Annotated in this window: 103 protein-coding genes and 2 pseudogenes; 48 read left to right on the plus strand and 57 right to left on the minus strand. The window is 56.6% G+C overall.

Features of this window, described 5'->3' with window-relative positions; translation table 11 throughout:
• The 3 genes and pseudogenes from AVO44_RS21545 to AVO44_RS06005 all read right to left on the minus strand — a co-directional run.
• Positions 1-218 (minus strand): annotated as a pseudogene (locus AVO44_RS21545) (glycine cleavage system protein T); the annotation flags it as partial.
• A gap of 160 nt (positions 219-378) precedes the next feature.
• Positions 379-870, minus strand: coding sequence for an Lrp/AsnC family transcriptional regulator (locus AVO44_RS06000; RefSeq protein ID WP_068335238.1), 492 nt, complete (start codon positions 868-870; stop codon positions 379-381).
• Positions 871-1,670: 800 nt separating this feature from the next.
• Positions 1,671-3,065 (minus strand): FAD-binding oxidoreductase, encoded by a 1,395-nt coding sequence (locus AVO44_RS06005; protein ID WP_068334086.1) that lies wholly within the window; start codon positions 3,063-3,065, stop codon positions 1,671-1,673.
• Between the two features lie 143 nt (positions 3,066-3,208).
• On the opposite strand from AVO44_RS06005, the gene AVO44_RS06010 reads away from it, so the two are divergent.
• Together AVO44_RS06010 and AVO44_RS06015 are read left to right on the plus strand one after the other, a co-directional pair.
• Entirely contained in the window at positions 3,209-4,237 is a 1,029-nt protein-coding gene (locus tag AVO44_RS06010; RefSeq protein WP_068334092.1) for a GlxA family transcriptional regulator, read from the plus strand.
• Between the two features lie 89 nt (positions 4,238-4,326).
• Positions 4,327-5,100: an FkbM family methyltransferase gene (locus AVO44_RS06015; RefSeq protein WP_068334096.1), complete on the plus strand. Its 774-nt coding sequence runs from the start codon at positions 4,327-4,329 to the stop codon at positions 5,098-5,100.
• An 89-nt stretch (positions 5,101-5,189) separates the two neighbouring features.
• Here the strand turns inward: AVO44_RS06015 and AVO44_RS21550 are convergent, their stop codons facing one another.
• The 6 genes and pseudogenes from AVO44_RS21550 to AVO44_RS06040 form a co-directional block, all read right to left on the minus strand.
• Entirely contained in the window at positions 5,190-5,705 is a 516-nt protein-coding gene (locus tag AVO44_RS21550) for a universal stress protein (protein WP_233421938.1), read from the minus strand.
• Between the two features lie 70 nt (positions 5,706-5,775).
• Positions 5,776-6,153, minus strand: a pseudogene (locus AVO44_RS21795) (universal stress protein); the annotation flags it as partial.
• On the minus strand, positions 6,150-7,877 hold the full coding sequence (locus AVO44_RS06025; RefSeq protein WP_068335240.1) for a cation:proton antiporter: 1,728 nt from the start codon (positions 7,875-7,877) through the stop codon (positions 6,150-6,152). The gene AVO44_RS06025 and the pseudogene AVO44_RS21795, both read right to left, overlap by 4 nt.
• Before the next feature lie 29 nt (positions 7,878-7,906).
• Positions 7,907-8,926: an alcohol dehydrogenase AdhP gene (gene adhP / locus AVO44_RS06030; RefSeq protein ID WP_068334098.1), complete on the minus strand. Its 1,020-nt coding sequence runs from the start codon at positions 8,924-8,926 to the stop codon at positions 7,907-7,909.
• Between the two features lie 13 nt (positions 8,927-8,939).
• Complete coding sequence (locus AVO44_RS06035) at positions 8,940-9,833, minus strand: cation transporting ATPase C-terminal domain-containing protein (protein ID WP_068334100.1); 894 nt, start codon at positions 9,831-9,833, stop codon at positions 8,940-8,942.
• Positions 9,830-10,045, minus strand: a complete 216-nt coding sequence (locus AVO44_RS06040; protein WP_068334101.1) for a helix-turn-helix domain-containing protein — start codon at positions 10,043-10,045, stop codon at positions 9,830-9,832. The genes AVO44_RS06035 and AVO44_RS06040 overlap by 4 nt, the downstream gene beginning before the upstream one ends.
• A 388-nt stretch (positions 10,046-10,433) precedes the next feature.
• Here AVO44_RS06040 and AVO44_RS06045 point away from each other — a divergent pair, with 388 nt between their 5' ends.
• A complete protein-coding gene (locus AVO44_RS06045; protein WP_068334102.1) occupies positions 10,434-11,417 on the plus strand; it encodes a calcium/sodium antiporter in 984 nt (327 codons plus the stop codon).
• 768 nt (positions 11,418-12,185) lie between these two features.
• Here AVO44_RS06045 and AVO44_RS06050 read toward each other — a convergent pair.
• A complete protein-coding gene (locus tag AVO44_RS06050) occupies positions 12,186-12,926 on the minus strand; it encodes an acyl-homoserine-lactone synthase (RefSeq protein WP_082677413.1) in 741 nt (246 codons plus the stop codon).
• 552 nt (positions 12,927-13,478) lie between these two features.
• Between AVO44_RS06050 and AVO44_RS06055 the strand changes: the two genes are divergently transcribed.
• Entirely contained in the window at positions 13,479-14,408 is a 930-nt protein-coding gene (locus AVO44_RS06055) for a response regulator (protein WP_068334103.1), read from the plus strand.
• 98 nt (positions 14,409-14,506) lie between these two features.
• On the opposite strand, the gene AVO44_RS06060 is transcribed toward AVO44_RS06055, so the two are convergent.
• From AVO44_RS06060 to AVO44_RS06110, 10 genes are all read right to left on the minus strand, one after another.
• Complete coding sequence (locus tag AVO44_RS06060; protein ID WP_068334106.1) at positions 14,507-15,409, minus strand: metal ABC transporter substrate-binding protein; 903 nt, start codon at positions 15,407-15,409, stop codon at positions 14,507-14,509.
• Between the two features lie 2 nt (positions 15,410-15,411).
• On the minus strand, positions 15,412-15,759 hold the full coding sequence (locus AVO44_RS06065; RefSeq protein WP_169794836.1) for a hypothetical protein: 348 nt from the start codon (positions 15,757-15,759) through the stop codon (positions 15,412-15,414).
• Positions 15,744-16,514, minus strand: coding sequence for a DUF4198 domain-containing protein (locus AVO44_RS06070; RefSeq protein ID WP_068334111.1), 771 nt, complete (start codon positions 16,512-16,514; stop codon positions 15,744-15,746). Before AVO44_RS06070 ends, AVO44_RS06065 begins: the two co-directional genes overlap by 16 nt.
• 13 nt (positions 16,515-16,527) lie before the next feature.
• Positions 16,528-17,697, minus strand: coding sequence for an ABC transporter permease (locus AVO44_RS06075; protein ID WP_068334113.1), 1,170 nt, complete (start codon positions 17,695-17,697; stop codon positions 16,528-16,530).
• A complete protein-coding gene (locus AVO44_RS06080; protein ID WP_068334115.1) occupies positions 17,694-18,362 on the minus strand; it encodes an ABC transporter ATP-binding protein in 669 nt (222 codons plus the stop codon). The genes AVO44_RS06075 and AVO44_RS06080 overlap by 4 nt, the downstream gene beginning before the upstream one ends.
• Positions 18,355-18,813: a hypothetical protein gene (locus AVO44_RS06085; protein ID WP_068334118.1), complete on the minus strand. Its 459-nt coding sequence runs from the start codon at positions 18,811-18,813 to the stop codon at positions 18,355-18,357. The genes AVO44_RS06080 and AVO44_RS06085 overlap by 8 nt, the downstream gene beginning before the upstream one ends.
• A gap of 277 nt (positions 18,814-19,090) precedes the next feature.
• Positions 19,091-22,924, minus strand: coding sequence for a non-ribosomal peptide synthetase (locus AVO44_RS06090; RefSeq protein WP_082677415.1), 3,834 nt, complete (start codon positions 22,922-22,924; stop codon positions 19,091-19,093).
• Position 22,925: 1 nt separating this feature from the next.
• Entirely contained in the window at positions 22,926-27,044 is a 4,119-nt protein-coding gene (locus AVO44_RS06095) for a non-ribosomal peptide synthetase (protein ID WP_068334122.1), read from the minus strand.
• A 111-nt stretch (positions 27,045-27,155) separates the two neighbouring features.
• Positions 27,156-28,310 (minus strand): HupE/UreJ family protein, encoded by a 1,155-nt coding sequence (locus AVO44_RS06100; RefSeq protein WP_157769938.1) that lies wholly within the window; start codon positions 28,308-28,310, stop codon positions 27,156-27,158.
• A gap of 591 nt (positions 28,311-28,901) precedes the next feature.
• On the minus strand, positions 28,902-30,224 hold the full coding sequence (locus AVO44_RS06110; RefSeq protein WP_068334130.1) for a glycosyltransferase: 1,323 nt from the start codon (positions 30,222-30,224) through the stop codon (positions 28,902-28,904).
• A 245-nt stretch (positions 30,225-30,469) separates the two neighbouring features.
• On the opposite strand from AVO44_RS06110, the gene AVO44_RS06120 reads away from it, so the two are divergent.
• The 4 genes from AVO44_RS06120 to AVO44_RS06135 are packed head-to-tail and all read left to right on the plus strand — an operon-like array spanning position 30,470 to position 34,394.
• Positions 30,470-31,888 carry a circularly permuted type 2 ATP-grasp protein gene (locus AVO44_RS06120; RefSeq protein WP_068334134.1) on the plus strand — a complete coding sequence of 473 codons (1,419 nt, stop codon included), beginning with the start codon at positions 30,470-30,472 and terminating at the stop codon, positions 31,886-31,888.
• A gap of 2 nt (positions 31,889-31,890) precedes the next feature.
• Positions 31,891-32,832, plus strand: coding sequence for an alpha-E domain-containing protein (locus AVO44_RS06125; RefSeq protein WP_068334136.1), 942 nt, complete (start codon positions 31,891-31,893; stop codon positions 32,830-32,832).
• 3 nt (positions 32,833-32,835) lie between these two features.
• Entirely contained in the window at positions 32,836-33,633 is a 798-nt protein-coding gene (locus tag AVO44_RS06130) for a transglutaminase family protein (RefSeq protein WP_068334138.1), read from the plus strand.
• A gap of 11 nt (positions 33,634-33,644) precedes the next feature.
• Positions 33,645-34,394 (plus strand): proteasome-type protease, encoded by a 750-nt coding sequence (locus tag AVO44_RS06135; protein ID WP_068334140.1) that lies wholly within the window; start codon positions 33,645-33,647, stop codon positions 34,392-34,394.
• Positions 34,395-34,502: 108 nt separating this feature from the next.
• Here AVO44_RS06135 and AVO44_RS06140 read toward each other — a convergent pair whose 3' ends face one another.
• Positions 34,503-35,282, minus strand: coding sequence for an MOSC domain-containing protein (locus AVO44_RS06140; RefSeq protein ID WP_233421939.1), 780 nt, complete (start codon positions 35,280-35,282; stop codon positions 34,503-34,505).
• A 383-nt stretch (positions 35,283-35,665) separates the two neighbouring features.
• On the opposite strand from AVO44_RS06140, the gene AVO44_RS06145 reads away from it, so the two are divergent.
• From AVO44_RS06145 to xylB, 11 genes are all read left to right on the plus strand, one after another.
• Positions 35,666-36,985, plus strand: a complete 1,320-nt coding sequence (locus AVO44_RS06145) for an ABC transporter substrate-binding protein (RefSeq protein ID WP_068334142.1) — start codon at positions 35,666-35,668, stop codon at positions 36,983-36,985.
• Positions 36,986-37,065: 80 nt separating this feature from the next.
• Positions 37,066-38,013, plus strand: coding sequence for a carbohydrate ABC transporter permease (locus AVO44_RS06150; protein WP_068334144.1), 948 nt, complete (start codon positions 37,066-37,068; stop codon positions 38,011-38,013).
• Positions 38,010-38,948: a carbohydrate ABC transporter permease gene (locus AVO44_RS06155; protein WP_068334145.1), complete on the plus strand. Its 939-nt coding sequence runs from the start codon at positions 38,010-38,012 to the stop codon at positions 38,946-38,948. The genes AVO44_RS06150 and AVO44_RS06155 overlap by 4 nt, the downstream gene beginning before the upstream one ends.
• Complete coding sequence (locus AVO44_RS06160) at positions 38,945-39,133, plus strand: hypothetical protein (protein WP_068334147.1); 189 nt, start codon at positions 38,945-38,947, stop codon at positions 39,131-39,133. Before AVO44_RS06155 ends, AVO44_RS06160 begins: the two co-directional genes overlap by 4 nt.
• 2 nt (positions 39,134-39,135) lie before the next feature.
• Positions 39,136-40,233 carry an ABC transporter ATP-binding protein gene (locus tag AVO44_RS06165; protein ID WP_068334149.1) on the plus strand — a complete coding sequence of 366 codons (1,098 nt, stop codon included), beginning with the start codon at positions 39,136-39,138 and terminating at the stop codon, positions 40,231-40,233.
• Positions 40,226-41,218: an ABC transporter ATP-binding protein gene (locus AVO44_RS06170; protein ID WP_068334152.1), complete on the plus strand. Its 993-nt coding sequence runs from the start codon at positions 40,226-40,228 to the stop codon at positions 41,216-41,218. The genes AVO44_RS06165 and AVO44_RS06170 overlap by 8 nt, the downstream gene beginning before the upstream one ends.
• Positions 41,219-41,229: 11 nt before the next feature.
• A complete protein-coding gene (locus AVO44_RS06175; protein ID WP_068334154.1) occupies positions 41,230-42,852 on the plus strand; it encodes a dihydroxyacetone kinase subunit DhaK in 1,623 nt (540 codons plus the stop codon).
• A 7-nt stretch (positions 42,853-42,859) separates the two neighbouring features.
• Positions 42,860-43,918 (plus strand): LacI family DNA-binding transcriptional regulator, encoded by a 1,059-nt coding sequence (locus AVO44_RS06180; protein WP_082677417.1) that lies wholly within the window; start codon positions 42,860-42,862, stop codon positions 43,916-43,918.
• 27 nt (positions 43,919-43,945) lie between these two features.
• Positions 43,946-45,001: a sugar phosphate isomerase/epimerase family protein gene (locus AVO44_RS06185; RefSeq protein ID WP_068334156.1), complete on the plus strand. Its 1,056-nt coding sequence runs from the start codon at positions 43,946-43,948 to the stop codon at positions 44,999-45,001.
• Entirely contained in the window at positions 45,001-46,155 is a 1,155-nt protein-coding gene (locus tag AVO44_RS06190; RefSeq protein ID WP_099045650.1) for a Gfo/Idh/MocA family protein, read from the plus strand. Before AVO44_RS06185 ends, AVO44_RS06190 begins: the two co-directional genes overlap by 1 nt.
• 81 nt (positions 46,156-46,236) lie before the next feature.
• Positions 46,237-47,694, plus strand: coding sequence for a xylulokinase (gene xylB, locus AVO44_RS06195; RefSeq protein ID WP_068334166.1), 1,458 nt, complete (start codon positions 46,237-46,239; stop codon positions 47,692-47,694).
• A 119-nt stretch (positions 47,695-47,813) separates the two neighbouring features.
• Here the strand turns inward: xylB and AVO44_RS06200 are convergent, their stop codons facing one another.
• The gene (locus AVO44_RS06200; protein WP_233421940.1) at positions 47,814-49,001 is read right to left on the minus strand and encodes an ROK family transcriptional regulator; all 1,188 of its coding nucleotides are present in this window, start codon (positions 48,999-49,001) and stop codon (positions 47,814-47,816) included.
• 415 nt (positions 49,002-49,416) lie between these two features.
• On the opposite strand from AVO44_RS06200, the gene xylA reads away from it, so the two are divergent.
• Entirely contained in the window at positions 49,417-50,724 is a 1,308-nt protein-coding gene (gene xylA / locus AVO44_RS06205) for a xylose isomerase (RefSeq protein WP_068334170.1), read from the plus strand.
• 114 nt (positions 50,725-50,838) lie between these two features.
• On the opposite strand, the gene AVO44_RS06210 is transcribed toward xylA, so the two are convergent.
• On the minus strand, positions 50,839-52,080 hold the full coding sequence (locus AVO44_RS06210; protein ID WP_233421941.1) for a cytochrome-c peroxidase: 1,242 nt from the start codon (positions 52,078-52,080) through the stop codon (positions 50,839-50,841).
• 45 nt (positions 52,081-52,125) lie between these two features.
• On the opposite strand from AVO44_RS06210, the gene AVO44_RS06215 reads away from it, so the two are divergent.
• The gene (locus AVO44_RS06215) at positions 52,126-52,596 is read left to right on the plus strand and encodes a tetratricopeptide repeat protein (RefSeq protein WP_068335249.1); all 471 of its coding nucleotides are present in this window, start codon (positions 52,126-52,128) and stop codon (positions 52,594-52,596) included.
• Between the two features lie 33 nt (positions 52,597-52,629).
• Here the strand turns inward: AVO44_RS06215 and AVO44_RS06220 are convergent, their stop codons facing one another.
• Genes AVO44_RS06220 through AVO44_RS06245 form a run of 6 tightly spaced genes read right to left on the minus strand, consistent with a single transcriptional unit; the run spans position 52,630 to position 58,206 of the window.
• Positions 52,630-53,691, minus strand: coding sequence for a TRAP transporter substrate-binding protein (locus AVO44_RS06220; protein WP_068334172.1), 1,062 nt, complete (start codon positions 53,689-53,691; stop codon positions 52,630-52,632).
• A 24-nt stretch (positions 53,692-53,715) separates the two neighbouring features.
• Complete coding sequence (locus AVO44_RS06225) at positions 53,716-55,005, minus strand: TRAP transporter large permease (RefSeq protein WP_068334174.1); 1,290 nt, start codon at positions 55,003-55,005, stop codon at positions 53,716-53,718.
• Positions 55,006-55,593 (minus strand): TRAP transporter small permease, encoded by a 588-nt coding sequence (locus AVO44_RS06230; protein WP_068334176.1) that lies wholly within the window; start codon positions 55,591-55,593, stop codon positions 55,006-55,008.
• 53 nt (positions 55,594-55,646) lie between these two features.
• A complete protein-coding gene (locus AVO44_RS06235; RefSeq protein ID WP_233421942.1) occupies positions 55,647-56,141 on the minus strand; it encodes a flavin reductase family protein in 495 nt (164 codons plus the stop codon).
• A 20-nt stretch (positions 56,142-56,161) separates the two neighbouring features.
• Positions 56,162-57,052 (minus strand): aldo/keto reductase, encoded by an 891-nt coding sequence (locus AVO44_RS06240; protein ID WP_068334180.1) that lies wholly within the window; start codon positions 57,050-57,052, stop codon positions 56,162-56,164.
• Positions 57,052-58,206: an LLM class flavin-dependent oxidoreductase gene (locus AVO44_RS06245; RefSeq protein ID WP_068334182.1), complete on the minus strand. Its 1,155-nt coding sequence runs from the start codon at positions 58,204-58,206 to the stop codon at positions 57,052-57,054. Before AVO44_RS06245 ends, AVO44_RS06240 begins: the two co-directional genes overlap by 1 nt.
• A 106-nt stretch (positions 58,207-58,312) precedes the next feature.
• On the opposite strand from AVO44_RS06245, the gene AVO44_RS06250 reads away from it, so the two are divergent.
• Both AVO44_RS06250 and AVO44_RS06255 read left to right on the plus strand, forming a co-directional pair.
• Positions 58,313-59,023: a GntR family transcriptional regulator gene (locus AVO44_RS06250; protein ID WP_068334184.1), complete on the plus strand. Its 711-nt coding sequence runs from the start codon at positions 58,313-58,315 to the stop codon at positions 59,021-59,023.
• Positions 59,024-59,035: 12 nt separating this feature from the next.
• On the plus strand, positions 59,036-60,133 hold the full coding sequence (locus tag AVO44_RS06255; protein ID WP_068334186.1) for a Gfo/Idh/MocA family protein: 1,098 nt from the start codon (positions 59,036-59,038) through the stop codon (positions 60,131-60,133).
• A gap of 86 nt (positions 60,134-60,219) precedes the next feature.
• Here AVO44_RS06255 and AVO44_RS21735 read toward each other — a convergent pair whose 3' ends face one another.
• A complete protein-coding gene (locus AVO44_RS21735) occupies positions 60,220-60,762 on the minus strand; it encodes a hypothetical protein (protein WP_338057296.1) in 543 nt (180 codons plus the stop codon).
• A gap of 643 nt (positions 60,763-61,405) precedes the next feature.
• Here AVO44_RS21735 and AVO44_RS06265 point away from each other — a divergent pair.
• Positions 61,406-62,383, plus strand: coding sequence for a serine hydrolase domain-containing protein (locus AVO44_RS06265; protein WP_068334193.1), 978 nt, complete (start codon positions 61,406-61,408; stop codon positions 62,381-62,383).
• Positions 62,384-62,413: 30 nt separating this feature from the next.
• Here the strand turns inward: AVO44_RS06265 and AVO44_RS06270 are convergent, their stop codons facing one another.
• Both AVO44_RS06270 and AVO44_RS06275 read right to left on the minus strand, forming a co-directional pair.
• A complete protein-coding gene (locus AVO44_RS06270) occupies positions 62,414-62,908 on the minus strand; it encodes a P-loop nucleotide/nucleoside kinase family protein (RefSeq protein WP_068334195.1) in 495 nt (164 codons plus the stop codon).
• 118 nt (positions 62,909-63,026) lie between these two features.
• Entirely contained in the window at positions 63,027-63,446 is a 420-nt protein-coding gene (locus AVO44_RS06275; protein WP_068334199.1) for a hypothetical protein, read from the minus strand.
• A 282-nt stretch (positions 63,447-63,728) separates the two neighbouring features.
• Here AVO44_RS06275 and htpX point away from each other — a divergent pair, with 282 nt between their 5' ends.
• Positions 63,729-64,634, plus strand: coding sequence for a zinc metalloprotease HtpX (gene htpX / locus AVO44_RS06280; RefSeq protein WP_068334201.1), 906 nt, complete (start codon positions 63,729-63,731; stop codon positions 64,632-64,634).
• 166 nt (positions 64,635-64,800) lie between these two features.
• On the opposite strand, the gene AVO44_RS06285 is transcribed toward htpX, so the two are convergent.
• The 3 genes from AVO44_RS06285 to AVO44_RS06295 form a co-directional block, all read right to left on the minus strand.
• Positions 64,801-66,192: an alpha/beta fold hydrolase gene (locus AVO44_RS06285; protein WP_068334203.1), complete on the minus strand. Its 1,392-nt coding sequence runs from the start codon at positions 66,190-66,192 to the stop codon at positions 64,801-64,803.
• Positions 66,193-66,367: 175 nt separating this feature from the next.
• Positions 66,368-66,733 carry a cupin domain-containing protein gene (locus tag AVO44_RS06290; RefSeq protein ID WP_068334204.1) on the minus strand — a complete coding sequence of 122 codons (366 nt, stop codon included), beginning with the start codon at positions 66,731-66,733 and terminating at the stop codon, positions 66,368-66,370.
• Between the two features lie 65 nt (positions 66,734-66,798).
• The gene (locus AVO44_RS06295; RefSeq protein ID WP_068334205.1) at positions 66,799-68,331 is read right to left on the minus strand and encodes a phospholipase D family protein; all 1,533 of its coding nucleotides are present in this window, start codon (positions 68,329-68,331) and stop codon (positions 66,799-66,801) included.
• Between the two features lie 290 nt (positions 68,332-68,621).
• Here AVO44_RS06295 and AVO44_RS06300 point away from each other — a divergent pair, with 290 nt between their 5' ends.
• On the plus strand, positions 68,622-69,389 hold the full coding sequence (locus AVO44_RS06300; protein ID WP_068334208.1) for an SdiA-regulated/phytase-like domain-containing protein: 768 nt from the start codon (positions 68,622-68,624) through the stop codon (positions 69,387-69,389).
• Positions 69,390-69,628: 239 nt separating this feature from the next.
• Here the strand turns inward: AVO44_RS06300 and bchO are convergent, their stop codons facing one another.
• The 4 genes from bchO to crtA are packed head-to-tail and all read right to left on the minus strand — an operon-like array spanning position 69,629 to position 73,844.
• Complete coding sequence (gene bchO, locus AVO44_RS06305; RefSeq protein WP_068334210.1) at positions 69,629-70,486, minus strand: alpha/beta fold hydrolase BchO; 858 nt, start codon at positions 70,484-70,486, stop codon at positions 69,629-69,631.
• 3 nt (positions 70,487-70,489) lie between these two features.
• Complete coding sequence (locus AVO44_RS06310) at positions 70,490-72,124, minus strand: VWA domain-containing protein (protein WP_068334212.1); 1,635 nt, start codon at positions 72,122-72,124, stop codon at positions 70,490-70,492.
• A complete protein-coding gene (bchI, locus tag AVO44_RS06315; RefSeq protein WP_068334213.1) occupies positions 72,121-73,128 on the minus strand; it encodes a magnesium chelatase ATPase subunit I in 1,008 nt (335 codons plus the stop codon). The genes AVO44_RS06310 and bchI overlap by 4 nt, the downstream gene beginning before the upstream one ends.
• Positions 73,125-73,844: a spheroidene monooxygenase gene (crtA, locus tag AVO44_RS06320; RefSeq protein ID WP_068334214.1), complete on the minus strand. Its 720-nt coding sequence runs from the start codon at positions 73,842-73,844 to the stop codon at positions 73,125-73,127. Before crtA ends, bchI begins: the two co-directional genes overlap by 4 nt.
• Positions 73,845-73,946: 102 nt before the next feature.
• On the opposite strand from crtA, the gene AVO44_RS06325 reads away from it, so the two are divergent.
• The 3 genes from AVO44_RS06325 to tspO are packed head-to-tail and all read left to right on the plus strand — an operon-like array spanning position 73,947 to position 77,019.
• Entirely contained in the window at positions 73,947-75,497 is a 1,551-nt protein-coding gene (locus tag AVO44_RS06325; RefSeq protein ID WP_068334219.1) for a phytoene desaturase, read from the plus strand.
• Positions 75,494-76,537: a 15-cis-phytoene synthase gene (gene crtB / locus AVO44_RS06330; protein WP_068334222.1), complete on the plus strand. Its 1,044-nt coding sequence runs from the start codon at positions 75,494-75,496 to the stop codon at positions 76,535-76,537. The genes AVO44_RS06325 and crtB overlap by 4 nt, the downstream gene beginning before the upstream one ends.
• On the plus strand, positions 76,537-77,019 hold the full coding sequence (tspO, locus tag AVO44_RS06335; protein ID WP_068334224.1) for a tryptophan-rich sensory protein TspO: 483 nt from the start codon (positions 76,537-76,539) through the stop codon (positions 77,017-77,019). The genes crtB and tspO overlap by 1 nt, the downstream gene beginning before the upstream one ends.
• Here the strand turns inward: tspO and crtC are convergent.
• Together crtC and crtD are read right to left on the minus strand one after the other, a co-directional pair.
• On the minus strand, positions 77,016-77,885 hold the full coding sequence (gene crtC / locus AVO44_RS06340; RefSeq protein ID WP_082677431.1) for a carotenoid 1,2-hydratase: 870 nt from the start codon (positions 77,883-77,885) through the stop codon (positions 77,016-77,018). The two genes, tspO and crtC, sit on opposite strands and share 4 nt — an antisense overlap.
• Entirely contained in the window at positions 77,849-79,447 is a 1,599-nt protein-coding gene (gene crtD / locus AVO44_RS06345; protein ID WP_233421944.1) for a 1-hydroxycarotenoid 3,4-desaturase CrtD, read from the minus strand. The genes crtC and crtD overlap by 37 nt, the downstream gene beginning before the upstream one ends.
• A 77-nt stretch (positions 79,448-79,524) precedes the next feature.
• Between crtD and AVO44_RS06350 the strand changes: the two genes are divergently transcribed.
• The 13 genes from AVO44_RS06350 (at position 79,525) to dxs (ending at position 92,434) form a co-directional block, all read left to right on the plus strand.
• Positions 79,525-80,394 carry a polyprenyl synthetase family protein gene (locus tag AVO44_RS06350; protein WP_068334231.1) on the plus strand — a complete coding sequence of 290 codons (870 nt, stop codon included), beginning with the start codon at positions 79,525-79,527 and terminating at the stop codon, positions 80,392-80,394.
• 2 nt (positions 80,395-80,396) lie between these two features.
• Positions 80,397-81,521, plus strand: coding sequence for an acetylserotonin O-methyltransferase (locus AVO44_RS06355; RefSeq protein ID WP_233421945.1), 1,125 nt, complete (start codon positions 80,397-80,399; stop codon positions 81,519-81,521).
• 125 nt (positions 81,522-81,646) lie between these two features.
• The gene (gene bchC, locus AVO44_RS06360; RefSeq protein WP_068334233.1) at positions 81,647-82,585 is read left to right on the plus strand and encodes a chlorophyll synthesis pathway protein BchC; all 939 of its coding nucleotides are present in this window, start codon (positions 81,647-81,649) and stop codon (positions 82,583-82,585) included.
• Positions 82,582-83,583 (plus strand): chlorophyllide a reductase iron protein subunit X, encoded by a 1,002-nt coding sequence (locus tag AVO44_RS06365; RefSeq protein ID WP_068334234.1) that lies wholly within the window; start codon positions 82,582-82,584, stop codon positions 83,581-83,583. Before bchC ends, AVO44_RS06365 begins: the two co-directional genes overlap by 4 nt.
• A complete protein-coding gene (gene bchY / locus AVO44_RS06370) occupies positions 83,580-85,136 on the plus strand; it encodes a chlorophyllide a reductase subunit Y (RefSeq protein WP_068334236.1) in 1,557 nt (518 codons plus the stop codon). Before AVO44_RS06365 ends, bchY begins: the two co-directional genes overlap by 4 nt.
• A complete protein-coding gene (bchZ, locus tag AVO44_RS06375) occupies positions 85,136-86,629 on the plus strand; it encodes a chlorophyllide a reductase subunit Z (protein ID WP_068334238.1) in 1,494 nt (497 codons plus the stop codon). Before bchY ends, bchZ begins: the two co-directional genes overlap by 1 nt.
• Complete coding sequence (gene pufQ / locus AVO44_RS06380; protein WP_068334241.1) at positions 86,617-86,844, plus strand: cytochrome PufQ; 228 nt, start codon at positions 86,617-86,619, stop codon at positions 86,842-86,844. Before bchZ ends, pufQ begins: the two co-directional genes overlap by 13 nt.
• 87 nt (positions 86,845-86,931) lie before the next feature.
• Positions 86,932-87,081 (plus strand): light-harvesting antenna LH1, beta subunit, encoded by a 150-nt coding sequence (gene pufB / locus AVO44_RS06385; protein WP_068334243.1) that lies wholly within the window; start codon positions 86,932-86,934, stop codon positions 87,079-87,081.
• A gap of 13 nt (positions 87,082-87,094) precedes the next feature.
• On the plus strand, positions 87,095-87,253 hold the full coding sequence (gene pufA, locus AVO44_RS06390) for a light-harvesting antenna LH1, alpha subunit (RefSeq protein ID WP_068334249.1): 159 nt from the start codon (positions 87,095-87,097) through the stop codon (positions 87,251-87,253).
• Between the two features lie 126 nt (positions 87,254-87,379).
• Positions 87,380-88,219 carry a photosynthetic reaction center subunit L gene (pufL, locus tag AVO44_RS06395; RefSeq protein ID WP_068334253.1) on the plus strand — a complete coding sequence of 280 codons (840 nt, stop codon included), beginning with the start codon at positions 87,380-87,382 and terminating at the stop codon, positions 88,217-88,219.
• Between the two features lie 3 nt (positions 88,220-88,222).
• Positions 88,223-89,209, plus strand: coding sequence for a photosynthetic reaction center subunit M (gene pufM / locus AVO44_RS06400; RefSeq protein ID WP_068334256.1), 987 nt, complete (start codon positions 88,223-88,225; stop codon positions 89,207-89,209).
• Position 89,210: 1 nt separating this feature from the next.
• Positions 89,211-90,326: a photosynthetic reaction center cytochrome PufC gene (gene pufC, locus AVO44_RS06405; protein WP_068334259.1), complete on the plus strand. Its 1,116-nt coding sequence runs from the start codon at positions 89,211-89,213 to the stop codon at positions 90,324-90,326.
• Between the two features lie 185 nt (positions 90,327-90,511).
• On the plus strand, positions 90,512-92,434 hold the full coding sequence (gene dxs, locus AVO44_RS06410; RefSeq protein WP_068334262.1) for a 1-deoxy-D-xylulose-5-phosphate synthase: 1,923 nt from the start codon (positions 90,512-90,514) through the stop codon (positions 92,432-92,434).
• On the opposite strand, the gene AVO44_RS06415 is transcribed toward dxs, so the two are convergent.
• The 15 genes from AVO44_RS06415 to bchF form a co-directional block, all read right to left on the minus strand.
• On the minus strand, positions 92,431-92,856 hold the full coding sequence (locus AVO44_RS06415) for a c-type cytochrome (protein WP_068335257.1): 426 nt from the start codon (positions 92,854-92,856) through the stop codon (positions 92,431-92,433). The genes dxs and AVO44_RS06415 overlap by 4 nt on opposite strands.
• Positions 92,857-92,923: 67 nt before the next feature.
• Positions 92,924-94,138: a 5-aminolevulinate synthase gene (hemA, locus tag AVO44_RS06420; protein ID WP_068334265.1), complete on the minus strand. Its 1,215-nt coding sequence runs from the start codon at positions 94,136-94,138 to the stop codon at positions 92,924-92,926.
• The gene (puhE, locus tag AVO44_RS06425) at positions 94,128-94,931 is read right to left on the minus strand and encodes a putative photosynthetic complex assembly protein PuhE (protein WP_068334266.1); all 804 of its coding nucleotides are present in this window, start codon (positions 94,929-94,931) and stop codon (positions 94,128-94,130) included. The genes hemA and puhE overlap by 11 nt, the downstream gene beginning before the upstream one ends.
• Positions 94,931-96,058 (minus strand): magnesium-protoporphyrin IX monomethyl ester (oxidative) cyclase, encoded by a 1,128-nt coding sequence (gene acsF, locus AVO44_RS06430; RefSeq protein ID WP_068334270.1) that lies wholly within the window; start codon positions 96,056-96,058, stop codon positions 94,931-94,933. The genes puhE and acsF overlap by 1 nt, the downstream gene beginning before the upstream one ends.
• Positions 96,055-96,351 (minus strand): hypothetical protein, encoded by a 297-nt coding sequence (locus AVO44_RS06435; protein ID WP_068334272.1) that lies wholly within the window; start codon positions 96,349-96,351, stop codon positions 96,055-96,057. The genes acsF and AVO44_RS06435 overlap by 4 nt, the downstream gene beginning before the upstream one ends.
• Before the next feature lie 13 nt (positions 96,352-96,364).
• Positions 96,365-96,832 carry a photosynthetic complex assembly protein PuhC gene (gene puhC / locus AVO44_RS06440; RefSeq protein WP_068334274.1) on the minus strand — a complete coding sequence of 156 codons (468 nt, stop codon included), beginning with the start codon at positions 96,830-96,832 and terminating at the stop codon, positions 96,365-96,367.
• Between the two features lie 10 nt (positions 96,833-96,842).
• Complete coding sequence (gene puhB / locus AVO44_RS06445; RefSeq protein ID WP_068334277.1) at positions 96,843-97,466, minus strand: photosynthetic complex putative assembly protein PuhB; 624 nt, start codon at positions 97,464-97,466, stop codon at positions 96,843-96,845.
• A gap of 16 nt (positions 97,467-97,482) precedes the next feature.
• Positions 97,483-98,253, minus strand: coding sequence for a photosynthetic reaction center subunit H (gene puhA, locus AVO44_RS06450; RefSeq protein WP_068334279.1), 771 nt, complete (start codon positions 98,251-98,253; stop codon positions 97,483-97,485).
• A 31-nt stretch (positions 98,254-98,284) separates the two neighbouring features.
• Positions 98,285-99,706, minus strand: a complete 1,422-nt coding sequence (locus AVO44_RS06455; RefSeq protein ID WP_068334281.1) for a PucC family protein — start codon at positions 99,704-99,706, stop codon at positions 98,285-98,287.
• The gene (gene bchM / locus AVO44_RS06460) at positions 99,703-100,371 is read right to left on the minus strand and encodes a magnesium protoporphyrin IX methyltransferase (RefSeq protein WP_068334284.1); all 669 of its coding nucleotides are present in this window, start codon (positions 100,369-100,371) and stop codon (positions 99,703-99,705) included. The genes AVO44_RS06455 and bchM overlap by 4 nt, the downstream gene beginning before the upstream one ends.
• Entirely contained in the window at positions 100,371-101,270 is a 900-nt protein-coding gene (gene bchL / locus AVO44_RS06465; RefSeq protein WP_068334285.1) for a ferredoxin:protochlorophyllide reductase (ATP-dependent) iron-sulfur ATP-binding protein, read from the minus strand. The genes bchM and bchL overlap by 1 nt, the downstream gene beginning before the upstream one ends.
• Positions 101,271-101,280: 10 nt before the next feature.
• On the minus strand, positions 101,281-104,817 hold the full coding sequence (locus tag AVO44_RS06470) for a magnesium chelatase subunit H (protein ID WP_068334286.1): 3,537 nt from the start codon (positions 104,815-104,817) through the stop codon (positions 101,281-101,283).
• Positions 104,807-106,315 (minus strand): ferredoxin:protochlorophyllide reductase (ATP-dependent) subunit B, encoded by a 1,509-nt coding sequence (gene bchB / locus AVO44_RS06475; protein ID WP_068334291.1) that lies wholly within the window; start codon positions 106,313-106,315, stop codon positions 104,807-104,809. The genes AVO44_RS06470 and bchB overlap by 11 nt, the downstream gene beginning before the upstream one ends.
• Positions 106,312-107,589, minus strand: a complete 1,278-nt coding sequence (locus AVO44_RS06480) for a ferredoxin:protochlorophyllide reductase (ATP-dependent) subunit N (RefSeq protein WP_068334294.1) — start codon at positions 107,587-107,589, stop codon at positions 106,312-106,314. Before AVO44_RS06480 ends, bchB begins: the two co-directional genes overlap by 4 nt.
• The gene (gene bchF, locus AVO44_RS06485) at positions 107,586-108,059 is read right to left on the minus strand and encodes a 2-vinyl bacteriochlorophyllide hydratase (protein WP_068334297.1); all 474 of its coding nucleotides are present in this window, start codon (positions 108,057-108,059) and stop codon (positions 107,586-107,588) included. Before bchF ends, AVO44_RS06480 begins: the two co-directional genes overlap by 4 nt.
• Positions 108,060-108,379: 320 nt before the next feature.
• Between bchF and AVO44_RS06490 the strand changes: the two genes are divergently transcribed.
• Genes AVO44_RS06490 through idi form a run of 6 tightly spaced genes read left to right on the plus strand, consistent with a single transcriptional unit; the run spans position 108,380 to position 114,546 of the window.
• Positions 108,380-109,162: a cobalamin B12-binding domain-containing protein gene (locus AVO44_RS06490; RefSeq protein WP_068334299.1), complete on the plus strand. Its 783-nt coding sequence runs from the start codon at positions 108,380-108,382 to the stop codon at positions 109,160-109,162.
• Position 109,163: 1 nt separating this feature from the next.
• Positions 109,164-110,582: a transcriptional regulator PpsR gene (ppsR, locus tag AVO44_RS06495; RefSeq protein WP_068334301.1), complete on the plus strand. Its 1,419-nt coding sequence runs from the start codon at positions 109,164-109,166 to the stop codon at positions 110,580-110,582.
• A gap of 46 nt (positions 110,583-110,628) precedes the next feature.
• Entirely contained in the window at positions 110,629-111,537 is a 909-nt protein-coding gene (gene chlG, locus AVO44_RS06500; protein WP_068334303.1) for a chlorophyll synthase ChlG, read from the plus strand.
• Positions 111,534-112,826 carry a BCD family MFS transporter gene (locus AVO44_RS06505; protein ID WP_068334305.1) on the plus strand — a complete coding sequence of 431 codons (1,293 nt, stop codon included), beginning with the start codon at positions 111,534-111,536 and terminating at the stop codon, positions 112,824-112,826. Before chlG ends, AVO44_RS06505 begins: the two co-directional genes overlap by 4 nt.
• A gap of 2 nt (positions 112,827-112,828) precedes the next feature.
• Positions 112,829-114,007, plus strand: a complete 1,179-nt coding sequence (locus AVO44_RS06510) for a geranylgeranyl diphosphate reductase (RefSeq protein ID WP_068334307.1) — start codon at positions 112,829-112,831, stop codon at positions 114,005-114,007.
• Positions 114,004-114,546: an isopentenyl-diphosphate Delta-isomerase gene (gene idi / locus AVO44_RS06515; protein ID WP_099045651.1), complete on the plus strand. Its 543-nt coding sequence runs from the start codon at positions 114,004-114,006 to the stop codon at positions 114,544-114,546. The genes AVO44_RS06510 and idi overlap by 4 nt, the downstream gene beginning before the upstream one ends.
• Before the next feature lie 347 nt (positions 114,547-114,893).
• On the opposite strand, the gene AVO44_RS21260 is transcribed toward idi, so the two are convergent.
• The gene (locus tag AVO44_RS21260) at positions 114,894-115,067 is read right to left on the minus strand and encodes a hypothetical protein (RefSeq protein ID WP_169794837.1); all 174 of its coding nucleotides are present in this window, start codon (positions 115,065-115,067) and stop codon (positions 114,894-114,896) included.
• Positions 115,068-115,343: the final 276 nt, after the last annotated feature.

Consider the following 115,343-nt stretch of genomic DNA (forward strand, 5'->3'; position numbering starts at 1 on the left):
TCCGCAAGGCGCAGCAGGATCGGATCGTTCAGGATGCCGCCTTCGGCATTGGTGATCAGGATGTATTTGCACTGGCCAATCGCCATCTTCGACAGGTAGCGCGGGATTTACATGTGGTTGTTAACCGAGAACCCCTTGGCGCCCCAGCGGACGGGCGCGTCAAAATAAGGGGATTTGCGGATCTGTGTACCGAAACCGAAATCGCCTGATTGCATCATGTCATTCACCCATTGCACCGGTAGCCCCTTCAGCAGCAGACCACTTTAACTGGGTGCGGGATTACCCGTACACGCAGACTGAAAGCGGACTGATAAAAAGCCTCGGACAGACCGGACGGACCGAATTCGACCCCGCCACGGCCAGTTTGGGCGCGCTACGTCATTTCGTGCCTTGTTTGACCAGTTTAGCGACATCGGGCGGTTGCGATTTTATTCTACGGGTCGCGATGTAGGTCATGTAACGATCGATACCGATATCGGCGGTCAGCAGGGTGTCCATCAGGTTTTGAAAGGCGGAAAGACTAGGGGTGAATACGTGCATCACATAGTCCATGCCACCGCCTGTGGCGATGCAATGCGTGATCTCGTCCCTGCCTTTGATCATGTTTTCGAAACGGTCGAAATCAGCCTTGCGGTGATGTGTGAGCGAGATCGTGACAATTACCAACGTAAAGTCGACAACCCGGTCCAGCGCGATGTCGGCGTGATATCCCAGGATAAGCCCAGCTTCTTTCAGTTTGGTCAGACGTGCCCAGCAAGGCGTCGGCGACAAATTTACGATCTCGGCCAGACGGCTTTTGCTGAGCTGACCATGTCTCTGGACCGCGCTGAGTATGCGGATATCGGTTGCATCAAGGCCAGGTTTCTTCATCCAGTCAGATATTCCATCATGTCGTTGGGCTGTATTCGCTGACATTTGCATGGCTGTATTGGATAGTTCCAGTCTAGTTTTTGCGCATTGCGCAACAAGTCGTCCCTCAGGCACCTTCAGTACAATCGAAAGGCACTCACGATCTGTAACGATTGCCGTGCAACAAGCTGAAAACTTATTTGAACCCGAGAGATCCGCATCGAAAGTAAGAACTCGAAGGGGTCTTGTTCGAAAAACCAGCCACTGAGTACACCGCTTGGCGAGCATACTGAGTGTGTAAAGCGGGTGAAGCTGTTTGTTCTGATCCCGACGCGGGGGCGGGGGGCAAGATTTGCGGAGGGTCGGCTTGGTTGATCAGATGGCAATGCTTATGTTTACCTTTGGCGCACTTCATGCCGGGCCTGAATACGCTGCAAAGACCTTGAAAGCAGCCAGTCGTTTCACGGAATAACGGGGGACGGGGATATTTACCCGCCCAGCGACCGAATTGAAATGCGCGGGTGCGCCTTTGAAACACAGGTTCCTGATCGAAGATATCGCGCGCAGGACCGGGAACGCCATGCTGCGCGGCCTCTTCTGTGCCATCGTTGCGGCGCATGTGCTGCTATTGATGTGGCAAAATCCACCTATAATAGGAAGAATAGTGTGATGTTCGGATCATCATCTCGTGACACAAGCCCAAGATATAAGCCCGTTTTTCAAGCTGAAAGTGGTCGTGCAACGCATTGAAAGTTGAAAGAAATGCGAGGGTGTCAACTTAACCTTGCCGCCGCCAAATTGTCGAAAGCGGCAAGGTTGTATTAAGACTGAGGGCGAATATTCTGGTTGAAACAGAACCGGTTTTGCGGATCATACTTGGTCTTTATCTCAACCAATCGCGCGAAGTTTTCGCCAAACGAGGCGCGGGTTAGGGCATCGCCGTCTTCACCGTGCCCCGGAAAATTTAGGTAGGCCCGTCCCTTGTGCCCAAAAGGCGCAGCCGCATCCCATCCGTCGCGTGACCACGCAATATTGCTGGCATCGTCCTTCGGGTCTGACCAAACGCTGTCGAGCGAATACATCCATCCCATAGACCGGTCACCGAATGCTGTGGCGTCGGCTGCGACATTTGTCGTTGCGCCACCAAAGTTCCATAGGGACGAGATTGAAGCGTCGGATGGGGCCGTCAGCGCATTATTCATTGCCAGATCAATCATCTCGTCGGACAGATCGGATAGATAACGGGCCTTCCAATAGCACCGGAATTCGCCCGCAGGCATCAGCGTGTCAAAGATTTGTTGCAAGTCGCAATAAGTCATACGCCCCGAGAAATCGACCACCATGTTGTCCAACTCGCGCAATGGCTGCAGCAGGGTTTCTCCGTCAGCGGCATCACCGTTGTAGACACAAGCTAAGGTATAGACTTTTTTTCCCCACATCTCTTGCGGGAAATCCTCGCCTCCGGCGGTGGAGAATTCGCAGAGTGATCCGACCAGATCACCGTGTTTTTTCATTAAATCACGCCAGGCGCGAATTGGGGCAGGGCCGTCGTCAACGGCATAAACCGGTGCGGCAAACATCACCTCGGGGCCAATAGGATGCAAAGCGAACTCAAACTGTGTGACGACGCCAAAGTTGCCTCCGCCACCTTTGAGCGCCCACAACAAATCGGAGTTTTCCTCCGCACTTGCCCGGACCAAACTGCCATCGGCAGTCACTACGTTTGCAGCGACCAGATTATCGATCGACAGACCGTGTTTTGCCCGCAACCACCCAATGCCGCCGGAAAGTGTAAGCCCCGCGACCCCTGTATCCGATATCAGGCCACCGGGCGTGGCCAACCCATGCGCCTGGCTGGCGACATCCACATCCCGCCAAAGTGCACCGCCTTCCACACTGGCTATGCGTGTTTCGGGATCAACGGTAACGCCACGCATCCCGCTCAGGTCAATCATGACGCCATCGTCACAGACAGCATGGCCCGCAACATTGTGCCCACCACCCCGGATCGAAATCGGCAAATCCTTAGCCCGCGCGTGATTGACCGCAGAGATCACATCTTCGGTGTTCTGACACTGCACGATCACACCGGGGCGCCTGTCTATCATCGCGTTCCAGACTGCGCGGGCACTGTCGTATCCCTGGTGTCCGGGTCGAATGACCTTTCCCGCGATGCCGTGGATGTCGTCTTCATGGTTCAAATGTAAACTGTCCATGTCTCAACTCCTATCTGCAGGTTTCCTAAGACTATGCCGCCGAAGCGCTCTGGGTCAGTGGCGATTTTGCCAGGTAGGTGGCATACTGGACAGGTAGTTATGGGATAATCGCCAAAAGCGTGCCGAATAGGACAGGAGAGTTCATGTCTTCCCATCGAAAACCTAGCATCGCACTCCTTGCCGCGCCTGAAACCTCTGCGTCAGTTCTGTACGGTCTTTACGATGTGCTGCTCTCTGTGGGCGCAGTGTATCCTGATATGGTAAACGGCGTGCCGGGCGATGAGCTGCTGGATGTTCGGATCGTTTCTGCAGATGGCAAACCTTTTCACTGCATCGGCAACATCCCGGTCGAACCTCATGCGGCTATTCACGACGTAAGCACGCTGGATGCGATTGTAGTATGCGATATGTACACGTCGATCTACGACGTGCCAAAAGGGCGCTATCCGCGCGAGGTTGAATGGCTTGAGCGCATGCACGCGTCAGGCGCTTTGATAACGTCCGTCTGTTCGGGTGCATTGCTATTGGCGGAATCCGGGATACTAGACGGCCACGCTGCCACTGCGCATTGGGCCTATCGCGATATGTTCCAACGGCACTTTCCAAAAATCACGTTTCGCAATGCGTCGGTTTTGTGCCTTGCAGCGGAATCCGATCGGATTGTAACGGCTGGCGGTGTCAGCGCGTGGCATGACCTGACCGTTTATCTTATTGCGCGGTTTTGCGGGTATAGAACGGCTATTGAGACGGCCAAGGTTTTTCTGATCAGCGGCCATTCCGAAGGTCAGTCGCCATATTCAGTGATGACGCGCCCCATGGAGTGCACTGACAGGTCGATTTCGGAGTGCCAGCTTTGGATTGCCGATAATTACTCAACGGTTAAACCGGTCGAGAAAATGATTGAGCGGTCGGGACTGAAATCACGTACTTTCTCTCGCAGGTTTCGGGCGGCGACCGGATTTACTCCGATTGAATATGTTCAGGCGCTGCGGATTGAAGAGGCCAAACAAATGCTTGAGACGGATCAGCTTTCCAGTGGCGATGTGGGCTCTGCCGTTGGCTATGACGATCCGGCGTCGTTTCGGCGCATTTTTAAACGGGGCACCGGCTTGTCTCCTGCGGCATACAGGAAGAAATTTCAGCGTATCTCGCAGATTGCGAAGGGAAATTAGCAACATGTTCTTCTAGCGTATGACAGGTTTCAGCAGAATGCGAATGAGTACCTGATTCAACGAAACAATATTCAAGGGACGGCGAGGCGATGGTGGTTGGTATCAACACTCAAGAGCAGCTTGCGATGCAAGGTTTGCGACGGTCCTTTGATATCTACTATCGGGATCGCAAACGTACCGCGCGTATGGACAAGTTGAATGCCGCCTTTGTGGGGCGTGGTGCCACTGTCTTTGACATCGGAGCCCATGTCGGCGACCGCACAGGCAGTTTTCTGCGTCTGGGGGCCGAGGTTGTGGCTCTGGAGCCTCAACCGCTTATTTTCCGCGCCTTGCGACGGATCTATGGTCGATGCCCCAGGGCGACGTTGCTTCCCTGTGCGGTTGGTGATCAGACCGACCATCTGGACCTGTTGGTAAATCCTTCAAACCCGACGGTCGCGACAGCCACGTCAGATTTTGTAAAGGCGGCCTCTGGCGCGCCCGGTTGGGAGGATCAGGTGTGGGATGTCAGTATCAAGGTCCCCGTCACGACGCTTGACGCCCTCATCGATGAATACGGCCAGCCGGACTTTGTGAAAATCGACGTTGAAGGCCATGAGCCAGCTGTTCTTCGAGGGCTTTCCAAGGCAATTCCACTTCTGTCTTTCGAGGTCACGACGATCTACCGCGCAGGGGCGCATGACTGCATCGACAGGCTGTCATCGCTTGGGCGCTACGAATACAATTTTAGCGTGGGCGAGGAACACGCGCTGCAATACCCGGATTGGGTAAGCCCCGACACAATGCGCACAAGGGTCGATAACTTGCCGCTCTCCGTGAATTCGGGCGACGTTTATGCGCGGCGGTGCGATGGGCGTTTCTAACCTTTGTTGTTACAGCTCACCGCGCACCGTATTCGTTTAGTCAAGAAATCCCTGCGCGGAATGTGCGCATTGCATGGATGAGCAGGGTATCAGCCGCGCAACAGGGGGCTTACAAAGCCATCGGGTTTCACCGCAAGGACCGGGCATTCAAGGCTGTTGATGATGTCCTCAGCCGTATTGCCGATAAAAACACCGCTCAACCCGGTACGTGCCACTGTGCCCAGCACAACGACATCGGCACCAACTTTGTGGCTCTGTTCGTGCAAGACAATTTCCGGGCTTCCTTTTGAAAGGCGCGGAACCAGACGGGGCCGCGGGCCGATCTCGGCGCGAGTTTGATCAAGGAATCGATCCATCGCCTGTTGCCGTGCATTCAGAATTTCGTTGACACAGCGATCCGCTGACATCCGAGAGTCGCTGCCGCTGGAGAATGCCCAGATCATGCTTTCGCCAATCGCATTGCAGGCGTGAAGAACGGTGACCTCGGCGTCGGGTGTGTTTGCAATCATGCACGCGGCATCGACAACCCGCCGGTTCAGCGCTGCAAGCGTCTCGGGTATCAAGATCGACTGCGGCCACAATACGTTTAGGGTTTTGTCTTGCATCCGATGTCTGAAGCCAAACAGGGCAGGGGCATTTACGCAGCAAGTGCTGGTCGGTGCTTGCAAACATAAAACGTTCCATGCCGACCAGGGGTTCCGCCTTTTTGACAACGAAATCGCAATGTGACTTGGCAACGTCTCTGATGACCTCAAGATAGGTTTTGCCGACTGACACACGCAGATTGATCTGTCGGTCATGTGCAATCGCCGCCAACCTGGTGCTGACCTTTTGGCGCGTTGTTTCCACGGCTTTTTCCATCAGCTTGTCGGGGTCTGCGCCCGAAAGGCGCGAGAGGATCGACAAATCATGCGGAGCCTCAATACAGGCGATAACCTCAACCGACGCGCCATGCGTATCGGCAAGGGTTATCGCGCTCTGCAAGGCAGCCTGCGTCTCGCTCGTGTCCGCTACTGCCAGAATTTTTTTGGGTTTTAAGGTGCTCGTAATCATGCTGGCAGTTCCTTCTGACCGTCCGGGTCCGCGACAACGTGCTCGGGCGCTTTTGCATCACCCGCAATCATCCGGGCCGCGGCGAATGATGCGTCGCGATAGGGCATCAGAACCAGATCAGCGTGTTTACCTTTCAACTTATCCGCGGTTGCGTCCAGTTGCGCCGCGACCGCAATTTTTCCATCAAAGCCAAGATCGCGCACGACCCTGAGGAGAGCATAGCGCGGATCGTCGTGCGTTAGTCCGGTGTCGTGTTCCGGCACGGCCATAACCAGCCACTCTGCCCGCGCAAGGGGCAGGTGGGCCAGAAACTCAGGGTCGGTCGCATCGCCAAAGACAACATCATACCCCTGTGACCGGGCATGGCGTACCGCTTCAGGGCTGAAGTCGACGCCAAGGACGCGCTTGCCGCCATCGCGCAGTTCCGATGCGATGCCCAAGCCATAGCGGCCAAGGCCAAATAGAATGATCTCATAAGCGCGGGCTGCATCGGAATTGCCGTCATCCTCGGCCCTTGGGCGGCGGCGCTCGGCGAAGCCCAATACCGGTTCAAACCAGCTGTAAAGCTGATGGGAATATGTGATCATATAGGTCGATGCGGCGATGGTCACGAGACCCACAAGGGTGACAAGCCCAAGGGCGTTTTCAGCCACGTGCCCGATCGAAACACCCATCGCCATGAAGATCAGGGAAAACTCGCTGATCTGCGCCACGGTCAGCCCGGCGAGAAAGCCGGTGCGTTTGCGATAGCCCATAGCCCCCATGATCACGAGAACGATCAGGGGATTGCCGATCAGCACAAACAGCGACAGCACGATGGCCGGGCCGATGCTGGCCCCCAGAACCGAGAGGTCGAGCGAAGCACCCAACGCAATGAAAAAGAAAAGCAACAGGAAATCGCGCAAAGAGGCCAGTCTCGCGGCGATCGCCTCGCGGAAGGGCGTCGACGCAAGCGAAACACCGGCGAGCAACCCGCCGAGTTCCTTGCCGAACCCCAGGTAATGCCCGACCGCTGCCAGAAGCGCAGCCCAACCGATGGCGAATGAGACCAAAAGCTCTGGCGCGCGCGACAGGCGTTCTACCAGTGGGTCGGCCACAAAGCGGATGAAGATCACCACGAAAACCAGCATCGCCGCGCCATAGCCCAGCACCCGCAAGACCTCGGTCACCGCATTATCGCCTTCTGCCGCGGCACCGCCCACGCCAATGGCTGACAGGGCGATCATGGCGACCACTACCACAATGTCCTGCACAATCAGAAATCCGAGTGCGATCCGCCCGTGCAACGCATCGATCTCACGCTTGTCGGACAACAATTTCACGATGATGATCGTTGAAGAGAACGTTAGTGCAATCGCGACGTAGATCGCTGTACGGGCGTCCAATCCAAGGGCAAGTGCGATCAGGAAACCGAAAACGGTTGTGAAGATCACCTGCCCAAGGCCGGTAACAAGCGCAACCGGACCCAACGTCCGAACCAGGTTGAAATCCAGCTTGAGCCCCACAAGAAAAAGCAGCAGCGCGATGCCAAGTTCGGCAAGAAGGTCAATCTGCTCGTCGGAATGCGCTATGTTCAGGACTGAGGGACCTGCAAGAATTCCCACGGCGATAAAGCTGACAATCAGCGGTTGACGCAACATCAGCCCGACAAAACCGACACCCGCCGCCAGCACAAGAAGCGCCGCGATTTCGTAGAATATGTAACCCTCGATTGCTGTGATCATATCTCGTGCGTCAGGCCGGTTTTTTCGGGTCACATCGTCATCACGATGCGACCGTCGATCCGTCCTTTCTCCATCTGTTCGAAGATGCCGTTGATGTTGTCGAGCGCGTCAGTGGCATAGTGCGAGGCTACTTTCCCTTCGGCCGCGAAGGACAAGCTTTCTGCAAGATCGGCGCGCGTACCAACGATTGAGCCGCGGATCGTCTTTCGGTTCAACACCACGTCGAAGATGTTCAGCGGGAAGTCGCCCGGGGGCAGGCCGACCAAGCTCATCGTGCCGCCGGGTGCTAACATACCTACACCCTGACTGAACGCGGTGTTTGAAACGGCAGTGACCAAAACCCCTTCGGCTCCGCCGAGCCGAGCCACTTCATCCACCGGATCCTGTGTTGTCGCGTTTATTGCGGCACCGGCACCCAGATCGCGCGCCAACGCAAGTTTGTCTTCGGCAACGTCAACGGCGATGACATGCAGACCCAATGCCCGCGCATACTGGACCGCCAGGTGACCCAAACCTCCGATACCAGAGATCACTACCGTCTGGCCCGGCCGCAGGTCGCATTCTTTCAGCCCTTTATAGACCGTCACACCGGCGCAGAGGATCGGGGCAGCGGGCGCAAAATCCAGATTGTCAGGCAGGTGTCCGACATAAGTCGGGTCGGCCTCGACATATTCGGCAAACCCGCCATTGACCGTGTAGCCGGTGTACTGCGGTTCAGTGCGGCACAGCGTCTCCCAACCCGTCACGCAGGCGGTGCAGTGCCCGCAGGCATGGTGCAGCCACGGAACACCAACACGGTCGCCTTCCTTTACCGAAGTCACGCTGCGTCCGACCTCGGCCACGATGCCAACGCCCTCGTGGCCCGGAATGAAGGGCGGTTCAGGCTTGACGGGCCAGTCGCCCCGGGCCGCGTGCAGATCGGTATGGCATACACCGCAAGCCTCGATCTTCACAAGAATCTTGCCGTCTTTGACCGTTGGTTTTCGGACTTCCTTAAGCGTTAGCGGCTGCGAAAAATCCGTCACAACGGCGGCTTTCATCGTGGACATGAATGAACTCCTTTCAGGTAAAGGCAGAGTGATTGGTGGATGAGCGTGTCGGTACACGCCGCAGCACCCTTTTCTCCAACTCGAGAATAACAAGCAGCACGGGCCGCGTGCTTAGAACGGCGCGCAGCGACCGGGACGTCGTGTTGAGAAACCGCACCGAGAACAGATAGAAGATTTCCATGACTACCAACGTGTTGACAGCGATGGTGCGCGCTTCTTCCAGATTTGCCCCCTGAGCCTGTGCGAAAGTGAACATTCCGAAGATCCCGGCGCAGAACAGCAGTGCGACAAACCCGACCCGCCACAAGACAAGGCGAGACAGTATGGGCTCATCCGCGCGGAGCGGGGGGCGGCGCATGATGTCAGGCTCCGGCCCCTCAAACGCCAGTGCCATGGCAAGCACGACCGAGCTGACCATGTTAACCCAAAGAATTTGCACTGGCGTGATTGGAAGCGTCAGGCCCAGCAACAGCGCAAGGATCAGGGCCAGCGCCTCTCCTCCGTTCACTGGCAGAAGAAAAACGATGGCTTTTTTGAGGTTGTCATAAACGGTCCGACCTGCACGAACAGCTTCGGCGATGGTGGCAAAGTTATCGCCTGCCAGCACGATCTCGGCGGCATCTACCAGCTCATGCGGTTCAGGCCCGTCGATCTGCGTACCTGTCAGGACCTCTTGCGCATTCTCCAGCCCCAATTCCCGGGCAATGGCTGAGGCTGTTCCCGCGTGATTGCCGGTGATCATCTTGACGCGGATACCGGCGGCACGACACTCGGCCACTGCCGCAACCGCTTCATCGCGGGGCGGGTCGATCAGACCCAAAAGGTCAAGCAAAACAAGATCGCTGTCGACGTCGTCAAACGTCAGTGTTTGCTTTGTCGCCGAAATCTTCGCATGTTGCACTGTCATGACCGATTTGACTCTGGGTCGCTCTGCCAGCTTGGCTCACGCGTCGCGTGTTCGTTGACGAACGCCTCAAGGTCCTTGACGGCCACCCGGAATTCCCGGCCGAGTTTTACTGCGCGCAGCTCTTGCTGGTGAATCCAGCCGCGAACCGTTTGTTCGCGAACCTTCAAAAGCTCGGCGATCTCATGAGTTGTTAGAAACGGCTTGCTGAGCATGCGCACTCTCCCGTTGCGTGGGTGAGTTTACTATACATATTCAAATAATATGTTACAGCTTCAAGACATCTCAGAACAGTTCAAAAGCGTTGAATAATCATCAGATATGTTCGGTTTTTTTGAGAAAAGCTAATCTAGTCCTCTCTTCGGTCCACCACGTTTCACCGTCGCCAATCGGGAAAGAGGCAGATCCGTCTGTTCCCGAGGCAGAGGTTCAAAAACAGCAGGGCCGCATCCCGCTGTTGACTGGCTACTGTACCTCGGCTTTTGTTTTCGGCAGGGCGATCTTCGGTGGCCGGCTTTCCCCCAAGGTAATGGAGGATAGACATCGGCCTGAATTCAACCCTCGCTTTTGTTCGTCCTAAACGTAAGATGTGAGGACCTTATTGTGTTTGACACTTGGTTGCCGCTGCTCGGCGGTCTCATCCTGTTGATCGTTGGCGGTGAGTTCCTTGTTCGTGGTTCCGTGCAAGTAGCAACCGGGATGGGTGTCTCACCCTTGGTTATTGGGTTGACGTTGGTGGGGTTTGGCACCTCTACGCCCGAGCTTGTAACCTCGGTACAGGCGGCGCTGTCGGATGCGCCAGGTATCGCCTATGGCAATATCGTTGGATCAAACATTGCCAATACCCTTTTGATCGCTGGCGTTGCCGCGCTTCTGTGTCCAATTGCCGTGGCATCGTCTGCGCTCAGGCGGGACGGGTTCGTGATGTTGGCTGCCGTTCTTGCTTTTGCCGCTATCGCTGCTGTGATGCCGATGGGTCGCGCCGTTGGTGCGATCTTTGTCCTAACGTTGGCCGGGTACATCTTTGTTGCCTTCCGACAGGAACGTGCCAGCCCCTCGCCAGATCACGGGGCGGTCTACGAAAAAAGCATCGCCTTGCAAGAGGCTGACCCCGCGCTCGCACCACCCGCACCACCGCAGTCGTCGCTTCTTGTCTCGGCCCTGATTGCGACTGCTGGATTGGTTCTGGTCGTATTCGGCGGTAAATTCCTAGTTGAGGGTGCTGTCTCATTGGCACGTGGCCTGGGTATTTCCGAAACGGTGATTGGCCTAACCATAGTTGCGGTCGGCACCTCGATGCCGGAACTTGTCACATCTGTCGTGGCTGGATTGCGCAAACAGGGCGACGTCGCCTTTGGCAATATCGTCGGTTCAAATATCTACAATATCCTTGGAATAGGCGGCTTTACTGCGCTGATCGCGCCGGGAGCGGTCCCGGTTGAAATCGTCAGTTTTGACAACCTTGTCATGATTGGCGTGTCGTTGGTACTGGTCGGCTTTGCCTGGACCGGTTTGCGCATTGCACGGTGGGAAGGCGCGCTGTTGCTTACTGGGTACGTCGCGTATGTCTACGTGCTCTGGCCGTGATCAAGCGTAGGCAGCTTGGCTCCGTGTCATCTTTGCGCGTTAGTTCCGATCCCCAGCGCTGGAAGACAAGCTTATTTCAGCGCGTCTTTTTCGGCAGCCAAACCAGGGCTACCGGGTGTTTCAACCTGATTCATTTTAATGGAAGTCGAGAGGGACTGGATGAGGGGGCAACCAGCCCCTCTCGGGAGGGGGTAGCGAAAAAACGCTTCTTTCTTCAATGAACCCGCTTGAATAAAGGGACTCCTGTGGTCTGACTGCAACTGAAACAGATAATTTCTAATTTGGAAACAATGAATCACATTAAGAATTGGACACAATTTTGCCGCAATGTCATCCTGACACTCGGGTGGTGTGGCTTAATTTTAGAGTTTTCTTGTCTTTATGACTTGACTGAGGGGGTTAAACGGTACGTCACACCGCCTACATTACCCCACGTAATCAAGTGTTTATATGGTCTAACACTGATCAAAACTAGATCATGTTCTAACACGTGTCTCGGCACCTAAGGACGCGACGTTCGCGTGTGGTAATGGCTGATAACGCGTTGAAAGGCATCAGCCAAAGTGCCGTATCCACTCTTATCCTGTTCCGAATCCTGTCTCCTGTAAGGCTTTTCAGGCAAATGCAGGGTTTCTGCGACCTACTTCTGAAGTTTAGCTTTTGCGATCATCGGACAGAATCACCGACCCCTTCTGCAGATGGATGGGTGTCATATTGTAACAAAATGCACAGGCAGTTGATGTCAGGGTCCAGCGCAGAATCCTGCCGCTAGTTTTCAATGTTGAACAAAACCGACTGGCTTGCGGTGCCGTCTATCGAGAATTTGGCACCAACAGGCGTGGCGTAAACGCCCAGTCGTCTGGACCACCGCGCCCAGACAGCAGGGACAATTCCCAAGATGCTTTTGGCTCCACCGCGTTTTGCGGCAACTGTCATTTGGTGAAAAAGTTCACGCTGAACCAAGAGCCTGCGAGAGGCCGATACGCTGTCTGTTACAAAAAACCGGGACGCCTCCCACACGGTTGGTTTTACGGGGGCTTCAAAAAACAGGATATCGGTGGGCATTCCTTCTAGGATGCCCCTTTGCGCATCCCTCAGCATATAGGAGTATACTCCACATTGCGCCGTGCTGGGAAGCAACCGCACACCGCCAAAGACTTCGCCGAATTCATGAAGAATGATCCATTGGCAGGCTGGGGTATCGTACTGGTCGAACTCCATTCCATCAGCTTCGCAAATCTGCCAATTCAATCTGTCGATAAAAATGGATTTTCGTGTCTCAAGGTATTTAGTAAGCAATGTGCCATGTTCGTGGATATTGCGAAAGCTCATCGCTGTCGCGCGTATGTTGCCAAGTTTGCTGCGAGGCGTTGAAAGGGCACGTTGGGGCGCACGATGTTTGCGCTGCGCCAAAGCCTTCGGCGCAGTCACAGAGTCGTTGGCAGGACTCAGGTCCGGAAAGGTTTCCGGCGATTGGTATGCCTGCTGGTACCTGAGTGGTCGGTCCATACTTTTCTCATAATTTCGGCACACTTATGACAAGATTTGAACTGGCTGGTCTACAACCTAATCAAGTACTTTGTGGATTTATCGAACAAGTGTGTCTAATTGACATCCCTTTGATAGAGACGTCGCTTGTTCCTGTAGATCGTTTCAAATGTTCCCCTCTTTTAAGAACGCCCAAAAGGGGTCTCCGCCTTGCGGTTCGCCTGGCAAGATGTTGTTTGGATTAAGTTATATTTTCGGGCTACCATCCCTTTACCTGCAAGGGCGTGGCCTTGGGAAACAATTCAAAACGTTTTGTGCCACGGCCTGAGACTGAGCGCGATTCTAGTCCTTCGGCCTATGAACCTCCAATCCGATCCACACGATTTCTGTCAAAACATTGTGCAAACAAAAAAATGATGCACAGACATAACGAGGCCCATCTTGGGTCAACCTTTTGCCGCCTTTCCTCGCCATTCTGACATAGTCCTGAGATTTTCATGCACCCGGGCCAGTCGCTGCTCACAGTCTGCGACGCCCAGCGGTTGGTTCGGTGCAAAAGGTTGGTGAAAAGATATGCGTATACTTGCCGTAGACGACGACCCTAGCATCCTGGAGTTGTTGACCAGCGTACTTGCTGCATTCGGTTACAAAGACGTCGTTACCGCCCGCAGTGGTCGGGACGCGCTTGATATCCTGTCTGACCCGTCAGAGGTGTTCGACTGTTTGCTTTTGGACGTACAGATGCCCAAAATGAACGGGATCACGCTGTGTGAGGAAGCGCGCAAGCTTCCTGGCTATACTTACACGCCCATCATCATGGTCACCGCCATGGTTCAGAAGCAGTATATTGACGAAGCTTTCGAAGCAGGTGCTACGGATTACGTCACAAAGCCATTCGAATTCTCCGATCTTAAACAGCGCCTTTCAGATGCCTACCGGATGGCAGCAGAGCGGAGAGCTGCAATCGAGGTTTTGCAGGCCGATGAAGACGCGTGGCAGGACTCAGAGGTATACCCGGACGTCCGCATCAGCGACCCGCAATATTTTGGTGGCTTGCCGGGATGCATAGGGCTGGCCGAGTTCGAAAACTACGTGGTTCAGGTTGCCACCATGCATTCCGCAGCCGCAAAGATTCTGGCTGTCAGGGTCACCAACGTCGAGGAAATCTACAAGCCCAGTTCCACAAGCGAGTTCCGGGAGTCCATGGCGTCAGCTGGTGCCGCGCTTCTTCGAGCCACCAAGGAAGGGCGCAAGGTGGCGACATATTGGGGAAATGGTGTCTTTCTGTTTGTCTTCGACCAGCAAGACAGTGCGCACGCGGAACGTCTGCTGAAGCAGGGGCCAGAGATTGCGGATGGTGTCATGCTGGGCAGCCCATTGGTGTTCCAGGTGGGCGAAGAAATTCCCCTGGAAGCCAAGACAAAAATGGAAGCGTTGTTTTTAATCGACAAAGCTGTGGAGCTTGCCGAACTGCGGGGCAACCAAGCCGCTCAGTTCGGCTGACTGGCCGTATATCCGCAATCATTATGAGGTTAGGTCTCTCCCAATAGACATGGGAGAATACCAGCCTTCAGAATCCTGTTGATGCGCGAACAATTCGGTCAGTTATTCGCCCCAAGACTGGCTTGTGAAAGATCAGACACAGCTTTTTGGTAGGTATCCAAATATGTCCCGGCAGACGGCTTGTGGGCGAGCGTCGGGAAAATGACGCTTTCCATACCAAGGCCGCGCAAGGCTTCGATGGCGGTTGCCGGAGGCTCTGCTTCCCAAATCAGAACCTGCGCACCTGTCCGCTCTGCAATTGAACTCAGTTCGGCCAATTGTTCGGGGGTCGGGGCTGCACCGGCATCCCATTCCAGCGAAGTAATCGAAAGGCCATAGCGACGCGCAAGGTACTGATACCGGGGGTGCGTTGCGATCAGTGCAACGTCCCGAGTGTCTGAGAATGCGCTTTGGGCCGTTTGGTCCATTGCTTCCAGATCGGCGCGCAATTCCTCAAGGCGAATTGCGACGTCATCTGCCGATGCAAGCTCGCGCGCTGTGATCGCGTCTGCGATAGCCTCAGCTTGGGCAATTGCCAGTGTCGGATCGAGCCAGAGGTAAGATGCAACTCCCTCATGCGAATGCTCGCCCCCGTCGCCGTGGCTGTGGGTTATGCTTTCGGTGACGATGAACTGATCCTCAATTGCGGCAGACGTGTTGACCAACCGGGAACGCGGAAGGGTCACGCGGTCGACCCAAGTCGCAAAGCTGGCACCATTCAAAAGGATCAGGTCCGCCGATTGGATCATGCTGATATCGGCAATGGAAGGGCGCCAGAAAGACGGATCGACATCGTCCGGGACCGGAAACTCAACATCTCCAGCGTCGCCCAAAAGACGTTCCGCAAAATACTGAAGCGGATAGTTTACCGTGACCACTTTGGGCCGATCCTGTGCTACGGCAACGGTCGCCAGAAAAAGCCCCAAGGTGGTAAAAACAGTACGCTTGAACAATCGCTGCATCGTCAGCTCCCGCATTTGCGCGCGATGTCTTCGGGTGTCACGATCCAATAATTGTCGTGACCACCTGTATCGACCTCGATCACCAAGCCTTGGGAATGGTCCACGCTGGACAGGGGAATATGGACCGTGCCATCGCTTTCAAGTTGCAGCGTTGTAAGCAGGGAGTTTTCCCCGTCCAGCACGCGCACCTCACCTTTCTGCGCGACTTTTCCGTTCGAGAACTTGGCCTCGACGGTCACTGCGTCACAATCGACCGAGGCGAACACAACAAGGCTATGAGCCGCTGCTGCCAAAGGAGCAGCGGCCAATAGCGTCGCCAGACCAACGGCCCGGATCACTGTCCCGTCCACTCTTCAAAGTGAACCCAGATGACAGCACCCAGTTCAACAGCCTTTTCCTCACCATCCTGAGGCAAGGTATAGTCCGCCGTATTCAGCGCCGCGAAACCCCACCATCCGTCAGACGGTGCAGCATAGGTGAACACACCATCCGCGTCTGCCTTGACCGTTTGGGTGATCATCAACTCATCGGGAGCGGTCGCGCTGGCACCGTCGTTGAAGAACTCTACTTCAACCTCGGCATAGGGTACGGGTTCCCCATCCATTTTGACGATCCCCTGAAACACGTTGTGTTCCCACAAGCCAAACGGTTTCGAAAGGGGGACGATCTCGGTCTTAAGGCCAAGCTCGGTATCCCAACCTTCGTCATCGCCATAGGCCGTCACATAGGTCTTGGTGTAATGGATGATGAACGCGTCCTCTGCCGGTTCCCAATAGGGCTTGGGCTCCATCGCAAAGATATAGGTGCCGGGGCGTTCCAGCGGGAAATCGAGCGTATAGCCCTGATCATCCATGACAGTAGCGTCCTGCAGATCACCCAGCAGGTCCGTGGTTGCGCCTTCATGGGTCACGGTAAACGCCTCGGGCTTTTCAAGCATCATCCCATCCATTTCGAACGGGTGTGAAAAGGACATGGTCAGGGACAGGCTGCGTCCGTCTTCCTGGCTGATCATCGGGTCATTTGGAATAATCATACCATAATGCGCCAGCGCCGGAGTGACCGCGACAGTGCCCGCCAATGCTGCGAAAACAATATGTCGTTTCATAGTTCTCCCTTTCTCATGCACCGAGCGAGAGCAGCCAGCCCACCCAAGTCTCGGCATTTCGTGAAATCAATGCGGCGCCAACTGCCGCGATACACCCTGAAAGAAACAGCAGGGTGACTGTCTCTGCCGCCAGCAGGCGCAAGACCATGCCGCGCCTGGCGCCCAGTTTCACTGCAGTCGCGATTTCGCGCGCACGCAGCCGGTAACTTAGAAAGACCGCAAGCCCAACGGCGGCAATCGCTGCAATCGCAATAATGGCTGTCACGCCATCCAAAAGTGATTTGATCCGAAAGATACGGTCAACCAGCCCCTGGATGACACCCGCCGGTTCGATCAACTGGCTTGGGTTTTCGCTGTCCAGATAGCGACCCCTTAGAATTGTGCCTGACCTTTGGTCGTTTGGCACAACGATCACCGCTGTGGCAGGAAAGCTGTTCTGTGACCCGTGAAAGTGGAAACTTTCGATATTCTCGGGGGTGATGCGCTGGAATTGCACAACGGCAGCATTGGCAAGCGCGTCAGTTCCCGTTGCAATGTCCGCTGCGGTCACGACATCCTCATGCCCGTGCCCGATCCCTTGGATCACCCAAGCCGTTTTTATATCAACGAAAATCGCCTGATCGTCCGGCGTGTTCGTGGGGGCAAGGACGCCGACAATGGGCATCTCCAATGGGTAGACTCCGTCAAGGTCGAACAGGTTTTCCGGCGACGAAACAAGGCTATCACCAACGCGCTTACCAAGCTGCTGAGCGACATCCGCGCCAATCACCGCATCGCCTAGCAGCGACAGACCGCGCCCCTCTGAGAAATCAAGGTCTCGGAAATCAAAATAATCCAGCGTCGTGCCGACGATCCTGAAGCCCCCCGATGAAAATGCGGTATGCACGGGAATCGGTATCGCCAAACCGCTGTCCCAAAGCGTCTCCACCTCTTGCATTGCAATTGGGGCAGGGCGTTCGTCGGAAAAGTAGAGCGCCGCCATCGTCAAATCCAACTGCGACCCACGGCTACCCAGAAGCAGAGGCGTTGTTTCTCCGCGCGCGACCAGAGCGGTCTGGCTCGTCGACAACAAAATCTGTGTTGCGACGGGCACGAACAGGATAAGCGCTGCGACGACGACAAGCACGAGGCTGCGCGCCCAGTGAAAGCGTAGATAGGCATAAGCAAGGTATAGCGCATTCATGCTGCCGCCACCTCGCGATACTGCGCGAAGTCTATTACACGCTCGAAACGCGGTAAAAGCTCGTGGTCATGCGTCACGGCCAGCACGGTCGCGCCGACATCTGCGGCTTGCTGGAACAGCAAGTCCAGGATACGCCCTTTGCTTTCGGGGTCGAGGTTTCCGGTCGCCTCATCGGACAAGATAAGCTTGGGCTGCGTAACCAGCGCACGGCAGATAGCGACCCGCTGCTGTTCACCCTGGCTCAATGCAGCGGGGTGCCTGTCAAGCTTGTCGCCTATTCCGCAGGCATCGGCCAAGGCTTCGGCACGGCTGCGGGCGTCGGCATCCAGCTTTAGCGCTGGCGTAATCCGGTAGGGATACAGGATGTTCTGCCGCGCCGACAGGTAATCAAGCAACGCAAAGTCCTGGAAAACAAATCCTATGTGACTTGCCCGGAACTGCCGGCGTTCGGCGTCTGACAACCCGGTTACATCCGTTCCGTCGATGTCTATCCGCCCGCTCTTTGGCAAGAGGATACCGGCAATCAGATTTAGAAGGGTTGTTTTTCCGCTTCCACTTGGCCCGACAATGGCAAGACGTTCCCGTTCTCGCAGCGACAAGTGCGGGATATGCAACCGAAACCCGCCTTCTCCATATTCGAACGAGACGTTTTCGACGCTAATCATCGTGTGACTCTTCGGAAACTTCGAACATTTCGCCTGCCATGTCCCGGATGACCTCACGCAGCGCAAAGTCGGTTATCCGCCAGGCACCATCGATCGGAGAAATCGAAAGATCGGCACTGTACGTATTGCCCCGCACGTGAAGATGTTCTTCATGGCCCACAGTTCCAATCACCTGCCATGTCGCATCAATCGTCAGCGTTGAACCTTCGGTTGTGACGATGCTGTCCAACATCTTTATTTCGTGAAGCGTCTGGTCGGCTTCGTGCAAGCCGCCACCAGCCATTGCGCCAACCCTATCCAGATACAGATACTCAAGCGCGGCGCCGTCGGACACTTGCGCGAGCGTGTCGTAGATTTCATCTTCCTGTGTCTTTCCGAACGCTTCGTACACGACAGCCAACAGGGCGGGTGTCAGCTCGTCGGATAGTTTGATCGCTACGGGAACAGTCATTCGCGGTTTTCCAGGGACCGAGTACGCCTCAACCCCGTCCGTGCGGCTTAACCCATCTGATGATGAGAGGTGCACGCCAGCAACGATGCTGACGCCCAGAAAAAATACAATGGCTAACACTATTTCTTGGCGCACTAGCTTCGGTCCCAACTTAACAGATGTACGGAGCAAAACGCGTTTTGGATCAACCCTTGGTTCAATTCTGTGCAGAACCCAACGCAGAAGCAATAAGAACCGCGCTGTTTGCAGGGCAGCGCGATATGCCTCTGGTCCTGCATCACGTTTTAGGATGGCTGCCAAGGCCTGTGCATTCTGACAATACCGATGCGATCTTGGAAAAGACATCCGATCGCGTCATCAATTCATCATGTTTCATGTCCAGCTTGTAGAAGTGCTTGTCAGTTAGGTGCGTGTCCAAAGCATCACCAGCGGCCAGCGATGGATTGCCCTGTGACAAGAAAATATGCGCAGGTTTATCCAGCCGAGGGACACGAAACGCTCTTACCGCAAGCTCATGCGCGATTTCTACGCCTCTGATGCGTAACTCTTCGGCGTCGGGGCGTTCCGCAATGGCGCACTTGATTTCCGGTACGGTTCGTTTTGATCTGAACCGCTGTTTCCAACCTTTAATGATGTATCTCCATCGCTTGTACGTACGAAAATATAAAGGCTGCAACGCTGGTTCCGCGCCTATCATCTTGAAAGGTGGGTCCAGCAGGATTAGGCCGAGTATGTTCTGCTGACCCAATTGTCTTGCCATTTCTAAGACCATAGGGCACCCGGCTGAATACCCGCAAAGGACGAAAGGGCCTGAATTTCCAGCCTGTTCCATATGCGCGATTGCCTCGGCTGCAAGGTCGTTAAAGGACCTGCCAAATGGAACGGGGGTGCCCTTTGTGCGATGGCTGGGAATATGCACAACAGAATGATCCGGGCCAAGGCTGCGCGCCATATACCGGCTGAACTGAACAGAGCAATGCGCAATCACCACCGTGGTTTTTCCCGGACCCGGGTTGGAAATCTGTACGGTGCTATCGTTGCCCAGGAATACGTCGCCCGCGCGGCGTGCCGTTACGCGCTTGGCCAGTTCTGCGACGGTGGGGTAGCTGAAAAGATCTATGGGCTCGAACTGTATTCCTTGATCTTGACCCAATGTATAGGCCGCAATGGTGGACAGGCTGTCGCCCCCAAGGTCAAAGAAATTGGCATCTCGGGTTTTGCACGTGGTCTTGAGCGTTTCCGAGAAAAGGGCCGCTATCTGTTCTTCAAGGGTATCTCTTGGCGCGTCTCCGGTCTGAGTACGGGATTGCTGTAAGATCATGGACTTCAGGGTGTTTTGATCCAGCTTTCCATTCGGAAGCACGGGAAACTTTTCTATTCCGACCACCAATCTCGGGTGAAGCGGGTCCGGCAGACTTGCTTCGATATGGCGCGCCACAGCGTTGCACACAGGGTCATTGGCGGGGCATTCCACGGCCAAAGCGATTGTTTTGGCGCCAGTGTCGTCCAACGCAAGGGCGGCAACCCGCCGATCATTTGACACAACCTGCGCTGTAGCTTCAATTTCCGACAACTCAACGCGATGCCCGCGTATTTTGATCTGTTTGTCCTTGCGGCCCAGAAACGTGATGCAGCCTGATACGTCAGCCGTGCCAAGATCGCCCGTTCTGTAGGCGCGTATGCGCTCTGGTCCAATTTCAAAGAACCGGTCTTTCGTTTGCTCGGAATCGCACAGATAGCCATCCGCTATCGTCTTGCCCGCAACGACTATTTCACCCACCACGCCAGGATCCGCGGGGACACCATCACTGTCGAAGATACCGACCCAGGTTCCCGGAATGGCTTTGCCGATTGGCACGAACTGATCACCGTCGAATGATGTTGCATCAAATGACGTGCACCAGACCGTGCCTTCTGTGGGACCATATTCATTTACCAGAGTGCAGTTGGGCAGTACCCGTTGCAAGTCGCGTGACAAGGCGGGGTAGAGGGCTTCTCCAGCTGCAATGAGAACCTTGAGACTTTGCAGATCCTGCGGTGGTACAGAGGATAGCATTGCTTGCGCGAGACCGGGCAGGCACAGTGTGTGCGTTACACCATGACGCGAAATCAACTCACCTAATGCGGCGGGTCGCTGTTCGGCGTTCTTTGACGCAATCACCAAATGCCCGCCAGTGCAAAGCGTCCAGTAGATTCCGGCAACCGAGCTGTCGAAAGCGAGCGAGGACAACAGAAGATATACCTCTGGCGCCGTACCATAGACCTTATCCCGTGCTGCTGTGGATACTGCCAACGCTGCCTGAGAGATTGCGACGCCTTTGGGTTTGTTCTCCGACCCTGACGTAAACATAACGTAGGCGCGCGGGCCGAGTGTAACTTCGGTCAGGGGAATTGCCTTGCCGAGCGCTTCAAGCAGAACAAGCTTTGCAGACGTTTCTGGCAGGCTTGAGCGTGACGCCTGCGCCGAAATCACAAGGCGAGGTTTGACGGTATCCATGATCTGCGAAAGGCGGGCTTGCGGGTAATCCAGATCCAATGGAACGTAGGCAGCGCCGGACATCATAACACCCAGAAAGGCTGCAATTGCATCGGCCCCACGTGGCAGTGCAATTGGAACGATGTCACTTGGTTGGATACCGGCCTCTCGCAGCAAAAAAGCGATTTGACGCGCGCGCGCGGCAAGATCGGAGTAAGACAGCGTTTGTTCGGCGTCGGTTATCGCTGCTGCACCCGGCGCAGCTTTGGCGCAGTGCAAGAACCGTTGGACGACTGTTTCAGCCTTGGGAGCGGGTGATACCTGAACTGATCTTGCTCGGTTTTTCATGACGTCGTTGATCGGCTGCGACGGGTCAGCAGTGATGGCGGACAAGACCTGCTTGTAGACCGCAATACAGGACCGAGCTGTTTCGGCATTCACTCGCGCCGGGTCGTAAATGACTTCGACCCCAAGTGTCCTGTTCGGCGTCACCAAAAGCGACAGCGGATAGTTGCTGAACTGCGCAGTTTTAAGGTCCTTGACCTGTATCTCACCAAATGTGCTGTCTGTTGGTTGTACGCCTTCGTTTACAAAAAGGGTGTCAAAAAGGGGCGTACCCTTTGGAAACGGGGAGCAGTTCTGAACGTCTGCCAGCGCGGCGTATTCGTGTTTAAGCCGTTCCATTTCGGTGCGAGCATGATTTTTTAAAAACACGTCAACGGGCTGAGAAGGATCGATTTTTAACCGAACGGGTAACGTGCTGACAAACGCGCCGATTGTGTCTGAGATATTCGGAATCTCCGCTGGTCGTCCTGCCGTTGTCGTCCCGAATACCACATCATTTTGCTGTCGCTGCCTGCGCAAGACCAAGGCCCAAGCTGCTGACAGAACAGTATTAGGCGTGATTTTTAAACTGGCTGCGACGGCTTCAACCTGTTCCATCAGGTCCTGGCCCAAAGACTCTGAATGTGAAACCTGCGTCGTGGCCTGACCGAGTGCCTTCGGCTCGGGCAGCAAACAGGGCTCGTCGAGACCTGCAAGATAATCTGTCCAGAACGCAATATCCGTAAGCGGGCGCTTTTTCTTTAGCCAGGCAAGATAGGTTTTGAAGCTTGGAATACTCGCATCGTCTGGGTTTTCACCGTTGTAACGCGCGAAAATTTCTTGAAACGCAACGCGCGTTGACCATCCATCACTTATCAGATGGTGAATCGTCCAAACAAACCGCCACGTGTCCTGTGATGTTTTGATCAGAGTGACCGCCATCAATGGGGGCTTTTTCAGATCAAACTGGCGCAGTTGTTCACGCTGAAGAAGGTCGTCGGCCTTGTGCTCAATATCTGAATGCCCGGTCCAGTCCAGTTCGGTCCACGGTACGTGTACCTTTTCCTGAACAACTTGAACGGGTTGCTTCACACCCTTCCACACGAAACCAGCGCGCAGCGCGTCATTTGAGGCGACCAGTGACTCCATCGCGGTTCTTAGGCGCTGTGGGTTTAGCGGGCCATGCAATGTGCAACTGACAATAGCCACGTATTGCCCACGAGACTGCGTCTCGCCCTCAACGTGGAAAAGCATTCCTTTCTGAGCCGAGGACAGTGGAAGAATATCAGCTATACCCTGAGGATACCCCATGCTAGCTCAGCGCCTCCGTGATGCTCGCAAGATCATCATCGTCCAGGTCCAGAAGCACATCGTCCTGATCTTTGTCTGAAACTGCCGAGGGTAAGTTGCTTGCATGTTCAGCCAGCGACCGGATGGTCCGATATTCAAACAGCGACGTTGCGGGCAACGCAAAGCCGTTTTCGTTGGCCTTAATCGCGATTTCAATCGCCGCCAGACTATCCACGCCAAGGTCAAAGAAATCCTCGGTCACCCCAATCTGATGCACGCCCAACACGGCTGCCAGAATTGCAGACAGCTTTTGTTCCGCGTCGGTTGCTGGCGCTACGATACCCGTGCTTTTTCTGCTCCGTCTGCGGGTTTTGGGCAGTTTGTCAGTATCAACCTTCCCATTGGCGCTTAGCGGCATATCGGTCAGGATAATCACGTCGTCAGGAAGCAAGTTTCGGGGAAAATGCGCCTCCAAGGCCTGCCAAACGTCCTGCTCCGTGATGTCGTGGCCAGCCACATACACGGATAAGCGTTGTGGGTGCAGAGGTTCGTCAAACCCGATTTCTTCAAGAATCTGCTCGACGCGTTGGGTGTCGATATCGTCATTCAACTCGTCCAGGGCCTGCTCGCGGGTTTTGTGACCCATGCGGACATCCCACGAATAGGGCAGGGCGTAGTTGTGAAAGCCTTCGCGTGACTTGTGCAGATGGATGCCCGCGTCGTTGATCAGGCAGTTGGTCGATCTGCCGGTGTCCGAAGGTCGTTGCCATGCAGTGTGCTTGTCGAGAAACTCGTAAATCTCGGAAACCGGCACATCAATGTACCGGTAAATGTCAAGTACCTCGACCTTGTCCAGGAAACGGCCGTCCTTTAAATCATCGGTTTCCAAAAGCCGCGAAAGCTCATCATCCTCAGCGTGATAGGCTTTGCGGGCCTTTGTAACCAAATCGTCTAGCTGGGCGCATGTCGGGGCTGCGTTGCGGAACAGGTCAGGGGTCAAGCGGGTTTCAAAGAACTGTCCCCTGGACAACCCCGTCACCAGCATTGGGGCGCCTTCGGACAGGGCTGTACGAAAGGCCAAAGTGTAAAGTGCTTTGAAACAACCCTGGCAGACGTTTGAGTGCGCTTTCAGGCTATCGACGAAAATCCGGTTCATCTTACCTGTGCTGAGATACCGGTGATCCCAGCCAAGATCGTCTACAACCCGTTGAATATTCGCTTTTGCCTGATCAGAGATATACCCATTGTCCAATGTCACCGCGAGGACACGCGAGGTGTAATCAGCCAGACGGTAGGCGGCGTATGTACTGTCTTTGCCACCGCTCAGCATCATAACCGCGTCGTAGTCGCCTGTGCTTGCCTGCTCTGCACGTGCGATTTGGTGCTTAAGATCGGGTTCGTCACGAAAATAGGCTTGAGCCCGATCTTTGTAGTTGTCGAACTCCGCACAAATCCCGCAAAGATCGGGTTCGTTGAATTCTACGCCTGGAACGGCGTCTGTAATCCCGCATTTTCGACAGGCTTGCTTACTCTCGGCCGTAGGTGAGGCAGAGCCGAAGGCAACGTGTACGGCGTTCACGTTGGGGATTTGGCGCAGAACGCGATCAATTTCTGCAACTTCGAAACGGACTCCGCCGATTTTAACCTGCTGGTCTGCACGACCAAGGTATTCAACGCGGCCATCCTGATTGATGCGTCCAATGTCACCAGTCCGGTACACTCTGCCCTGAGCCTTGGCTGGATCTTCCAGAAACTTCTCTGCGGTCTTCACCGGGTCGTTTAGATACCCCTCTGCCAACCGACCGCCCAGAACGATTTCTCCGGTTACACCTAGCGGGCAAATATTCATACCCTTGTCGCGGATGCTGAGTGATACTCCGGTCGCTGGGCGACCAATCTGAACAGAGGCGTCGGTATCTTTGTCAGGGCTATAGACGTGATGCATGGCCCCCACGACGGCCTCTGTGGGTCCGTACTCATTGACCAACTTTAAGGAAGGCGACAGCACCTCGATCGCCTTGCGGCATAGTTGCGACGTCAGGTTCTCACCCCCGAGGATAAGCGTCTGAATACGCTCAACGGCGTGACCTTGTTTGCACGCCAACGCAAGGTGAGAGGGGGTCAGCTTCACTACGTCCACAACGTCTTCGGCAAATACGTCCAGCACCGCAAGGTCAGGGTCCGAGCGTTCGAGGTACACACGGATTGATCCGCCTGAAACAAGCGGCGCGAACAAAGAAGTCAGTGTCAGGTCGAACGAAACCGACGAAAAGAACGCGTAATGCGCTGGGCGATTGGCACTGAACGTTTCCGCGGCCCAGTGGATGTAGCGTGACAGGTTTTCATGGCTAACCTGCACCCCCTTTGGCGTGCCGGTTGAGCCAGATGTAAACAGGACATACGCCAGATCCGTCCCCACGGGCTCAGGTTCGGACAAAGGTGCATCCGATGTGGCAGGGGGCAGGGTCAAACGTTTGCATGAAAAGGCGCGGTCATCGTCAGGCGTCACAAATACCGCTGCCGCGCCGGAGGTCCTGACGATCTGGGCGGTGCGTGCATAGGGCGTATTTGATGCGATCGGTACAAAGCTGCAACCGGCCTTTAGGATTCCCAGCATGATCAGGACAAATTCCATCGAGCGCGGCAGCGCCATCGCAATTGACGATCCGCGCGCAATGCCAAGACCTTGCAGGTAAGCAGCGATCCGGTCGCTTTGTTCATCAACCTCTTTGTAGGTCATCCGGTTTTCAGCACATGAGAGGGCCAAAGCGTCCGGGGACTTCGCTGCTTGAGCGGTAAACGGGTCCAGCACCGTTGCGGGGGTGTCGTCGCTTTCGGTGCGCCCAAACAGAATTGACCGATCTTGTTCGCCCGCGGATATATCCAGAGCCGTTATCGGTGTATCTGGGGCCTCGACCATCGCTTGCAGAACGCGCAAAAAGTGATGCCGCAAACATTCCTCTGACACGGCTTGCAGAATCTCGTCATGCACATCCAGAGAAAGCTGTGTTTTCCCTCTGCCAGAGAAATCCATGATGTGAAGGCGCATGGCATGCGTGACATCATGCGCGCCGCTGTGAAGCCAAGTCGCGGTTGCAGGACGACCGGCAAAATTTTGAAACTCCGCTTGAATGAAGTTGCACACAGCGCTGATACCGGATGTATCCATGGCCGCCACAGCACCCGGTTTGGCTTGCCTCAAAAAAGCACTCAGCCCTGATTTGACCTTTTTATGAATGTCCAGAAGCGTATCGTCAGCGTTAATTCGAACACTAAACGGAAGCACTTCGACGAACAGCCCAAGCGTCTTTTTATCGATGCCGGACAATCTGTTATGGGATGGCAATCCGATCGTGATCTGTTCATCACCCGTAACGCGGTGGAGATAAGCCAGATAGGCCGTCAGGTAGATCGCCAGTTTCGACAAATCCGGGGTGAACAAGCGAAGGGCTGGTTGGGTAACAGCGTGCGCCAGTGCATCAGTTAATTCCTGCCCCATCGGCACATCGAGACGCTTCGAAAAGGCCGCGCGTCTCGCTGTGGTTCCGTATGGTGGCGAAGAGGGCCGGGGTGGTGCGACAGGCCCGGGGTTCGATGAGGGAGCTTGCACAGCGGAGCTTTCAAAAAAGCTCGGTAAAGGCTCGGCTGTGTCGTATTCACCCTGTTCGATTGCAAAATAACGGCGCGCGACCTGGTTAAAAAGCACAGCACTGGAGTGAGCATCACAAACAATATGGTGCTGGCAAACGGCCCAAATCCAATGGCTGTCCGATGCTTTTATCAATTGGCTGCGTATCGTTGCGCGCGTTATATCGAAGGGGGCTTGAATCCATTTCTCAAGGTGTTGCTCCAAACTCATGCCCGGATCAAGTGACTGACCAAGTTCAGATATTTCGAGAAGGTTTTTCGGAGCGTCTGAAACAAACTGCTCTGGCGCACCGTTTTCGTCATGGAATACTGTGCGCAAAATTTCATTGTCTTGAACTATCTGGAAAAACGCCTTCCGAAACACTTCTGGATTCACGTCGAAGTGCAAATCGAACCGCCAGGCCGTGTTGTAGATTGGCACATCCGGATGAAGTTGATGGCCCTTCCAGAACCTCAACTGGCTTTCAGACAATGGATGCGAAACCCGGGTCATTTCAGGTATCCCCAAGCGGATTGTCGAAGTGTTTGGGGGCTGACATCAACAACTGCCCCGCTGCGAACGTCTGAGGCCAACGTGCCTGCTCCAAAAACACGGTGCTCTTCATCACTCAGCCACCAGCGCAAGCGTTTCACCGATCAAAGGAAATCCGATTGTCCGTTCATAGAACCAGAACATGGCAAGCGCGATCAGCGCGATCGAACCCAGCTGTAATCCAACCACCCGATACACAGTCAGTCGGCGTAGGACGAAAAAGACGGGGAACAATAGCATTACAACGGCAAGCTGGCCGATCTCGATGCCAACATTAAAAGTTGCCAGCCCAAGTAACTTGCGCTCCGAGTCCAAGCCCAGCGGTTCAAGAAGATTGGCGAAACCGAACCCGTGGAACGCGCCAAACAAAATTACAACCAGCCATAGTATGTTGTGAAAGCGTGGAACCAGATTGACAACCGCCACGGCTGCTATCGACAACGCAATGACCGCCTCTACAAGCGGCACGGGCAGGGTGATGATTTCGAACGTCGCAAGGCCAAGCGCGATCGTGTTTGCGACGGTAAAGACCGTTACGATTTTAACGGTCGGCCAAAGACCTTCCCCGATACTTTCAGACGGAACCCAGCGTTGATTTTCCACCCGCATCACGGCCCCCAACAACAGGGTTACTAAAAATAGAAGGTGGTCGAACCCGCGCCAGATATGCCAGACGCCGTATTCAAAAAAACCTCGGGCGATACGTCTTGTTGGCTCGTCGTTCAGATACAGGCTTTTGACGCCATCGCCGGGTGAGAAGACAAGAGAGATATAGGATTCATTCTCGCCCATCCCGTTGCGTGTGTTCGTTGCGATTAGGGCAAAACCCCGATGGGTCGGGTCGATATCCGACTGCAAACCGTCAAAAGACATGTCAATCGTAGTAGGGGTCTTTTCTATACCCAGCACGTTAAAATGAAGCTGAGCGAAATTGCCAACCGACGTGTTGAAGAACGAGATATCGTCGAACTGCACCCAAAGTGGTTGGCCGCCCGAGTAGAGCTTCATGCGGTCATAAAAGTATTCAAAAAATCGCTCTTGCAGCCCAAGCACGTCTTCCTGCGTCATCGGTTCAAGGACCTCGGCAGAGCCTTGATGGATGCGGGCAAGGTCCCGGACAGTAATTTCGACACGACCACTCAGACTGTCGTCGGTCACGTCGAAATACACGTAGCTTTCATTGAACCGATGGGCCTGAACCGGAGTTGATACCAACAAAAGGATCAACGCGCACATCCAAAAGAAGAATCCTTGAATGCTCGTCGCCGAATGAAGGGCGATTGCGGCGCAGCGGGCCGGTATTTTAGATGCCATCGACCCAGGCCCCCATGTTTTTACGCTCCGAGTTCTGGTCAAACTGAAGGCCAACGCGGTTGAGTTGGTTGTTCGAAGTGAGGGGCGTTGCTCCACCAACGGATACGTGTTTCTTAACCCGGCTCACCCTTACGACCCGGAGGTGACCGATCGCACCATATTTTGGGACTGCGCCGCCTCCGAGGTAAAGCCAGAGAGTTGAAGCCGCACGCCTCAAGCCGAAAAAGACCATTTGAGCGCGTATCAGGCTGTTATCGAGAAAGTATCCCGCAATACGGTGCAGGCTGTGTCGGCAATAGCGATTGATATCGTACGTTTTCGTATTCACTGTCGTGTCTTACTTGGTGTCTGTAATATGCTTACGCACGTGTAAGGCGAATGGATCATAATATCAAAATTATAGAATGAATTAATTTAGTCCACCCCACGATGTCGGTGTCAAACATGCCGAGGTACCGCGTTGTCGGCGCAGCGTGCGGTCAAGAAGCCTTTGAATCAGCTACGCTATCCGCCCTTCGGGTTAGTTACCCGTTCTAGAAAATCGGCCAGATCCCTGGTGGCCTTTTCGCGGTGGCAAGCTGACTGCATTTTCTCGCAGTTTGTCTTGTATTTCGGGTTGGTCAGCAGGCTGCGGATGTCAGCTTCGATCTGGTCCGCGGTATCCGTTCGGCGCCCGGCGCGTCCGATGCCGTGAAACACCGCGCGGGCCGCACTGCCTTCCTGATCGTTGACATGTGGGTAAAGCAACATTGGCGTCGCTGCTTCGACCGCTTCCAAAAACCCACCGGTCCCTCCGTGCATGATGGCAAGATCCGCATGTTCCAGAACCTGTTGCTGCGGGACCCAGGCGACGACATCAACGTTTGGTGGTACGTCGAGTGAGCTTATGTCTTCCCAGTTTTTCCCGGCGGCGAACAAGAACGTCCAGTCCGGGTTTCTTCGGGCCACAATCCACAGGTTGGCAAGCAAATCGCCCTTGGGTTTCATCATAGAACCAAACCCTACAAAAATTCTGCCACCTTCATTCTTAGCCGAACAAAACCTTGCAACCTTCGCCCGATCATATGGTTTTTCGGGCCGGTCCTGCAAAATCATCGAGCCAAGATACCAAAAATCCCGATAAGGGCGTGTAGGAAGGTCAACCGCTTGTGGTACAAACAGAACCGTGGGGATTTTATAGGTCCACGGCATTTGCCAGCAGACCAGTCGCAACTTTTTCGCTATCGGCACATCATAGCGTCGTGCCAATTCCAGAAGCACCGTAGAGTACTCTGCACCAGGGTACTTGAGCTTGTTTCTCAGCGCTTTCTTCAACTTCCAAAGCAGGAAGCTGATCCAAAGCAAGGAAACTCCGACCCGGCTACCGCGCAGACCAACTTTGGGATAGATGCGCTTGTTCAATGGGGGCGCGCGGGAACTAGGTGGTGACAGGAACATATTGCTGAATTGCAGCACAGGCAAACCCAGTGACAGCCCGACAATGATATGCGCATGCAGTTCACAATCGACAAAGACGGCATCGGGTTGAAAACGGGACAGGGCTTCGGCGAATTCATCCGCGCCTAGGGCTTTGATTGCAGCATCAAGGCGATCTTTGGGTGAAAGAGCCTGCAATTCTTCATGACTGAGCAACGGTGCAAACGCGTCCAAGCATGGCATTGGAAACTCGCAGTGGTCCAAGCCGAAATGTGCAATCAACTCGGCTGAAAAATTGGGTGCGAACAGCCGAACCTCGTAACCGAGAGACTTAGCCTGCTTGGCGAATTCCAATGCGCTGCTTAGCGGGCTGTTCAGTCCGCTCGATACTATCGCCAGTCGTTTCAACATTACCCGCTTCAGTTGGATTAATCGCTCACCTGGTCAAGGCCATCATCAAGAGTCAGACCTAGATCTTCTTGCACCGCCAGAACATAATGATAGCGGCATGATTGCGGATAAGAAAACCGTGGGTCGTAGATAAAGCTTTGGAGTCGAGCACCAATTAGACTTAAAAATAGGCGCTTCGCCAAGATGTGCTTGGTGGCTGTTGGCGTTTGACTTGAAAACTTGGAATGGTTCGTCAAAATCCTCATATGAGTGAATATTTTGATGAGATGTTGAATGACGATGGATCTCTGCGAGACTCCTATGAAGAAATCGGCCGCTGGTTTAATGCACAGGATGTTTCAAGGTTAAGAGCTAAACAACGCGAAGCCGAAGAGGTCTTTCGGCTTACAGGCATCACGTTCAACGTTTACGGGAAAGCTGAGGCAGAAGAGCGGTTGATACCTTTTGATATCGTGCCGCGTGTGATTTCAGGGCGGGAATGGCAGCGCCTGGAACGTGGTATCGAACAACGGGTCCGGGCGATAAATGCTTTCCTGCATGATATCTATCACCGACAAGAAATTGTGCGTGCAGGGCGCGTGCCCATAGAAATGATTTCGGAAAACGAGGCGTTTCTGCCGCAAATGCTTGGCGTATCGCCGCCCGGTCGAGTTTACACGCATATTGTTGGCGTCGATCTGGTGCGAACTGGACCTGATGAGTTTTTCGTTCTGGAAGACAATGCGCGCACGCCGTCAGGTGTCAGCTATATGCTTGAGAACCGGGAAACCATGCTGAAAATGTTCCCCGAGTTGTTCAGCGCCACAAATGTGCGGAATGTATCAGACTATCCGCGCAGTCTAAGACGATCTCTGGCCGCCTGCGCGCCCGATTGCGTTGAGAACGAGCCTACGGTCGCGGTACTGACGCCCGGTATCTATAACTCAGCCTATTACGAGCACGCTTTCCTTGCGGATCAGATGGGGGTGGAGCTTGTAGAGGGGCACGACCTGCGCGTCGTCGAGGGGCGTGTGTGTATGCGCACTACGCGAGGATACCGGCCGATCGACGTTCTGTATCGACGGGTGGACGATGACTTTCTTGATCCGCTGAATTTCAATCCCGACAGCGCGCTTGGGGTTCCGGGTATCCTGGATGTCTATCGCGCCGGGGGTATCACGATTGCCAACGCGCCGGGTACCGGTATTGCCGATGACAAGGCAATCTATTCCTACATGCCTGAAATCGTTGAGTTCTATACGGGTGAGAAACCTCTGCTGCAAAACGTGCCGACCTGGCGATGCAGCGACCCCGAGTCTCTTTCCTATGTTCTCGACAACTTGTCCGACCTTGTGGTGAAAGAAGTACACGGGTCGGGGGGCTATGGGATGCTGATCGGACCGACCGCGAGCAAGAAAGAGATCGCGGCCTTTAGGGACAAGCTAAAATCAAGACCTGCAAACTACATCGCGCAACCAACCTTGTCGCTTTCGACCGTTCCGATTTTCGCGCGGTCAGGATTGGCGCCACGGCATGTTGATCTTCGCCCGTTTGTTTTGGTCTCACCCGAAGGGATCAATATCACGCCCGGCGGGTTGACGCGGGTCGCCTTAAAGAAAGGGTCACTGGTCGTGAACTCAAGCCAGGGCGGCGGGACCAAAGACACCTGGGTTCTGGAGGACTGACCATGCTGGGAAAAACTGCTGGCGGTCTGTTCTGGATGTCCCGTTACCTGGAGAGGGCGGAGAATACGGCGCGATTGTTGGAAACCGGCCAGAGGATGGCTTTGACCCGCACCAAGAACTCGGCAGAGGAATGGGGGTCTGTGTTAAAAACTGCGGGCGTTCTGGATGGATACCTTGCCAAATATGATGAGGTCGACAGGGACAACGCGGTGGATTGGTTGCTGCGAGATGTCGATAACCCATCCTCGGTGAAATCGGTCATCAAGCAGGCCAGACACAACGCCCGTCTGGTGCGTACGGCACTTACCTATGATGTCTGGGGCGCAGTAAACGCCACGTGGATGAAGATCGACGAGGCCACGCAGCGACGGGTAAACCAACGGGATTTGCCCGCCGTACTGGAGTTGGTGCGCCAACAGGCCGCTTTGGTCCGCGGCGCAACCCTTGGCACAATGCTGCGAAATGACATCTTCGATTTCATGCGTATCGGCACCTTTGTCGAGCGCGCCGACAGCACCGGGCGCATACTCGACGTCAAGTACTACGTGCTGTTGCCTACGGCGTTCGCGGTCGGTTCGTCTTTGGACAATATCCAGTGGGAAAGCATCCTGCGTTCGGTCGGCGCGGGCGGGGGGTATCAGTTGACATACGGTCAACGGACAACCCCATCCGATATCGCTCAGTTCCTGATCCTCGACCAGCGTATGCCCCGAAGTCTTCATTTCTGTTGCAGGAAAATTCAGGAAAACCTGTCCTATCTCAAGAAAGACTATGGCTTTGCTGGCCCGTCATGTGAGGCGTCGAATACGCTGTATGAGAAGTATCTGAACCGGCGGATTTCTGATATCTTTGACTTTGGCTTGCATGAGTACATTCAAGATTTCTTGAATGATCTTGGCGGCTTAAGTCGTCAAATTGAGGTTGATTATCGGTTCTATGAGTAGCCTATGAAACTGCATATAAGACACGAGACGCGATACGATTTTGATGCACCGGTCCCCTTCGGACTGCAGCAACTCAGAAAAACGCCAAAGTCCTTCCGCAATCAAAGTGTCGTAACTTGGAACACTGAAATTGTTGGTGGATCAAAAGAGCTGAGCCATGAGGATTACCACCGCAACACGGTGGAGCTAATCAGCTTTGACGCGAATACCCAAAGTGTTTCCCTGATCTCTGACGGCGTTGTCGAGATCGAGGACAACCACGGAATTCTGGGGCGTCACGAAGGTTCAACACCGTTGTGGCTTTTCAATCGCAGCACGCGCCGAACGAAACCGGGTAAGGGGGTTGCAGATCTGGTCCAGTCTTTACCCGAAGGCGAGCCGCTTGAGCAGATGCACGCCTTGTCCGATGCCATTCGTAAGCGTGTGCAATACGAGGTCGGAAGCTCGCACCCAGACTGGAGCGCAGAAGACGCCCTTGAGGCTGGCAGCGGTGTTTGCCAGGACCATGCCCATATATTCATCACCTGTGTTCGGGAAATCGGGCTGCCCGCACGGTATGTCTCGGGCTATCTCATGATGAACGACACACAGTTGCAGGATGCGACCCACGCCTGGGCCGAGGTGCATGTTGACGGGCTAGGTTGGGTCGGGTTCGATGTTTCGAACGGCATTTCTCCTGACAGCCGATACGTACGCGTCGCAACTGGTCTGGACTATGCACAGGCCGCGCCGGTAATAGGAAACAGGATTGGGGCGGCGGGCGAGCAATTGACAGTACAGTTGCAGGTCGCACAGCAGTAACGGAGCAGACAATGACATACGCTGTGGGGATGCGGCTGGACCGCGGGCTGGTTTTCATGTCCGATACGCGCACGAATGCGGGCGTGGACAACATCTCGACCTTCAAAAAGATGTTTAACTGGACGGTCGAGGGCGAGCGGTCGATCACCCTATTGGCAGCGGGAAATCTGGCGACCACGCAAGCCACCGTCAGCTTGCTGGAAGAGCGCACAAAAGCCCCCGAAGATCGATCACCATCAATCCTTGAGGCGCCGACAATGTTTCGGGTTGCCCAGCGGGTCGCTGAAACCCTGAAGGATGTGATCGAGCGGCACTCACGCTCGGGGCAGGAGGCCGACAGTTCATTTCACGCAACGCTTATTCTGGGTGGGCAAATCAAAGGCGGGCCATCGCGTTTATTTCTGATCTACCCGGAGGGAAACTTTATCGAAGCGGGTGACGACACTCCTTTCTTTCAGATCGGAGAGACAAAATACGGGCGCCCAATTCTGGTACGGGCCTATGATGCCAAGATGAGCTTTCCGGAAACCGTGAAACTGTTACTGGTCAGCTTCGATTCCACAATCAAGGCCAACCTCTCCGTCGGAGCACCGCTGGACCTGCTGCTTTACGAAGAAGACAGTCTGACCTCGGGAACTCGGTCAAGGTTTGAAGTTGATGATGTCTATTTCCGCACGATTTCTGAAGGGTGGAGCGACGCGTTGAAATCCGCCTTGTCCAAGCTTCCGGATTACAACGTGACACCTGATTCAAGCGATTGAAGAACCGTTCGACGCTCAGGGTAAGGGCAGTGCTTGAGTTACCTAACATCGTTTTACACGCGGGGGGCTGCGGGGCAGAATGGTCATGCCTTCGCGTTCGCAAGAGCCTCACGCAGGCTGCTGACCGGATTGGCCCACTGTAAGGGTTCCACCTGTCACGACCTCGACATAAACGCCCATATCCATGTGGCCCAGGTGTTTTCTAAGAAGATAAGGAAGGTTCAAGTCCCGCTCGGCCGTTTCCGGGTTTACCTCGGTCGCGGCGCATCTTTTTGTGCGGGATAGTATTTGGAACTGAACATCGCCAAACACCAAGGTTGAGCCGATGGCGTCCAGTTCCGAAAAGGGCGGCAATCCGTCAATCTCAATATTCGCGCGAAACCGGGCAGGGTGGATATCTGCGTTCAGCTTTTTCCCCAAAGCCCTAACAGACGCACGATTCAACAAAGATATCGCATTCATCATTTTGGGAGAGACGACCGATACGTCGGTGAAACGATGAGGTGCAGAGGATACAAATTTCGGTGGTTCAGGGTCCTTCAGGCCAAGGGTGGTGTAAAGGAACCTCGCCGCATCGAGTTGACCTTCAGGATCGCTCATGGCGAAATGATGGGTTCTTTGGCCGACTTCAATTTCAAGCACATGCGTGTCAGCGTCGAAACCTGTCTTGAGACCGGCCAGCCCCGCTTGGTTCAAAAGAACAACAAAGCGGTCTTTCGGAAGCGGGCTGGGGTTTAGCGGGTCGAAACCGGAGTTATAGCGCGCAAATCCGAAGAGGCGGTCACCGGGAATACCTTCGCCCGCGCGCAATTCTACAGAGCTAAGCACCTCGGAGCTTAAACCCTTGATCGGGTATCGGTTCATTTGCGCAATAGTGAGATCGGTCATGCCTTGGTCCGTTATTTGACAAATGCACCCCTGACCTGACGAACGTCGCACAAGCTTTTTAGCTGCCGGTCAGATGACTGCGGGAATTGCAGGCACAGATCAGCAAACTTGGCGACCCAAAGCTACCGCTTTGTGGGCCTGCCAGGCCGAATTTCGCGTGTCGGTTTCTTTGTGTGCTCCCCTTTCTGAGAGAGTCCTCAGAAATGAATTAGATAAAAACAATTTAAAAACAATGTGTAAAGGTATTTTTTTGAAGTTGTTCGCAGAATAGTGAGGTACGAACCTCAGAAAATCCTAGACCTGAGGTGCGTACCTCAAATACCCTTGGGCATATGCCGCGATTCGCACATCCTCGATTGACGGCGCAAAAAAGGGAGGAATGGATGACTTACTTTAAACTGGCTTCGGCCAGCGCAATGGTCCTTGCCGCTACTACTCTTTCTACCAGGGCAAATGCTGAAGACCTGACGCTGTGTTGGGCAGCATGGGACCCGGCCAACGCGCTTGTCGAGCTTTCGAAGGAATTTGAGGCTGAGTCTGGTCACACGATGAATTTCGAGTTTGTGCCCTGGCCAAACTTTGCGGACCGGATGCTGAACGAACTGAACTCTGGCGGGAAGCTGTGCGACCTGTTGATCGGCGACAGCCAATGGATTGGCGGTGGTGCTGAAAACGGCCACTACGTGAAATTGAATGATTTCTTCGATGCTGAAGGCATCAGCATGGATGATTTCGCGCCTGCTACGGTTTATGCCTATTCAACGTGGCCGAAGGGTACGCCGAACTACTATGCTCTGCCCGCGATGGGCGACGCAAACGGGTGGTTTTACCGGAAAGACTGGTTTGAGGACCCTGAAATTCAGGCCGCTTACAAAGATGCCACCGGGCAGGACTTACGCGAACCTCAATCCCAGAAAGAACTGCTGCAAATCGCGCAATTCTTCCAAGGTCGCGAAATTGACGGAAAAACCGTTTACGGCGCGGCGATCTTTACCGAGCGTGGCTCGGAAGGGATCACAATGGGTGTGACTGGCGCGCTTTATCCATGGGGCTTCAAATACGAAAACACGCCGGGTTCCTACGATATGGAAGGTGCCGTGAATTCACCCGAGGCGGTGGAGGCGTTGGAGTTCTATAAAGAATTCTACGAAACCGCGACGCCACCGGGCTATACCAACTCCTACATGGGTGAGAGCCTGGACGCCTTTAAATCTGGTCAGGTCGCCATGGCGATGAACTGGTTCGCGTTTTTCCCGGGTCTGTACGCTGATCCAAATACGGGCGGCGACAAGATCGACTTTTTCGTCAACCCGCCGCAAAACCAGCCGGGGTCTACGCTTGGTGGGCAGGGCATCTCTGTAGTCAGCTATTCCGACAAACAGGATGCCGCGCTTGAGTACATCAAGTGGTTCGCACAGCCAGAGGTTCAGGCAAAATGGTGGGAACTGGGCGGGTATTCCGCACATAACTCGGTGTTGGAAGATCCCGGATTTGTGGATAGCCAGCCCTTTGCCGGTGACTTCCTGGAAGCGATGGCAGGCGTGCAGGACTTCTGGCAGGAGCCAGCCTATGCGGAACTGCTGCTGGCAATGCAAAAGCGCATCCATGACTATGTTGTGGCCGATCAGGGCACAGCACAAGAAGCGCTTGATCTTCTGATCGAGGACTGGACGGAAGTCTTTGAAGACGAAGGCAAGCTGTAATCAGGTAGCCGGGTAGGAGCGGGCATCGTCCCGCTCCGCAATCACCCGTGCGCCCGAAACCGACAAGAACTGGTAAAGATATGTCTGACAGGACGATAGATCGCGTTGCGCAGGCAACGCCCGTGCGAGTTGCGCGAAAAATTCGGGGGTTATCCGACCGCGCAATCGCCTGGATATTCATCTCTCCAACGATTTTCCTGCTGCTTGCGATCAATATCTTTCCGTTGATCTGGACCATCCAGCTTAGCTTTACCAACTACAAGGCCAATCGTATCGGGCGAGAGGTCAAGGATGTCGGGCTTCGGAACTACGAGCGTATTCTGACAGATACCGACACCTGGCTGAATATGCAGGCCACAGCGCATTTTCTTTTCTGGACAATTTTCTTTCAGGTCCTGATCGGGTTCACCTTGGCCTGGCTTATCAACAAGAAGTTCAAGGGCAACGACCTGTGGACCACAATTATCGTGCTGCCAATGATGCTGTCTCCGGCCGTTGTGGGGAACTTCTGGAAGTTCCTCTATCAACCGCAGATCGGTCTGTTTAACTACATCGTATCGTGGTTCACCGGCAAGGAACCGTCGAGTTTCGAGATGCTGGGATCGGTGACATTGGCACCATGGGCGATTGTGATCGTCGACACGTGGATGTGGACGCCGTTTGTGATGCTGATCTGTCTGGCCGGGCTGCGAAGCATACCGGACTATATCTATGAGGCCGCGGAAATTGATCGGGCCAGCAAGCTGCGGCAGTTCTTCACGATCACCATCCCGATGGTACTGCCGTTCCTGATGCTTGCCGTCCTGTTCCGTGGGATCGAGAACTTTAAGATGTTCGACCTTGTGGTTCAGTTGACGGGTGGCGGGCCGGGTTCTGTTACGGAACTGACTTCGATCAACCTCAAACGCGAAGCCTTTGAGAAATGGCGCACGGGCTATGCCTCGGCCTATGCGATCATCCTTTTTGTCACCGTGTTCGGCCTTGCGTCGATCTATGTCAAAGCCCTGAACAAGGTGAAGCAGAGATGAGCAGCTTTTCCGTCACCGAACCCTCAAACCGGTCCAAGTGGATCGCCGGTGCCCTGGTGATCGGCTACGCACTGATCACGATGATCCCTTTGGTCTGGATCCTTCTGACCGGGTTCAAATCTCCGGCCGACGCCATCAGTTACCCGCCCAAGGTCGTCTTTGAGCCAACTCTGGAAGGTTACGTTAATCTGTTTACAACAAGAACGCGTCAAACGCAGGAGTTTCTAGACGCGAACCCACCGCAAAACTGGGCCGATGAAATCGTCCGCCAATACGACATGGTGATCGTTGGACCATCCAAGTTCGGTGAGCGGTTCATGAACTCGGTCATCATCGGGTTCGGTTCGACATTCCTGAGTATCTTCCTTGGCACTTTGGCGGCCTACGCGTTCAGCCGCTTCAAGGTGCCGCTGAAAGACGATCTTCTGTTCTTTATCCTAAGCACGCGGATGATGCCCCCTGTCGCCGTTGCGATCCCGATCTTTCTGATGTTCAGAAACCTTGGGTTAAGCGACACGCATCTGGGGATGATCCTGCTGTATACGGGCGTGAATATCTCACTCGCAGTCTGGCTTCTGAAGGGGTTCATCGATGAAATCCCGCGGGAATACGAAGAAGCAGCTTTGATCGATGGCTACACCCGGTTTCAGGCCTTCTACAAGGTGGTTCTGCCACAGGCTGCGACGGGCATAGCCTCAACCGCGATCTTCTGCCTGATCTTCGCTTGGAATGAGTATGCGTTTGCTGTGCTGCTAACCTCTGCGAATGCGCAGACGGCCCCGCCGTTTATTCCAACCATCATCGGTATCGGTGGCCTTGATTGGCCTGCGGTCGCGGCTGGCGCAACGATCTTCCTGATCCCGGTCATGATTTTCACCATCCTGATGCGCAAACACCTGCTGCGTGGGATCACGTTCGGAGCTGTACGCAAATGACCAAGTTTTTTTCAGGACTGATGCGGCTTCGCCGGGGACCATGGGAAATGGTGGCGACAATACTGATCGCGGTCGGCGTCTTCATGCTGATGCAGCCGTTTGTCCTTTGGGCGTTCACCTATTCCTTCATCGTCACGCTGATCGGAACCGTCATGTTCATCATCGTCAGCCACTTTCCGGAGTAGAAATGGCCCAGATCGTAGTCAAAAACGTTAAGAAAATGTTTGGCGATTTCACGGCTGTTCGTGAAAGCTCGTTCACGATTGAAGATGGTGAATTCTTCATGCTGCTTGGGCCGTCGGGGTGCGGTAAGACGACAACCTTGCGGATGATCGCGGGGCTGGAGCTTCCGACCTCCGGCGAAATCTACCTTGATGGTGAGGAAATCAGCCAAAGGCCGCCATCGGAACGAGATATTGCCTTTGTTTTCCAAATGTTCGCGCTGTATCCGCATATGAATGTGCGCAAAAACATCAGTTACCCGTTGATATCGCAGGGTATGCCGCGTGCCGCCGTTAAGGCCAAGGTCGAGGAAGTCGCGGGCATTCTTGGAATAAAGGACATTCTGGACAGCCCCGTAGGCGGGCTTTCCGGTGGCGACAGGCAGCGCGTGGCCCTTGGGCGTGCGATTGTCCGCGAACCAAAAGCCTTCATGATGGATGAACCCCTTGGAGCCTTGGACGCTGAGTTTCGCGAGCATATGGCCGAAGAACTGCGCGCGCTGCATGATCGCATGGGCGCGACCACGGTTTACGTCACGCATGACCAGCTGGAAGCGATGCAGATGGGTGACAAGATCGTCGTGATGAACAACGCGGTGATCGAACAATTCGGCACGCCTCAGGAAATCTACGACAAACCGGCGACCATGTTCGTGGCCGACTTCATTGGCTCGCCCTCGATGAACTTCTTGCCGTTTAAGGGCACTGTAACGCCGGGGTCCGAGATGGTCCGACTGAATGGACATGACGAGGCCGTGCCCAAAATGATCGAGGGGGCAGAGGGTGATCTGGTCTTTGGTGTTCGCCCCGAGCATGTCTTTTTGTCAAATGAAAGTGGTTACCGGGCCAAGGTTCTGGCGGCTGAATACCTCGGGACGACGCAGATCGTGACCTTGCAAAGCCCGAATGGTGAGTTGAAAGCCCGGATCGATGCGCGCGAAACGGTCAGCCCCGGCGAGACGGTTGGTTTGGAGTTCCGCTCTCCGACCATCACCCTGTTCGAAAAGTCCACAGGTAGGGCTCTGAGGTCTGTTCTGAACGATGAGGTGCTGGGCAATGGCTGAGGTCGTTCTGGAAAATATCTCAAAGTCCTTCGGTAGCGTTAAGGCGGTCGACGAAATCTCGATGACGATCCCGGACGGTGCGTTTGTGGTGCTGCTTGGACCAACGGGCGCGGGGAAAACCACAACGTTGCGATTGATTTCTGGGCTCGAAAAGCTGGACTCAGGATCTATCCGGATTGCAGGTCGGGATGTCGGGCTGGAAACGCCAGCTCAACGCGACGTGGCGATGGTTTTCCAGCAGTATTCGCTGTATCCGCACATGACCGTGCGCGAGAACCTGTCTTTTCCGTTGCGCTCGCCAATCCTGAAAACGCCTGAGGATGAGATCACCAGAAAGGTGAACGAAACCGCCGAAATCCTTCAAATCCCTCACAAATTGGACAACAAAGCCACTGAGCTGTCTGGCGGTGAGATGCAGCGCGTCTCAATCGGGCGGGCATTGGTCCGCGATCCACAGATATTCCTGATGGACGAACCGCTCAGCTCACTGGATGCCAAGCTTCGGGCAGATTTGCGTGTGGAGTTGAAGAGGATTCAGGCCGACCTTGGGTCCACGCTTTTGTACGTGACACATGATCAGGTCGAGGCCATGACCATGGCAACACATATTGGCGTATTGGAAGAGGGCAGACTGGTTCAATACGGCACACCGCGGGACATCTATGAAAATCCGGGCAGTGTCTATGTCGCCAGCCGCTTGGGCTTGCCGCGGATCAATATCCTGCCGTCCGAATTGTTCGGTGGCGATCACAAAGGTCCGCAGATTGGTCTGCGGCCAGAAAACATCATCGAAGGCGAGGGTAGTGAAGCGCGCGTGATACGTGCTGAGCATTTGGGCGATCAAACGCGGTTGCATCTGGAGTTACAGGGTCACCCGGTCGTGACCTTGATTGATGTCCATCAGGACTATCCATCTGGAAAGATAATAAAGATTCGCCCTCGCAATCCTTTGTACTTTGACGCGTCCGGCGCACGTGTGAATTAAGGAGCATAAGCATGGCCCAGTTCCTCAATACCAAAGAAACCCTTGTGACAGAGGCGATAGATGGTCTTCTGACCGCAACTGGCGGGGCGCTGACCCGCCTGGATGGATATCCGCATATCAAGGTTGTCTACCGGTCGGATTGGGACAAATCCAAAGTTGCGCTGGTCTCGGGTGGAGGGTCCGGTCACGAACCCGCACATGCCGGGTTCGTTGGGGCCGGTATGCTCACGGCCGCTGTGTGCGGAGAGGTTTTTGCGTCGCCCTCGGTTGAGGCTGTCCTGGCAGGCATTCTGGCCGTGACAGGTGAGGCGGGGTGCTTGCTGATCGTGAAAAACTACACGGGCGACCGGCTGAATTTCGGGTTGGCTGCCGAACGGGCCCGCGCCTTAGGGCGCAAGGTGGAAATGGTGGTGGTCGATGACGACATCGCCTTGCCAGACCTTCCACAACCCCGCGGTGTGGCGGGTACGCTGTTCGTGCACAAGATTGCCGGTGCGCTTGCCGAGAGTGGTGCCGATCTGGATACCGTGACGACTGCCGCAAAAAATGTCATTGAAAAAGTTGTCAGCATCGGCATGAGCTTGGATACCTGCACCGTTCCGGGGTCTCCGAAAGAGGAAAGGATTGCGCCGGGCAAGGCTGAGCTTGGTTTGGGTATCCACGGCGAACCGGGTGTCGAGCAGGTGGATTTTGCAAATGCCATGACCGCCATGTCCACCGTTGTTGAGAAACTGAAACAACGTGTAGGTTCAGGTAACTGCGTGGCGTTGGTGAACAACCTTGGATCGACCACCCCCTTGGAAATGGCCGTCCTGACACATGCTTTGGCTGAAACCGGAATCGCGCAACACATCATTGGGCCTGCACCGATGATGACCTCATTGGATATGCATGGGTTTTCGGTTTCAATCTTGCCAGTCACCCATGGCGATTTGTCGGCACTTGAGACCCCAGTTGAAATGGCCGCCTGGCCCGGTGTCAGTTCTATCGAGCCGGTAAAAATTGCACCCCTGCCTGATGGGCTGACCCCGATTGATCCCATTCCGTCGAACAACCCTAAGACCAAAGAAACGATCACTCGGTTGTCCGAATTGCTTATCAGTGCGGAAAAGCATCTGAACGAGCTGGATGCCAAATCCGGTGACGGTGATACAGGCAGCACACTTGCCACTGCGGCCAAATCATTGCAGGGCAGTCTTGACCGAATGCCCCTGGCCGATCTGACACAGCTTTTCCCCGCGCTGGGCAATGAACTGAGCCAGACAATGGGCGGCTCTTCTGGGGTCATCCTCGCGATTTTCTTCAACGCAGCAGGGGACGCCTGTGCCAGCGGGGCTTCGGTATCCAAATCTCTGGTGGAAGGCCTGAACCGCGTCAGTCAGGTTGGCGGCGCCAAGGTCGGTGACAGAACAATGATCGATGCGCTTGCACCCGCGCTTGCGGCGCTGCCCTCGGGGCTGGCGCATGCTGCGAAGGCAGCCCGTGAAGGGGCTGACAATACGGCAAATATTCACCGTGCGAAGGCCGGTCGCGCAGCTTATGTCCCTGAGGAAAACCTAATTGGGCATAACGACCCGGGCGCTGAAGCCGTCGCCTTGTTGTTCGAGGGATTGGCGCACGAGATTGAAGGCTGAAAGACGCGTGGAAGACCATAAGCAAAAACTAGAAGTGGTGGAAAAGCCAACTGTCAACGACATCGCACGCGTTGCAGGTGTTAGTCTGGCGACTGTTGATCGCGTTCTGAACGGACGTCCCGGTGTTCGCGCCGTGACTGTTGAAAAGGTACAAAAGGCGATTGATGACTTAGGGTATGTGCGCGACACCGCCGCCGCCAATCTGGCGCGCAAACGCGTTTACAACTTTCTTTTCGTACTGCCCGACGCCGACAACGAGTTTCTTGAGGCGTTGAGCAAGCAAATCGTGGAACAGTCACGCGATCAGTTTATCGAACGTACGCGTCTGAAGATTCAGCGCGTTGCGCCGTTTGAGCCGCAGGACATCGTCGACATACTGGATGCCGTGGAAAGTAAAGAGGTCGACGGCGTCGCCGTCTTTGGCCCTGAGACTCCATCGGTACGCGATGCTGTCAAAAGGGTCAGGGACAAAGGTATACCCGTCGTTGCCCTTGTGTCCGACCTGCCCAGTTCGGACCGCGATCATTTCGTGGGAATTGACAACGTGTCCGCCGGGCGGACAGCGGCGCAACTGATGGGGCGGTTCGTGCATAAAAAGGGCAAAGTTCTTGTCCTGACCGGCTCGCGCTTGGCGCGTGATCATCTCGAGCGGCGCCAAGGCTTTGATCTGGTTGTCGCCGAGGATTTTCCGCATCTTGAAGTCGTGGCGTCTGTCGAGGGTCGCGATGACCCCGACCTGATTTACAAGATGATGCCTGAGATTTTTGAAACCTATCCCGATCTGGTCGGGATATATTCTTCCGCTGCGGGCAATGCGGGCCTGATCCAGTTTCTGTCCGAAAGCAAGATCAGCAAGGATCTGGTGATCATAGCCCACGAGCTTACGCCGCTCAGCCGTGAGGCTCTGACCCGCGGCACCTTTGACGCTTTGATCTCGCAGGACTCCGGGCATTTGGTTCGGTCTGCCGTCCGTCTGCTGCGCGCCACATCAGACAAGGTTCCGTTCAATAAAGCCCAGGAACGCATTCGTATCGATATCTATCTAAAGGAAAATTTGCCGCCATAAAGGCATTGAATTTGGGGAGGACATATTATGAAGACGATCAAAGGCCCGGCTTTGTTTCTGGCGCAGTTTGCCGGGGATGAAGCACCTTTCAATTCATGGGATGCAATCACGAAATGGGCGGCTGAGTGCGGGTACAAGGGCGTTCAGGTTCCCAGTTGGGATGGCCGACTGTTTGACCTTGAGACCGCCGCGTCCAGCCCGGGCTATTGCGACGACTTCAAGGGTAAGGCCAAGGAGAACGGCGTTGAAGTTACCGAATTGTCCACACACCTTCAGGGGCAGCTCGTGGCCGTTCACCCGGCTTATGACACAGCGTTCGATGGGTTTGCGTCCGAAACTGTCAGGGGAAACCCGAAAGCCCGGCAAGAATGGGCGGTGGATCAGGTCAAAAAAGCGCTTTCAGCGTCAAGAAATTTGGGAATTTCAGCGCATGCGACGTTTTCGGGCGCGCTGGCCTGGCCATATGTCTATCCTTGGCCCCAGCGGCCCGCCGGGCTGATAGAAACCGCTTTTGATGAGCTCGCGCGCCGTTGGGTGCCGATCCTGAACCATGCAGAAGACTGCGGCGTGGACGTCTGCTACGAAATCCATCCGGGCGAAGACCTGCATGATGGGGTTACGTATGAGATGTTCTTGGAGCGGACGGGCAATCACGCTCGGGCCTGTATGTTGTACGACCCGTCGCACTATGTTCTGCAATGCCTCGACTATCTGGACAACATTGACATCTACAAGGATCGCATCCGGATGTTCCACGTCAAGGATGCCGAATTTAACCCAACGGGTCGGCAAGGCGTTTATTCCGGGTATCAAAGCTGGATCAATCGGGCAGGGCGCTTCCGGTCTCTAGGCGACGGGCAGGTGGATTTCGGGGCCGTCTTTTCAAAAATGGCGGCAAACGACTTTGACGGTTGGGCGGTGGTCGAATGGGAATGCTGCCTGAAGCACCCTGAAGATGGCGCGCGCGAAGGTGCCCGGTTCGTGTCGGATCATATCATTCGTGTGACCGAGAAAGCCTTTGACGATTTCGCAGACAGCGGCACCGATGAGGCAGCCAATCGTAAAATGCTGGGGATAGACTGATGGTAACGGGACGTAGCGAAGAAACCTCGGGGCGCATTCGCCTTGGCATGGTCGGTGGCGGAAATGATGCTTTTATAGGGGGCGTGCATCGCATTGCAGCGCGATTGGACGACAGATTCCAATTGGTTGCCGGAGCGTTGTCCTCAACGCCAGAGAAATCCCGCGAAAGCGGGCAGGCGCTGGGTCTTGAACGTGTTTATGATGATTTCAAGCAGATGGCGATCAGAGAGGCACGGCTGAAATCAGGGATCGAAGCGGTTTCGATTGTCACGCCAAATCACGTGCACTACGCCGCCGCGCGTGAGTTCCTGAAGCGCGGCATTCACGTGATTTGTGATAAGCCTCTCACCGCAACGCTGAATGATGCGAAAAAGCTCGTCAAAGCAGCAGAAAATTCAAACGCACTGTTCATTCTGACGCATAACTACACCGGCTACCCCATGGTCCGGCAGGCACGTGAAATGGTTGCCAGCGGCCAGATCGGCAATATCCGGGTGGTTCAGGTTGAGTATGCCCAAGATTGGCTGACCGAGCAGCAGGATTTCAAACAGGCAGAGTGGAGGACTGATCCCGAACGCTCAGGCGCTGGCGGATCGACTGGCGACATTGGAACCCACGCCTTTAATCTGGCTTGCTTTGTTACCGGCTTGAAAGCCGAAAGCCTTGCCGCAGACATACAAGCCTTTGTTCCGGGGCGCCAAGTCGATGACAACGCGCATGTCCTTGTTCGTTTCGATGGCGGAGCGCGCGGAATGCTGTGGTGTTCACAGGTCGCACCCGGCAACGAAAACGCCTTACGACTCCGTGTTTACGGCGAAAAGGGTGGGCTGGAATGGGCTCAGGAAGACCCGAATTATCTTTGGTTTACCCCCTATGGTGAGCCAAAGCGTCTGATCACCAGAAATGGACCCGGGGCAGGGGAAGCCGCCAATCGGATAAGCCGCGTACCACCGGGACACCCAGAGGGGTATCTGGAAGGTTTCGCGAACATCTACGGTGAAGCCGCCGAAGCCATTCTGGCTTTCCGAGATGAAAAGCCACCAGAGGCATCAGTCGTGTATCCAACGGTTCACGATGGGCTGGAGGGTGTCAGGTTCGTGGCCGCTTGCGTGCAAAGCTCTGCAAGGAATGCGGCGTGGGTCAAGTTGGACTAAATCCTTGAAGTTCTGGGGTTGCATGGCACGAACAGCGCCGTGAAAAGGTCGCTGTGCTAAACAAATACTGAAGAGGCGCGCATGTATCTTGGATTGGATTTGGGAACGTCAGGTCTCAGAGGGATTTTGATAGATGATGCCGGTCGCGTGCTGTGCGATGCCGAAACCAGCATTCCAACCTCAACACCAAAACCCGGCTGGTCCGAGCAGAACCCGTTGGATTGGATCAACGCGTGTAAGGAGGTTGTCGAGAAGCTTCGCGCGCTTGACGAAACCGCCTTTTCAAAACTGCGTGGCATCGGGCTGAGCGGACACATGCATGGTGCGACTTTGCTGGACTCTGACGGCACAGTTCTCAGGCCGTGTATTTTATGGAACGACACACGGTCAGCGGATCAGGCCAGGATACTGGATCAAACGCCGGAAATGCGCGCGATATCCGGGAATATCGTATTTCCGGGGTTCACCGCGCCGAAACTTGAATGGGTGCGCGCGCATGAGCCTGATGTATTCTCGAAAACAGCCAAAGTGCTTCTACCGAAGGATTATTTACGCTTTTGGCTGACTGGCGAATACATCTCGGACATGTCGGACAGTGCGGGCACGTCTTGGTTTGACGTCGGACGGCGACAGTGGTCGGATGCTGCGCTTGCCTTGGGGCACATGCGCGTGGAACAGATGCCAAGTTTGATCGAAGGGACCGATCCGGGTGGTGACCTAAAGGCAGATTTGCTGCGCGAATGGGGGCTGTCCGGACCCGTCGTCGTGGCGGGCGGTGCTGGCGACAATGCGGCGGCCGCCTGCGGTATTGGAAGCATACAAGACGGCGCGGGGTTTGTTTCGCTGGGAACTTCGGGCGTTCTGCTTGTTGCCAGAGATGCATACGCTCCGGCTCCGGAAACTGCGGTGCACTGCTTTTGCCATGCAATTCCAGACACGTGGATACAAATGGGGGTTATTCTATCGGCCACCAACAGCATGAACTGGCTATCGCGAAACCTCGGACAGCCGGTGGACAAGTTGGCCACAGCGCTGCCTGACGCGGTCACTGGCCCGTCTGGGATCACATTCCTGCCCTACCTTTCCGGGGAACGAACGCCCCATAACGACAGCCGTGTCCGAGGGGCGTTTATGGGTCTGGATGTTTCTTCCGCCCCCGCAGACCTAACCCAGTCCGTTATGGAAGGCGTGGCCTTCGCCATGCGAGATTGCCTGGAAGCCTTGAAAGGCACTGGAACATCTCCGCAGAACCTGATGGCTGTCGGAGGGGGCGCGCGATCGAGGTTTTGGTTGGAAACCTTGGCAACAGTTCTGCAGGTCCCTCTGAACCTTCCCAAAGGCAGCGAATTCGGGGCGGCCATGGGGGCCGCGCGCCTGGCCATCTGTGCTGTGAACAACGCAGAGCCAGCCGAAGTGATGTCGCCACCAGAAATTGAGGATAGGATTGAACCCCGCAGCGATCTGATTGACGCCTACGAAACTGAATACGGCAGATACAGGCAATTCTACACAGCGCTGGCGCCGCTGGCCGCAACGTGACAACTGAGGCTGCGAGTAGTTCCCGAACCGAAACCTTGATCGTTATGAGAGCATGCGTACCCCCGGCCGCAAAGGCCGGGTTTGCGATCTGAACGCCCATAGCAAAGGATGTTTAACATTTAGGGTGTGTTCGCTATGAGCTCCCTCACTTTAAGGATCGAAACTTGTTCGATCCCATAGGCCGCAGCGCCCTTGGCCCACATCAGGTCGCCCCAATGGTGAACCTTGATTTCGGGCAAGGCTGCGTCGACATTTACAACGCCACTGCGTATGCGGGCCAAAACCTTGTCCGTGCAGAGATGTTCAAAGCTTTTTTGCGTGCCTGACACGATAATACACTCTGGGTCGAACAGGTTAATGAGGTTGGATACCCCAAGACCGAATATCTGACCGGCGCGGGAAAGAACCGAAGCGGCCCTTTGATCGCCCGATTGCGCGCGATCATGTATGTCTGCAACGGTCATTGCTTCGTTTATCTGACCTGTGACCGCCATTTCACGGATCAAAGCATAGTCGCCGACATAGGCTTCAAGACATCCGCGTTGGCCGCACTGGCACAAGGCACCGTCAAGTTGAACCTTGGTGTGCCCAAACTCGGCACCGCATCCTCTTTTGCCACGGTAAAGCTGGCCATCCAGAACGATCCCAAGGCCGACACCATGTTCGACCGTAACGACGAGAAAAGTCTTTAGACCTTTGCCAAGTCCAAACAACTGCTCGGCTTTCGCAACCAGGTTGGCGTCATTGTCCATAAAAGCAGGGCAGGGCACATGGCGTGATAGCAAGTTACTGAAATCAATGTTTCTTTCAGTGATAGACGACGACCAGTACACAAAATTCCTGTTTGCGTCCACAAGGCCGGCCACTCCGATTGAAACGCCGGCAAGATCTTTGGCAGAGCGGCCAATTTGCGCGCAGGTTTCGTCAAGAGCGCTGCGGATGGACGCTACGAACTCGGATGGTGACATTCTGGGTTTTTCCAGCGGGTGTTTGTACGACGCGGTTTCGCTACCTTCAAAATCGACCAAAATGACCGAGATACCTTGCCGCGCGACTTTTAGACCTGCAACGATGTAGGACTTGGCATCCAGCTGCAGCAAAACCCTTGGTCTGCCTCTTTTGCCGGGCGCGGATATCGCTTCGCTTTCAATCTCTTTAATTAACCCGGCTGCGATCAGATCTGCAGTGGCCGCCGTTACGGTTGCCGGGCTGGTTTGCAATGCCGACGCAATATCAATCCGCGAAACGGCACCCTTTGTCCTGATATGCTCCAGGACCCGCAGACGGGTTGCGTTCCGTTGTTCCAAGGAAATCAAAGAGGCTTTGTTTTTCAGTCTCTTGCCCTCGTGAATCTTACTGTGAATTCAATTTAAAGCAATTTTGGCGCCGCATATAGGATAATATTTTACCAGATAAAATAAATATGATATTCAAACTTAAAGGTCGGGAATCGAGATAAGGCGGCTTAAAAAATAAGAGGTTATCCTGCGAAATCCTAGGCGACGTTGCTTTTGTCTATGAAAGCCCGCTGTCCCGCGCCTACGAGGGCGTGATGCATGGGAATAGCGCGCAATCGCATATCGAGCATGGCTAATCCGATGATGACGCATTGTTCATGGATAACCCCACTCAAGCGCCTGGATTGCCTGAATTTCTAGGCAATCTTTGGTTGATGATTATTCTCGGCAAGCAGCCAGTGCGGAACCGAGGGGGAGGGAAGTCATGACAAGTGGATTTTTCGACGGGATTGAGAAAATCCAGTTCGAAGGAGCAGACAGCAAAAACTCTCTGGCCTTCCGGCACTATGACCCAGACGAGATCGTGATGGGGAAGCGGATGGAGGACCACCTTAGGTTCGCAGTGGCCTGGTGGCATTCTTTCGCGTGGGAGGGCGGAGACCCCTTTGGCGGGCCGACATTCGAACGTCCGTGGCACCCACAAGACGATATGGGGCGGGCGCGGATGAAGGCGGATATTGCGTTCGAAATGTTTGAAATACTGGGTCAGCCTTTCTTTTGCTGGCACGACGCTGACATTCGGCCAGAACAAGGCAATTTCGCCGAGAACCTTAAGACCTTGGAAGAGATCACCGACTACATCGCTGAGCGGATGCAGCTATCTGGTACTAGGTTGCTTTGGGGAACGGCCAATATGTTCAGCCATCGCCGGTGGATGGCCGGTGCCAGCACAAACCCAGACCCGGACGTTTTTGCGTTCGCGGCGGCTACGGTAAAATCGTGTTTGGATGCAACGCAGAAGCTGGGCGGTGAAAACTATGTTCTCTGGGGTGGGCGCGAGGGGTACGAAACCCTGTTAAACACCGACCTGAAGGCCGAGATGGACCATATGGGTCGGTTTCTGAACATGGTTGTGGATTATAAGCACAAGATCGGGTTCAAAGGCACAATTCTGGTAGAGCCGAAACCTCAGGAACCCTCAAAGCATCAGTATGATTATGACGCGGCGACTTGCATCGGATTTCTTAGAAAATATGGATTGGAGAATGAGGTGAAGCTGAACCTTGAACAGGGGCACGCGATCCTTGCCGGGCATAGTTTTGAACATGAAATCGCCGTCGCCGCCGCTGAGGGTATGCTGGGTTCGATTGATATGAACCGCAATGACTACCAATCGGGGTGGGACACGGATCAGTTCCCAAACAATACGCCAGAGGTCGCGTTGGCCTATTACCACATTCTGAAGGCGGGGGGATTCACGACCGGGGGCACAAATTTCGACGCCAAAATACGCCGCCAATCCCTTGACGCGAAGGATCTGGTCGCGGCCCATGTGGGCGGGATGGATATCTGCGCACGGGGTCTGAAAGCCGCTGCGGCAATGATTGAAGATGGCGGCTTGGAGCGTGCTCTGCAAGAGAGGTACTCGGGTTGGGACACTCCGCAAGCAGCGTCCATGTTGGATAGCAGTCTGGACGAGATTGCCGCACGTGTTCTGCAAGAAGATATCAATCCGAAGCCACGCTCGGGACGACAGGAAATACTCGAAAACTATGTGAACAGGTTTGTCTGAGGCGGGCGAGGACAACAAACGATTCATACAGTGTTTGCAGAGTGCCTATTCCGATCCTTCAAGCCCATCTAAGACGCGTGAAGAATTGTCAGACAGCACTGTTAATTGGATAGTCTAAGGAACAAAGCCGTCGGGCACACCGAATATCGGTGTGTCCACGCTCGCCCCCGTTAAAGCGTGCAAGAAAGAAACAAGGCTTTGGACTTCACGGTCGCTCAACGTGACCGGCTCAATATCGATCTTGTTTCGTTGACGGTCCATTTCAAAACGGTCGTCCCAAACCACGAAATCTGCTTTTTGAAGCCACGGAACATTTGGCAGGGCGGCCATTTCAGGCGTCCAATTTGCCAGACTTTCCTGCGGGTCCATGTGATGGCGGATCATGCTTTCCAGATCGGGAAAAGCCCCGTTATGTCCATATGGCGCGGTAAGAGCGACATTGCGCAGCATCGGGGTACGGAACCGGTACGCATCTTCCAGACGGTTGCTTTCACCCATGCGCCCAACGTCTCGGACGAAGGGGTCCCACTGTCGGGTTCGTCCCGGACCGAAGGGTGGCAAACCCAAGGCGTGAAAGTTTTGGTCCGATAGTAATGGGCCTGAATGGCAGGTGGCGCAGCGCGCTTTTCCGTAGAACAGGTCCATCCCGTCCTTTTGGGCGGGTGACAGGGCGTCGACTTTTCCGGCGAGGTACTGATCGAATGGGCTGTCTGTGCTGCGCCATTCGATGGCCATAAAGGCCGCCAAACTGTTGGCAATATGTGTGATTGTAATGTCTTCAGGCGTCTCAATATCGTCGAAAGCCGCTGCGATCGCTGGACCATAAAACGGATCGGTACGTACACGTTTGGCCAGGATCGGCCAGCCTTTGTCGATCCGGTCATGGACCGCACCGGTCACTTGGTTTTCGGCCACATTGCCCGCCATTTCGAATTGCGAGGTCAACGGAAACAGCGCTTGCGCCGCCAGCAGTGAGTTCAACCCATCCGGCAACCATTCCTGTGCGGGTGAGTTGAAGCCGTTGTTGTATGCGTCAGAGGTACTCAGGCGACCATCGTGGAAAACGGTGTGAATCTCTTTGGCGCCAAGGTTCCATAGCCCTGGTGAATTGCGGGGTATGCGTTTGCGAATCTTGTCGGCTCCAGAACCGGGCGTACGGTCAGGCCCCAAACCTTGCCCGCCTTCGCCGATGCCCAGCGACAGACCATCCGAGGTCCCAAAATCCGGGTGATGGCAATGCGCGCAGGCGATGTTTCGATTGCCCGACAGAATTGGATCGTAAAACAGTTGATGACCGATCGCGGCCTGTTCCATATCAAAGGACAAAAAGTCATCATCCGTCAGCGGTTGCGGCAATTCTTGTGCGGCAACGGCTCCGGCCCACAGGAGACCAATCGCCCCATGCGCCAGTTTGTTTTTGCCCTTTGTTTCCTTGCCACCCCTACGCTGGCCGAATTGGAGCGGGCTCGTGATCTGATGGAGGAGGGGAAATTTGATGCAGCCCGCGAAGAGCTTTTGCCCGCCGCCCGGTCCGGAAATGCCGAGGCCGAGGAACTGATCGGCGTGATGTACGGTCTTGGCCTTGGTGTTGAGCAGGACCATGAGCGCGCGTTCGAGTGGTATCTGCGCGCATCGATGAAAGGGCATCCGGGGGCGCAATCTGGAGTCGGCTGGTATTATGAACTGGGTTTGGGCATGCCAGCGCCCGATCTGGTGCGGGCCTATATGTGGTATACGCTCAGCGCAATTGGCGGCGACCCCGACGCGGCGATCAGCCTTGAGGAAGTGGTTAAGAAAATGTCGCCGGAGCAGATCGAAAGGGCGCATGTTCTGGTGAATGACTACAAGGTTTGGATGTATCCGTTTCGTTGAACGGGCCGGGCCATTGGCCCGACCCTTTGGTAGTTAGTTCAAGTCCGCATCACGTGCTGCGTTGATTTGTGCTTCGGCTTCCACCACGGCCTCGGTCAAAGCCACAAAGATCTCATCTCCGCGGGCGACGTTGGATTGGAACCAGTCATAGACTGGGGAAGCGGCCTCTTTGAAGGCGGCCTTTTGCTCGGGCGTCGGGACATAGAGGTCTCCTCCACCGGCGACAAACTCCTCGTATGCCTGAATCGACTTGCGCTTGGGTGAGGCAAACGTCGCTTGTTGCAAGGCATAGAAACCGTCTACAACCACGCGGCGCAGATCCTCGGGCATGTCCTGGAACTTGGCGTTATTCATCCACCAGAGCGCACCCATATAGGCGTGACCGTCCAGAGTGACATATTGCAGACCCGCATCGGGGAACTTCATCCCCATGATATCTGTGATGCCATTCTTGGATCCCTCGACCACGCCGGTCTGGAAGCTGGTGAACAACTCGGGCCAAGGGATTGGGGTCGGGGATGCACCCAGCGCCTTGACCAGTTCCTGCGGCAGATCGGCCACCACGGTGCGGATTTTCAGACCTTCCATATCGGCGGGTTCAGCAATCCGGCGCTGCGTGTTGGCAAAGTTGCGCCAGCCTCCGGTGTTTCCGATTGTCATCAGGCGGATAGCACCACCGGAATCTTCCAGCGCCATATCGCGCATTTTGCGGGTGAAATCGCCCGACAGAACGTGTTCCGCGACACGGTCATCAGCCATCAGATACGGCAGGTCCAGAACCTGCACATATGGGAAAATACCCGATGCGCCACCAGAGGTTGAGATATAGATATCAATGGTACCATCGGCCACACCCTGAAGGCATTCCGCACCGTTCGAACATAGTTGCGTGCCAATGAACAACTCGACTTCGATCGCACCGTTCGAGGCCGCCTCGACATAGTTCTTGAAAACAACAAGACCGTCGTAATCCTCGTCATTTTCGTTCGAGTTTGCCGTAGCGCGCAACGTGAAATCGGCCGCCGTGGCCGCAATGGCGGACGCAGCCACCAGCGATGTGGCCACCGCCGCGGTTTTTAGGAAATTTCTGAGCATGCGTTTCCTCCCTGTGATACTCAGTTAATTTGCAAATCCCGTAATTCGTGGGATCGTCATGGATAAGGCCGGGACATAGGTGATCAAAAAGATCACTATGATTTCTACTGCCAGGAACGGCAGGATTGCCTTGGCAATGGTTTCAACTTTCTCGCGCGAAACGGCGGCGGCCACGAACAGGACCAGGCCCATGGGTGGTGTCGCCAGGCCGACGGTCAGGTTGACGCTCATGATAATGGCAAAGTGGATCGGGTCGACGCCGAGGCTGGTGAAGATCGGCGCGAGGATGGGGCCAAGAATGATAATCGCCGGACCCGCGTCCAGAAACATGCCGACGATGAACAGCAGCAGGTTTATCAGGAACAAAAGGATCAATGGGTTTTCAGACAGGCTCAGGATCAAAGACGCCAGCTGTTCTGGCGCGTGGCTCAGGCTGACGACGGTCTTGAACGCCATTGCCGCGCCCACCAGCAGCAGGACAACGGCCGATGTCAGACCCGCATTGCTGAGTATCTCGGGAACCTCTTTGAAGGTTAGCGTGCGCAGGACGAAAAAACCGATGATAAAGGCATAACCTACGGCCACGGCAGCGGCTTCGGTGGGTGTGAAGATACCGCCCAAAATGCCACCGAGAATGATAACCGGCGTCAGCAGCGGAAAGAACGCCTTGAGGCTCGCCTGACGGCGCTCAGGCCAAGTATATTTGCGGCTGGCGACAGGGAAGTCGTACTTGTCGGCCATGACCTTGATCATCAGCATCAGGCCCACGCCGACCATCACGCCGGGCACGATGCCCGCTAGGAACAGGGCGGCGACGCTTTCGCCCATGACGTAGGCGTAGATGATCATGATACCCGAAGGCGGGATAATCGGTCCGATCACTGAACTGGCAGCTGTGATGGCAGCGGCAAAACGACGGGTATATCCCTGCTTCTCCATCGCTGGGATCAACATTGACCCCAAGGCCGACGTATCGGCCACGGCAGAGCCGGACAGCCCCGCGAACAGGATTGAGCTCAGCACGTTTACATGCGCCAGACCGCCTCGGAAATGACCCATCAGGGCCTGACTGAACTCAACAAGGCGAATGGTGATGCCGCCTCGGTTCATCAATTCGCCGGCCAGCATAAAAAACGGGATGGCCATCAGGGGAAAGCTGTCCATGCCGTTATAGACATTGCGATACAGCAGCGTGATGTCGTTGGTTTGTCCGTTCAGCCAAAGCAGGATACCCGGCGCGGCCAAAAGCGCGAAAAAGACCGGCAGGCCGATCATCAGGAAAACCAGGAACGTGGGCAGGAACCAGATCAGCATCTATTCAGCCCCCACAGGTGCATCAGCGATTTTTGGTAAAAGATCTCCACCGCCAAGCAGCGTGATGATGGCCCGCAGGATTAGCTCGATATTGACGGCGATCAGAAGGATCACGCCTACCAGCAGAGACGCCATCATCCAACTGCGCGGTATGCGGTACCATTCGTCAAAGCCGATAGACGTCGGCAAATACAGCGCGGCAGTGGCAAATCTACCGCCGAAGCCTGTGACCTCGGACCAGCCGATGTTGACGGCGACCAGCAACACGGCCAGCGACACGACCAGAAGGAAAAGGGTCAGGATTTGCCCCATCAGGCGTGGCAGCATCAACGGTACCATGTCGATGGCAACGAAGCCGCCCCGCCGAAAGGCTGTCGGTGCCATAAGGCCGGTCATCCACAGCATGCAGAACCGCGCGGCTTCGTCCGGCCAAGGCAATGCGTTGCCCAGCAGGTATCGGAAGAAAACCTGGACCAGGATCGCAATCACCATCAGCGCCATAGCAACGACGCCAACCGCGCGGCCCAGACGCAGCGCGGTTTCATTCACGATCGCAATCGGTGCTAGCACCGATGTCAATCCGCCCATGCGGATCCTCCCTTGTTCAGTTGCGGATTGCGTCCGCAATCGTCAGAACGCGCTTATTTTTGCGCGAATTGGCCGAACTTTCCGGCGAAAAAGGTCAGCGCATCCCCCTCGGCTATGCTGGCCCTCAGAACTCTTCCAACCACGATAACGTGGTCGCCTGCATCGTGGTACGCGTGCTGCTCACATTCAAACCGTGCCAGGCAGTCCGGAAGCAGCGGCGTGCCGTTTTCACACAACTCATGGTCAATGTTCCGCAAGGCATGCGCGTCCTTGGAGCAGCCAAAGCACAGCTCGGCCTGATCAGATGAAAGAACGTGCACGCTGAAATGGCGAGCTCGGTGAAAATACGGGAAGCGGCGGGAATTACGGTCTCCGGCCCACATGATCAGCGGGGGGTCAAGCGACAGGGACGAGAAGCTGTTGGCCGTGATGCAGATCGGGCCATCCTCGCTGTTGCAGGTTACGATCGTGACGCCCGTGGCAAAGCGACCGAAAGCATCACGCAAGGTTCGAGTGTCGTCCTTGTGGGGGACGAAGGTGTGAGTCATGTCCCTTGAGATTGCATTCATCATGGTACCTCATGCCCCAGCGCCGCCTCATAGAGGCGGAACCAGGTCTCGCGATCCAGTTTGACTTTCAGGGCATCGGATATGCCCTTGATGCGATCCAGGTTGTTGGTGCCCAGAACGGGTAGAATACCGGCAGGGTGAGCCAGAAGGAATGCAACCGCGACAGCCGCGCGATCGACCCCAAACTCGGCCGCGATTTCATCTGCGACCACACCGACCGGAGGATTGCCCGCCATCAGCATGCCGCCGCCCAATGGGGACCAGGCCATCACGGGCTGGCCATGCTGTTGATGAAACGCCAGATCACCATTGGTAAACGGACTGATCTCTCCCAATGAAATCTCGATCTGGTTGGTGACCAGTTGCGTCTTCATCGCCGATTGAAGCAAGCTCCAGTCCCACGGGCGAAAATTCGAAACGCCAACCGCGCGCACCTTGCCACTGGCGACAACCTCGTCGAGCGCAGCGCCTGTTTCGTTGTGGTCCATAAACGGATCGGGGCGGTGGATGAGCAATAAGTCGATGTGGTCGATTGCCATTTCGGTCAGCGACGTTTCAACCGATTTCAGGATATGAGCCCGCGACGTGTCATAGTGTTTCACCTTCGCATGCGCATACCGACCGCACGGCGCGATGATATCGCATTTCGTGACGATCTCCATTTGTTGACGCAGCGCGGGGTTCGCGCGCAATGCAGCGCCCAGAACCGCCTCGGCATTGTAGTCGCCGTATATATCCGCCTGATCGAAGGTCGTGATGCCCTGGTCCAGACAGGCCTGTATTTTCGCTTCAACATGACCTGCCGAAGTGTCGCTGTCATCGCCCAAACGCCACATGCCGTAGACAAGACGGCTCATTTCCAGCGAGTCAGATAGTTTTACACGTTGCATCAGCGGCGAACTCCTTGGCCCAGCGGTGTGGCTGGGGTCGACTGTGGTACTCGTCCATACTCTTCCGGAAGTGAGCAGGTTTTGAGGTTGGGCAACACTCGAGCACCAAAGTGCTTGGCTTCATCGATATGAGGATAGCCCGAGAAGATAAACGCGCGGATGCCCATTTTCTGATAGTCTTCGATCTTTGACATGACCTGATCTGTCGACCCGACCAACGCCGCACCACAGCCCGAACGCGCGCGGCCAACACCGGTCCAAAGCCCCGGTTCGACATAGCCGTACTCATCGGCAAGATCGCGGTTTTTGGCCTGATGCGCCACCCCCAGAGAGGTCGCGTCCAGCGCCCTTTCGCGGATCGCGCGGCCATAGTCATCATCCAGTTTTGAAACGATGTAGTCCGCGTATTCCTGCGCTTCGGCTTCGGTGTCACGAACAATCATGTGAACACGCAGGCCGTAGTCCAAGGTGCGGTTGTAGTTTTCAGCAACTGCGTGAACCGCCTTCATGCGCTGGGCAAGCTGGTCTTTCGTCTCGGGCCACATCAGGTAGACATCGCAATGCTCGCCGCAAAGCTCCAGTGCCGAGGGTGAATAACCCCCGAAATACAGCAGCGGGCCACCGGTCTGATAGGGCTTGGCCGGATCAGTTGTCAGGCCCGAGAAATTGTATACCTCGCCCGAATGGTTGATCTCATCCTGCGTCCATGCCTGTTTGAGTATCTCCACCACTTCGCGCGACCGCTGGTAGCGATAGGCGCTGTCAGCTTTCTCACCGGGGAAGTCGGATGAGATGATATTGACCGTCAACCGCCCCTTCAGCATGTGGTCCAGGGTTGCGATGGTGCGGGCCAGCATGATTGGCTGCATTTCCCCGCAACGCACGGCCGCCAGCATGTTGATCTTTTCGGTGATCGGCGCGCACCCGGCAACAAAGCTCAGCGTATCCTGACCGACCTGATAAGATGACGGGCAAAGAATGTTGCGAAACCCCTGTGCTTCGGCCTCTTTCACGATGCCAGAGCAGTGGTCCCAACTCGACCGCAGATCGCCATCAGGAACGCCCAGAAACTGGTAATCGTCCGAACACAGCGCCGCGAACCATGAAACTTCAGCCGCGTCCAGATCGGGGGAAGTAATGGGGACGATTGTCATCTGATTCGGGCTCCGCGTCGATTTTGCTTTTCCTCTTGCGTAGCAATCACTTTGATGTAGATCAATGGTGTATCAATTTTTCCTGCGACCTAGCGAAGCGCCCATAATGACCGCGGCCAACAGAAATCCAAACGCCCTTCCAGTGTACATCCAGATCGCGGAACTTTTGATCCGCGATATTGCGGCGGGCCGCCTGATCGACGGCGAACGCTTGCCGCCGGAACGCGAGATGGCGGCACAGTTGAATGTCTCGGTCGGGACGCTGCGAAAATCGCTGGCCGAGCTTGAGAAAAAAGGGATGCTGGAGCGTATTCAGGGGTCTGGGAACTACGTCCGGGAAAGCGGCACGCAGAACAGTGTTTATGCGATGTTTCGGCTGGAGCTGCCCGAAGGCGGCGGTTTGCCCAAGGCCGATATTCTGGCCGTAGACTACCTGGCTAAACCGCCTGACCTGCCGGAGTTTGGCGCCTCAGGCCTTGGGTCACGGGTTCGCCGGATGCGCTACCTGAATGACACAATCATCGCCGTCGAAGAAATCTGGTTGGACGAATCAGCTGGCCGGATCGATCGGGAGATGCTGTCGGACTCACTCTACCGATATTACCAGCACCAACTTGGCTTTTGGATCACACGCGCCGAGGACCGCGTGTCGGTTCGACCGTTGCCGCAATGGACGCCGCCGGAGTTCACAAAAGCGGCGGGTGAGTTGGTGGGCTATATCGAGCGGTTCAGTTGGTCGGAAAAGACGGAACCCGTTGAATTTTCAAAAACTTGGTTCGACCCTGATCGGGCCACCTATGTCCAACGTTTGAAATAGAAGGAAACGCGCATGACGCGAAGCATCAATTACGGGCTGATCGGATGCGGTATGATGGGGCAAGAGCATTTGCACAATATCGCCTTGCTTGAAGGCACGCGGGTGTCCGCGATTTTTGAGCCTGATCCGGAAATGGCGCGGGCAGCCAAAGCTCTTGCGCCGGATGCTGCAATGGTGGGATCGGTGCAAGAGCTTCTGGCGGTTGAGGATCTGGATTGCCTTGTGATCGCCAGCCCAAACCATTTGCATGTCGACCAGATCTGTGAGGTCGCAGATACCCGGCCGCTACCGCTGTTGGTGGAAAAGCCATTGTTCACCGATCCCGCAGATGCGGCCCGGCTGGAAAAGGTGCAGCGCGATTATCCGTGCCCGATCTGGGTGGCGATGGAATACCGCTACATGCCGCCGATCACCGCTTTGATCGACAAGGTCGAAGCGACGGGTGGCGTAAAGATGCTGTCGATCCGTGAACACCGCTTTCCGTTTCTCGATAAGGTCGGAAACTGGAACCGGTTCAACCGAAACACGGGCGGCACTTTTGTGGAAAAGTGCTGTCATTTCTTCGATCTCATGCGGTTGATACTTGGGTCTGACCCGGTGCGCATCACTGCAAGTGGTGGGCAGGCGGTAAACCATTTGGATGAGGCATATGATGGCGAAATACCCGATATTCTGGACCACGGCTATGTCATTGTCGATTTTGCTTCGGGCGGGCGCGCAATGTTAGAACTGTGCATGTTCGCTGAAGGCTCACGCTACCAGGAAGAGATATCGGCCGTCGGACCGGATGCAAAGATTGAGGCCTTGGTCCCCGGGCCCGGACGTTTCTGGCCGGATCACTTGGGCGAACCGCCATTGCCGCAGGTGATCGTCAGCCCTCGCAACCCCAAGGGGCCGGTGACAATGGATGTGCCCGTTGACCCAACGCTCTTGGCGGCTGGGGATCACAACGGATCTACCTTTTATCAGCACAAGGGATTTCTGGCCGTTGTTCGTGGTGAAAAGGCACAACCGGATGTGAGTTTGCAGGACGGTCTGTGGGCCGTCAGGATGGGACATGCCGCGCAGCAAGCCATAGCAACGGGCGAGACTGTGCACCTGATCGCATAAACGGCGCGGAACAGGGGACCCTCAATGTTGCTCAGAAGGGCTGGTGAACTAGAAACGCGTGATCGGTTCTCTGGATGGAGGATCCCTTACTTGCAGATCGGCAGTTCCAACGGGGGGTGCTTCGGCAGAGAATCCCTCCACTGATTGATAATGGGTTGGAGCGTGCTTTTGGGCCAAAACTTAGGAGCGCCGATTGCTTGAAGGCACGCGGCGTTCCAGTAAACGCCAGCACGTGTCAGTGACTTCCCCTTTTTCACGGCTTTTGCGACAGCATTGATATCTTTTGATTCCGGATAGATATACAGGGTCGTCGGATTCCCTTTTACCAGCGTTAAAATCTCTTGCGAGGCGGCCTGCGACCACGTCGTGCACCCGTTGCTTCGACCGCCGGTATAGTTCACGAGCCGTCCGTAAGGGACAAATCCTTTGTCGTCGGCGTGCTTGCTCTGCGGGTTCTTAAAGCGGCATTGCCATTTAAGAAAAACAGCGGGATGGCCGCCGATGGCGCGTTCACGGGCATTGCTTGTTTCACCTTCGCCGTCAAACAAAAGAAACGTGCGATAAAACGGCTTCGTTTGACCGCCGCGGCTGAAATAGCCCTTGAACGACGTCCGCGTTTCAGCGGTCACATAAGCCCCGCCCGCAGTCAGCTTTGATCCTTCTGCGTTGCTGAAATTCTTCGCACACTGCCGCCCGTTCGCGAAATTGGCGCGCTGTAACTTGCGACCATTTCCATAACCGGACGAGACGGCGCGAAAGGACTTCTGAGCCTCACAGATGACATAGAACCGCCGCCCGGGATTCCCGTTGCCCGAGGTGCTGGGACGGGTCGCATCCTTGGCAAGATAGCAGGGGTTTCGTACTTTGCCCTGCCGCAGCTTTTCCCGATACAGCTCACGTGCCCTTTGCAGGACGATTGGCGCGATTTGGCCATCCCCTGTGCCGATATGCTTTTGCAACCAGTTGGGAATTTCTGACGACAACGCATCGACGCGATCGGGCAGGGACCCTGCCGAGAGCGCAAGTGTTGTGACGGTGACAACAAGACGGAGTGAATTCGGTAGCAACGGGACGTCTCCTGCCGAAATGCCTATGACGCAAGTCTACCACAGATTGCGGGGGTACGGATGACCGATCGGCAAATGATCGCGGCTATCTGTTGCCACAATACCCATCTTTCGCACGCACCCATGCTTCCCCGTTTCTGGACGGATTGACCGTGTTGTTTTGTTGGCGGCTGGACATCGGGGGGAAAGCCACCACATCTGAGCCATGATCGCGCGCCGCTCATTCCTGATAGCTTCCACAACCGCTCTGGCTGCGCCCGTTTTTGCGCAAGGGCGGAGTGCCTTGCTTGCTGATGCAATGCAGAACCTGCCGCAGTTGCATTCGCTTCAGATCCAGCGAGCGGGTGAGGTTGTTTTTGCAAAGGCTCAAAAAGGGCCGGGTCTTGATCGTCTGGCCAACATAAAGTCCTATTCAAAAAGCGTTGTGGCCCTTTTGCTGGGAACTGCGATCCACAGGCGGGAGATCTCATCGGTCGATGCCAGTTTGCAAGAGGTTGCGCCTCGGTTACTGCCCGCAAATGCGACCCCCGGTGCGGAAGACATCACGATGGAGGATCTGGTGACCCTGCGGGCAGGTCTGGAAAGAACATCGGGTGGGAACTACGGGGAATGGATCAGTTCTTCGAACTGGATCGCCGACGCGCTGAGCAGGCCCATGGTCGCCACTCCGGGCGGGCAGATGCTCTATTCCACTGGTTCCACACATGTGCTTGGCGCCGCATTGACCGAGGCCACGGGGAAAAGCCTTTTGACCTTGTCGCGTGAACGACTGGGCGGGCCGCTCGATATTGAGATCCCAGCCTGGACGCGCGATCCGCAAGGGTATTATCTCGGCGGCAATGAAATGGCGATAACACCAAGATCAATGTTGAAAATCGCGGTTTTGCTTCGGGATCGCGGTGTGTATGCCAACAAACAGGTCATTCCCGAAAACTGGATCGCGGCCTCGATGAAACCTTATGGCAGATCAGCATTTTCTGGTTTGGGTTACGGGTATGGTTGGTTTCTTTTGCCTTCAGGTTATGCTTTGGCCCGAGGGTACGGAGGGCAGATCATAGCTGCCCACCCGGATCGCAAGCTTGCCGTGGCGATCACATCCGATCCGACGCGCCCGGCGCGGTCAGGCGGGTACTTTGGCGATCTGATCCGGTTGCTGGATGGTCCGATCCTGAACATGGCATGATGGACTGTGGGCGCGCGCTGTGCCAACGGTTTAGGCTTGGTGGTGCACGATGATCTGAAATCCCTCATCATCGGTCGGGGCGACAAAGTGACTGCATAGCTCATCAAATTGCGCGTCCGTCAGTTGAAAAGGATGCTCACCGGCGTCGTTGCGCTTCCGCAGCCTTGCTTTGCAGGTTTCGTCTGCAACGTCGAGATAGTGTAACTCACCGATCGCGTTTGCGCTTTTGGCAAGACCCTGCATCCACGCGCGCGCTTTGAGTGTGTTTGCCGGATAGTCCAAAACCACAGATGTTCCTGCCCTGAGAAGCGAGATGATATGCGGCCCCATGATATCGCGCAGTTTTCCAGAGCACCGAACATAGTCCGAGATCGCCGACATCTGATCCGAAAACAAAGCAGCCAACCACGCGTCTTCTGCGATGACAACAGTGCGGTCTGACCCGGCCAGCCGATGGGCAAGCGTTGATTTTCCGGACGCAGGTTTACCGCAAAAGAGAAAGAGCTTGGACGCGGCTTCGGTCATTTTACTACTCGGTTGAAAACTATGTCGGTCCTGAAAATTGCTAAACGCACAGCGGTGGTCAATACTCCAGCGTCTGGGTGTCAAGGTCTGAACGGCCCAATCGATGCTGGGCGTCAGATCAGTTCAGAAAGCCTGTGCCCGCTTTCGCTGCAACTTCAACGACGCGGCGATCGCCAGATCGAATGCAGTGTATAGGAAGTCCGCCGTCAAGTTCGGGCATCGCCGAGGTCAACCAAAAGGCACGTTGCCATTGCGTCATTTCAGGGGGCAGTGCTTTCAGCACCTCTTGCATTAAAGGAAGCGGGGTTCCATCCGCGTCAAACTGGAACGATGGATATGCGTCGGCACCATCGTAGGGTACAGAGAAGATTTTCCCGGTGCGCTTCCAGATGTCGCCTATGCGCGTGATCTGCCACGACCCTTTTTTCCACTGTGCGTGCACTGCGCCCCTGTCCAGCAATGGGAACTTTTCGGCAAATTCGGTCTTTTGGATGTCTGCTACAGCACAAAACTGGTCGTTGAACTTGGCTAAGTACATCTTCTACCCACAACACTTTTTACAAACACATAAAATAATACTGCCAGAAATATGCCTTCCGTAAAGTAAAGTATTTCACACGTCAGGTTATTTGATTGGCGGAAGATGAAGAATATGCTCTAAAGTACAGATTTAAAAAGTTTATTTTAACAGCGCGTGATCTTTTTAACCCCGAGCGTACTGGCTTCATCTGTTACTTTGTCGGCAATCAGGTCGATAATCATTGCAAGAACAGCGTATTGATCACACATCTACAAGCGAGCCGGCGGAGGTTTGCGTTACATGGGTTACACGAAGACTGCGATATTGATGGCCGCAATGACGGCCTTGTTCATGGGGCTGGGATACCTGCTTGCCGGGTTTGGCGGCATGCTGTTTGCCTTGGTGATCGCGGCTGGCATGAATGCGTTCACTTGGTGGAACTCCGATAAAATGGTCCTTCGCATGCACAATGCGCGTCTTGTTCCTGCCGGTGATCCGATGGGATTATCGCAGATGGTCGAAGGTCTGGCAAAAAGCGCAGGAATGCCCACGCCTGCCGTCTACTTGATCGATACCCCTCAGCCCAATGCATTTGCCACGGGGCGCAACCCCCATAACGCAGCCGTAGCGGTGACCGCGGGTTTGTTGCAGACCCTTTCGAGGGATGAGTTGGCGGGCGTCGTCGCGCATGAGTTGGCGCATATCAAAAACCATGACACCGCGATCATGACGGTGACTGCGACATTTGCGGGTGCGATCACAATGCTGGCAAACTTCGCCTTGTTCTTTGGGGGCCGCAGAGACAGCGCGCTTGGGTTGGTAGGGACACTTGCGCTGATGATCCTGGCTCCGTTTGCTGCTGGATTGGTGCAGATGGCGATCAGCCGAACCAGAGAATATGCTGCCGACCGTATTGGAGCCGAGATTTGCGGCCAGCCCTTGGCGCTCGCGTCTGCGCTTGAGCGGATCCAGAGAGGTGCCGCGCGTATCGACAATGACACGGCCGAACGTAACCCCGCGACTGCGCATATGTTTATTATCAATCCCCTACACGTGCACACCCGAGACAAGCTGTTTTCAACGCACCCGTCGACGGCAAACCGCATTGCGGCGTTGAGAAAACTCGCGCAACAGTCCAGCCCATCCCACTCTGGGCGCGCGAATGCTGGGGGAGAGTCGCCGCAAGATCGTGGGCCTTGGGGCTAGGTGACACCGGTCAAAAGTCTTAACGCGTGCAAACCCGGTTGGCATAACGGTTTCTTTCGTGCGGGATACGTCAATAAAACTCTACGCTAGGGCCGTACCGACAAATCAAGCAGGGTGCGTGGTAGAAACGATGGGCTACACGCGTCGGGTCCGGGCGATAAATGCCTTAGTCAGAGTGTTCCCTGAGAAAAGGCCCGATTTCCTGAAAGAACTCATCAAATCCCGGATGGCCGCGGATCATGCAGTGATTGGCGCCCGGTAGCTCAACAAATGCTGCGGCCGGGATTTCACGGGCTGTTGCCCGCCCTTTACTTATAGGGGCGGCCAGATCGCCTTTTACATGGAGAACCAGTGTTGGAATTTGCAGGCTTTGCGCGTCCGGACGCGCATCCACATAGGCGTTCATTTCCATAATCCGCAAGGCTGTTTCCGGGCTTGCCGAGATACGTTGCATTTCATCAAAGCTTGCGCCTTCTTCCGGGGTGGCGTCAGGCATGTAGCAGGATGTAAAGAAGTGACGGTACAATGGGCTCGGTGATCCCCAGCCCGCCGACACCATGGCGCGCGATGCTTCATAAAACTGTTCGGCCTCTGCGTCCCCTCGCAGCATGCGCCCCCGGACGTAACCACCCAGCAAGACAAGAAATTTCACACGATCCGGGTATCTTGCTGCAAAGCGAATCGAGAAAGCAGCGCCTTGGCTGATGCCAAGCAGGCCAAAACGACCAAGCCCCGCAGCATCGGCCACGGCCACCATGTCATCAATCATTCTGTCTTCTGAAATGTCATCAACATCCCAGTCTGAAAGCCCGTTGCCGCGTTGATCAAACCGAACCAATTGGCACTTTTGCGACGTTTCTGAAAGAAAGTCCCCCCAGACCGGGCTGGTCCACTCATACTCGATATGATTGAGCCAGTTTGGGGCTTTCAGTACAGGCGTGCCTTCTCCGGTGGATGCCCATGCAAGATTTGTGCCATCTGCCGATTTGCAGAACCTGACGCGTTGTTGCAGCGAAATATCAGGAGCCGTTCGCACCGGACCGGACTGGGGAGACCAATGCCAAGCTCGAATGGGGCGGCTGATGTTCTTGACACGTTGCCCGCCCATGTCGCGGAAAGGGGCGTCGACCCGATCCTGTACCGCCTGATGAACGATGTCCGAGACACATACCCCACCGGGTTCTGCCAAACCTTCCAGCCGCGCGGCGACGTTCACTCCGTCTCCGAAAATGTCGCCTTCGTCGAAGATGACGTCGCCAAGATTAATACCGACCCGAAAACGAATTCTCTGATCGGCTTCCAGTTCGGTTTCCCTCAGGCTCATCGCCTGCTGGATTTTTACAGCGCATTGTACCGCATCCTGAACCGACTCGAACGTGGCCAGCATGCCGTCTCCGGTCGTTTTGATGATGCTTCCCCGACGGCGGTTTATTTCCGGGTCGATTAGCTCGCGCCGATATTTCTTTTGGCGCGATAGCACCCCTATCTCGTCCAGTTCCATCAGGCGGGCGTATCCGACCATATCGGCGGCCAGAACAGCCGAGAGGCGTTGTTCCATGGCAATCCCCCTCTGCGTCAGTCATCGGTTGGCCGTCGGTTCGTATCCGTCCGCGGCACGTGCGCAGTCTTGCGGTTAGTATAGCTGGAAATTGAGAGGCAGTAGGAATGATATCAACAGATGAGTATTCCGAACGCCCTTTGAGGCTCGGGCATCGGATTGGTTGCCTTTAAAATCACTCGAATTGGATGATGACGGCCTCGAAGTCTTCGTCGCTCGTGACCTTGGTATGGTGGCCTTTCCCGAATTTGTCTTCCATTTGCCAAACGTCGCCAGGGCCAATGTCTCGGTAGTTTCCGTCGCTCGCGGTTACGCGGATTGTGCCCGCCAGGCACACCAAGCGTTGCGCCACTGGTGTTGGGTGGATGGGTTCGTTCCATCCTGACCGAAGTCTCAGAAACATGGTTTGTCTAACGTACTCCGGCTTGGAAATCTCGATCGCCTGAGCAGGTGGCGCAAAACTGCGTTCTTCAACTTCGACGTTGATATCGTCCCAGTGGCTTTCGCCGTCAGGGTCAGCGTAGAGTTTGAGGTACTGCACGGTCAATTTCCTTTCTGGCGGACAGCTTGTTCGAAACTTGGCTTGATACCGGAATGGTCGCGATCTTACAGCTGAGAACCGATTGGAAGAATGCTTAGAAAGCCGGCGACTATGTGATCCCAAGCGGACCCCGTTGGCTCAGAGTCATATTCAAGGATTGAGCCGTCTTCGCCCTGTGTCCGCCACTTAAGCTGACCTGCGTTCTCAAGTGTCACTTCATAAGTGTAAGCGGGTAGTGCTTCGTCCAAAGCACCGAGTGTCTGAACCGTCAATGTGGGTGAGTCGATCAGTATGCCCATTTCAGTATTTATGTTGACTGAACGCGGGTCCCAATTGAACGACCCGACAAACAGATAGCGGTCATCGACGGCAAAGGCCTTGGAATGAAGACCAGAGCGGGACTGACCCCAATTGATGCCCCGGCGTTGAACCTGGTACGCATCAGGCCGTAATTCATACAGCTCAACCCCGCCCCGCAACAGCGCCCGGCGTTTCTTGGCGTAGTGTGCATAGACCGGCGCGACGTCGTTCGATGCCAACGAGTTTGTGACAACCTTGACGTCGACGCCGCGATTTTCCAGTTCGGTCATCCATTTCACACCCTTGTTGCGCGGCACGAAATAGGCTGACACGATGTGCACTTCGTTTTCGGCGTTTTCGAAATATGGAAGGAGCTGTGAGGCCAGAATAGGGTCTGACCCCTCAACTCCGGCGGCTTTGGACGGCGGATCCGCGTACAATTTTGCTGGCACCCAGTCCAATGACAAAGCGCCGTGTGCGAAATTTTCTTCGGCCGACCGTCTGAGGGCCGCGCCGTATTCGGTTTTTTTCGCATCTTCCACAAGCTCGTTCAGCCGATCACGCGCATCGCTCAGGGTGAACTCTTTGGGGTCTTCAATCACGGCACGGGCAGGAACGGCAAATTCACTGTTCCAGTAGGCGTCAAAGCTTGTTGAGACATCCGTCACCACCGGCCCTGCGGCGAGTACGTCAAGATCGGCATAGTTCATTTCTTCCCTGGCCAGGAAATACTCGGCCCCGATGTTCCGCCCGCCGACAATCGTAAATGTATTGTCGGCAGTCATCGATTTATTGTGCATTCTGCGATTGATGCGTTTGAAATCCGTCAGACCTGCGATGACAAGACTTTGATCACGCCAGAATGGGTTGAATAGTCGGATTTCGATGTTTTCGTGATGATCCAGCGCGGCTGTCATCGCGTCATAGCTGGACGTGTCCATGTCATCCACAAGCAACCGCACGCGCACGCCGCGATCCGCAGCCTGTAAAAGACTGGCTGCAAAAAGATGGCCCGTCGGGTCGTTGTGCAAAAGGTAGTATTGCGCGTCAATCGTCTGCTCTGCCGCAGCGGCTAACAACAGCCGCGAGACAAGCGCCTGCTCTCCGTCATTTATCAGTCGGACGCCCGAGCGCCCGTCTTTCGGATCACCCAACCGTCTGGCTGCCCGCGCAAGAGTAGTGTTCGAACTTGCAGGAACCGACGCCGTCACTGTCTTTTCATATGTGCGCGTTTTCGGGGCACAAGCGACAAGAACCAGCGTGCAACACAAACAAACCACGTTCGTCCATGGTTTCATCGATATCCTCCAACTGCCATTTCCAGATGACAACGTCTGGGGGCAATATTGCAAGTTTGTTCTCTCCCCTTGGCGGTTCTTTCCTAAGATGGTGTGATGTCGGTTCAGTTTACCGGGTAGCGCCTTGGCCTGTTCGTCGCGACTGGACCCGAAGAAAACAACCCGGTGCCGCTCTTTTTGAGTATTCGGCAGACCTAGATTTTTACGTTTCGCACTATTCAGGCAAGTTCCGTGTTGACGCTTGGGAAACCCGGACCACCTTTTAGCGTTGATCGGTGGGAGCGTCTGGAATGTTCACAAGGGTCCTTTTTGTTTCGATCTTCGCGCTGTCCGGTCCGGTCACGGCATTGGAACTTCGCGAAACTGGCCGGTATCAACTAAACCACCCGGCCAGCCTGGATTATGATCCAACCTTTTGCGGATTGTGGATTGCGAACGAGGGCCCCGAGGCCGTTCTTGTAACACTTCAAGGCGAAGAGCTGCGGCGTATCTCAAGCGATCTTTTCAGGATCAAGGCAATAGCCATTGAAGGGGATCACCTGTTGCTTGGCGACGGCTTCGGCGGTCTTCAGCGCGTGACGAAAGATGGAACACCTCTAGGAGCGCCCTTTGAGCTTGAGGGTGGTTATGCTGACACCGAAGGCATTGCGATTAATGCCAAAGGCCAGATTGTCACTGTCGAGGATGACCCCGAGCGGCTGTCTTGGTTCGATACAGATGGAAAACTGGCGGCGCGACTGAATACGATGGAGCTTTCTCCGCCACTGACCGAGGCGCAGGGCATCGCGATCGATCCCCGCACCGGACATATGCTGATTGTCGATGACTGGGAAGGATCGAACAGCCTTTATGAATTCACGGCAGAGGGTCAGCTTCTTGCGCAGGCAAGCCTGCTGGAATTCGGTACCGACCCCGAAGGTATTGCAATTCGTCCCGGCTCGAACCAGTTGTTTGTCGCCTTTGACGGCGGTGCGAAGATTGTGACGTTTGACTATACGCCCACATTGCCGGACGGCGCGCCGCCGCTTTCACCGGGTGCAGACTGCATGATGTTTTAGAATGAACGCCCGACGGTCGATGTCGCATTGGTGAGCGGTTTTAAGTCCAAGGTCAGTGCGAATTGCAGACGTAGATCGCTGCATGAGCATCGCCTTAGGTACTGTGCCCGCAACAAATACCTGACGTAAAAGCAAAGGGCAGGGAGCTTAAATAATGGCCCGTTGCGACCAGCCACCCGAGTGCCGTAACAATCGCGACCTCCTTGGCAGCAAAGGCCTTAGTTTTGACAGGCTCGATTTCACCCCATTGACCGAACACGTGACACAAAAAGGTCGGGTGCTTCTTCGTGGGCCAGGTGCCCTAGGTCGGCAAGTTTGGTCAGGTTCGAATTCGGCATGGTCTTTTGCAAGTTGGCCGTCGTTTCCGGCGGAACCGCCCGATCGTTCAAGCCTACAATAATTTCAATGGGTGTCTGCGATCTCGACATGCAGTGTTTGAAGTCTCTCAACGACCATTGCGCCATCATGAACAATGCTCCCTGAACATGGCGGCGGTTCTTCAACAAACGCGCATAAAGCGCCAGTTGCTCGGCGGGGATTGTTGATCCGGTCGATGCAATAAGGCGCTGGGCGCGCGCAAGCGCGTCAGGTCCACGGGTAAACAGCCACGGCGTCAGCGGGTTCACCGCCAAAGATTTTGCTATAATCGGAAAGAGAATACCCGCCAGCCCATCAAAATCGCTGAATGCCGGGTTTATCGCCAGAATTGACGGCTTGCCATGTGTTGTCAGGTGTTGTTCACAAAGCTGCAAAGCGATTGCCGCCCCGGCAGAATGCGCAGCGATCTTGGTCGGCTGCCAGTTTTCCTGCGTACACAAGGCGGCAATATCTTCGGCCATTGTCTCAAGGCCGCTGCGATTGTTGGCGCCCATGACGGTAAAACCATGGCCCGGCAAATCGATCGCAACCACGTGGTGATCCTCGGCAAGGTCGGTCATCATCGCGTTCCAGCTATGCGTCGATGCGCCCGCGCCGTGTAAGAACAGCAGCGTTGGTCCTTCGCCGTGTTCCTGCACGTGCCAGCGATGCGGGGCGCAGACCACACGCTTTGACCATGCGTGATGGGGCCAGGTTGGAAGGTCGCGCTGCCAGTCCATCGCCTAGGTATTCACCGCCGTTTCTATGGCTTGCGTCATACCCGCAGCCGAGGACCGGGGCAGGGCGATATGATCCGCGCCCAAGCGCTGAGCAAGATTTTGCAGCGGTTTCTGGGGGCGTATGGCAGTGTCGAGAACGACGCTTCGAACCTTGGAGGCGCGCAGCCAATCGGCAGTAAGCTCTGCGTCCTCGGCTGCCTTATTCCGGTCGCGCTGGCCGTCCAGCGCCACATTCGCCCGCCCGTCCGTCAGAAGGATCACGGTCGGGGTCATACCACGCTTCAGGGCGCTGCCCGCCATAAGCCCCGCGCAGTGCAGCCCATCGGCCAGTGGTGTCGCCCCGCCGCCGGGAAGAGCGGCCAGCCGCCGTTTGGCCAGAACAAGGGACCTGTTGGGCGGAAGCAGAATATCAGCTGACGAATTCCGGAACCCGATCAATGCGACGTGATCGCGATGCGAATAAGCCCGCGCCAACAGATGTTCGACCGCGCCCTTGGCCTCGTTCAGGCGGGCCCGCGCAGCAGAGCCTGAGGCATCGACAAGGAATATCAGCAGCCGCTCGGTCTGTGTTTCGAACCGTTTGAGGCAAATATCGCTTGGCAGGACGCTGATCCGGCCTTGCGTTGCACGGCGGAGTTTTTGCCACGGGGCCGCCATGCGCAGCGTGGCGATCAGATCGACGCGGCTGCGCCCGTCTGGCCTGCGGCGGCGAGGGGCGATGGGTCTGCCCCGTTGCCGCGCGATCCGTGAATCGCCCGCCCCGGTTCCGGTTGCCGTGGTGCGCTGCGCAAGGGCGCTCGGCAGAATACCATCCGGCAGGGCCATCCGTACGGCCTCGACCAGAACATCCTGATCAGGCATCCCTTTATTGTTCGTGGAAGGCTCGGGCGGTTCTGCCGCTTGTTCCTCTGGCTCCGGCTCAGATGTCGGCAAGCAAGTTGCGCGGTGTGAAAGCACCAACATCGCCGCGATTTCCAAGTCTTCGATGGACAGGGATAACCTGCCATTAAGGGCCGCGTTGCACCGCGCGGCCCGTAGGGCAAAGTATGGCGCGCGCAGGCTGTCGATGCCCAACCGGGTCGACAACTGAACCAGCGTCGAGATGTCCTCTGCCGATGTCTGGACCATCGGCAACGCAGCGCGGGCCGCCATCAATTTGTCAGTGCCAAGATCCCGAGGCTCAGTGATGCGAAGATCGGTCAGATCGATACGAAACGCCACACGGTCTGAGAGGGCAAGGGGCAACGTCTCGTCAGGGTCTGCGCCTTCGTCAAAGGCGACCAGGCAGGACTGTCCCGCATCAAGCTGTGCAGCCAGTTTTGCCGCCAATTCAGCAGGGCAGCGCTCAGCCATACTCAGGTGATAGGCGGATGGTTTGGTCAGCAGACCGGGGCGATAGACTGGCCGACCACAGGACAAGGTTGCCGCAAAATCCATAGAGGCAAACAGTTCGGCATCGGACAGTGACCTGTGCAGCCGCTGCTTTGGCAGGCCCAGGTCCGGCATGGCTGCAACAAACATATCGCGCGCAGGACCTGCGCGGGCCCGCAAGACAAGCCCGCCCAGTCCCACCGGATCAACGGCAAACAGGCGCAGCGTTTGCCAGACTTGCGCCCAGGGGTCGGGCATGGATGTCATGCAAGAACCTCATCCAGCGCACGCCGAACACGGGAGACCGAGCCGGCCTCATCCATCGGATCGCGGCGTAGCCGATGAGCTAACGCAATCGGCGCGATGCGGCGGATATGGCGGCGCGTGACCGAGGCCGCGCCTTCGTAAGCCGCCAGTGCACGGCAGGCGCGCAGCAAGGTCAGCTCTCCGCGCAGGCCGTCCGATCCAAGCGCGATGCACAGTTCAGCACAGTCGCGCAGTTCTCTTTTGCGGACCTTGATATCAGGTAAAATGTCGCGAGCTGTCAGGATCGCGCCGCGGACGCGGGTATCCTCGCGGTGCCATTTCTTCAGGAACTTGTCTGGCTGCATCTCGAACGCGTCGCGGCGTTGCACGACCTCGACCCGCTGATCGATATCGTCGGGGGATCGCACCTCGACCGATAATCCGAATCGGTCCAGCAATTGCGGACGCAGTTCGCCTTCCTCGGGGTTGCCTGACCCGACCAGCACGAAACGGGCAGGATGGCGGATCGAAAGCCCCTCGCGTTCGACCACGTTTTCGCCGGTTTGTGCGACATCCAACAACAGGTCAACAAGATGATCCTCCAGCAGATTTACCTCGTCTATGTAAAGATATCCCCGATTTGCCTGCGCAAGCAGTCCCGGCTGAAATGCCTTTTCACCGTTCACAAGGGCCCGTTCGATATCCAGCGCGCCGGTCACCCGATCCTCGGTCGCACCCAGTGGCAGATCGACGACCGGGGTCGGGTATTCATGAATTTCGGCGTTCTCTGGCAGCTCAACCCAGTCCGGACAAGCCGCGCGAGTTGCGGACTGAACCGGGCATCCTTCGACGGCTGAGATGGGCGGCAAAAGCGCAGCCAACGCGCGAACAGCGGTGGATTTGCCGGTGCCCCTGTCGCCAAAGACAAGGACACCGCCCAGTTTTGGATCAATCGCGGTCAGGATCATGGCGAGCTTCATCTGATCCTGACCAACAATTGCGGAGAATGGAAACGCGTGCGTCATCTGTTGTCCTGACCCTCCTTCAAGACCACGGGGTGCTTCCCTTCCCAGTGGCCCGTTTCATTTATCACGTCGAACCTTGCGTAGAGCTCTTCGCGGAACCAATTGCCTTCGCGCACCGCCTTGACGGCCTCGGAATGGGGGCCGGGATTGCGGGCGAATGCGGCCATCGATCCGGTATCCGGCCAGATCGAGAATGTGATTTGATGAAAAAACGGAACTTCCCCCAAGCCGACCTTCATCAAAACGTCCGAGTTAACGCCGATCATCTGGCTAATGTCCGGCACGCGGCGCCAGAACCGCAGAAGAATACGGGGTTTCAGTGTCGCGCGCGTCAGTGCTGCGGTCAGCGGGCCAGTGGGGTCGGGGTCTTCGACATGGAACGGATTGCGTCCCGACCATGCGCCCCGCGATGAGGTCGGGCGCAGATAGACTGTCCAGTGTTCGCTGGCATTTGCCCGATACCAGGAAAAGGGGCGCGCGGTCTGCAGCGTGTTTCGCGCGCTTTGTTCGTCCGCCCAGACGCATAGTATGGCCCAGACCGCCGTATTCGGGCGCGGAGTGAACCCTTCGCCGGTGCCGGAGCCGCAGAGTTTCCAGAACTCCAACCCACAAAGGCGCGACAGCGGCCAGCGCGCCAGCCCCATCATAGCAAAGGCGCTGAAACGGCGGGCAAAGCCGTCGAAACGGAACAGGCTCAGGGTTGCGACTTGAATGATCGAACCTCCATAGTGTCAGTTTAGATTGACATAACGGCGTCAAAATCGGAAGACTCTTCTATGAATGTGTCAATTTAAGTGAACAGATTGGAACGTTAAGGCATGACTCGCCTAGATCCGCAGTTGGTGAATGATGCGACCCCGGTTGGGGATGCGCGCTCGCACGCTGTGGTGATTGGTGCCGGTCTGGGTGGTCTGGCTGCGGCAATGCGGCTGGGGGCCAAAGGGTATCGCGTTACTGTTCTGGATCGGCTGGATATGCCCGGCGGGCGGGGTTCGGCCCTTTGGCGCGACGGCCACCGGTTTGATCTGGGGCCCACCATCGTAACGGTGCCCCAGGTGTTTCGGGATCTTTGGGCAGGCTGCAATCGGGACTTCGACAAGGATGTCGAACTGATCGCGTTGGACCCGTTCTATGAAATCCGATGGCCGGACGGATCAAGTTTCGCGGCCCGCCAAGACCCAAACGCGATGGAGGCAGAGGTCGCAAGGCTGTCTCCGGACGATGTATCGGGCTTGCGACAGTTCCTGAAGGAAAGCGAGGCGCGGTATCGCTTTGGGTTCGAGGATTTGGGCCGTCGCCCGATGAACCGGTTAGGTGACCTGATCAAGGTTTTGCCGACCTTTGCCCGCATGCGCGCAGATCGTTCAGTCTATGCCCACGCATCACGGCGTTTCAAAGACCCGCGTTTGCGAATGGCCTTCAGCTTTCACCCATTATTCATTGGCGGAGATCCGACGCAGGTGACGTCGATGTATATTCTGGTCAGTCATCTGGAAAAGGCGTTCGGCGTCCACTACGCCATTGGCGGTGTCGCCGCGATTGCCGAGGCGATGCGCAACGTCATTGCTGCGCAAGGCGGGTTGGTGCGTCAGAATGCCGAAGTGGATGAGATTTTGCTCTCGGAAGGTGCAGCCAAGGGCGTTCGGCTTTCGAATGCCGAGGTCATACCGGCCGACGTTGTTGTTTCAAACGCCGATCCGGGGCACACCTATTCCACGCTGCTGCGCAATGCGCCGCGCAAAAGGTGGACGGACGTAAAGCTCACGCGGACACGGTGGTCCATGGGCCTGTTCGTTTGGTACTTCGGCACCCGGGGTACCCGCGATCTGTGGCCGGATGTAGGGCATCATACGATCCTGAACGGGCCGCGCTATCGCGGGTTGATCCGGGATATTTTCCAGCAAGGACATATGGCTGACGACATGAGCCTTTATGTCCATCGACCATCGGTCACTGATCCTACCGCCGCGCCGGATGGCGATGATACCTTCTATGCCCTCAGCCCTGTGCCGCATTTGGGGCATGACAATCCGGTTGATTGGGCCGAGCACGCCGAAACTTACCGGCAGCGGGTTCAATCCGTGCTGGAGGATCAACTGTTGCCGGGGTTGGACCGGCATTTGACCGCATCCGAAGTCTTTACGCCCGATACGTTCCGCGACCGGTATCTTTCACCTTTGGGCTGTGGGTTCTCGATCGAACCCCGTATCCTGCAGAGCGCGTGGTTTCGCCCCCATAACGTGAGTGAAGAAGCCAAGGGGCTTTATCTGGTAGGTGCTGGAACGCATCCCGGAGCCGGGCTTCCCGGCGTGATCAGCAGTGCCGAGGTGCTGGCGAAACTGGTTCCCGATCCTGTGAGGGCGCCATGATTGATCCGCAAGACATGCAGTTCTGCCGGGATGCGATCCGGCATGGCTCGTTATCGTTTCACGCGGCGTCCCGACTTCTGCCACGCTCGGTTCGTGATCCAGCGTTGGCGCTCTATGCCTTCTGCCGGTTGGCTGATGATGAGGTCGACCTGAAAACGGAAAAAGCGGCTGCGGTTCTGATGCTGAAAGAACGGCTTGAGATGGTTTACGCCGGTCGCCCACGCAATGCTGCACCGGACCGGGCGTTTGCATCCCTGGTCGAGGATTTCGACATGCCCCGCGCCTTGCCCGAAGCCTTGTTGGAGGGTCTGGCATGGGATGCGATGGAACGGCGTTACGACGATCTACCCGAACTGATCGCATATTCCGCCCGTGTCGCCAGCGCGGTCGGGGTCATGATGTCGGTGCTGATGGGCGAGAGAAACGCGGATGCCTTGGCGCGTGCCTGCGATCTGGGCGTAGCGATGCAGTTGACCAATATTGCCCGAGACATAGGCGAAGACGCGCGGGAAAACCGGCTCTACTTGCCGCTGGGCTGGTTGCAGCAAGAGGGTGTCGATCCCGATGAGTTCTTGGCGAACCCGCGTGCCGAACCGGGCATACGCATCTGCGTCTCGCGTTTGCTCAGACATGCGCAACATTTGTATCAACGGTCCGAGGCTGGAATTGCCGAACTGCCTTTGCAGTGCCGTCCCGGTATCTACGCGGCCAGGTTTGTTTATGCCGGGATTGGCGGCCAAATACGAAGGTCTGGCTTTGAAAGCGTGTCTCAGCGCGCGCGGACGGGGAAAGGTCAAAAACTCGGCTGGTTGGCGTGGTCTCTGTGGCGCACGGCGTTCAGCATGGTTGCACCCCATTCGCCACGGCTTTACGCTCGACCCTTGCCTGAAACCGCGTTTTTGGTCGATGCAGCCGCGCAGGACCGCCACGCGCAAACGGATTGGAGCGATACGTTGTACACCGCCTTCGCACAACTGCAGACGCAGGAACACGCCCGGCGGCGGCGTATGATGGCGTCTGTTCGGACCCATCTGCAATGATGTTCGCGCTGTATTTCGTAATTTTCTTTGCGGCATGTATGGCCGCGGGCGCCACTGGGGGAATGTTCCCCCCGGGAAAGTGGTATCGTGACCTGAACAAGCCGTCTTGGACGCCGCCAGACTGGCTGTTTCCTGTGGCTTGGACCTCGCTTTACGTCTGTATGTCCTGGGCGGGCGCGCGCGCAGCGGTGCAGGGCGATGCAAGCCTCGCGCTGGCGCTGTGGGGGCTTCAGATCGCGATCAACACACTTTGGACCCCGGTGTTTTTTGGGCTGCGACGTCTACGCGCCGGGATGGTGGTGCTTAGCGCGCTTTGGGTCTCTGTCGCGGCGACCATGGTGGCGTTGTGGTCTGTCGACACTTTTGCGGGCCTCCTGTTTGTGCCCTACCTGATGTGGGTTAGCGTGGCCGCAGCGCTGAATTGGTCGGTTTTGCAGCTGAATCCCGAGGTCGCAAATAACCCGCCCGAAATCGAAACCTAAAATCGCCAGCTTGGGCGGCGCGGTACCCGGACCGCAAGCATGGGTTTCAACAAAGGTGACCGAAACCGGCGCAAATCCAGCGCCTCATACACACCGGTTGTTTCCTCTCCACCCAGTTGGGTTTGCACCATTGCACGAGAGTAAAACGGTGCGTCGAGCATGTTCATGACCTGTTTGGGACGATAACCGGTATCGGCCCGCGTTTCGCGCCGCACAGCCCACAAGCTGCGTTTCAAGCGCGTTTTGGGTTGCAACGCGGCGATTTCATGCTGGCCATCTTCACCAAAAAACACAGCACTGTTCAGCACGCTGCCATCCAGTCGTTCCGCGTCATAAAAGCAGGTGCTGCCACCTTTGGTTGGAAAACGCCCCCAACTCCATGTACTGAAATCCTCTTCCAGCGCTCTCGTTCCGAAATTCGCGTCGAAATAGCCATGTCCGCTCCACTTCCAGCCGCGGGCCGCAAGGTCGACATCTATGTGCGCAGTCGGGGCAAACGGGCGCCAGATATGGGCGGCGTCTTCGGTCAGCGGCATTTCAACTGCGGTTAACCCCGTTGGCCTTAATGTGACGCGCCCGCGCACCGGAGTGATCAATGGGGGCGCGCCCATCTCGTTGATATCAATTATCAGGTGGTTGCCGTCCCATCGCATCGACGACGGGCCAACGGTGATGCAGTCGCGCGCCTGCCGTAGCGCTGATCGCCCCCGATCCGTCATGGTAAAACGCCCGCCCGGACCATAGGTCGCTACATTGATGCAGACATGGTTTTGCGGGTCCTTCCGCCCGGACCACCGATACCACGGAGAAAAAACCGAACCGATAAAAGCTATGATCGAGATTGCCCGTGTCTGATCCTCGCTGATTCCGTCGACATACCACCACGCATATCCGTTTGGCGGGACGCCAATGTCGAAATTCGGTCTTGCAAGATCGTCTCGACCGCGTGCCGGGCGGAGAGCGCAGCCATCGGCAATCCCGCCCCCGGATGCGTGCCGCCGCCCGCCAGATACAGCCCCTTGATCGGTGTCCGTGCCCGCGGGCGCTTCAGCGCCGCCATGAGTCCGTGGGGGCTCTGCCCGTAAAGCGATCCGCGACTCTCGGGGAACAGTTGCTCGAAGTCTGCTGGCCGAGTCAGAGCTGTCGGCCCCGGTTGCGGATCGAAGATCAGGCCGAACCGGCGCAGCACGTCGAATGTTCGTGTCTGACATGTCTGAAACTCCATTTCGGGCTGGGGAAAGGGGCGAAGGGGCGGGGCATTCAGGATGATCTCAAACCGCTCGGGGGTGCCGGGTTCGTGTCGCGCTTGCGGGCCGCGATCCTGAGCGCAGATATAGATCGACTGTTCCCGCGGAAAAAGCCCGGCCTGCAGCTCGTGAAACTCCTGACTGTCCGGGTTTGTGAAGAACACATTGTGATGAGAGAGGTCCAGGCCATGTGGAACGGCGTCAAAGCTCCAGACTACGGCGGAAAGGCTACGGTCGGTGGTTAGGGTTTGGGGGGCAACAGTGGCAACATCCGGCCCCAGCGCACCAGCCGCAAGGGCACGTGGATCGCCGTTAAAGATGACTAGGTTCGTCTGGATATAAGTTCCGTCATCCAGCGCTATACGGCTGATCTGACCGTCTTCGCACTCAATCGAAGCAACCGCGCTGTTATATCGAAACTGAACCCCATGCCGTTTGCAAAGCGCCTCCAGCGCCTTGGGCAGAGCTTGCATGCCCCCTTGAACGCACCAGACCCCGGCAGCTTCGGCCTGCCAGATGAGGCTGAGCAGGGCGGGCGATTGATGCGGTAATCCACCGACATAAGTCGCGTACCGACTGAATAGCTGCGCAAGGCGTCGGTCGCTGAACCGGTGAGCAAGCTGGCTGCTCAGGCTGCGTAGCGGGGCCATTGCCGGCAGTAACTTGGGGTGTCTGAGGATCGTAGCGCCAAGGCTGATCGGCGTCGGTTCAGGCGTGTTCATCATTGGTTGATCCAATGCAACGAACAGAGCTTTGGTATCCTTCTGGAACTGACGAAACTCCGCTTGTGCTTTTTGTCCGGAAAACGCGGCGATGGCCTTGCGGTTTGTTTCTGGTTTGTCGAGAAGGTCCAGTACCGACCCGTCGGGCCAGAAATGTCGCGCGATAACGGGCAGTTTGATCAGATCAAGATGGTCGTCCAACCGCTCACTCAGAGTCCTGAAAACATCGTCGAAGATATGGCGCAGGGTCAGAACGGTTGGTCCTGCGTCCACTGGCCCGCTGTCCGAGGGCAGGGTTCTGATCTTCCCGCCCGGGCTGTCGTGTTGCTCAAGAACTGTGACGTCGAACCCTGCAGCGCACAGCCGTGCGGCACTGCACAGGCCACCAATGCCCGCACCGATTACAACTGCTTGGCGCGCTTGAGGATGTGTCGGGTTCATACGGAATTGTTGACTCATGACACAATACTGTCCAGTGTAATTTACACATATGTGTAAATTTAACTTTTCATATTCACGTCAGCAAAGGGAAGCGCATGGAACTGAAGACGCGGATTAATAGCGCCATTGCACAGAATATTGCAGATGCACGCGCAGAACCTGCGCCAGCGCAGCTTGCGGCAGCGCTCGACTATGCCTGCTTTCCGGGCGGGGCGCGGGTGCGCCCAACGATTTTGATGTCTGTCGCGCTGGCCTGTGGCGATGACGCCCCTCGTGTTACGGATGCCGCTGCTTCGGCGCTAGAGATTATTCATTGCGCCAGTCTTGTTCACGATGATCTGCCTTGTTTTGATGACGCGGATTTTCGGCGCGGCAAGCCTTCGGTCCACCGTGCGTTTTCTGAACCCCTTGCCGTCCTTACAGGCGATAGCCTGATTATCTTGGCATTCGAGATACTCACGCGCGCCGCCGGGCAAGATCCTAAGCGGGCGCTTGACTTGTTGGGGATATTGGCAAAGCGGACCGGTATGCCCAACGGAATTTGCGCCGGGCAGGGCTGGGAAAGCGAAGACACAATTGACCTTGGCGCTTATCACCGTTCGAAAACCGGTGCCCTGTTCATCGCGGCAACTCAGATGGGAGCGGTTGCCGCCGGTCACGAGGCAGAACCCTGGTACGAACTGGGTGCGCGCATCGGTGAGGCCTATCAGGTTGCCGACGATTTGCGCGACGTTCTTTATGATGAAAAGGTTCTTGGAAAACCCGCTGGGCAAGACGATCTGCTCGGTCGGCCAAGCGCGGTGGATCAATTCGGAGTTCAAGGCGCGATCCAGCGCCTGAATGATATTCTGAGCGGTGCAATTGCCTCGATCCCGTCCTGCCCGGGCGAGGCGATGCTGGCCAAACTTGTTCGCAAGCAGGCCGAGGCGCTGACTCCTGTTGCACCTGCGGTTGCGAAAGCCTGACGGTGGCACGCTCGTCCGACACGGTCACGCGGCCTTCGCTGGGAACTTGGTTCGGACGCCTTTTGGCGCGGTCTGACGTGCAATCCCTGGCGATGCGTCTGCCTGTGACACGTTGGATGGCTCGGCGGGATGGGCAAGAGATATTCGAGGTCGTTCAAGGGTTTGTTTCCAGTCAGGTTTTAGTGGCGCTTGTGGCGCTGGATATTTTCGATCATCTGGCGGATGGCCCGATGACGGCACGGCATCTTGCCCATAGGCTTGGGGTCAATGCGAACAGGCTGGCGGTTTTTCTGCACGCGGGGGCTGCGTTAGGGTTTTTGCGGGTGCACCGAGGTGATCGCTATGGCTTGTCCCGAAAGGGGGCGGCGTTGCGCGGGGTGCCCGGTCTGGCGGATATGATCCTTCATCACCGGGCCTTGTACCGCGACTTGGAAAGCCCCGAGAGTTTTCTGCGCAATGGATCGGAAACCGAGCTATCCGGGTTTTGGCCCTATGTTGGCGACGCTGCCCAAATCGGCGCGGAACAGGCCGAGCGATATTCCCTGTTGATGGCGCGCAGTCAACGTCTGGTGGCCGAGGATACACTCAGACAGGTTCGTCTGAAAAACGTGCGGCACCTTTTGGATATTGGTGGCGGTAGCGGCGCTTTTCTGGCGGAAGTCGCGCAACGATACCCTGCGCCCCGGCTGACTCTGTTCGATCTGCCACAGACCCGCAGTGCCGCGCAGTCCTATTTGGAGGGGGTGGGTCAGTCCGATCGCATTACGTGCACAAGCGGCAGTTTCGCCCGGGACCCTTTGCCTGCAGGCGCTGATGCCATCAGCCTGATCCGTGTCCTCTATGATCACGACGACGAAACAGTCCACAGGCTTTTTGCAAAGGTTTTTGACGCCTTGCCACCCGGCGGGCGGTTGATCATCTCGGAACCCATGTCGGGCGGAGATCACCCTGATCCGATCACCGATGTCTATTTCGCGATTTACACCCTTGCGATGGGCACGGGCAAAACTCGGTCTGCTGCACAGATATCAGAATTGCTTGCAGCTTCGGGCTTCGTGCAGATCGCGCATCCAAAACCCCTTCGGCGCTACATCACCTCGGTCGTTACGGCAATTAAGCCTGGATAGGCGAACGAATTTCTGAAATGTGTCAGTTTTAATTGACAGATTGCGACGTAAAGTTAAACTGACATAAAAGCTCGCCATGGACTCACCCTTTAGATGAGCCACTGCAGGCGAGAGGAGGGAAGACCGTGAAATCCTCGGCCGTAATATTGCATGGTCCCGGACATCTGTCTGTTGATACCGTGACACTCACCCCGCCATCCGCTTCGGATTTGGTGGTCGAGGTGCGGCATTCCGGAGTATCTACCGGCACGGAAAAACTGTTTTGGTCCGGTGAGATGCCGCCCTTTCCTGGTATGGGGTATCCTCTTGTTCCAGGCTATGAGGCCGTTGGCAAAGTGGTCGAGGCCGGATCAAAAACCCGTTTCGGCGTCGGCGATGCCGTCTTTGTGCCGGGCGCGACTTGTTACGAGGATGCGCACGGGTTGTTCGGCGGATCATCGCGCCTGATCGTCACAGATGCGGATCGCGTCACACCCATTGATGCAAGCTGTCAACGTGAGATGACACTTCTGGCCTTGGCCGCCACCGCACGACACTCGATGGCTGGCTTGGGTCACCATGTGCCCGAACTCATTGTCGGGCATGGTGTCGTGGGTCGCCTGCTGGCACGTTTAACCATCGCCGCAGGTGCGCCTGCACCGATTGTATGGGAGTCAGATCCCGCGCGCCGCGACGGAGCCGAGGGGTATCAGGTCATCGCCCCTGAAGACGACCCGCGCCGCGACTATGGATGCATCTATGACGCGTCTGGCGACAGCGCGATTCTGAATACGTTGGTTTCCCGCCTGAAACGCACTGGTGAGATTGTACTGGCTGGGTTCTATACGCAGCCCCTCAGCTTTGCTTTTCCGCCAGCCTTCATGAAGGAAGCCCGGATACGGATCGCTGCTGAGTGGACGCCCGAGGATATGCAGGCCACCCGATTGCTGGTCGAAAGCGGGGCTTTGTCGCTGAAGAATCTGATCAGCCATACCGCGCCCGCATCGGACGCACAGACCGCCTATTCCGCGGCCTTCGAAGACCCCGACTGTTTGAAACTCGTTCTTGATTGGGAGATCACATGAAAGACGAAGCCCCCAACCTGAAAGAGTTCGACGCCCGGCTGAAAGCCGAAGCGCATGAGGACTTGGCGGATGTTCTGCCAAGCGAGGCGGTCAAGAAAACCCAGATCATCGCCATTTATGGCAAAGGCGGCATTGGCAAAAGTTTTACGCTGGCAAATCTCAGCCACATGATGGCCGAGCAGGGCAAACGCGTGCTGCTGATCGGCTGTGATCCGAAATCCGACACGACCTCGTTGCTGTTTGGCGGTAAAGCCTGCCCCACGATCATCGAAACCTCGACCAAGAAGAAACTGGCGGGGGAAGAGGTGAAGATCGGCGATGTTTGCTTCAAACGTGGCGGTGTCTACGCGATGGAGCTGGGCGGCCCCGAGGTCGGACGCGGCTGTGGAGGTCGCGGGATCATCCACGGGTTCGAGTTGCTGGAGAAGCTCGGGTTCCATGATTGGGATTTCGACTTTGTTCTGCTGGATTTCCTGGGTGACGTGGTTTGCGGCGGCTTCGGCCTGCCAATCGCACGGGACATGGCGCAGAAGGTAATCCTGGTCGGCTCGAACGACCTGCAATCGCTGTATGTCGCGAACAATGTCTGCTCGGCGGTGGAATACTTCCGCAAACTTGGCGGCAATGTCGGCGTCGCTGGGTTGGTCGTCAACAAGGATGACGGAACGGGTGAGGCGCAGGCCTTTGCAGACGCGGTGCAAATCCCGGTTCTTGCGTCGATCCCGCAGGATGATGACCTGCGTAAGAAATCCGCAAATTATCAGATAGTTGGAACAGGTTCCGGTCAATGGGGCCCGCTTTTTGCGACGCTTGGTCTGAATGTGGCCGATGCACTGCCCGTCCGGCCCGCGCCGCTGGATCAGGACGGTCTGCTGGCGCTGTTTGACGGTAAGGAAACCGGGGCAGGGATCGAGCTGGTTCCGGCCACGGATCAGGACATGCGCGGCAAGAACGCGGTGCCCAAGAAATCTCTCGAAGTGATTTACGACGACGCATGAACAAAGAAGTGACATATGACGCGTCCGCCGAGGCGCAGGTGATTAAGGGCGAACCCCGCGCGAAAACCGGTGGTGAGCCGCCTGCTTTGGGCTGTCACTCTGGGTCCGAGATGAAAGACGCCGCGCGAATGGCGGGGCAGTCCGAATTGCTGGACCAATATGCACGTGATTACCCGCAAGGCCCCCATGATAAACCGCAAAGCATGTGCCCGGCCTTCGGGTCGTTGCGCGTTGGGCTGCGGATGAAACGGGTGGCGACGGTTCTCAGCGGCTCGGCCTGCTGCGTTTATGGCCTGACCTTCGTCAGCCATTTCTACGGCGCGCGGCGGTCAGTGGGCTATGTTCCATTCAACTCGGAAACGCTGGTTACCGGCAAACTGTTCGAGGATATCCGCGCCGCTGTTTACGATCTGGCAGATCCCGAGAAATTCGACGCCATCGTTGTTACCAACCTTTGCGTGCCGACAGCCAGTGGTGTTCCGCTGCGCTTGTTGCCGAAGGAAATAAACGGAGTCCGGATTGTGGGCATCGATGTGCCCGGATTCGGCGTCCCCACCCATGCTGAGGCTAAGGATGTTCTGGCTGGCGCAATGCTGGCCTATGCCCGCTCCGAGGTCGAAGCGGGGCCGGTCTCTGCGCCAGACGGTGCGCGGCAGGACCGGCCTACTGTCAGTTTGTTGGGAGAGATGTTCCCGGCTGATCCGGTGATGATCGGGCAGATGCTTGCCCCGCTGGGTCTGGCTGCTGGGCCGGTAGTACCCTGCCGCGAATGGCGCGAACTGTACGCAGCGCTCGACTGCGGCGCGGTGGCGGCGATCCATCCCTTCTATACGTCGGCCATTCGGGAATTCCAGGCCGCGGGCCGCCCCATCCTGGGCAGCGGACCGGTTGGTGTTGATGGCACGGCCGCTTGGCTATCAGCCGTTGGTGATGTGTTCGGTATCGCTGCAGACAAGATCAGCATAGCGCAGAACGGTTTCTTGCCCGCTATCAAAGACGCACTGGCCGCCGCGCCGATCTCGGGGACTGTGACTGTCTCGGGATATGAGGGCAGCGAACTGTTGGTGGCCCGTCTGCTGATCGAAAGCGGCGCAACCGTTCCCTACGTCGGAACCGCCTGTGCCAAAAGCAAATGGTCGGCGCAGGACGCGGATTGGTTGCAGGCACACGGAGCCAAAGTCCAGTTCCGCGCTTCGCTGGAGCAGGATTGCGCGGCGATGGAAGGGATCAGGCCTGATTTGGCCATCGGCACGACTCCGGTGGTGCAAAAGGCCAAGCAACTGGGCATCCCGGCGCTTTATTTCACCAACCTGATCTCGGCGCGGCCCCTGATGGGGCCAGCGGGTGCAGGATCACTGGCACAGGTGATCACCGCAGCAATTGCCAACAAGGATCGGATGGACCGGATGCGCGACTTCTTTGAAGACGTCGGCACCGACGATGCCGCCGGAATCTGGGAGGGCGATCCAAACCTGCGCCCCGATTTCCGCGCCATCAACCAAAAGAAACTGGAACGGCAGGCCAAGGCCGCCAAAGCGCAGGAGATGATCTGATGCTGATCCAGGATCATGACCGCGCCGGGGGCTATTGGGGGGCTGTCTACGCCTTCTGCGCCGTGAAGGGTCTGCAAGTGGTAATCGACGGTCCAGTCGGGTGCGAGAACCTGCCTGTCACGTCGGTTCTGCACTACACAGACGCGCTGCCGCCGCATGAACTTCCCATCGTTGTCACAGGGTTAGGCGAAGAAGAACTGGGCCGCGACGGGACCGAAGAGGCGATGAAACGCGCATGGGGTACGCTTGATCCGGCGCTGCCTGCGGTGGTTGTTACCGGCTCGATAGCAGAGATGATCGGCGGGGGTGTGACGCCCCAAGGGACCAACATTCAACGCTTTCTGCCGCGCACGATCGACGAAGACCAATGGGAAGCGGCTGACCGGGCGATGACCTGGATTTTCACCGAGTTCGGCATGACCAAGGGTCGGATGCCGCCCGAGAAAAAGCGTGAAGAGGGCGCAAAGCCGCGCGTCAATATACTTGGGCCCATGTACGGCACCTTCAACATGCCCAGTGATCTGGCCGAAATTCGGCGTTTGGTCGAGGGGATAGGTGCCGAGGTCAACATGGTCATGCCCTTGGGCGCCCATCTGGCCGAGATGCGCAACCTCGTGAATGCGGACGTCAACATCGTCATGTATCGCGAATTCGGACGAGGCCTGGCCGAGCTGTTGGGCAAGCCCTACCTGCAAGCACCAGTGGGCGTGGACTCGACCACCAAATTCCTGCGCATGTTGGGCGAATTAACCGGACTTGACCCGGAACCCTTCATTAAGCGCGAGAAACACTCGACCATCAAAGCTGTCTGGGATCTGTGGCGGTCGGTCACGCAGGATTTCTTTGCCACCGCCTCGTTCGGCGTTGTGGCGAATGAGACTTACGCACGGGGACTGCGGCTGTTCCTGGAAGAGGATCTGGGGCTGCCTTGCGCTTTCTCGGTCGCGCGCTGTGCCGGAACCAAAACCGACAACAATCAGGTGCGGGCGCTGATCGCGCAGAAGAAGCCATTGGTCGTGTTCGGCAGTATCAACGAGAAAATTTACCTGGCTGAAAACAAAGGCGGGTTCGGACCGTCACCAGCCTTTATTCCGGCCAGCTTTCCGGGGGCCGCGATCCGACGGGCAACCGGTACGCCTTTCATGGGTTACGCGGGCGCGACCTATGTCCTGCAAGAGGTGTGCAACGGCCTGTTTGATGCGCTGTTTCACATTTTGCCTCTTGGCACTGAAATGGATGCTGGGCCAGCCACACCCGCCACGCAACGCACCGAAATACAATGGGATGAGGATGCCAGCGCCGCGCTGGAGCGCATCTTGGAATCCCATCCCGTTCTCACCCGTATTTCTGCCGCCAAATCCCTGCGCGATGCCGCCGAGAAGGCAGCGATTTCCAATGGGGATGCCCGGGTCTTTGTCAGCACCGTTCAGGCGCTGGACCCCACGCGTTCCGAAACCGATCCAACCGAAGGAGGTGACCTGTGCCAGCAGTAACCCTTAATGCACATAGCGAAGCGGGCAAAAAGCGGTCACAACGCACGCCCGAGTTCATCCTGTACTTTTCGATCCTGTTCCTGATTTCGATCCCCTTCGCAGTGGTCGAATGGATCAGACATGCCTTGCGCCGCCGCACGCTGAACCTGCGTGGGCCATTGGCGCGGGCCTGGTCCGAGGCCGACAGGATCACGCCGATCATCTTTTCCAGGTGACGGCGACCCGAGATCCGGCCCGTATCACGCGGGGCGGGGCCCAGCCGCTGGGTAAGCGGCGTCAGCATAGTGACCCGGAGGTTCCTTATGGCTGATAATGACGACCTGTCTTTTACAGGTCTTACCGACGAGCAAGCTCAGGAGCTGCATTCGGTCTATATGAGCGGCCTATGGCTGTTCGCGATCGTTGCGCTGGTTGCACATCTTGCAACCTATATCTGGGCTCCGTGGTTCTGAGGAGGGATTGAGAATGGCAAAATTCTACAAGATTTGGCTGATCTTCGATCCGCGTCGCGTCTTTGTGGCGCAAGGCGTGTTCCTCTTCCTGCTCGCCGTCATGATCCATCTTGTTGTGCTTAGCAGCGGTCTCAACTGGTTTGAGAACGCCGCGGCGACTGCCGGGTTCTAACGGGCCCAGGGCGGGGCGCAATGCGCCGCGCGATGGATTGAAAGAAAGCCGCGGGCGGCGTGAATCGCCCGCGGCATGAACCGGGGCAATTGACCCGGCCATGACCAGAACTGTCGGAGCAAGACAATGGCGATGCTGAGCTTTGAAAAGAAATACCGCGTTCGCGGGGGTACGCTGATCGGTGGTGATCTGTTCGATTTCTGGTTCGGGCCATTTTACGTCGGCTTTTTCGGGGTCACGACGGTGTTCTTCGCCGCGCTGGGTACGATCCTAATATTCTGGGGCGCGGCCATGCAGGGCACGTTCAATCCCTGGCTCATCAATATTGCCCCACCTGATCTGAGTTATGGCTTGGGCATGGCACCTCTGATGGAGGGCGGGCTGTGGCAGATCATAACATTCTGCGCGGTCGGGGCGTTTGTCAGCTGGGCGCTACGCGAGGTTGAAATCTGCCGAAAACTGGGAATGGGTTACCATGTGCCCTTCGCCTTTAGTGTCGCCATTTTCGCCTACGTCACCCTGGTCGTTTTCCGCCCATTGTTGATGGGAGCGTGGGGTCATGGCTTCCCCTATGGCATCTTTAGCCATCTCGACTGGGTATCCAACACCGGCTACGCATATCTGCATTTCCACTACAATCCGGCGCATATGTTGGCCGTGACGCTGTTCTTTGCGACCACGTTCGCCCTAGCCCTTCACGGTGCGCTGATCCTGTCGGCTGCGAACCCGGAAAAGGGCGAAGAGATGAAGACGCCGGACCATGAAGATACGTTCTTTCGCGATTTCATTGGCTATTCGATCGGAACGCTGGGCATTCACCGGCTCGGCTTCCTTCTGGCCATCAATGCCGGGTTCTTCTCTGCCGTTTGTATCATCATCTCTGGCCCCGTTTGGACGCGAGGATGGCCCGAGTGGTGGAACTGGTGGCTTGAGCTGCCGATCTGGCCCAGTCAGGCGGGGATGTGACCCATGATTGAATATCAAAACATCTTTACCCAAGTGCAGGTGCAGGGCGAGCCCGAATGGGGCATGGACGACAATCGCCAGATGAGCCGCGAACGGATCGGCAAGCCGTTTTTCTCAAAGCTCGTCGGCTGGGTCGGGAACGCGCAGATCGGGCCGATTTATCTGGGTTGGTTCGGTATGGTCAGTGTCGCGACTGGTATTCTGTGGCTGAATATCATCGGACTGAACATGCTGGCGCAGGTCAACTGGTCGATCTCAGAGTTTCTGCGGCAGGGTTTCTGGCTGGCGCTTGAGCCGCCCAGCCCGGAATACGGTTTAACGATTCCGCCGCTGAGCGATGGTGGGTGGTACATCATCGCCAGTTTCTTTTTGCTGATTTCAGTCTGCTCATGGTGGTTACGCACATACCTGTTGGCGGCAGAACACAAGATGGGCAAGCACGTGGCCTGGGCTTTTGCCGCGGCGATCTGGTTGTTCCTGGTGCTGGGCCTGTTCCGCCCGATTTTCATGGGGTCCTGGTCAGAGGCGGTGCCCTACGGCATTTTCCCGCATCTGGATTGGACCACTGCGTTTTCGATCCGGTACGGCAATCTTTACTACAACCCGTTCCACTGTCTCTCGATCGTGTTCCTCTATGGCTCGGTCCTGCTGTTTGCGATGCATGGTGCGACCATTCTGGCGGTCACTCGCTTCGGTGGCGACCGTGAGCTTGAACAGATCGTGGATCGCGGCACGGCATCAGAACGGGCTGCTTTGTTCTGGCGCTGGACCATGGGCTTTAACGCCACGATGGAGGGTATCCACCGCTGGGCCTGGTGGTTTGCGGTGCTGACCCCGATCACCGGCGGGATCGGTATCCTGCTGACCGGGACAGTGGTCGACAACTGGTTCATCTGGGCCCAGGAACGCAGCTTCGCCCCCGCCTATGACGGGTCATACGGATACGAAGCCTTCGGCACTTACGAAGCCTTCATCGGTCAGGAGAACTGAGATGCTTCCCAAGTGGTTCGATGACTGGAACAGAGACAATCCGACAAACATCTACGGCCCGGCAATCCTGGTCGGTGCGCTGGGCGGCGCGATCTTTATCGCGGCCATGCTGGTGGCTTTCGGGCAACCCTTCGCCACGAAAAGCATTCAGACCGGGCCGCGGGGAACGGGAATGTCGGTCACCGAGTTCGTTAATGAAATCGAGCGTCCCGACCCGACGATCGAGGATTACCTGACCGAAGAGCCATATATCCCTCAGCCCGGCGATGCTCTGGCCAAGGATATCTATGAAAATGTTCAGGTGCTTGGTGATCTGACAGAAGACAATTTTAACCGATTTATGAATGCCATGACCTTCTGGGTGGCCCCCGAACAGGGCTGCGCCTATTGCCATGGCGAGGGCGATCTTGAGACTTATGGAGAGGACAACCTTTACACTAAGGTCGTGTCCCGTCGCATGATCGAGATGACGCAGAACATCAATGAAAACTGGGATGGCCATGTCAACGCAAACAAAGAGGTCGGTGTAAACTGCTATACCTGCCATCGCGGGCAAAACGTCCCCAGCGATATCTGGTTCAGCATCACGCCGGTCGTCGATGCCATGACGGGTTGGGGCGCAGTTCAGAACCGCGTCACAGAGCAAAGCCAATTTACCTCTCTGCCGTCGGATGCGTTGGAAACCTATTTGTTGAACTACGGCGTAATCGGCGTGCATGATCTGGAATCCCGCGTTGAAGGCTCACCTGCGGATGAGGGTTTTCCAACGATTCAGGATACCGAGCGCACGTATTCACTGATGAACTATGTGAGTAACTCATTGGGTGTGAATTGCCTGTTGTGCCACAACAGCCGGGCATTCTACGACGCGGAACAGGTGACGCCGCAATGGGCGACCGCAAGCCTTGGTATCGCGATGGTGCTGGAGTTGAACAACGATTACCTCGTTCCATTGGCAGATGTTTATCCGGAAGAACGCCTGGGCCCGATCCATCAGGATGCGCCCAAGGCCGCCTGCCGGACGTGCCACAAAGGCTATCAACAGCCGTTGCAAGGTTTGAACATGATCGCGGACTGGCCAGAGCTGACCACGTCCGAGGCGCCTGTATACGAATAGGGCCAGCCGTCTCCCCATGACCGGCAGGCTCTGACGCAGCACGGACCCCGTGGCTTCCGCGGTCCGCGCAGGGAACACAAGCTGTTCCAAACCTGTTCTGTGGCGACAGAACGACCGGCTGGTGATCCGCGCGGGCGTGCGTTCAATCCCAAGCGGATCACCGGTCAATGCACCGGAGAGGATCAATGGCATCTACTCAGACACCCCTGTTGGACCGCGTTGCCGGTCCGTCTGATCTGCGCATCTTAAGCGATGCGGAACTGGCCCTGATTGCAGATGAACTGCGCAATGAGGTGATCGACATTGTATCGGAAACAGGTGGGCATCTGGGGTCGTCACTGGGCGTGGTCGAGCTGACCGTAGCCCTGCACGCGGTTTTCAATACGCCGATGGACAAGCTGATCTGGGATGTGGGGCACCAGTGTTATCCGCACAAGGTGCTGACGGGGCGGCGCGACCGGATGCGGACGTTGCGGCAGAAGGGCGGTCTTAGCGGATTCACCAAGCGGTCCGAGTCCGCCTTTGATCCGTTTGGCGCGGCGCATAGTTCAACTTCGATCAGCGCAGCGTTGGGATTTGCCGTCGGCCGCGACCTGGGAATGCCGACCGGGGATGCGATCGCGGTGATCGGTGATGGCTCAATCAGCGCAGGCATGGCCTACGAGGCGCTGAACAATGCGGGCGACGAAGGTCGTCGTCTGTTTGTCATCCTGAATGATAACGAGATGAGCATTGCCCCTCCCGTTGGTGCGATGTCGACCTATCTGTCGCGGCTCTGCGCGCCGGATCCGCTGGCACGGATGCACTCCCTGACCGAAGGGTTCGAGGCCGCAATGCCGCCGCCTGTTCGTGCCGGTATGCGCCGCGCCCGGCAGTTGGTATCGGGCCTGCCCGGAACGGGCACGCTGTTCGAAGAATTGGGGTTTGACTACATCGGTCCGATCGATGGCCACGATCTGGGTCAGCTCTTGCCGGTGCTGCGCGCGGCGCGGGCCCGCGCGACGGGACCGGTGCTGATCCACTGCGTGACCGTAAAAGGCAAAGGCTACGAGCCAGCGGAAAAAAGTGCCGACAAGTATCACGGTGTGTCCAAGTTCGATGTCTCGACCGGCGCGATGAACAAGGCCAAGTCCAACGCACCCAGCTATACCTCGGTCTTTGGTGAGACACTGACAGACGAAGCCAGCCGCGATCCGTCCATCGTTGCAGTAACAGCCGCGATGCCGGCCGGAACCGGCGTTAAAACCATGGCAGACCGGTTTCCCGGTCGGGTGTTCGACGTTGGCATAGCCGAGCAACATGCGGTGACATTTGCGGCCGGAATGGCGGCGAGCGGCTTAAAACCCGTCTGCGCCATTTACTCGACATTCCTGCAACGCGGGTATGATCAGGTCGTGCATGATGTGGCCTTACAAGGCCTGCCAGTAAGATTCGCCATTGACCGTGCCGGTCTGGTTGGCGCGGACGGCGCGACCCACGCAGGCGCGTTTGATCTGGCTTATCTGTGCAGCCTGCCCGGGTTTGTCGTCATGGCCCCTTCTGATGAGGCTGAGCTGCGTCACATGGTTACCACTTCGCTCGCCCATGACGCAGGCCCTTCAGCCGTGCGCTTTCCCCGTGGTGCCGGGGTAGGGGCAGAGCTGCCCGAACGTGGAGACATATTGCCCATTGGCAAAGGGCGGATCATTCGCGAAGGCGAAGAGGTTGCGATCCTCTCCCTTGGGGCGCATTTGAGTGAATGTGTGGTTGCAGCCGATCTTTTGGCCGAACAAGGTTTTAACCCCACGATTGCCGATGCCAGATTTGCCAAACCGATTGATACTGAACTGCTTGCAGACCTGGCAGCCACTCACAGCGCCATAGTTACTGTTGAGCAAGGCGCGCAAGGGGGGTTTGGGGCCCACGTTCTGTCACATCTAGCGAACTCCGGCGCGCTGGATCGTGGTTTGAGAATACGCACGATGACCTTGCCCGATCGGTTTATCGAGCAGGCCGCGCCAAATGAAATGTACGAAGATGCCGGAATGACGGCCCAAGATATCAAAGAGGTCGTTCGCGCGCTTTACGCACGCGAGACCAAAATCTTGTCATTTCCGGCTGTGGGTTAGCTCTGAGGTCCAACCGAGGCCAGATACGCCCAGATATTTGCGACTTCGTCTTCTTTCCGAAGCTTGAAGGTCATTTTCCCGCGCGCGCTTGTGTCGTCGAGGTATTCTTTCAAAAACTTTGATGGATCCGCAACATAGGTCGCAAAGTCGGCCTCTTCCCAGACCAACCCGGCTTCACCCGCAGAAACCATTGCATCTGAGTAGTTGAACCCTTCGTAGGTGCCGGCTGTCCGGCCTACCACCCCGTACAGATTGGGTCCTGTCTTACCGCCTTTTACGATTTCTTCACCGGCGTCATCGACAATGACGTGGCAGGCTTTGCATTTATTGAAGTTCTTTGCGCCTTCTTCCGCATCGCCTTCGGCAAATGCGGGGACGGCCACAAAGGCAAAGGCGACCGCTGCTGATAGAATACATTTCATATGCATACCTCCTGAGAAATCTAAATTTAGCGCGCGTGCTCCAATGTCAAATCGTCACACAGTATATTCAAGCGACCGCGTGGGCCAAGGCACACTGCTTCCACAATATCATCAGCGCCTCGACCAATCGATCGATATCTGCATCGCTGTGCAGGGGTGACGGCGTAAAGCGCAGCCGCTCGGTACCCTTGGGAACAGTTGGATAGTTGATTGGCTGAACGTAGATACCGTAGTCGCGCATTAGAATGTCTGACAGCATCCGGCATTTGACCGGGTCTTTGATCATCACCGGAATGATATGGCTGGGGTTGTCCATGTGCGGGATGCCATAAGCATCAAGTTTGTCCCGCAAACGCTGCACCTGCCGCCTTTGCGCCTTGCGCTCAGCATTGCTGGTTTTGAGGTGCTGAATACTTGCCGTAGCCGCCGCCGCGACGGCTGGGGGCAGCGCAGTCGTGAAGATAAATCCGCTGGAGAAGCTGCGCAGGAAGTCGCACAGGGCGGCAGACCCCGTGACATATCCGCCAATGCAGCCATAGGCTTTGCCCAGTGTACCCTCAATCAGGGTAATGCGATCTGCCAGGCCTTCCTGTTCACTAATGCCGCCGCCACGCGGCCCGTAGAGGCCAACGGCATGCACCTCGTCCAAATAGGTCAGGGCACCGTGTTTTTCGGCCACTTCGACGATTTCTTTCATTGGACAGATATCGCCGTCCATCGAGTAAACCGACTCGAAGGCCACGATCTTGGTGCTGTTGACAGGGAGGGCCGCCAGCTTGCGATCAAGGTCTTCGGGGTCGTTGTGTTTCCAGATGATCTTCTTGGCCCGCGAATGGCGGATGCCTTCGATCATTGAGGCGTGATTCAGCTCATCGCTCAGAATAACCGCATCGGGTAAACGGCTGCCGAGGGTCGACAGGGACGCCCAGTTGGACACATAGCCCGAGGTAAAGACCAAAGCGGCCTCTTTGCCATGCAGATCGGCCAGTTCTTCCTCAAGCCGCACGTGATGGTGGTTCGTGCCCGAGATATTGCGGGTGCCGCCGGCGCCCACGCCGCAGGAGTCGATGACCTCTTTCATCACTTGCCGGACTTTCGGGTTCTGACCCATGCCAAGATAGTCGTTTGAACACCAAACCGTTACCTTGTCAGGGCTGTCTTCAATATGGGATTTCGCGGTCGGGAACGCACCGCATAGCCGTTCAAGCTCGGCAAATATCCTGTAATTGCCTTCCTCCTTCAGCTTATCAAGCTGTGCGTTGAACATCTTATCAAATTCCATGACGTCCCTCCCTTTCGGTATTCATGGCCAGTGGCTTCGGGTCCGGCAGCATCCAACGCCAGAGTTTGGCGTCGGGCAGCGGCAGAACCAGCAACCAGTGTTCCAACAGGGCCAGCGCTGTGAGGCTGGCCAACAATATTTTTGCGGTCTTCTGCGGATCGGTCGCCGCATGTCCGGCCTGCGCCATGAACAGCGCGACGGCAATTGACAAGAGCGACACGGATATCGGGAAAAACCAATTCATCCGGGCAATGCGAAAATGGCTGGGCAGGTGCGACAGGTGGTCGGGCAGAAATTCCGTATTGAACTTCGGCACACCGAAAAACAGGTTCAGCTTGGCCGATATGCGGGCCGCGAAGAGGATGCCGAAACACCAAGCGCCAGCGGTGTTGGGCTGGTTCCAACTGATTGCGGCAAGCGCGATGGTGATCAGAACCAGCAGCATCTCGTGATAGGCGATCGTCCCCCAGGCGCGGATGAACCTTTCCCAGAACGGCGCATCGGTCGGGCAGGGGTAAGCGTTGGGGCCGGTAATCATGCCACACAGAAAAGCCAATTCGATCCAGCCCCAAATCAACAGGGCGCTGATGAAGCCCAAATAGACCGCGATCGTGTCGCCATTGGCCAGAGATACCCAAAATCCAGCCAACCCGGCGAACAGAGCAGGTAATGACCATAGCGCGGCGCGGCTGCGTCCGCCCGCACTGCGGCGAACCACCCACAGGATCGCCCCGGTGGAAAACCACCAGAGGAAAAGCGCAGCAGGCGCGGCGATCCAGGGTGCGAGGGTCATCAGTAGCAAGGCTCCAATCTTGTCTGGGCCGGAACCTCATGTTTTTTGGCTGGGATGAAGTACAACGCGGCAAAAGCACGGGCAGCTCTGACAGAGCCCCAAACCTGCGCGGCTTTGCCTGCAATACCGCCGCGCTCCTTGGCTTCGGCGATATCCACATTGGCCCGGTGCAGCGCGCGGCAGTTCTTGAGCCAGCGTGGATCGTCAATGTCCAGCGTGATCGGGAAAATCTGCTTGCTGAGTTCGCTTGTCTTTTCAAACACCGCATGCGCATACCAGTCGGGATCGACGCCCAAGGCCTTGTGGAAGGCTGGCCGCTGATGGTCGCGCACGAACATGGTAGCGTAGACAGCGGTCAGGAAGAATTTGATCCACAGCACGTTCACGCCCGAGGTTAACTTGGGGTCGGTTTTCATCAGCAGGGCAAAGGCCTCGCCATGGCTGAACTCATCATTGCACCACTCTTCGAACCACTTGAAGATCGGATGGAACCGATGCTCGGGATTGGCCTGAAGATGCCGGAAGATGGTGATGTATCGGGCGTAGCCGATCTTTTCCGACAGGTAAGTTGCGTAATAGATGAATTTAGGCCGGAAATAGGTGTATTTCTTTTTCTGCGTCAGGAAGCCCAGATTGACCCGCAACCCGGCCTCGCGCAGTGCGTCGTTGATGAAACCCGCATGGCGCGCCTCATCCCGAGCCATGAGCTGGAACAGTTGGGTGATGTCCTTGTTATTTCCGCGCCGCTTCATCTCTTTGTACAGCACACAGCCCGAGAATTCGGCGGTACAGGACGAGATCAGGAAATCGATAAACTCTTTCTTCAGTTGCGGCTCCATACCGTCCCAGTCGATCTGGTCCCAGTCTTCGTTCTTTTTGAAGTGCCCCTTGTTCGGGTCTGAAACCATCTGCGCAATCAACTTGTCCCAGTCTTCGCGAACAGAAGACACATCAATCGCGTCCAGTTCATCGAAATCGGTGGTGTAAAAGCGCGGCGTTAGCAGAGTGTTCTGCATCGCCGTTTCGGTCGCCATTTCGTTGTTATAGATGGCGTCCTGTTCGGCGGCGATAGCCAGACCTTCTTCGACCGAGGTCGCGTCAGCGGTGTGCTTGGCTTGAATGTTCATAGCGACACCTCCTCAGAGAACGAGAATTCGCACAGCTCCATCACCTCGAAATCGCCGGTCAGGCGGGTCCAGAGGCGTTCCAACAGACTGGCGCGGATGATCGTGGCCTCGCGCTGTTCGATGACGATTTCACCGAAAGGAGCCATGATTTCAGGGCCTTTCACCTTTACCTCGTCGCCGGGATAGATCACGGCACCGTTGTCGAACCTGACATGGGCGTGCAGGCTCTCGAATTTGTGGCTCACCTCGACTGTGCAGGGCGCGCGTTCAAAGTCTTTCGTCAAAAGTCCCATGTTTGGCTTCCTTTCAAGGTTTATCCAGAAGTCTGGCGAAACGTCTGGCGTTGTCGGCACCAAACCCCATGAGGTCGGCGCTCCATCCCGTTGAGGGATCGGTGATATCGAGACGGCCATTGGCGCGGCGCGTCACGATGACGGGGGTGTTCGCAGGCTGGTCTGCCTGCATTCGCGTGCGATCAATCACCCGGGCGACCCCAGCGACAAAGCCGCCTTCGGTGGCGCTGAGCCGGGCAATCACCGCACCTTCGGGGGACAGGACGGTGACCGCCCCGCTGACGCCATCGCTGACCAAAATCATCTCACGTTCATGTGTGATTTCTGCGGCGGGTGGCGAGGCCGACAGCGGCACATCTGTGAGGCGTGCATAGGCGACGATGGCGAGGACGGCGCAAACCAACAGTCCCATTGCCCGCAGCAGGACGCGCGGGATCAACTCTCGGTCCTGGTTCTGGGTCTGGTGCAGGGTGTCGGTCATTTTGTGCCTCCTATTCCGCGGCGATCGGTTTCAGATCACGTTCAACGCGGGGGATACTGACGCGGGCTTCCGCGGCATCTGCAAGGATGCGCGCAACGTTCGCCGCATCGGGAATACAGCGCAGGGCGGGTTGGGTGTGGAAATGCCATGGGCGCACATGCGGCCAGCACAACAGGTAGCTGAACCGGACCGGGCCTTGCAGAGTTAGGGCAATCGTCCCGGTGCCGTCTTTGCGCAGATCCAGATCGGCGCTGTCGATCTTGGTGTAAGGCAGGTTCAGCGTCATGGTCAGCGCCGCCCCGATACGCATGGCGACGCGGCGGTTGGTCAGCGTGTACATGGTGCTGCGCGCCTGGATCACTGCAAAGACGACCAGCAAAGCACAGGTCACCGCCCCAAGGATCACAAAGGGTAGGGACGCGGCGATGGCCAGATCCAGCGGCATCAGATCCACCACCGATACAAACCGCCAGATAGTCAGAACCGCGAAATATCCAGCCACCCACAAAACGCTGACCGAGGATTTGGCAAGTGCCCACCAATGAGGGCGACCTTGCCACAGGATCACCTCACCCTCGGGCGGGCGTTCCGGTAGGCCCGGAACTGGTTCAACTGCAAAATCGTCATGCGGCATGGGTTTGCTCCTGACTTCAGATCTGCGGCTCTTGCCGGGCTTCGCTGGCATAAAGCGTGCCACCGGCGTAGTAGGCGCTGATTTTTTCTTCTTCGAGCATGGTCAACTGGTTGGGATCGGCGATCTGGGGCACGTCTTTGACATGCTCGGCAAAGATCGAGCGCACCTTGACCCGGTTTGACTGGATGCGCGTCATCGTCAACGGAACCAACCGGGTGCCGCCGCCGTATTCAGCGTCCAGCTCATATTCGAGATAGCGGACCAGTTGCTCGGGCACGTCGATCCACATATCCGTCACGGTGCCCACCGGCTTGTTGTCGCCGGTCACGACAGGCTTGCCGCGCGGATCGCGACCTGCAGCGTGCGAGAACGCCTCAAGCCCGCGCATAGGTTGCAGCTTCAGATGACCGTGTCCGTCCAGTTCCGGAATGTCGCGGCGCGGCGCCCAGGATGCTGGCCCAACACCATCGAGCATCGGATTGCCAGTGGGTTCGAACGGGTACCCACCGGCGGCGTTGGTGCGTTCCAGTGCAAGGTCATCGCGATCACCACGTTGCCCGCTGGGAACGGTTACTTCACCTCGCCCGTGCGGCAGTTTGAACGTTTTGTCGTCGGGGACCGAGAATAACCCCTGATTGGGGGCTTCCTCGCCGTCATCATCAACCAGTGGAAAGCCTTCACGCATGTTTTCCCGCTGGATGTAAAAGATCAGCAGGGCGAAAAAGACCCAAAACAGCCAGATCGACAGGCTGGCGAGGTCAAAATTTCCGAAGAAGGTCTGGGTCATTCCGGGATCCTTTCGGTTTGAGGAATACGCATCATGTTGGAAACTCCGGCAATCCGGATGGCGCGGCAGCCCGGCGTTTGCGGGTTGCCAGTGGGCCAAGTACGATCAACGTTATGAATAGAAGCGCGATTTCCGCATGGTAGACAAAGGAATAACCCGTGGCTGCCGAGTCCAGTGCGGTGCCCAAGTTACCCTTCAATGCTTGCACATTGACGATGTCGCGCAGCGCCCCGCCCAAAGCGATGGCAAGGCCCGACGCGGTTGCCTGTGCAGCCCCCCACGCGCCAAGGGCCAGGCCGCGCCCGGCAAAGCCCTGTTCGGGTAGAGACATCGTTGATATCAGGGTGCAGACGGCGAAGATGCCGCCGCCAAAGCCAATCAGCCCAGCACCGGTGAAGAACAGCATTGGGGCTTGCATCGGGGCCGAGAAAATCACGGCGCTGAAGGCAACGATGCCAACAAGGATCCCGCCGCAGGACAGACGGATCGGGTCGCGCCCAAGCCCAAGCAGCCGCGCCGACAAGCCATATCCGGCCAATGCTCCGGTTGCCCACATGGCCGTCAGAACGGTTGTGGATGAAACCGAAAGGCCAAGGATTTCACCGCCATAAGGTTCCAGCAGCACATCCTGCATGTTGAATGCCATGGTGCCCAGGAAGACGACGGCCAAAAGCCGTCCGGCCTGACCTCCGCTCAGCAGATCAGACCATGCGTCGCTGAACCGTGGGCGGGGGGCTGCGCGTTCTTCGGCGCTCATCGGGCGGACTTTTTCCTGCCGCCAAAGGGCGATCAGGTTCAGCACCATGCCAACGACTGCCGCGCCTTGAACCACGCGGATCAGGCGCAGGTCGGAAAAGTCACGCAGCAGCCAGCCGACGATCAACGCCGATGCGCCCATGCCAATCAGGAACATGACATAGAGCAGAGCAACAACTTTGGGCCGCGTCTCGGGCGTTGCGCGGTCGCAGGCCAATGCCAACCCGGCGGTTTGGGTCATGTGGATGCCAAGACCCGCCATCAGGAAGGATATCGCCGCCAGTGCCTCACCCGCGAAGGGGACATGCAGCGTAGAGTGGCCGCCCAGAACCAGCAGGGCAAAGGGCATGACGGCCAGCCCACCCATCTGCCAGATCGAGCCGAACCACAAATAAGGGATACGCTTCCATCCGATTGCACTGCGATGGGTGTCACTGCGGAAGCCCAGAAGCGCGCGGAAGGGCGCGATCAGCACGGGCAGGGCGATCATGATGGCAACAACCGTCGCGGCGACGCCAAGCTCGACAATCATCACGCGGTTCAGCGTGCCCAGCAGCATGACCGAGGCCATCCCGACCGACACCTGAAACAGCGACAGCCGCAGCAACTGCCCCAAAGGCAAATCCGCGCTTGCGGCATCGGCAAAGGGCAGGAACTCGGCCGGTATGCGGGTAAAGGGCGAGGGGCGCTGGCTCATGAGGCGACCTCCAACGCGTGAGAGATGTAGAAACCGCAATTGACGCGCCCCAGATCGCGGACTTTACCGGCACCATCCAGCTTGCGCTTTAACGTCGCTGTGTTGTGCGGCACCATGGTCGGCGAGCGATCGCTTTTGGGGAACACCTTGCCCGCGTACCACATGGCTGCCAGCAGCGGCGTGCGCGGAGCGATGGTGAAGCGCACGACCGCGCCGTGATCGACGAACCGGTCAACCGCACTGCGGATATGGTCGGCGTCGTAGTAAATCAGACTATCCATGGCAAAGACATGATCGAACGGGCCGCTGGGTTCGTGCAGCATGTCACCTGCGTGGAAATCCACCCTCGCGTGCAATGGCGCTGGCAAACGCGCACGGGCGATGTTGATCAGGGCTGGCGAAATGTCGATTGCTACGACCTCGGCACCGCGCGCGGCCAAAACCTCGGTCAACTGACCTGTGCCGCAACCCGCATCCAGAATGCGACGGCCTGTCAAGTCCTGCGGAAGCGCGCTCAACAGGCGATCCCGCATCTGGTCTCGGCCTTCGCGCACGGTTTGACGAATTTTCGACACTGGCGCATCGCTGGTCAGCCGCTCCCACGTGCGGGTGGCGGTGCGGTCGAAATAGGTTTCAACCCGTGCGCGTGTCGCCTCATAGGTCATTAATCGAACCCCAGCAATTCAAAGATCACCCGGTCGGGCAGAGGTTCGGGGGCCAAGGCTTCGGTCCCGTTCCAAAGGGTTTCGGCCAGCCGGACGTATTCGGCGCGGCAGCGGACGATATCCTCGTCATCGTCCATCTCAAACAGGGTCTTTTTCTTTAGGCGCGAGCGACGGATGGCGTCCACATCGGGCATATGCGCGATGCGCTTAAAACCGACCTGATCGCAGAAGCGATCCACCTCATCCGTGTCCCGGCTGCGATTGGCAACGCACCCAGCCAGACGAACCTTGTAATTGGCCGATTTTGCCTGAACGGCGGCGATGATCCGGTTCATCGCGTAGATCGAGTCAAAGTCGTTTGCGGTGACGATCACTGCCCGGTCAGCATGTTGCAGCGGCGCGGCAAACCCGCCGCAAACCACATCGCCCAGCACGTCAAAGATCACCACATCAGTATCGTCCAGCATGTGATGCTGTTTCAGCAATTTCACGGTCTGGCCCACGACATAGCCGCCGCAGCCAGTCCCGGCAGGAGGGCCGCCAGCCTCGACACATTGCACGCCACCCCAACCCTCGAACACAAAGTCTTCGGGGCGCAGTTCCTCGGGGTGGAAATCAACCTCTTTCAGAATGTCGATGACCGTCGGCACCAGTGATCCGGTCAGGGTGAAAGTGCTGTCATGTTTCGGGTCACAACCGATCTGCAGCACCCGCTTGCCCAGGGTGGAAAACGCCGCCGACAGGTTGGAACTCGTGGTGGATTTCCCGATCCCGCCTTTGCCATATACCGAGAATACCTTGGCCCCTTCTATCCGCGCGGTCGGGTCCTGATGCACCTGAACCGAGCCTTCTCCATCAAGGCCAGTCAGGTTCGGAAGGTTCTTGTCCAGTGGGCTCATGATGTAATCCTCATTCCGCAGCGATCCCTTCCATCCGGTCTTCCAGAGCGTCGGCCGCACGTTGCAGTGCGCCCAGTGTTTCGGCATCGGGCTGCCAATAGGCGCGGTCGTTGGCCTCAAGCAGGCGGTTTGCCATACGGCTTGACGCGACCGGGTTCAGGTCGGCCAGCCTGTTGCGCATGGTTTCGTCCAAGACGAAGGTTTCCGAAATACGCTGATACACCCAGGGTTCGACCTGACCGGTCGTAGCTGACCAGCCCAGTGTGTTGGTCACATGCGCTTCGATCTGGCGCACACCTTCGGCACCATGTTTCAGCAGGCCTTCGTAAAATTTCGGGTTCAGCGAGCGTGACCGGGTTTCCAGAGCCACCTGATCAGCCAGCGTGCGCACCTTACCGTCGCCGCGTGTCTGGTCACTGATGTAAACAGCAACATCTGAACCCCGCGCCCGGCGAACGGCGCGGGAAATGCCGCCCAGCGTGTCGAAGTAATGGTCAACAGTGGTAACGCCAAGCTCAACGGATTCGAGGTTCTGATAAGCAATTTCGACATCTTTCATCGTCTGTTGCAGCAGATCGGGGTTTTTGTGGGCCTTGCCTTTCGTGTCATAGGCAAACCCCTTGCGGGCCTCGTATGCGTCGGCCAGCTCGTCCTCATCCACAAAGGCCAGACTGTCGACCAGTTGATTGACGTTCGAACCATAGGCGCCTTCGGCATTCGAGAAGACGCGCAGTGCGGCCTCTCCCAACGACACATTCATGCGCTCGGCGTAAGCCAGTGAGTGCGCGCGGATAAAGTTCTGGTCCAACGGTTCATCGGCTTGCGCGGCCTTCAGCGCAGCCTCGGCCAGCAGGCGGGTTTGCAGGGGCAACAGATCGCGGAAAATACCCGAAAGCGTCATTACCACATCAATCCGCGGGCGGCCCAATTCAGGTAGAGGGATCAGGTCCGCGCCGCACAGACGGCCGAAGCTGTCAAACCGGGGTTTCGCGCCCATCAACGCCAACGCTTGCCCAATGGGGCCACCGTCGGATTTGATATTGTCGCTGCCCCAAAGAACCAAAGCCACGCTTCTCGGCACTGAGGCATGGGTTTTTAACAGCAACTCAGCCTGTTTCGCGCCGTCCTGACAGGCATAGGCCGTGGGCATTCGGAACGGATCAAACGCGTGGATGTTGCGGCCTGTTGGCAGAATATCGGGGTTGCGCAGCAGATCACCGCCGGGAACGGGGGTCGTGTACCGGCCATCCAAAGCCCGCATTAAGCCAGGTAGTTCGGTTTCCTGCGACAGTGCCGCGTCCATTTCCGCGCGATCAACCGCATCCAGATCGGGCAACAGGTCCAAGTAATCTGACCGCTCCTGATCGGTCATGGTCTGGCCGACCACGTGCAGACCTTCGGGGATCAGTGCGCCTTCGGTGTCCAAAAGGGTGTGCCACAGGGCAGCCGGGTCTGTCCCATCCATGTCAACGGCCTCGGCCTGATCGGCGATCAGCGTCTCAAGATCGGTCCGCTCTGTTGCATCAGGGGGCAGGGTGCGCCAACGGTTCAGGCTGTCCTTCAGTTCGGCCAAGCCTTTGTACAATCCCGCGCTTGAGAGCGGCGGCGTCAGATGGCTGACCGTTACGGCGCATGAGCGACGTTTGGCCAGCGAAGCCTCGGACGGATTGTTCGCGGCATAAAGGTAGATGTTCGGTAAGTCCCCGATCAGACGATCCGGCCAGTCCGCACCGCTGAGGCCCGTTTGCTTTCCGGGCATGAATTCCAACGCGCCATGCATACCGAAATGCAGCACTGCGTCTGCACCAAAACTGTTGCGCAGCCACAGATAGAACTGCGCAAAGGCGTGGGTTGGGGCAAAGCCATGCTCGAACAGCAGGCGCATCGGGTCGCCCTCATAGCCGAAACCCGGTTGCAGGCCGACAAAGATATTGCCGAATTGACGGCCAAGCACAAAGACATCCCGCCCGTCGGTCTGAACCCGTCCGGGGGCAGGGCCCCAGCTGGCCTCGATCTCTTTCAGCCATGGCGTATCACGCACGATATCGTCGGCACTGACCCTGGCGGCAACATTGGCCTCTTGCCCGTAAACTTCGGCAGTGCCGCCCAGTACGGCTTCGCGCAACTCGTCGACGGTTTCAGGCGGATCAAGGTCGTATCCTTCGGCCTTCAGCGCCTGCATCGTATTTAGCAAAGAGGCAAAGACATCCAGATGTGCCGCCGTTCCGGCAGCGCCCGCGTTGGGCGGGAATCCGAACAGGACAATGGCCAGTTTGCGGTCTTGCGGGTTGGACTTGCGCAGCGATGCCAACCTGTCCAGACGGGCCGCCAGCATGTCAACACGTTCCGGGCATGGGGCCATGGCCTTGCCGCCCTGCGATCCATCGTTGCTAACGCCGTGGCGACCGGCAAACACGGTGGGGCAGGTCGCCCCGTCCAACTCGGGCAGTGCTACGAGCATTGTGGTTTCAATTGGGCCAAGCCCTTGTTTTGAACCGGCCCACTGCTCAAGTGTCTGGAATTCAAGCGGGTGTGCCGAAACATAAGGAATATCAAGCTGTTCCAGTACTCTTACGGCGCTGTCATTGTCGTTATAGGCCGGGCCACCCACCAGCGAGAATCCGGTCAGCGATAGCAGCGCGTCGATTTTGCGCTCTCCGTTCGGTTGGAAAAACTGATCAATGGCCGGCCGGGCATCCAACCCACCCGCAAAAGCAGGGAGAGCTTTCAGGCCGCGCGCCTCAAGAGCACGGATCACGGCGTCGTAATGCGCGGTGTCTGAGCTGAGCACATACGACCGCATCATCAGAACGCCAACAGTCGCGTGCGGCTTTTTGGGGCCGGGCAGATCGTCAGGGTTCGTGGTGATTCGGCTCGGCAAGTCCTGGTGGTACAAACCGGTATCGGGATAGGCACGAGGCTCGGGGGCTTCGGCGTCTCGCCATTCGGGACGTGATGCGTATCGGCCGATCAGAAAGCGAATCATCGCTTCCATATTGTCGTCGGAACTGCCTAGCCAGTATTGCATGGTGATAAACCACGCGCGCAAATCCTGCGCTTTGCCGGGAATGAATTTCAGGATCTGCGGCAGGCGACGCAGGATCTTCATCTTGCGCTGGCCGGTATCGGACGAAGGTTTGGACGATCCGCGCAGACGCCGCAACAGTTTCAACGCGCCAGAGGTTGGCGCTGCCATGTCCAACACTCCCATCCGGGTCAGCTTGACGATCTGTGCGTCGGCGATGATGCCGATCATGGCGTCGCAACTGTCACGCCGGGCTTGCAGGCTGGGAAGGATTGCCAAAACATGTTCTTCCAGAAACAGCAGGTTGGCGATGACAATATCTGCCTGCGAAACCGCCTGTTTTGCCTTGTGGAGCGCTTCAGTGTCTTCACCCCATTCCGCAGCCGCGAAGACCTGAACCTCCAGTCCCGGAAAATCACGTTGCAGTGTCGAGAGGACGCGCGCGCAAGGGCCAGCGGCGTGGCTGTCCAGCGTCACGATCGCTACGCGATAGGGCCGATATGTCTGGCAGTCATCGCGCATAGTGGGCTTTCGCTTCGTACAGAGTTTCGACTGAGATTTGAGAGTCGCCACGGGCCTCGGCAAAGGCTTCGGTATTGCGACGCGCCTTGCCGCGCACGAAGAACGGAACCTTGCGCAGTTCACGCTCGGCCTCGTCCAGCCAGATGATCTGCGCGCCAATAGGGTCTGGAGCGTCGGAAACCTGCTTGGCCCCGTGTGCATGGTGCGAAGGGCCAGCGGCGTCGTTGAACTCGGGATCTTCGCGGAACATGTGAAGCAGGTGTTCCTCGAGCCCCATCACAAGCGGGTGGACCCAGGTGTCAAAGATGACATTAGCGCCTTCAACCCCCATCTGAGGCGAGTAACGCGCGGGGAAATCCTGAACATGCACCGGAGCTGAGATCACTGCGCAGGGAATGCCAAGGCGCTTGCCGATATGGCGTTCCATCTGAGTGCCGAGGATCAGTTCGGGTGCGAGGTTCGAAATCCTGCCTTCAACCTCAAGATAGTCGTCGCTGATCAGCGCCTCGACGCCGATATCCTTTGCCAGCGCGCGGATCGGACGGGCCATTTCGCGATTGAAGCAACCTATGCCGACAACCTCGAACCCCATTTCTTCGCGCGCGATCCGGGTGGCGGTGGCGACATGAGTGCCATCGCCGAAGATGAACACGCGCTTGCCGGTTAAATAGGTGCTGTCAACACTGGCCGAGTACCACGGCAGGCGCAGGCGATCCGTATCGAGACGCGGTATGCACCCGGTCAACGCAGCGACCTCTTCGACAAAATCCTTGGTGGCGCCAACCCCAATCGGGATAGTCCGTGTATAGGGCTGGTCCAGAGTACGCTCCATCCAGCGGCAGGCACTTTCACCGGTTTCTGGATACATCAACACGTTGAAATGTGCGGCACCCAGACGTGTGATGTCTGCTGGTGTTGCGCCATAGGGGGCAGTGACATTCACCTCAACACCCATGTCGTTCAGCAGAGCGGTAATTTCGGTAATGTCGTCGCGGTGCCGGAACCCAAGCGCGGTTGGCCCGATCAGGTTGCACGATACCCGAGCGCTCCGGTCTGTCGGCTTGGCAAGCGTACGCACGATCTGCAAAAAGGTCTCATCCGCCCCGAAATTCTCTTTCCGCTGATAGCTAGGCAATTCCAGCGGAATCACGGGGATCGGCAGGCCGAGGGCTGCGCCCAGGCCGCCGGGATCGTCCTGTATCAATTCGGCGGTGCAAGAGGCTCCGACAATCATGGCCTGCGGCTTGAACCTTTCGTATGCAGCCTGACAGGCATCGCGAAACAGTTTGGCCGTGTCGGACCCCAGATCACGCGCCTGGAAAGTCGTATATGTCACTGGCGGGCGATGATTGCGGCGCTCGATCATGGTAAATAGCAGATCGGCATAGGTATCGCCCTGCGGCGCGTGCAGGACATAGTGCAGGCCGTTCATCGCGGTGGCGACACGCATGGCTCCGACATGGGGCGGGCCTTCATATGTCCAGACTGAAAGTTTCATTCCGCCGCCACCTGCAACATCGCCCGTCGCCTGAGCGGGCGCGCAAACAGCCCGGCAAGATCGCCAGCCTGTTCGTAGAAGTGGATGGGTGAGAAGACCAGCTCGATCGCCCATTTGGTCGCCAGCCCTTCGGCCTCTAGTGGGTTGGCGAGGCCAAGACCGCAAACCGTCAGATCGGGACGCGCGGCGCGAACGCGGTCGAGTTGTTTTTCCACGTCCTGCCCTTCTGACAGGGTGGGGCAATCGGCAATCTGGGCCAGATCGCACCCAACCAGATCGCGATGGAGGTAAGGAGTGCCGACCTCTACCAACTCCATACCGCATTCACGCGACAGAAAGCGGGCAAGTGGAACCTCCAGCTGGCTGTCGGGCAAAAGAAAGACACGCTTTCCGTCCAACGGCTCGGACGCCTGCGCCACGGCCTTGCGCGCCCGAAGCCGTGCGGGTTCGGTCACGGCATCGACATGATCTGAAGAAATGCCGAACCGGGACGCGATGGCTTTTAACCAGGCTGTTGTCCCCTGTTCGCCGAATGGGAAGGGCGCGCTTACGGGGTGGGCGCCCCGACGGACCAAAATGTCATATGTCTCGCCCAGGAAGGGCTGTACAAAGGCAACGTGTGTGTTCGGGCCGATGCCGAATTCCTCATCGCTGGATCGGTTGGGCAAGAGCCTGACGTCCTTCACTCCAATCCTGTCCAGCAGGTCCAGCATCTGATCCTGCACCACGTCGGGCAGTCCACCTGCAATCACTAGCCCTGCTGTGTCACTTGAGGGCATTGCGGCCACCATCGCCGCAAGGCAGCTATCCTCGCCCTGGGTAAACGTCGTTTCGATCCCTGAACCTGTGAAGTTCAGAACTCTGATCTTTGGCGCGTAGCGGGCATTCAGGCGTTCGGCAGCCTTGGCGAGATCCAGCTTAATCACCTCGGATGGGCAGGACCCGACAAGGAATAAACGACGAATGTCAGCGCGCCTTGACAGTAGACGGTCGACCTCGCGGTCGATTTCGTCCTGTGCGTCGGACATTCCGGCTAGGTCTGTTTCCTCAAGAATCGCGGTGCCAAAGCGCGGCTCGGCAAAAATCATCACACCCGCGGCGCTTTGAAGAAGGTGGGCGCAGGTGCGGGATCCAACAACCAGAAAGAAGGAATCCGGCATCATCCGGTGCAGCCAGATAATCGAGGTCAAGCCGCAGAAAACCTCATGCTGTCCGCGCTCACGCAGGACCGGTGTTTGGGTGCAGCCCTTGGATATCTGGCCGGGCGTTGTCATGCGGGTACCTGCATCTGCAGCCGCGCGCGGCGCAGTTTCAAAAGAAACTGGCCAGCGTTGATAACATACACAAGATAAGCTGCCAGCGTCAGCAGCATCAGTTGCGCCGGCGTCAGCCAACCAGTTGAAAGGGCGACCAAATACGCCGTGTGCAGCGCAATGACCAAAAAGCTGACCACGTCTTCCCAGAAGAAGGCAGGCGCCAGCAAGTACTGCCCGAAGACAACCTTTTCCCAGATCGCCCCTGTGATCATGATCAGGTAGAGAACGAGAGTTTTCAGGACAATTGAAACCGTGGCGATTGCGTAGCCTTCGCCGGTCGCAAGATAGCGCACCACCAACGCAAGCGAGACGAGAAACACCGCGAATTGCAGTGGCGCGAGAACGCCCTGAACGGTCGTCCAATATGTGCTGTCCCGGCGCGCCAGTTGGTCAGGAGTGTAAAGCTGGTGCGTTCCAGGCGTGTTCATGGCTGATTGCGCCACGATGGCCTCCCTGCTGAACTTCCATCTCAGCGTAGAGGGCTTAACGGGAATGTGTCAATTAAAACTTACACTTTCGAATTGACGGATTCGCGGTGCTATTTCTGGCGCCTAATTTATGGGCGGAGATATAACTGTATGTTTTGGATGTATAAAATATTGATGCGCACCTGTTGACGACAAAGATATCCACATTATGTCTACTTTATTTGACAAATAACCCGGCTTGACCCAGACTGATATCAAGCCGTTTGAATGTGTCGATACCGATTCCAGCGGCTTTTCTTTAGCAAGGATTGGATAATCCAATGCCCCCAGTCGATCCGTTTGAAGGCAGTCGACCGCTGAATCAAAATCAACTGGAAGCATTTGCAAAGCGGGTGCTGAAATCCTTGGACTCTCATCCGCAGAATCCGTCGTCTCTGAATTTAGGTTCGATAACGGATTGGCTCTATGCGCACGTCATTTCCCCGGTTCCGTTCTCGTTTGAAGAAACACTTTGTTTTCTGGAGGAAACCGGTGTGCCTTCGTCTGAAATAATCGATATTTGTATCCCCGAGGCCGCCTGTCGCGCAGGTCAGGCATGGGTGGATGACGAAGCGAGCTTTGCCAATGTTACGTTGGCGTCCTCGCGCTTATATGCAATTTGCAAGGCTCTTTCCGAAACATGGGAGATGCGCCCGCGCCGCACTGGGCAACCCACCGTTCTGGTTGTAATTGCACCGGGTGAGCAGCACATGATCGGGTCCGTTGTCGCTGCATCGCAACTGCGGCGGATGGGCTGTTCGGTTCAATTGCTGGGGGGCGCTACGCCGAAAGAGGCCATCGCGTGCATCAAGCGGGGCGCGTTCGATGCGGTCCTAATTTCTTGCGCGGGAAGTCAGGCTCTTGACAATGCTGTGAATTTAATAGCACGTATTCGATCAGAAATAGACCAGCCGCCACGACTGGTCATCGGCGGGGCGATAGAAAAGCAAGTGAAGTTGACTTCAGTAAGTACAGGGGCGGATTTAGTAACATCCGATTTTGAGGTCGCTCTTGCTGGTCTGACAAATGCCAGGAGTTCCACGGAACCGCTGGCGGCTCAATAAAATGACTTCCGGTAAGCCAAACCCCTGGCAGATCGCGGCATTGCCGATGATCGAGCCAGAGTTTTTGTCCGGCGTTCTGTCCGAGGCATCTGACATCGCGTTGATTGTGGATCCGGAAGGTGTGGTCATGGCTGCTCTGGTCAATGAAACAGGGTCTCCGTATGGCAGTCTGGATCATTGGATTGGCAAAAAGCTTACAAATTTTCTGACCGAAGAGTGTATTCCCAAGTTGGACCGCATACTTGAGCGAAGTTCGCGGGATGAAAAAGTTCAGCGTGTCGAGCTGAACCATCGCGACAAAGTGGTGTGGCAATATCCTGTTCGGTATTCGATCCATCCGGTCGGCCACAGCGAGCGGGCCATTTTGATGCTGGGGCGCGATCTGCGGCAAGTCGCTGAAACTCAACAACAATTGGTTCAGGCCCAATTCGCGCTTGAGCAGGGATATGAAGAGCGGCGCGAGTATGACGCGCGTTACCGCATGTTGATGTCAGTCGCGCGCGAGGCGTTTGTTCTGGTGTCTGTCGCGGATGGTCGGATTCGGGATTTGAACGATGCCGCCGCGCATATTTTGGGTGCGGCAAAGGACCAGTTGCAGGGACAGCCCTTTGCAAATGAGTTCAAGGATCGCGGGCGCGCCGAGTTTGTTCAGAACATTCTGGCCCTCGCTTTGTCCGAAGTGGATGCCGAGGTCACCATTCAAACCAAGCGTACCCGCAACGAGGTCACGATCACACCAATCAGCTTTCGCGCTGGCGGGGCGCGTATGCTGATCTGTCGGTTAGAGGCCGGCACATCCGAAGAACATGCCAGCGACAAGCTTTCGGATAATTTGGTGCGCCTGTTCCGCCATGGACCCGAGGCGATTGTGTTTACCGACAGTAACGGGGTCGTTCAGTCGGCGAATGATGCGTTTATGAGGCTGGTGGACTTTGCGCATCACGTTGACGTGCGCGGGACAAGCTTGGCCGAGTATATGTCGCGCGGCCAGATCGACCTGAATGTGATGCTGGACAACGCCATTAAGACGGGTCGAATGTCCGCTTATTCGACCAAGTTCTGCAATGATGTTGGGGTGTGGACGGCTGCCGAAGTTTCGGTGTCATATCTGAATAAACGCTCTACTCCGACGGTTGCCTTTGTGATCCGCGACGCGACGCGGTCCGAAGCAATGCGTACGCCTGCGCAGGGAAGTTCAAACATGGCGGGCGAGGATGTTGTGGATCTGGTTGGATCGGCCCATCTGAAAGACATCGTATCCCAGACAACAGATGTTATTGAACGTATCTGCATCGAAACGGCAATTGAGTTAACGGGCAACAACCGTGCCGCCGCAGCCGAGATGCTGGGGCTTTCGCGTCAAAGTCTTTACGTCAAGCTACACAAGCTTGGTATTCAGGAAAAACAGGACGGCGACTAGCCGCGTTTTTCTTGCATCGACTCAAGTTGTCAATCAAGATTGACACATGAGCGCAAATTCAAATTTACAAATGTCCTCGTGGCCGCAACCTCTGGCTGCCCTTGAGTTGATCAAGCCAATTACATGGTTTCCGCCGATGTGGGCGTTCCTGTGCGGAGTGATATCCTCGGGCGGTGCGCTGACTGGAAACGTGGGACTGATTGCGTTGGGATTGATCCTCGCGGGACCAATTGTCTGTGGGATGAGCCAAGCTGCGAATGACTGGTGCGACCGCCATGTCGACAAGATAAACGAACCGCATCGCCCAATTCCATCGGGCCGCATCCCCGGATTGTGGGGCGCGTGGATCGCTATCGCGATGAGCGTGCTGGCCTTGGCCGTTAGCTGGCAGTTGGGTCCGTGGGGATTTGGCGCCACCGTCTTCGGTGTTCTGGCGGCTTGGGCCTATTCGGCCGAGCCTGTGCGATTGAAACGGTCAGGCTGGTGGGGGCCGGGACTTGTGGCGTTGTGCTATGAGGGGCTGCCTTGGTTTACAGGCGCGGCCATCCTGTCCGCCGGGGCACCGTCGGTTCAGGTTTTCGGTATCGCTGCTCTGTACGCGCTTGGGGCACATGGGATCATGACCTTGAATGATTTCAAGGCGTTGGAAGGGGATCGTAAGCTGGGAATTAATTCGCTCCCGGTCACGTTGGGCCCGGATCGCGCTGCACGTTTGGCCTGTGTGGTGATGATTGTCCCGCAGATTGCGGTCATTGCGTTGCTGTTCTTGTGGGGCAAGCCAGCCTTTGCAGTGGCCATATTCGCGGCGTTGATTGGGCAGGTCTTGGCCATGCGGGTTCTGTTGCGGGACCCAAAGGCGCGTGCCCCTTGGTATAACGGGACGGGCGTTTCCCTATATGTCAGTGGTATGATGATCGCGGCCTTTGGTCTGCGTGGATTGGAGGCCGCACTATGACCCGCGCCAAAAACCTCTCGTGGATCGGAATTGTGCGTCTGGGGCTGGTTCAGATGTGTTTGGGCAGTATCGTTGTTCTGACCACCTCGACACTGAACCGGTTGATGGTGGTGGAACTTGCGTTGCCTGCAATTCTACCGGGCCTGTTGGTGGGGCTGCACTACGGCATCCAGATCTCTCGCCCTCATTGGGGCGTCTTGTCGGATGCAACCGGTCGGCGGACCCCTTGGATTGTCCTAGGAATGGCCATTCTCGTGCTTGGCGCTTTGGGTGCGGCTTTTGGTATCCCGTTGTTTAATCAAAGCTTTTGGGCTGCATTGACACTGTCCATCCTGTCCTACACGGCTATAGGGCTGGGTGTTGGTGCATCCGGCACGTCGCTGCTGGCCTTATTGGCCACTACAACAGAGCCGCGTCGCCGCGCAGCGGCCGCGACGATCACATGGCTGATGATGATCGCCGGTATCGCGATCACTGCAGCCTCGGTCGGCGCGATGCTTGATCCGTATAGCCCAAGGCGGCTGTTGATCATCGTGGCCTTGGTCGGGGCAGGTGCTGTGGTGCTGACCTCTCTTGCCGTCTGGCGTGTTGAGGTCGGAGTCTCCGCCCAGCCATCGGCCGCAAAACCCCGTTTCCGCGCAGCGTTGCGCGAGGTCTGGGCAGACGACGCTGCGCGGCGGTTCACTGTATTTGTGTTTCTGTCGATGACTGCTTTCTTCATGCAGGAATTGATCCTCGAACCCTATGCCGGTTTGGTCTTCGGGTTCACGCCGGGTGAGTCCACGTCGCTTTCCGGCGCGCAGAATGGCGGAGTTTTCCTAGGCATGCTGTCAGTTGGCATTGCGGTCACCGGCCTGAAAATCGGATCGCTGCGCGGTTGGGTCGTGGCAGGGTGCCTAGGCTCTGCGGCGAGCTTGGGCGCAACCAGTGCAATGGGCCAGATAGGGCCGGATGCTCCGCTTGTACTTGCGGTGGTGGTGCTTGGGTTTTTCAACGGCATGTTTGCCGTCGCGGCGATCGGCGCAATGATGGAACTGGCCGGTGAAAAAGCCCAAGGGCAGGAAGGGACGCGCATGGGTTTGTGGGGCGCAGCGCAAGCCATTGCCGCCGGGTTCGGAGGTTTGGTCGGCGCAGCGGCCGCTGACTTGTTCCGGTCGGTGATGCCGGATGCAACCGCATTTGGCGCTGTATTTCTGGCCGAAGCCGCACTGTTCGTAGCCGCTGCCATTCTGGCTGCACAAGTCATTCACGAAACACGGCGCGAAACGCGCGTCGTTGCGGGAGAATAGCCATGTATGATGTCGTCGTTGTCGGAGGAGGCCCAGCTGGGGCAACAGCCGCCGAGGATCTGGCAAAAGCGGGCCACAAGGTCTGTATGCTGGATCGGGACGGGCGGATCAAACCTTGCGGCGGCGCCATCCCGCCGCGCCTGATCGAAGACTACAATATCCCCGACGCGCAGCTGGTGGCCAAGATCAACACGGCGCGCATGATTTCCCCAACCGGCCGGCAGGTGGATATTGCCATCGAAAACGGTTTTGTCGGCATGGTGGACCGGGAGCATTTTGACGAGTACCTGCGGGGCCGTGCGCAATCAGCCGGAGCAGACCGTTGCACGGGAACATTCCTTAGGATCGAACGGGATGAGGCTGGACCCAAGGTCATCTATCGGGACAAGCAAACACGCGAAGAACGCACACTACCCACGCGTTTGATCATAGGGGCTGACGGAGCGCGATCAGATGTTGCACGGGCTGAGGTGCCCGGCGGCGACACCATCCCATATGTGATCGCCTATCATGAGATCATCGAAGCGCCAGAGGCGGTGAGTGCCTATGACCCAACCCGGTGTGACGTGGTCTATGACGGTGCGATCTCGCCTGATTTTTACGGCTGGGTGTTTCCGCACGGTCGGACCGCCAGCGTTGGTATGGGCACCGGGATCAACGGGTTCGATCTGAAAAAGGCCACTAAGGATTTGCGCTTCGCGTCTGGTTTGGGAGAGTGTCGTACAATCCGTCACGAAGGCGCGCCGATCCCTCTCAAGCCGTTGGAACGGTGGGACAATGGGCGTGATGTTGTTCTGGCCGGGGACGCGGCAGGCGTTGTCGCCCCGAGCTCGGGCGAAGGAATTTACTATGCCATGGTCGGCGGTACGGTCGCGGCCACGGCAGCACAGGCCTGTCTGGCCTCGGGTAAGGCCGCTGACCTGAAACTTGCGCGGCGGTTGTTCCTGAAAGAGCACAAAACGGTCTTCCGCGTGCTGGCATCGATGCAGAATGCCTATTACCGCTCGGACGATCGACGTGAGAGGTTTGTCTCGCTGTGTCATGACATTGACGTGCAGCGCCTGACGTTCGAGGCTTATATGAACAAGAAACTTGTCAAGGCGCGGCCAATGGCGCATCTGCGTATCGGATTGAAAAACCTGGCACATCTGACCGGTCTGGTCAGAGCGGAATACGTATGACCATGATGATCCCTGCCTGGGTCGACGGCGAGTTAAAACCCGTCGAAAAGCTAAAGGTGCATCAACTTGGCCTACGCCACAAAGCAGTATCCGTCTTTGTCTTGCGCGGTCCAAACCTGTTGCTGCAGCAGCGAGCCGCAGGCAAATATCACACGCCGGGTTTGTGGGCGAATACCTGTTGTACGCATCCGCAATGGGGAGAAGACCCCAAAACCTGCGCTATCCGGCGTCTGAGCGAAGAGATGGGGATCACGGGCCTTTCGGCTGAGTATTCGACAGCGCTTGAATACCGTGCCGACGTGGGGCAGGGGCTAATCGAGCATGAGGTCGTAGATGTTTTCCGTGCTGAGGCCGCTGAGGACACAACAATCTGCCCAAACCCAGAGGAGGTCTCAGCCCATCGCTGGGTCCACCTAAACGACTTGAGTGCAGAGATTGCGCACGAACCGGAGAAGTTCACACCATGGTTGCGAATTTATCTGGACCACCACGCATCGGCAATTCTGGGGTCGGCTTTGATGGCTGACCTGTCTCCATGAAACAATCTTTGGTTATTCGAATTTTGGGTTGTACAGCATCCGCCGCCGGCCCGAGATGACCGAGGTTTTCCAAAGTTTGTCCACCAACAATCCAAAACGGCAAAATGCGGTGAGACATAAAGCGTATCCCGGACAAGGCTGCGCGTTTGGTGCGGTGCTTGGTCAATAGGGGTCAATACAGCCCGCGCGAGATCGGCTTGCGATTTGCATTGGCGTTTGGGTCCATGTCAGGTAGCAGAAACCTGGAATGGTTGCGCAGGATCTTGAGGCCCATATTCGGCTGGTCACGGTTAACTGGGTTTCCGTTTCGACTTTTGCAGGTACATGCTCAACGTCGGCCATGATCATTAGGGCATTTCGCGCGGCCCCGAAGGGCGCGAAAGATGTGCGACTGACAACAATACCCCTCCCTGTTTCTTGGGCATCTTGGCATAGACTGCCTCGACGTCCTTCGGGATACGCGCCGCGCGGTCAAATAGCGCAAGTTGAGTTGTCTCAGCTTTTTTCGTGTAGGTGACCATTAGTGCGGTGTCGCTTGCATCCAGTCCACAATAGCCAAATCCAGCCGAAAAGACCGAACTACAACTGCTGATAAGAACACGCGAATGCTCGCTGCGGGCTTAACGACATGCCAGATTTTCGAATTATTCGTCTGATCGATGCTGTCACCCTATCCAAGGTGTTGCTACTGCGCGAGCAGAGCGAAATCGCCAAACACGCGCGTCCCGTCGACAAGAGAGCTGAAGTGCTCTTTCGACCCGCGCAGGTGGGAACCGTTCAACTCAAATGGCTTAGAC

Source organism: Ruegeria profundi (genome assembly GCF_001507545.1).
Classification (GTDB): Bacteria; Pseudomonadota; Alphaproteobacteria; order Rhodobacterales; family Rhodobacteraceae; genus Ruegeria; species Ruegeria profundi.

Coding starts and splice junctions, on each gene's coding strand:
- AVO44_RS06135 (WP_068334140.1), top strand. CDS start 33,645: ATGACATACGCTGTGGGGATGCGGCTGGACCGCGGGCTGGTTTTCATG.
- AVO44_RS06190 (WP_099045650.1), top strand. CDS start 45,001: ATGGTAACGGGACGTAGCGAAGAAACCTCGGGGCGCATTCGCCTTGGC.
- AVO44_RS06155 (WP_068334145.1), top strand. CDS start 38,010: ATGAGCAGCTTTTCCGTCACCGAACCCTCAAACCGGTCCAAGTGGATC.
- AVO44_RS06080 (WP_068334115.1), bottom strand. CDS start 18,362: ATGATTAGCGTCGAAAACGTCTCGTTCGAATATGGAGAAGGCGGGTTT.
- AVO44_RS06075 (WP_068334113.1), bottom strand. CDS start 17,697: ATGAATGCGCTATACCTTGCTTATGCCTATCTACGCTTTCACTGGGCG.
- AVO44_RS06170 (WP_068334152.1), top strand. CDS start 40,226: ATGGCTGAGGTCGTTCTGGAAAATATCTCAAAGTCCTTCGGTAGCGTT.
- AVO44_RS06040 (WP_068334101.1), bottom strand. CDS start 10,045: ATGCTCAGCAAGCCGTTTCTAACAACTCATGAGATCGCCGAGCTTTTG.
- puhE (WP_068334266.1), bottom strand. CDS start 94,931: ATGACCCTCGCACCCTGGATCGCCGCGCCTGCTGCGCTTTTCCTCTGG.
- AVO44_RS06130 (WP_068334138.1), top strand. CDS start 32,836: ATGAAACTGCATATAAGACACGAGACGCGATACGATTTTGATGCACCG.
- xylA (WP_068334170.1), top strand. CDS start 49,417: ATGACAAGTGGATTTTTCGACGGGATTGAGAAAATCCAGTTCGAAGGA.
- ppsR (WP_068334301.1), top strand. CDS start 109,164: ATGACTTCCGGTAAGCCAAACCCCTGGCAGATCGCGGCATTGCCGATG.
- AVO44_RS06165 (WP_068334149.1), top strand. CDS start 39,136: ATGGCCCAGATCGTAGTCAAAAACGTTAAGAAAATGTTTGGCGATTTC.
- pufC (WP_068334259.1), top strand. CDS start 89,211: ATGCTTCCCAAGTGGTTCGATGACTGGAACAGAGACAATCCGACAAAC.
- AVO44_RS06005 (WP_068334086.1), bottom strand. CDS start 3,065: ATGGACAGTTTACATTTGAACCATGAAGACGACATCCACGGCATCGCG.
- AVO44_RS06415 (WP_068335257.1), bottom strand. CDS start 92,856: ATGAAATGTATTCTATCAGCAGCGGTCGCCTTTGCCTTTGTGGCCGTC.
- AVO44_RS06435 (WP_068334272.1), bottom strand. CDS start 96,351: ATGGGACTTTTGACGAAAGACTTTGAACGCGCGCCCTGCACAGTCGAG.
- AVO44_RS06490 (WP_068334299.1), top strand. CDS start 108,380: ATGCCCCCAGTCGATCCGTTTGAAGGCAGTCGACCGCTGAATCAAAAT.
- AVO44_RS06095 (WP_068334122.1), bottom strand. CDS start 27,044: ATGACCCGGGTTTCGCATCCATTGTCTGAAAGCCAGTTGAGGTTCTGG.
- AVO44_RS06035 (WP_068334100.1), bottom strand. CDS start 9,833: ATGACAGTGCAACATGCGAAGATTTCGGCGACAAAGCAAACACTGACG.
- AVO44_RS06235 (WP_233421942.1), bottom strand. CDS start 56,141: ATGACTCACACCTTCGTCCCCCACAAGGACGACACTCGAACCTTGCGT.
- crtD (WP_233421944.1), bottom strand. CDS start 79,447: ATGAGTCAACAATTCCGTATGAACCCGACACATCCTCAAGCGCGCCAA.
- acsF (WP_068334270.1), bottom strand. CDS start 96,058: ATGAACATTCAAGCCAAGCACACCGCTGACGCGACCTCGGTCGAAGAA.
- AVO44_RS06215 (WP_068335249.1), top strand. CDS start 52,126: ATGCGCCAGTTTGTTTTTGCCCTTTGTTTCCTTGCCACCCCTACGCTG.
- AVO44_RS06050 (WP_082677413.1), bottom strand. CDS start 12,926: ATGGACCGACCACTCAGGTACCAGCAGGCATACCAATCGCCGGAAACC.
- AVO44_RS06265 (WP_068334193.1), top strand. CDS start 61,406: ATGATCGCGCGCCGCTCATTCCTGATAGCTTCCACAACCGCTCTGGCT.
- AVO44_RS06275 (WP_068334199.1), bottom strand. CDS start 63,446: ATGTACTTAGCCAAGTTCAACGACCAGTTTTGTGCTGTAGCAGACATC.
- AVO44_RS06350 (WP_068334231.1), top strand. CDS start 79,525: ATGGAACTGAAGACGCGGATTAATAGCGCCATTGCACAGAATATTGCA.
- AVO44_RS06455 (WP_068334281.1), bottom strand. CDS start 99,706: ATGAGCCAGCGCCCCTCGCCCTTTACCCGCATACCGGCCGAGTTCCTG.
- AVO44_RS06185 (WP_068334156.1), top strand. CDS start 43,946: ATGAAGACGATCAAAGGCCCGGCTTTGTTTCTGGCGCAGTTTGCCGGG.
- AVO44_RS06240 (WP_068334180.1), bottom strand. CDS start 57,052: ATGCAACGTGTAAAACTATCTGACTCGCTGGAAATGAGCCGTCTTGTC.
- AVO44_RS06220 (WP_068334172.1), bottom strand. CDS start 53,691: ATGCTCAGAAATTTCCTAAAAACCGCGGCGGTGGCCACATCGCTGGTG.
- AVO44_RS06470 (WP_068334286.1), bottom strand. CDS start 104,817: ATGCGCGATGACTGCCAGACATATCGGCCCTATCGCGTAGCGATCGTG.
- AVO44_RS06300 (WP_068334208.1), top strand. CDS start 68,622: ATGTTCACAAGGGTCCTTTTTGTTTCGATCTTCGCGCTGTCCGGTCCG.
- AVO44_RS06140 (WP_233421939.1), bottom strand. CDS start 35,282: ATGACCGATCTCACTATTGCGCAAATGAACCGATACCCGATCAAGGGT.
- AVO44_RS06325 (WP_068334219.1), top strand. CDS start 73,947: ATGACTCGCCTAGATCCGCAGTTGGTGAATGATGCGACCCCGGTTGGG.
- dxs (WP_068334262.1), top strand. CDS start 90,512: ATGGCATCTACTCAGACACCCCTGTTGGACCGCGTTGCCGGTCCGTCT.
- bchY (WP_068334236.1), top strand. CDS start 83,580: ATGAACAAAGAAGTGACATATGACGCGTCCGCCGAGGCGCAGGTGATT.
- bchZ (WP_068334238.1), top strand. CDS start 85,136: ATGCTGATCCAGGATCATGACCGCGCCGGGGGCTATTGGGGGGCTGTC.
- AVO44_RS06070 (WP_068334111.1), bottom strand. CDS start 16,514: ATGAAACGACATATTGTTTTCGCAGCATTGGCGGGCACTGTCGCGGTC.
- AVO44_RS06295 (WP_068334205.1), bottom strand. CDS start 68,331: ATGAAACCATGGACGAACGTGGTTTGTTTGTGTTGCACGCTGGTTCTT.
- AVO44_RS06015 (WP_068334096.1), top strand. CDS start 4,327: ATGGTGGTTGGTATCAACACTCAAGAGCAGCTTGCGATGCAAGGTTTG.
- AVO44_RS06230 (WP_068334176.1), bottom strand. CDS start 55,593: ATGGGCGGATTGACATCGGTGCTAGCACCGATTGCGATCGTGAATGAA.
- AVO44_RS06000 (WP_068335238.1), bottom strand. CDS start 870: ATGAAGAAACCTGGCCTTGATGCAACCGATATCCGCATACTCAGCGCG.
- AVO44_RS06175 (WP_068334154.1), top strand. CDS start 41,230: ATGGCCCAGTTCCTCAATACCAAAGAAACCCTTGTGACAGAGGCGATA.
- bchF (WP_068334297.1), bottom strand. CDS start 108,059: ATGAACACGCCTGGAACGCACCAGCTTTACACTCCTGACCAACTGGCG.
- AVO44_RS06060 (WP_068334106.1), bottom strand. CDS start 15,409: ATGCAGCGATTGTTCAAGCGTACTGTTTTTACCACCTTGGGGCTTTTT.
- AVO44_RS06090 (WP_082677415.1), bottom strand. CDS start 22,924: ATGGGGTATCCTCAGGGTATAGCTGATATTCTTCCACTGTCCTCGGCT.
- AVO44_RS06505 (WP_068334305.1), top strand. CDS start 111,534: ATGACCCGCGCCAAAAACCTCTCGTGGATCGGAATTGTGCGTCTGGGG.
- tspO (WP_068334224.1), top strand. CDS start 76,537: ATGTTCGCGCTGTATTTCGTAATTTTCTTTGCGGCATGTATGGCCGCG.
- xylB (WP_068334166.1), top strand. CDS start 46,237: ATGTATCTTGGATTGGATTTGGGAACGTCAGGTCTCAGAGGGATTTTG.
- AVO44_RS06010 (WP_068334092.1), top strand. CDS start 3,209: ATGTCTTCCCATCGAAAACCTAGCATCGCACTCCTTGCCGCGCCTGAA.
- chlG (WP_068334303.1), top strand. CDS start 110,629: ATGAGCGCAAATTCAAATTTACAAATGTCCTCGTGGCCGCAACCTCTG.
- bchB (WP_068334291.1), bottom strand. CDS start 106,315: ATGAAACTTTCAGTCTGGACATATGAAGGCCCGCCCCATGTCGGAGCC.
- pufM (WP_068334256.1), top strand. CDS start 88,223: ATGATTGAATATCAAAACATCTTTACCCAAGTGCAGGTGCAGGGCGAG.
- htpX (WP_068334201.1), top strand. CDS start 63,729: ATGGGTTACACGAAGACTGCGATATTGATGGCCGCAATGACGGCCTTG.
- AVO44_RS06250 (WP_068334184.1), top strand. CDS start 58,313: ATGACCGCGGCCAACAGAAATCCAAACGCCCTTCCAGTGTACATCCAG.
- hemA (WP_068334265.1), bottom strand. CDS start 94,138: ATGGAATTTGATAAGATGTTCAACGCACAGCTTGATAAGCTGAAGGAG.
- puhC (WP_068334274.1), bottom strand. CDS start 96,832: ATGACCGACACCCTGCACCAGACCCAGAACCAGGACCGAGAGTTGATC.
- puhB (WP_068334277.1), bottom strand. CDS start 97,466: ATGCCGCATGACGATTTTGCAGTTGAACCAGTTCCGGGCCTACCGGAA.
- bchM (WP_068334284.1), bottom strand. CDS start 100,371: ATGACCTATGAGGCGACACGCGCACGGGTTGAAACCTATTTCGACCGC.
- AVO44_RS21550 (WP_233421938.1), bottom strand. CDS start 5,705: ATGCAAGACAAAACCCTAAACGTATTGTGGCCGCAGTCGATCTTGATA.
- AVO44_RS06365 (WP_068334234.1), top strand. CDS start 82,582: ATGAAAGACGAAGCCCCCAACCTGAAAGAGTTCGACGCCCGGCTGAAA.
- AVO44_RS06285 (WP_068334203.1), bottom strand. CDS start 66,192: ATGGAACAACGCCTCTCGGCTGTTCTGGCCGCCGATATGGTCGGATAC.
- AVO44_RS06145 (WP_068334142.1), top strand. CDS start 35,666: ATGACTTACTTTAAACTGGCTTCGGCCAGCGCAATGGTCCTTGCCGCT.
- AVO44_RS06255 (WP_068334186.1), top strand. CDS start 59,036: ATGACGCGAAGCATCAATTACGGGCTGATCGGATGCGGTATGATGGGG.
- AVO44_RS21260 (WP_169794837.1), bottom strand. CDS start 115,067: ATGGTCACCTACACGAAAAAAGCTGAGACAACTCAACTTGCGCTATTT.
- AVO44_RS06055 (WP_068334103.1), top strand. CDS start 13,479: ATGCGTATACTTGCCGTAGACGACGACCCTAGCATCCTGGAGTTGTTG.
- AVO44_RS06150 (WP_068334144.1), top strand. CDS start 37,066: ATGTCTGACAGGACGATAGATCGCGTTGCGCAGGCAACGCCCGTGCGA.
- AVO44_RS06125 (WP_068334136.1), top strand. CDS start 31,891: ATGCTGGGAAAAACTGCTGGCGGTCTGTTCTGGATGTCCCGTTACCTG.
- idi (WP_099045651.1), top strand. CDS start 114,004: ATGACCATGATGATCCCTGCCTGGGTCGACGGCGAGTTAAAACCCGTC.
- AVO44_RS06085 (WP_068334118.1), bottom strand. CDS start 18,813: ATGACTGTTCCCGTAGCGATCAAACTATCCGACGAGCTGACACCCGCC.
- AVO44_RS06510 (WP_068334307.1), top strand. CDS start 112,829: ATGTATGATGTCGTCGTTGTCGGAGGAGGCCCAGCTGGGGCAACAGCC.
- AVO44_RS06110 (WP_068334130.1), bottom strand. CDS start 30,224: ATGTTGAAACGACTGGCGATAGTATCGAGCGGACTGAACAGCCCGCTA.
- puhA (WP_068334279.1), bottom strand. CDS start 98,253: ATGACCCAGACCTTCTTCGGAAATTTTGACCTCGCCAGCCTGTCGATC.
- AVO44_RS06310 (WP_068334212.1), bottom strand. CDS start 72,124: ATGACATCCATGCCCGACCCCTGGGCGCAAGTCTGGCAAACGCTGCGC.
- pufL (WP_068334253.1), top strand. CDS start 87,380: ATGGCGATGCTGAGCTTTGAAAAGAAATACCGCGTTCGCGGGGGTACG.
- AVO44_RS06025 (WP_068335240.1), bottom strand. CDS start 7,877: ATGATCACAGCAATCGAGGGTTACATATTCTACGAAATCGCGGCGCTT.
- AVO44_RS06270 (WP_068334195.1), bottom strand. CDS start 62,908: ATGACCGAAGCCGCGTCCAAGCTCTTTCTCTTTTGCGGTAAACCTGCG.
- crtB (WP_068334222.1), top strand. CDS start 75,494: ATGATTGATCCGCAAGACATGCAGTTCTGCCGGGATGCGATCCGGCAT.
- AVO44_RS06225 (WP_068334174.1), bottom strand. CDS start 55,005: ATGCTGATCTGGTTCCTGCCCACGTTCCTGGTTTTCCTGATGATCGGC.
- AVO44_RS06120 (WP_068334134.1), top strand. CDS start 30,470: ATGAGTGAATATTTTGATGAGATGTTGAATGACGATGGATCTCTGCGA.
- AVO44_RS06160 (WP_068334147.1), top strand. CDS start 38,945: ATGACCAAGTTTTTTTCAGGACTGATGCGGCTTCGCCGGGGACCATGG.
- bchO (WP_068334210.1), bottom strand. CDS start 70,486: ATGGACTGGCAGCGCGACCTTCCAACCTGGCCCCATCACGCATGGTCA.
- adhP (WP_068334098.1), bottom strand. CDS start 8,926: ATGTCCACGATGAAAGCCGCCGTTGTGACGGATTTTTCGCAGCCGCTA.
- pufA (WP_068334249.1), top strand. CDS start 87,095: ATGGCAAAATTCTACAAGATTTGGCTGATCTTCGATCCGCGTCGCGTC.
- AVO44_RS06245 (WP_068334182.1), bottom strand. CDS start 58,206: ATGACAATCGTCCCCATTACTTCCCCCGATCTGGACGCGGCTGAAGTT.
- pufB (WP_068334243.1), top strand. CDS start 86,932: ATGGCTGATAATGACGACCTGTCTTTTACAGGTCTTACCGACGAGCAA.
- bchI (WP_068334213.1), bottom strand. CDS start 73,128: ATGACGCACGCGTTTCCATTCTCCGCAATTGTTGGTCAGGATCAGATG.
- AVO44_RS06480 (WP_068334294.1), bottom strand. CDS start 107,589: ATGACAACGCCCGGCCAGATATCCAAGGGCTGCACCCAAACACCGGTC.
- bchL (WP_068334285.1), bottom strand. CDS start 101,270: ATGAGCCCACTGGACAAGAACCTTCCGAACCTGACTGGCCTTGATGGA.